84 protein-coding genes and 3 pseudogenes are annotated in these 105717 nt (G+C 68.1%); 39 read left to right on the plus strand and 48 right to left on the minus strand.

The annotated features are described in order from the left end of the window. The first annotated feature begins 234 nt into the window (after nt 1-234). Entirely contained in the window at nt 235-4566 is a 4332-nt protein-coding gene (locus ACILR9_RS22565) for a DEAD/DEAH box helicase (protein ID WP_395712295.1), read from the plus strand. A gap of 172 nt (nt 4567-4738) precedes the next feature. Continuing rightward, the gene (locus tag ACILR9_RS22570) at nt 4739-6310 is read left to right on the plus strand and encodes a winged helix-turn-helix domain-containing tetratricopeptide repeat protein (protein WP_395712214.1); all 1572 of its coding nucleotides are present in this window, start codon (nt 4739-4741) and stop codon (nt 6308-6310) included. Nucleotides 6311-6483: 173 nt separating this feature from the next. Here the strand turns inward: ACILR9_RS22570 and ACILR9_RS22575 are convergent, their stop codons facing one another. Then, complete coding sequence (locus ACILR9_RS22575) at nt 6484-6912, minus strand: GFA family protein (protein WP_395712215.1); 429 nt, start codon at nt 6910-6912, stop codon at nt 6484-6486. Nucleotides 6913-7192: 280 nt separating this feature from the next. Then, nucleotides 7193-7468 (minus strand): hypothetical protein, encoded by a 276-nt coding sequence (locus tag ACILR9_RS22580; protein WP_395712216.1) that lies wholly within the window; start codon nt 7466-7468, stop codon nt 7193-7195. 96 nt (nt 7469-7564) lie between these two features. On the opposite strand from ACILR9_RS22580, the gene ACILR9_RS22585 reads away from it, so the two are divergent. Both ACILR9_RS22585 and ACILR9_RS22590 read left to right on the plus strand, forming a co-directional pair. Continuing rightward, nucleotides 7565-8557, plus strand: a complete 993-nt coding sequence (locus ACILR9_RS22585; RefSeq protein ID WP_395712217.1) for a Bug family tripartite tricarboxylate transporter substrate binding protein — start codon at nt 7565-7567, stop codon at nt 8555-8557. A 25-nt stretch (nt 8558-8582) separates the two neighbouring features. Then, entirely contained in the window at nt 8583-9308 is a 726-nt protein-coding gene (locus ACILR9_RS22590; RefSeq protein WP_395712218.1) for an enoyl-CoA hydratase/isomerase family protein, read from the plus strand. Nucleotides 9309-9517: 209 nt separating this feature from the next. Here ACILR9_RS22590 and ACILR9_RS22595 read toward each other — a convergent pair whose 3' ends face one another. Next, nucleotides 9518-10552, minus strand: coding sequence for a TIGR03617 family F420-dependent LLM class oxidoreductase (locus tag ACILR9_RS22595; protein ID WP_395712219.1), 1035 nt, complete (start codon nt 10550-10552; stop codon nt 9518-9520). A gap of 106 nt (nt 10553-10658) precedes the next feature. Here ACILR9_RS22595 and ACILR9_RS22600 point away from each other — a divergent pair, with 106 nt between their 5' ends. Then, entirely contained in the window at nt 10659-12302 is a 1644-nt protein-coding gene (locus tag ACILR9_RS22600) for a GMC family oxidoreductase (protein ID WP_395712220.1), read from the plus strand. Nucleotides 12303-12594: 292 nt separating this feature from the next. On the opposite strand, the gene ACILR9_RS22605 is transcribed toward ACILR9_RS22600, so the two are convergent. Next, nucleotides 12595-13869 (minus strand): amidohydrolase family protein, encoded by a 1275-nt coding sequence (locus ACILR9_RS22605; RefSeq protein WP_395712221.1) that lies wholly within the window; start codon nt 13867-13869, stop codon nt 12595-12597. 151 nt (nt 13870-14020) lie between these two features. Between ACILR9_RS22605 and ACILR9_RS22610 the strand changes: the two genes are divergently transcribed. Then, nucleotides 14021-14257 carry a chemotaxis protein CheB gene (locus ACILR9_RS22610; protein WP_395712222.1) on the plus strand — a complete coding sequence of 79 codons (237 nt, stop codon included), beginning with the start codon at nt 14021-14023 and terminating at the stop codon, nt 14255-14257. On the opposite strand, the gene ACILR9_RS22615 is transcribed toward ACILR9_RS22610, so the two are convergent. Both ACILR9_RS22615 and ACILR9_RS22620 read right to left on the minus strand, forming a co-directional pair. Then, nucleotides 14254-14994, minus strand: a complete 741-nt coding sequence (locus ACILR9_RS22615; protein WP_395712223.1) for an outer membrane protein — start codon at nt 14992-14994, stop codon at nt 14254-14256. The two genes, ACILR9_RS22610 and ACILR9_RS22615, sit on opposite strands and share 4 nt — an antisense overlap. Before the next feature lie 68 nt (nt 14995-15062). Then, entirely contained in the window at nt 15063-15227 is a 165-nt protein-coding gene (locus tag ACILR9_RS22620; protein WP_395712224.1) for a hypothetical protein, read from the minus strand. 203 nt (nt 15228-15430) lie between these two features. Here ACILR9_RS22620 and ACILR9_RS22625 point away from each other — a divergent pair, with 203 nt between their 5' ends. Beyond that, entirely contained in the window at nt 15431-16978 is a 1548-nt protein-coding gene (locus tag ACILR9_RS22625; RefSeq protein ID WP_395712225.1) for a DHA2 family efflux MFS transporter permease subunit, read from the plus strand. A gap of 197 nt (nt 16979-17175) precedes the next feature. On the opposite strand, the gene ACILR9_RS22630 is transcribed toward ACILR9_RS22625, so the two are convergent. After that, on the minus strand, nt 17176-18270 hold the full coding sequence (locus ACILR9_RS22630) for an amidohydrolase family protein (protein WP_395712226.1): 1095 nt from the start codon (nt 18268-18270) through the stop codon (nt 17176-17178). 268 nt (nt 18271-18538) lie between these two features. Then, nucleotides 18539-18940, minus strand: a complete 402-nt coding sequence (locus ACILR9_RS22635) for a PPOX class F420-dependent oxidoreductase (protein ID WP_395712227.1) — start codon at nt 18938-18940, stop codon at nt 18539-18541. A 305-nt stretch (nt 18941-19245) separates the two neighbouring features. On the opposite strand from ACILR9_RS22635, the gene ACILR9_RS22640 reads away from it, so the two are divergent. Then, complete coding sequence (locus ACILR9_RS22640; RefSeq protein ID WP_395712228.1) at nt 19246-19653, plus strand: hypothetical protein; 408 nt, start codon at nt 19246-19248, stop codon at nt 19651-19653. Nucleotides 19654-19757: 104 nt separating this feature from the next. Beyond that, nucleotides 19758-21203 (plus strand): APC family permease, encoded by a 1446-nt coding sequence (locus ACILR9_RS22645; RefSeq protein ID WP_395712229.1) that lies wholly within the window; start codon nt 19758-19760, stop codon nt 21201-21203. Here ACILR9_RS22645 and ACILR9_RS22650 read toward each other — a convergent pair. Both ACILR9_RS22650 and ACILR9_RS22655 read right to left on the minus strand, forming a co-directional pair. Beyond that, nucleotides 21173-21736: a hypothetical protein gene (locus ACILR9_RS22650; protein ID WP_395712230.1), complete on the minus strand. Its 564-nt coding sequence runs from the start codon at nt 21734-21736 to the stop codon at nt 21173-21175. The two genes, ACILR9_RS22645 and ACILR9_RS22650, sit on opposite strands and share 31 nt — an antisense overlap. A 6-nt stretch (nt 21737-21742) precedes the next feature. Beyond that, the gene (locus ACILR9_RS22655) at nt 21743-22888 is read right to left on the minus strand and encodes a Gfo/Idh/MocA family protein (protein ID WP_395712231.1); all 1146 of its coding nucleotides are present in this window, start codon (nt 22886-22888) and stop codon (nt 21743-21745) included. Between the two features lie 295 nt (nt 22889-23183). On the opposite strand from ACILR9_RS22655, the gene ACILR9_RS22660 reads away from it, so the two are divergent. Beyond that, nucleotides 23184-24383 (plus strand): pyridoxal-phosphate-dependent aminotransferase family protein, encoded by a 1200-nt coding sequence (locus ACILR9_RS22660; RefSeq protein WP_395712232.1) that lies wholly within the window; start codon nt 23184-23186, stop codon nt 24381-24383. Between the two features lie 11 nt (nt 24384-24394). Here ACILR9_RS22660 and ACILR9_RS22665 read toward each other — a convergent pair whose 3' ends face one another. The 3 genes from ACILR9_RS22665 to ACILR9_RS22675 form a co-directional block, all read right to left on the minus strand. Then, nucleotides 24395-25429: a DNA topoisomerase IB gene (locus ACILR9_RS22665; RefSeq protein ID WP_395712233.1), complete on the minus strand. Its 1035-nt coding sequence runs from the start codon at nt 25427-25429 to the stop codon at nt 24395-24397. 146 nt (nt 25430-25575) lie between these two features. Beyond that, on the minus strand, nt 25576-26550 hold the full coding sequence (locus tag ACILR9_RS22670; protein WP_395712234.1) for an OmpA family protein: 975 nt from the start codon (nt 26548-26550) through the stop codon (nt 25576-25578). A 204-nt stretch (nt 26551-26754) separates the two neighbouring features. Next, a complete protein-coding gene (locus ACILR9_RS22675) occupies nt 26755-27510 on the minus strand; it encodes a glucosaminidase domain-containing protein (RefSeq protein WP_395712235.1) in 756 nt (251 codons plus the stop codon). Nucleotides 27511-27790: 280 nt separating this feature from the next. On the opposite strand from ACILR9_RS22675, the gene tagH reads away from it, so the two are divergent. Genes tagH through ACILR9_RS22710 form a run of 7 tightly spaced genes read left to right on the plus strand, consistent with a single transcriptional unit; the run spans nt 27791 to nt 37568 of the window. Beyond that, complete coding sequence (gene tagH / locus ACILR9_RS22680; RefSeq protein ID WP_395712296.1) at nt 27791-29227, plus strand: type VI secretion system-associated FHA domain protein TagH; 1437 nt, start codon at nt 27791-27793, stop codon at nt 29225-29227. Further along, nucleotides 29224-29682 carry a type VI secretion system lipoprotein TssJ gene (gene tssJ, locus ACILR9_RS22685; protein ID WP_395712236.1) on the plus strand — a complete coding sequence of 153 codons (459 nt, stop codon included), beginning with the start codon at nt 29224-29226 and terminating at the stop codon, nt 29680-29682. The genes tagH and tssJ overlap by 4 nt, the downstream gene beginning before the upstream one ends. Next, entirely contained in the window at nt 29679-31007 is a 1329-nt protein-coding gene (gene tssK / locus ACILR9_RS22690; RefSeq protein ID WP_395712237.1) for a type VI secretion system baseplate subunit TssK, read from the plus strand. The genes tssJ and tssK overlap by 4 nt, the downstream gene beginning before the upstream one ends. Nucleotides 31008-31023: 16 nt before the next feature. After that, the gene (gene tssL / locus ACILR9_RS22695) at nt 31024-32436 is read left to right on the plus strand and encodes a type VI secretion system protein TssL, long form (RefSeq protein ID WP_395712238.1); all 1413 of its coding nucleotides are present in this window, start codon (nt 31024-31026) and stop codon (nt 32434-32436) included. Nucleotides 32437-32438: 2 nt separating this feature from the next. Then, the gene (gene tssM, locus ACILR9_RS22700; protein ID WP_395712239.1) at nt 32439-35981 is read left to right on the plus strand and encodes a type VI secretion system membrane subunit TssM; all 3543 of its coding nucleotides are present in this window, start codon (nt 32439-32441) and stop codon (nt 35979-35981) included. A 13-nt stretch (nt 35982-35994) separates the two neighbouring features. Then, entirely contained in the window at nt 35995-36717 is a 723-nt protein-coding gene (gene tagF / locus ACILR9_RS22705; RefSeq protein WP_395712240.1) for a type VI secretion system-associated protein TagF, read from the plus strand. Then, nucleotides 36717-37568 carry a PP2C family protein-serine/threonine phosphatase gene (locus ACILR9_RS22710; protein ID WP_395712241.1) on the plus strand — a complete coding sequence of 284 codons (852 nt, stop codon included), beginning with the start codon at nt 36717-36719 and terminating at the stop codon, nt 37566-37568. The genes tagF and ACILR9_RS22710 overlap by 1 nt, the downstream gene beginning before the upstream one ends. Nucleotides 37569-37659: 91 nt before the next feature. On the opposite strand, the gene ACILR9_RS22715 is transcribed toward ACILR9_RS22710, so the two are convergent. The 8 genes from ACILR9_RS22715 to tssB all read right to left on the minus strand — a co-directional run bounded on the left by ACILR9_RS22715 (nt 37660) and on the right by tssB (nt 47292). After that, the gene (locus ACILR9_RS22715) at nt 37660-39165 is read right to left on the minus strand and encodes a class I SAM-dependent methyltransferase (RefSeq protein WP_395712242.1); all 1506 of its coding nucleotides are present in this window, start codon (nt 39163-39165) and stop codon (nt 37660-37662) included. Next, a complete protein-coding gene (gene tssG / locus ACILR9_RS22720; protein WP_395712243.1) occupies nt 39162-40217 on the minus strand; it encodes a type VI secretion system baseplate subunit TssG in 1056 nt (351 codons plus the stop codon). The genes ACILR9_RS22715 and tssG overlap by 4 nt, the downstream gene beginning before the upstream one ends. Before the next feature lie 35 nt (nt 40218-40252). Then, on the minus strand, nt 40253-42094 hold the full coding sequence (gene tssF / locus ACILR9_RS22725) for a type VI secretion system baseplate subunit TssF (RefSeq protein WP_395712244.1): 1842 nt from the start codon (nt 42092-42094) through the stop codon (nt 40253-40255). A 3-nt stretch (nt 42095-42097) separates the two neighbouring features. After that, nucleotides 42098-42628, minus strand: a complete 531-nt coding sequence (gene tssE / locus ACILR9_RS22730) for a type VI secretion system baseplate subunit TssE (RefSeq protein WP_395712245.1) — start codon at nt 42626-42628, stop codon at nt 42098-42100. Further along, nucleotides 42625-43467, minus strand: a complete 843-nt coding sequence (locus tag ACILR9_RS22735) for a type VI secretion system accessory protein TagJ (RefSeq protein ID WP_395712246.1) — start codon at nt 43465-43467, stop codon at nt 42625-42627. The genes tssE and ACILR9_RS22735 overlap by 4 nt, the downstream gene beginning before the upstream one ends. 203 nt (nt 43468-43670) lie before the next feature. Further along, nucleotides 43671-45254 (minus strand): type VI secretion system contractile sheath large subunit, encoded by a 1584-nt coding sequence (gene tssC / locus ACILR9_RS22740; protein ID WP_395712247.1) that lies wholly within the window; start codon nt 45252-45254, stop codon nt 43671-43673. Nucleotides 45255-45288: 34 nt separating this feature from the next. Next, a complete protein-coding gene (gene tssC / locus ACILR9_RS22745; RefSeq protein ID WP_395712248.1) occupies nt 45289-46779 on the minus strand; it encodes a type VI secretion system contractile sheath large subunit in 1491 nt (496 codons plus the stop codon). 3 nt (nt 46780-46782) lie between these two features. After that, nucleotides 46783-47292 (minus strand): type VI secretion system contractile sheath small subunit, encoded by a 510-nt coding sequence (gene tssB, locus ACILR9_RS22750; RefSeq protein ID WP_395712249.1) that lies wholly within the window; start codon nt 47290-47292, stop codon nt 46783-46785. 190 nt (nt 47293-47482) lie between these two features. Here tssB and tssA point away from each other — a divergent pair, with 190 nt between their 5' ends. Next, nucleotides 47483-48640, plus strand: coding sequence for a type VI secretion system protein TssA (tssA, locus tag ACILR9_RS22755; protein ID WP_395712250.1), 1158 nt, complete (start codon nt 47483-47485; stop codon nt 48638-48640). Between the two features lie 277 nt (nt 48641-48917). Here the strand turns inward: tssA and ACILR9_RS22760 are convergent, their stop codons facing one another. Then, nucleotides 48918-49406, minus strand: a complete 489-nt coding sequence (locus ACILR9_RS22760; RefSeq protein ID WP_395712251.1) for an Hcp family type VI secretion system effector — start codon at nt 49404-49406, stop codon at nt 48918-48920. Nucleotides 49407-49448: 42 nt separating this feature from the next. Beyond that, entirely contained in the window at nt 49449-52124 is a 2676-nt protein-coding gene (gene tssH, locus ACILR9_RS22765) for a type VI secretion system ATPase TssH (RefSeq protein WP_395712252.1), read from the minus strand. 272 nt (nt 52125-52396) lie between these two features. Between tssH and ACILR9_RS22770 the strand changes: the two genes are divergently transcribed. Beyond that, entirely contained in the window at nt 52397-55096 is a 2700-nt protein-coding gene (locus ACILR9_RS22770; RefSeq protein WP_395712253.1) for a protein kinase domain-containing protein, read from the plus strand. A gap of 156 nt (nt 55097-55252) precedes the next feature. Continuing rightward, nucleotides 55253-55867: a hypothetical protein gene (locus tag ACILR9_RS22775; protein ID WP_395712254.1), complete on the plus strand. Its 615-nt coding sequence runs from the start codon at nt 55253-55255 to the stop codon at nt 55865-55867. Nucleotides 55868-55879: 12 nt separating this feature from the next. On the opposite strand, the gene ACILR9_RS22780 is transcribed toward ACILR9_RS22775, so the two are convergent. Next, complete coding sequence (locus tag ACILR9_RS22780; protein WP_395712255.1) at nt 55880-56203, minus strand: hypothetical protein; 324 nt, start codon at nt 56201-56203, stop codon at nt 55880-55882. A 179-nt stretch (nt 56204-56382) separates the two neighbouring features. Between ACILR9_RS22780 and ACILR9_RS22785 the strand changes: the two genes are divergently transcribed. The 5 genes from ACILR9_RS22785 to ACILR9_RS22805 all read left to right on the plus strand — a co-directional run bounded on the left by ACILR9_RS22785 (nt 56383) and on the right by ACILR9_RS22805 (nt 62112). Continuing rightward, a complete protein-coding gene (locus ACILR9_RS22785; protein ID WP_395712256.1) occupies nt 56383-57471 on the plus strand; it encodes an LLM class flavin-dependent oxidoreductase in 1089 nt (362 codons plus the stop codon). A gap of 171 nt (nt 57472-57642) precedes the next feature. Next, the gene (locus ACILR9_RS22790) at nt 57643-58695 is read left to right on the plus strand and encodes an ABC transporter ATP-binding protein (RefSeq protein ID WP_395712257.1); all 1053 of its coding nucleotides are present in this window, start codon (nt 57643-57645) and stop codon (nt 58693-58695) included. A 44-nt stretch (nt 58696-58739) separates the two neighbouring features. Further along, complete coding sequence (locus ACILR9_RS22795; protein ID WP_395712258.1) at nt 58740-60068, plus strand: ABC transporter substrate-binding protein; 1329 nt, start codon at nt 58740-58742, stop codon at nt 60066-60068. A 195-nt stretch (nt 60069-60263) separates the two neighbouring features. Then, nucleotides 60264-61220 carry a carbohydrate ABC transporter permease gene (locus ACILR9_RS22800; RefSeq protein ID WP_395712259.1) on the plus strand — a complete coding sequence of 319 codons (957 nt, stop codon included), beginning with the start codon at nt 60264-60266 and terminating at the stop codon, nt 61218-61220. Continuing rightward, complete coding sequence (locus ACILR9_RS22805) at nt 61213-62112, plus strand: carbohydrate ABC transporter permease (protein ID WP_395712260.1); 900 nt, start codon at nt 61213-61215, stop codon at nt 62110-62112. The genes ACILR9_RS22800 and ACILR9_RS22805 overlap by 8 nt, the downstream gene beginning before the upstream one ends. Nucleotides 62113-62241: 129 nt before the next feature. On the opposite strand, the gene ACILR9_RS22810 is transcribed toward ACILR9_RS22805, so the two are convergent. From ACILR9_RS22810 to ACILR9_RS22825, 4 genes are all read right to left on the minus strand, one after another. Further along, nucleotides 62242-63837, minus strand: a complete 1596-nt coding sequence (locus ACILR9_RS22810) for a carboxylesterase/lipase family protein (RefSeq protein ID WP_395712261.1) — start codon at nt 63835-63837, stop codon at nt 62242-62244. A gap of 177 nt (nt 63838-64014) precedes the next feature. Then, a complete protein-coding gene (locus tag ACILR9_RS22815; protein ID WP_395712262.1) occupies nt 64015-64317 on the minus strand; it encodes a hypothetical protein in 303 nt (100 codons plus the stop codon). Nucleotides 64318-64373: 56 nt separating this feature from the next. Further along, the gene (locus tag ACILR9_RS22820; RefSeq protein ID WP_395712263.1) at nt 64374-65135 is read right to left on the minus strand and encodes a hypothetical protein; all 762 of its coding nucleotides are present in this window, start codon (nt 65133-65135) and stop codon (nt 64374-64376) included. A 140-nt stretch (nt 65136-65275) separates the two neighbouring features. After that, the gene (locus ACILR9_RS22825) at nt 65276-65662 is read right to left on the minus strand and encodes a hypothetical protein (RefSeq protein ID WP_395712264.1); all 387 of its coding nucleotides are present in this window, start codon (nt 65660-65662) and stop codon (nt 65276-65278) included. Between the two features lie 113 nt (nt 65663-65775). On the opposite strand from ACILR9_RS22825, the pseudogene ACILR9_RS22830 reads away from it, so the two are divergent. The 4 genes and pseudogenes from ACILR9_RS22830 to ACILR9_RS22845 form a co-directional block, all read left to right on the plus strand. Continuing rightward, a pseudogene (locus ACILR9_RS22830) lies at nt 65776-66000 on the plus strand (TetR/AcrR family transcriptional regulator C-terminal domain-containing protein); the annotation flags it as partial. A gap of 123 nt (nt 66001-66123) precedes the next feature. After that, complete coding sequence (locus tag ACILR9_RS22835) at nt 66124-66375, plus strand: ribbon-helix-helix protein, CopG family (RefSeq protein ID WP_395712265.1); 252 nt, start codon at nt 66124-66126, stop codon at nt 66373-66375. Then, the gene (locus tag ACILR9_RS22840) at nt 66353-66763 is read left to right on the plus strand and encodes a type II toxin-antitoxin system VapC family toxin (RefSeq protein WP_395712266.1); all 411 of its coding nucleotides are present in this window, start codon (nt 66353-66355) and stop codon (nt 66761-66763) included. The genes ACILR9_RS22835 and ACILR9_RS22840 overlap by 23 nt, the downstream gene beginning before the upstream one ends. A gap of 362 nt (nt 66764-67125) precedes the next feature. Continuing rightward, a complete protein-coding gene (locus ACILR9_RS22845; RefSeq protein ID WP_395712267.1) occupies nt 67126-68100 on the plus strand; it encodes a Bug family tripartite tricarboxylate transporter substrate binding protein in 975 nt (324 codons plus the stop codon). A gap of 83 nt (nt 68101-68183) precedes the next feature. On the opposite strand, the gene ACILR9_RS22850 is transcribed toward ACILR9_RS22845, so the two are convergent. Beyond that, entirely contained in the window at nt 68184-68363 is a 180-nt protein-coding gene (locus ACILR9_RS22850; protein ID WP_395712268.1) for a hypothetical protein, read from the minus strand. A 225-nt stretch (nt 68364-68588) separates the two neighbouring features. Here ACILR9_RS22850 and ACILR9_RS22855 point away from each other — a divergent pair, with 225 nt between their 5' ends. The 3 genes from ACILR9_RS22855 to ACILR9_RS22865 all read left to right on the plus strand — a co-directional run bounded on the left by ACILR9_RS22855 (nt 68589) and on the right by ACILR9_RS22865 (nt 74101). After that, nucleotides 68589-69620 carry an LLM class flavin-dependent oxidoreductase gene (locus ACILR9_RS22855; RefSeq protein WP_395712269.1) on the plus strand — a complete coding sequence of 344 codons (1032 nt, stop codon included), beginning with the start codon at nt 68589-68591 and terminating at the stop codon, nt 69618-69620. A gap of 144 nt (nt 69621-69764) precedes the next feature. Further along, nucleotides 69765-70952 (plus strand): efflux RND transporter periplasmic adaptor subunit, encoded by a 1188-nt coding sequence (locus ACILR9_RS22860; protein WP_395712270.1) that lies wholly within the window; start codon nt 69765-69767, stop codon nt 70950-70952. Beyond that, nucleotides 70952-74101 (plus strand): efflux RND transporter permease subunit, encoded by a 3150-nt coding sequence (locus tag ACILR9_RS22865; protein ID WP_395712297.1) that lies wholly within the window; start codon nt 70952-70954, stop codon nt 74099-74101. Before ACILR9_RS22860 ends, ACILR9_RS22865 begins: the two co-directional genes overlap by 1 nt. A gap of 362 nt (nt 74102-74463) precedes the next feature. On the opposite strand, the pseudogene ACILR9_RS22870 reads toward ACILR9_RS22865, so the two are convergent. Together ACILR9_RS22870 and ACILR9_RS22875 are read right to left on the minus strand one after the other, a co-directional pair. After that, a pseudogene (locus ACILR9_RS22870) lies at nt 74464-74571 on the minus strand (LysR family transcriptional regulator); the annotation flags it as partial. A gap of 69 nt (nt 74572-74640) precedes the next feature. Continuing rightward, on the minus strand, nt 74641-75369 hold the full coding sequence (locus ACILR9_RS22875) for a type 1 glutamine amidotransferase (RefSeq protein WP_395712271.1): 729 nt from the start codon (nt 75367-75369) through the stop codon (nt 74641-74643). Between the two features lie 236 nt (nt 75370-75605). Between ACILR9_RS22875 and ACILR9_RS22880 the strand changes: the two genes are divergently transcribed. The 5 genes from ACILR9_RS22880 (at nt 75606) to ACILR9_RS22900 (ending at nt 80479) form a co-directional block, all read left to right on the plus strand. Continuing rightward, on the plus strand, nt 75606-76040 hold the full coding sequence (locus ACILR9_RS22880; protein WP_395712272.1) for a hypothetical protein: 435 nt from the start codon (nt 75606-75608) through the stop codon (nt 76038-76040). Between the two features lie 108 nt (nt 76041-76148). Continuing rightward, complete coding sequence (locus ACILR9_RS22885) at nt 76149-77135, plus strand: isopenicillin N synthase family dioxygenase (protein ID WP_395712273.1); 987 nt, start codon at nt 76149-76151, stop codon at nt 77133-77135. A gap of 346 nt (nt 77136-77481) precedes the next feature. Then, nucleotides 77482-77646, plus strand: coding sequence for a hypothetical protein (locus ACILR9_RS22890; protein WP_395712274.1), 165 nt, complete (start codon nt 77482-77484; stop codon nt 77644-77646). 196 nt (nt 77647-77842) lie between these two features. Continuing rightward, nucleotides 77843-79369 carry an MFS transporter gene (locus tag ACILR9_RS22895; protein ID WP_395712275.1) on the plus strand — a complete coding sequence of 509 codons (1527 nt, stop codon included), beginning with the start codon at nt 77843-77845 and terminating at the stop codon, nt 79367-79369. 108 nt (nt 79370-79477) lie between these two features. Then, a complete protein-coding gene (locus ACILR9_RS22900; RefSeq protein ID WP_395712276.1) occupies nt 79478-80479 on the plus strand; it encodes an LLM class flavin-dependent oxidoreductase in 1002 nt (333 codons plus the stop codon). A 35-nt stretch (nt 80480-80514) separates the two neighbouring features. On the opposite strand, the gene ACILR9_RS22905 is transcribed toward ACILR9_RS22900, so the two are convergent. From ACILR9_RS22905 to ACILR9_RS22930, 6 genes are all read right to left on the minus strand, one after another. Continuing rightward, nucleotides 80515-83931 (minus strand): carboxyl transferase domain-containing protein, encoded by a 3417-nt coding sequence (locus tag ACILR9_RS22905; protein ID WP_395712277.1) that lies wholly within the window; start codon nt 83929-83931, stop codon nt 80515-80517. 126 nt (nt 83932-84057) lie between these two features. After that, nucleotides 84058-85104, minus strand: coding sequence for an amidohydrolase family protein (locus ACILR9_RS22910; RefSeq protein ID WP_395712278.1), 1047 nt, complete (start codon nt 85102-85104; stop codon nt 84058-84060). Nucleotides 85105-85157: 53 nt separating this feature from the next. Next, nucleotides 85158-86780, minus strand: coding sequence for a thiamine pyrophosphate-dependent enzyme (locus tag ACILR9_RS22915; protein ID WP_395712279.1), 1623 nt, complete (start codon nt 86778-86780; stop codon nt 85158-85160). Between the two features lie 54 nt (nt 86781-86834). Beyond that, nucleotides 86835-87113, minus strand: a complete 279-nt coding sequence (locus ACILR9_RS22920) for a hypothetical protein (protein WP_395712280.1) — start codon at nt 87111-87113, stop codon at nt 86835-86837. A gap of 66 nt (nt 87114-87179) precedes the next feature. After that, nucleotides 87180-88169 (minus strand): hypothetical protein, encoded by a 990-nt coding sequence (locus tag ACILR9_RS22925; protein WP_395712281.1) that lies wholly within the window; start codon nt 88167-88169, stop codon nt 87180-87182. Nucleotides 88170-88184: 15 nt separating this feature from the next. Continuing rightward, nucleotides 88185-88676 (minus strand): hypothetical protein, encoded by a 492-nt coding sequence (locus ACILR9_RS22930; protein WP_395712282.1) that lies wholly within the window; start codon nt 88674-88676, stop codon nt 88185-88187. A 72-nt stretch (nt 88677-88748) separates the two neighbouring features. Here ACILR9_RS22930 and ACILR9_RS22935 point away from each other — a divergent pair, with 72 nt between their 5' ends. Further along, entirely contained in the window at nt 88749-89732 is a 984-nt protein-coding gene (locus ACILR9_RS22935) for a LysR substrate-binding domain-containing protein (protein ID WP_395712283.1), read from the plus strand. Between the two features lie 130 nt (nt 89733-89862). Further along, entirely contained in the window at nt 89863-91092 is a 1230-nt protein-coding gene (locus ACILR9_RS22940) for an MFS transporter (protein WP_395712284.1), read from the plus strand. A gap of 101 nt (nt 91093-91193) precedes the next feature. Here ACILR9_RS22940 and ACILR9_RS22945 read toward each other — a convergent pair whose 3' ends face one another. From ACILR9_RS22945 to ACILR9_RS22995, 11 genes and pseudogenes are all read right to left on the minus strand, one after another. Continuing rightward, nucleotides 91194-92264, minus strand: a complete 1071-nt coding sequence (locus tag ACILR9_RS22945; protein WP_395712285.1) for a DUF4424 family protein — start codon at nt 92262-92264, stop codon at nt 91194-91196. After that, the gene (locus ACILR9_RS22950; protein ID WP_395712286.1) at nt 92261-93415 is read right to left on the minus strand and encodes a M20 family metallopeptidase; all 1155 of its coding nucleotides are present in this window, start codon (nt 93413-93415) and stop codon (nt 92261-92263) included. The genes ACILR9_RS22945 and ACILR9_RS22950 overlap by 4 nt, the downstream gene beginning before the upstream one ends. Before the next feature lie 127 nt (nt 93416-93542). Further along, the gene (locus tag ACILR9_RS22955) at nt 93543-95618 is read right to left on the minus strand and encodes a hydantoinase/oxoprolinase family protein (RefSeq protein WP_395712287.1); all 2076 of its coding nucleotides are present in this window, start codon (nt 95616-95618) and stop codon (nt 93543-93545) included. Next, complete coding sequence (locus ACILR9_RS22960; protein WP_395712288.1) at nt 95615-97408, minus strand: hydantoinase B/oxoprolinase family protein; 1794 nt, start codon at nt 97406-97408, stop codon at nt 95615-95617. The genes ACILR9_RS22955 and ACILR9_RS22960 overlap by 4 nt, the downstream gene beginning before the upstream one ends. Continuing rightward, on the minus strand, nt 97405-98403 hold the full coding sequence (locus ACILR9_RS22965) for an oligopeptide/dipeptide ABC transporter ATP-binding protein (protein WP_395712289.1): 999 nt from the start codon (nt 98401-98403) through the stop codon (nt 97405-97407). The genes ACILR9_RS22960 and ACILR9_RS22965 overlap by 4 nt, the downstream gene beginning before the upstream one ends. A gap of 196 nt (nt 98404-98599) precedes the next feature. Beyond that, nucleotides 98600-99586 carry an ABC transporter ATP-binding protein gene (locus tag ACILR9_RS22970; RefSeq protein ID WP_395712290.1) on the minus strand — a complete coding sequence of 329 codons (987 nt, stop codon included), beginning with the start codon at nt 99584-99586 and terminating at the stop codon, nt 98600-98602. Further along, the gene (locus ACILR9_RS22975) at nt 99583-100425 is read right to left on the minus strand and encodes an ABC transporter permease (RefSeq protein WP_395712291.1); all 843 of its coding nucleotides are present in this window, start codon (nt 100423-100425) and stop codon (nt 99583-99585) included. The genes ACILR9_RS22970 and ACILR9_RS22975 overlap by 4 nt, the downstream gene beginning before the upstream one ends. Next, nucleotides 100422-101432: an ABC transporter permease gene (locus ACILR9_RS22980; RefSeq protein ID WP_395712292.1), complete on the minus strand. Its 1011-nt coding sequence runs from the start codon at nt 101430-101432 to the stop codon at nt 100422-100424. The genes ACILR9_RS22975 and ACILR9_RS22980 overlap by 4 nt, the downstream gene beginning before the upstream one ends. 197 nt (nt 101433-101629) lie before the next feature. Then, complete coding sequence (locus ACILR9_RS22985; RefSeq protein WP_395712293.1) at nt 101630-103216, minus strand: ABC transporter substrate-binding protein; 1587 nt, start codon at nt 103214-103216, stop codon at nt 101630-101632. Nucleotides 103217-103305: 89 nt separating this feature from the next. After that, nucleotides 103306-104175: a TauD/TfdA dioxygenase family protein gene (locus tag ACILR9_RS22990; RefSeq protein WP_395712294.1), complete on the minus strand. Its 870-nt coding sequence runs from the start codon at nt 104173-104175 to the stop codon at nt 103306-103308. A gap of 195 nt (nt 104176-104370) precedes the next feature. Further along, nucleotides 104371-105048: pseudogene (locus ACILR9_RS22995) on the minus strand (NADH oxidase); the annotation flags it as partial. Between the last annotated feature and the right edge of the window lie 669 nt (nt 105049-105717).

Genomic DNA, 105717 nt, shown 5'->3' on the forward strand with positions numbered 1-105717 from the left:
TCGGCGGATGGACCGGATACCAAAGTGACAAATCAAATGGCCCCATCACTATGCGCGACGGACTCGAACGCTTCTACGCTATCGCTGATGGTTACCATCTCGCAGCGCAACATCTGTGCTCAAGTTAGCCAGCGGAGCTGGGGAGGAGAATGAGGTGAGCGCCGCCGCGGGCCGCCTGCCGGGTTGATCCGGGTACTGCTGGCACCCATATTTCGAGGCCCCCCGTTGTTCCTTATGGATAAAGCCCTGTTTCATCCGGCCGTCGCCGCCTGGTTCGACAAGACCTTTGCCGCCGCGACGCCGGCGCAGGCCGACGCCTGGCCGTTGATCAAGGCCGGCAAGCACACCCTGATCGCCGCACCCACGGGCTCGGGAAAGACGCTGGCTGCCTTCCTGGCCGCGATCGACGACCTGGTGCGCACCGGCCTCGAGCACGGCCTGCCGGACGAGACGCGGATCGTCTACGTGTCGCCCCTGAAGGCGCTGTCCAACGACGTCCAGCGCAATCTCGAAGGCCCGCTGGCTGGCATCGCCGAGGAGCTGCGCAGCCTCGGGCTGGCCGATCTCGACATCCGCCCGTGGGTGCGCACCGGCGATACCGCGCCGGGCGAGCGTCAGCGCGCCAACCGCAGGCCGCCGCACATCGTCGTCACGACGCCGGAGTCGCTCTACGTGCTGTTGGGCTCGGAGAGCGGCCGCAAGATGCTGGCGACGACGCGTACCGTGATCGTCGACGAGATCCACGCCGTCGCCCCCAACAAGCGCGGCAGCCATCTCGCCCTGTCGCTGGAACGCCTCGATGCGCTGTGCGGCCGCGAGCTGCAACGTATCGGCCTGTCCGCCACCCAGAATCCCATCGAGGAGGTGGCGCGTTTTCTCACCGGCGATCCGAAGGGCTGCGCGATCGTCGATTCGGGGCACCGCCGCCATCGCGACCTCGCCATCGCGCTGCCCGACTCGCCGCTCGAATCGGTCATGTCGCACGAGGTCTGGGAGCAGGTGTATGGCCGGCTGGCCGACCTCGTCGGCCAGCATCGCACGACGCTGATCTTCGTCAACACGCGGCGGCTGGCCGAGCGCGTGACGCGCCATCTCAGCGAGCGCCTGGGCAGCGAGCACGTCCGCGCCCATCACGGCAGCCTGTCGCGCGACCAGCGCTTCGACGCCGAGCAGCGCCTCAAGGCCGGCCAGCTCAAGGCCCTGATCGCCACCGCGTCGCTTGAGCTCGGCATCGATATCGGCGATGTCGACCTTGTCTGCCAGATCGGCTCGCCGCGCTCGATCGCGAGCTTCCTGCAGCGCGTCGGCCGCTCCGGTCATGCCGTCGGCGCCACCCCGAAGGGCCGCCTGTTCCCCTTGTCACGCGACGAGCTGGTGGAATGCTCGGCCCTGCTCGACAGCGTAGGGCGCGGCGAGCTCGACCGGCTCGCCCTCCCCGAGGCGCCGCTCGACGTGGCGGCCCAGCAGCTGGTTGCCGAGGTCGCGGCGCAGGAATGGAGCGCCGACGCGCTGCTGGCCCTGATGCGGCGCGCCTGGCCGTACCGCGCGCTGGCGCAATCCGACTTCGATGCAATCGTCGCCATGCTGGCCGACGGCTTCTCGACGCGGCGCGGCCGGCGCGGGGCGCTGCTCCATCACGATGCGGTCAATGGCCGCCTGCGCGGCCGGCGCGGCGCGCGCCTGACGGCGCTGACGGCGGGCGGCACCATCCCCGACAACGCCGACTACCAGGTGCTGCTCGAGCCCGAGAACCACGTCATCGGCTCGGTCAACGAGGATTTCGCGGTCGAGAGCCTGGCCGGCGACGTCTTCCAGCTCGGCAATCGCAGCTACCGCATCCAGCGCGTCGAGCGCGGCACGGTGCGCGTCGAGGATGCCCAGGGCGCCGCGCCCAACATCCCGTTCTGGCTAGGCGAGGCGCCGGGCCGCTCGGATGCCCTGTCGGCTGCCGTCTCGCGCCTGCGCGAGGAGGCTGCCCGGCACCTGCGCAAGGATCCCGTCGGCGAGGGGCTGCTCGACTGGCTGACCGATGGCCTCGGCCTGGAAGCCGAAGCGGCGCGCCAGCTCGTCGAGTATCTCGCCTCAGGACACGCTGCGCTGGGCGTGCTGCCGACGCAATCGAAAATCGTCCTCGAACGTTTCTTCGACGAGGCGGGCGGCATGCAGCTGGTCGTGCATTCGCCTTACGGCAGCCGCCTCAACCGCGCCTGGGGCCTGGCGTTGCGCAAGCGCTTCTGCGCCACCTTCAATTTCGAGATCCAGGCGGCGGCGACCGAGGACAACATCGTCATCTCGCTCACCCAGGCGCACAGCTTCGCGCTGGAGGAGGTGGCGCGCTACCTGCATTCGAGCTCGGCGCGCCAGGTGCTGATCCAGGCCGTCCTCGATTCGCCGATGTTCACCACGCGATGGCGCTGGGTCGCCGGCGTCTCGCTGGCGCTGCCGCGCATGCGCGGCGGCAAGAAGGTGCCGCCGCAGCTCGCGCGCATGGCGGCCGAGGATCTCGTCGGCTCGGTCTTTCCCGACCAGATCGCCTGCGCCGAGAACTTGCCGGGCGACCGCGAGATACCCGACCATCCGCTGGTCGGGCAGGCGATTGCCGACTGCCTGGGCGAGGCGATGGATGCGGCAGGCTTCGAGCGCGTGCTGAAGGGAATCGAATCCGGCGCCATCGAGGTGATCGCGCGCGATCTCAACCAGCCCTCGCCGCTGGCGCTGGAAGTGCTCTCGGCGAGGCCTTACGCCTTTCTCGACGACGCGCCGCTCGAGGAGCGCCGTACCCAGGCCGTCATGGCGCGGCGCTGGCTGGCGCCCGAGCAGGCGGCCGATCTGGGCCGTCTCGATGCGGCGGCGATCGCGCGCGTGATGAGCGAGGCCTGGCCCGACGCCGAGACTGCCGACGAGCTGCACGATGCGCTCTGCTGGCTGGGGTTCCTCACCGTCGAGGAAGTTGCGAGGCAGCCGGGCTGGAATGCCCTGCTCGGCTCGCTTGCCGCCGACAAGCGGGCGGCGCTCGCGGGCGATCTGTGGATCGCCGCCGAACGCCTGCCGCAGATGCGCGCCCTTCGGCGTGACCTGAAGACGGTTCCCGCGATCGAGCCGCCGGCAGCGGCGCTCGAGAGGCAATGGTCATCCGACGAAGCGCTGGTCGAGATCCTGCGCGGGCGCCTCGAGGGGTTGGGGCCGGTGACCGAGCAGGTGCTGGCGGCGCCCCTGCTGGCTGCCGGGCTGGTCTCGGCCTCCGCGGTCGAGAGCGCCTTGTTGGCGCTGCAGCGCGAGGGCTTCGCGCTGCGCGGCCACTTCACGTCGGGCGCCAACGCCGACGAATGGTGCGACCGGCGGCTGCTGGCGCGCATCCATCACTACACCATCAAGCGCCTGCGCAGCGAGATCGAGCCCGTCGCGGCGCGCGATTTCCTGCGCTTCCTGTTCCGTTGGCAGCGCGTCGCGCCGGACGCCCAGGTCTCGGGCCCCGACTCGCTCGATCCGGTGCTCGCCCAGCTCGAAGGGTTCGGCGCCGCTGCCGCCGGCTGGGAGTCCGAGATCCTGCCGGCGCGGCTCAAGGACTATCGACCGTCCTGGCTCGACGCGCGCTGCCTTGCCGGTCACGCGACCTGGATGCGGTTGCGCAATCGCAACGCCACCGCCACGGGGCGCGCGACGACCGTGCGGACCACGCCGATCACGATCCTCGCCCGCCGCCAGGCGAGGCTGTGGCGTTCCCTGTCGCCCGCCGCCGACGCTGCCCGGCCCGGCCCGCGCGCGCAGGCGGTCGTCGACTATCTCGCCGCCAACGGCGCCTCGTTCTACGAGGAGCTGCGGCAGCATGCCGGCCTGCTGCGCTCGCAGCTCGAAGAGGCGCTGGCCGAGCTGGTGGCGCTGGGCCTGGTCACGTCGGACGGCTTTTCGGGCCTGCGCGCCCTGCTCGTCCCGCCGAGCGAACGGACCAGCGGCCGGCGCCGTCGTCGGGTGGTGAGCGGCGGCCTGGAGGAGGGCGGGCGCTGGTCGTTGCTGGCCGGCCCGGCGGCAAGCGGCAGCGGGCCGGCTGCCGACGCCGTCGAGCACGTGGCGCGCGTGCTGCTGCGCCGCTGGGGCGTCGTCTTCTGGCGTCTTCTCGAGCGCGAGTCCGGCAACCTGCCGCCGTGGCGCGAGCTTCTGCGCGTCTATCGCCGTCTTGAGGCCGGCGGCGAGATCCGCGGCGGCCGTTTCGTCGCCGGCTTCACCGGCGAGCAGTTCGCGCTCCCTGAGGCGGTGGGCCTGCTGCGCGAGGTCCGCCGCCGTCCTGCCTCAGGTGAATGGACCGCCGTCTCGGGCGCCGATCCGCTCAACCTGGCGGGCATCCTGACGCCGGGACCGCGCCTGCCGGCCCATGCCGGCAACCGCCTGCTGTTCCGCGACGGCATCCCCGCGGCGACGCTGTCGGGCGGCGAGATCCGCTTCGTGGAGACGCTCGACGCGGCGACGGAGTGGTTCGCCCGCAAGGCGCTGGTGCGCCGCCCGGGCGGGGTCGCGACGGACCTCGGTGCCGTCGAGCACCTCCCGGCGCCGCTCGCGGCCGAGGGCTGAGCCTAGCCAGGCTTCCTCATGGTTGGGCGGCGGGTGTCTCGCTGCTCATGCTCATGTTCTTCCGGGCCGCGAGCATGAGCGGGCAAGATGCGCGCGGTCCAGAAAACTCTCTGCTGCCTGTCTGTCCTCGGGAACCGCTTGATTCTTCCCCGGCGTCGCGGCAGGGAGTGGCGTGCTGTTCCATTTTTCAGACCATGTGCTGGACATCGTCCGGCGCGAGCTGACACGCGGCGCGGAGCGCCTGGAGATTGAGCCGCAGGTGTTCGACCTGCTGGCCTTCCTGGTGCAGAACCGCGATCGCGTGGTTAGCAAGGACGATCTCATCGCGGCCATCTGGCAGGGTCGCGTGGTGTCGGAATCGACCCTGACCAGCCGCATCAATGCGGCGCGCAAGGCGGTCGGCGACAACGGCCAGGATCAGCGGCTGATCCGCACCCTGGCGCGCAAGGGCTTCCGGTTCGTCGGCGTGGTCGCCGAGAGCGCCGAGTCGGTGCCAGCGCCGGCTACATCCGTATCGGTCTTCGCAGCGGCCGCGGCGCCCGCCCATCCGGCGCCGCTCGACCGTCCGGGCATCGCGGTGCTGCCCTTCGTGAACATGAGCGGCGAACCCGAGCAGGAGTACTTTTCCGACGGCATCAGCGAGGACGTCATCACGGCGCTGTCACGGCTGCGCTGGGTCTACGTGATCGCCCGCAACTCGTCGTTCGTCTACAAGGACCGCGCCGTTCATCTCGCCCGGATCGGCAGCGAGCTGGGGGTGGGCTATGTCGTGCAGGGCAGCGTGCGCAAGGCGGGCGATCGCGTGCGCATCACCGCCCAGCTCAATGCCGTGGCCACCGGCAGCCATATCTGGGCGGAGCGCTACGACCGCGCGCTGGCCGACGTCTTCGCCGTCCAGGACGAGATCTCGCAGGCCATCGTGGCGGCCATCGAGCCGCAACTCTACGCGGCGGAAAGCTCGCACGCCCGGCGCAGCACGCCCGACAGCCTCGATGCCTGGGATCTCGTCATGCGCGCCCTGACGCACTATTGGCGCGTCACGCGGCAGGACAACGTCGTGGCCCAGGCGCTGCTCGAGAAGGCGATCAGCATCGATCCCAACTATGGCCAGGCGCTGGGCGTGCTGGCGACCAGCCACGCCTTCACCGCTCACATGGGCTGGGAAGATATGGACACCGGCATGGCGATCGCCGAACGCGCCGCGCGCGCTGCGATCCGCGCCGATGCCGAGGATGCGTGGGCGCACAATGCGCTCGGCCACGCGCTGCTGTTCGCCCGCCGCTTCGACGACTGCCTGGCCGAGTTCGAGCTGTCTCTGCAACTCAATCCCAGCCTGGCGATCGCGCACGGCTTCTACGGCCTGGCGCTGAGCTATTGCGGCCGCTGGGAAGACGGCGTTCGCGCGGCGCGCCAGGCGCTGCGCCTCAGTCCACGCGATCCGTGCGCGGCGATCTACTGCGGCATCGACGCCTACGCGCAGTTCGTCGGCGCCAACTACGACGAGGCGATCCGCCTGTCGCGTGAGGCCTTGCGGCTGAAGGCAGACTTCGTCGGCGCTCATCGCGTGCTGACCGCCGCGGCGGCGATGATGGGCCAGCACGACACGGCAAGCGCTGCCCTCGGCGAGCTGCGGCGCGCCCAGCCAAACATCTCCCTGGCGTGGCTCGGCGAACGCATTCCCTTCAAGCGCGACGTCGACCGCGAGCATTACCTCGCGGCATTCCGGCGCGCCGGTCTGGAGTGAAAGGTCTCGTGCGCCGGGATCACGCCACTCCGTGGCGCTCATGGGATTTGTGATCAACAAGAAGAGCGCCACAGTCGATGGAGGCTACCCCGCTTGAAGTGGCGCGCTCCCGGCCATGACCCATGAGGCGAGCGGGACGCTCGCGGCCCGGAAGAGCCTGATTGTTTCCGCGCCTACTCGGCCACCATGTCGCCGGAGCCGCCAAAGTCCTTGGGGAAGTCCTTGAAATTGGGCAGCCCGTCGTTCATCGGCAGGACGGTCTCGGCATAGTTCACATGCAGGCCGGGCTGGAACTTCAGCGCGGGAATTGTCGCCGCATAGACGTCGATCAGCCCGAGCGGCGGATGGCCGGTCATGAGATGGCCGCCGCACTTGGTGCAGAACTTGCGGTCGCTCACCGGCGTCTTCATGAAATGGCCGACCAGATCGGCGCCCTTCGTGATCTTGACGTTCTCCGGCTTCCACAAGGTGAAGGCGTTGACCGGTCCGGCCGACCACGAGCGGCACGACCGGCAATGGCAGTAGCCCATGCCTTCCGGCGCGCCCGTAGCCGTGATCTCGACAGCACCGCAAAAGCACGTTCCGATGTGAGTGGCAGTCATGACGTCCTCACTCTCACTGCATTGTAGGGCGAGGGCAGTGTTCTCTCGAAACAAGGTGGGAAGAGGGCAGCGAATCGCGTGGCGCGAGCCTCCGGAGCTGGCGCTTGGCACTTCGCCGGTGCAGTCGCTGCACTGCCCGTTGGGCGGCCTCGACTCGGTGTGACGACACGGTTGTGCACACCCCGCGAATGAGCACTTGAGGGCCCAGCGCGGCGATTGAAAGATCGCCAGCAGCTTATTCCTCCTCCCCGGCGAAGACGTGCGGCGAGAAAGCGGCCGGTTACTGCACCCGCTCGATCTTCGCGGCCATGTCGGGGATCAGCCGCACCTTGTAGGTCGCGTTGGTGCAAGTGAGGATCCAGACGGGCTCGTCCGGCCAGGACTGCTTGACGAGCTTGAGCGCGCTCGCCGAACCCTCGCAGGGGTGGCCCTGCGTGCGCACCTGCGCGGCGATGTCCTCGGCCGGCGGAATGACCTGCGCCTGCACGATTCCGGCAGACAGAATGGCGGGGAGCCCGAAGGCCAGGAGGAAGCGTAGAAGCTGGTGCGATTTCACTGTTCGATCCCGGATACGAGCCTAAGCCCGCGCGGCGCTGGAGACAACTTGCCGATCTCGCGTGGCACGCCAAGATGCGCCGAGGTGAGGAGACGCATGACATTTCACGAGATGAACCGGCGCCGCCTGCTGGCTGCCGGTGCGGCGACAGCCGCCTTCGGGACGACCGTGCACATCAACAGCGCGCGGGCGCAGAGCTTCCCGAGCGGGCAGGTGACCTTCATCGTGCCGTTTCCGCCCGGAGCCTCGACCGACGTCACCTTCCGTCTGGTCGCGGGCAAGCTCGCGCAGATGTGGGGCCAGCCGGTCGTCATCGACAACAAGGGCGGCGCCAACGGCATCATCGCGGCCGAGGCGGCGGCGCGCGCCAAGCCCGATGGGCACACGTTGTTCACGACCTCGTCGATGACGCATGCCGGCAATCCCGTGCTCTACGACAGGCTGCCCTACGATCCGATCAAGGATTTCGAGCCGGTGACGCGCATGAGCATGGTCCCGCTGGTCATGCTGGTGCACAAGGGCCTGAAGCTGAAGTCGCTCGCCGAGCTCACGGCGCTGCTGAAGGCCGAGCCCGGCAAGCACAATTTCGGCTCCGGCGCGATCTCGGCGCGGTTCGCCGCCGAGCTCTACCGCATGCTGGCCGGCGTCGAGGCGATGAACGTCAACTACCGCAACCACCAGCTCGGTGCGCCGGACCTCAACTCGGGGGCGATCTCCTTCACGGTGCCCGACCTGTCGAGCTCCAAGATGATCCTGAACAGCGGCTGGGCCGATCCGCTGGCCATCACCCAGGCCGAGTCCTCGCCGATGCTGCCGGGCGTACCCGGCGCCATCGCCGCCGGCCTGCCAGGCTTCATCTTCACCACCTGGTCGGCCGTCTACGCGCCGCGCGGCACGTCCAAGGAGATCGTGGCCCGCCTCAACAAGGATTTCATCGCCGCCGCCACCTCGGCCGAGATCAACGAGAAGCTCCTGGGCATGGGCGGCCCGATGAACCCCACGACGCCGGAGGAGCTGCGCGCGTTCACGCTGAGCGAGATCGAGGCGTGGCGCAAGGTCGCCAAGGCGGCGAACATCCGTATCGAATAACGAAGCCATCGGGGAGGAGGCTGTCATGGACGAGGTGCTGCTGATCGAGAACCGGGGTGCGGTGCGGCTGCTGACCCTGAATCGCCCGACCAAGCTCAATGCCTTGAACGCCGATCTGGTGCACGCGCTGACCGACGGGTTGCGTGCGGCGCAGGCCGACGACAGCGTGTCGGTGCTGATCCTGGCCGGCTCCGGACGGGCCTTCTGCGCCGGCATGGACACCTCCACGCCGCGCGTGCTGACGACCGAGAGCCGCAGGAACCTGGTGTGCCACGCCGACGACAGCGTCGCCCTGTTCAACCTGCTGACGCGCATCGACAAGCCGATCATCGCCGCCGTGCACGGCTATGCGCTCGGCGCCGGCTGCAGCCTGGCGCTCGGCGGCGACCTCGTGGTCGCCGCGGAGAGCGCCCGCTTCGGCTATCCCGAGCTGAAGGCGGGCCTGACCGCCTCGACCGTCTCGGCTCACGCTGCGCACGTGATGAGCAAGAAGATCGCGCTCGAGCTGCTGCTGCTCTGCGAGAACATCGCCCCGCAGCGCGCCTACGAGCTCGGCCTGGTCAATCGCGTCGTGGCCAACGACCAGCTCCAGCCGGCCGCGCTCGCCATGGCCGAGACCATCGCCAAATGGAACAGCGAATTCGTCGCCCAGACGAAGCGCACGTTCCACCGCGCTGCCAGCCTCGACGTGGAGCAGGCGATGGAGATGGCGCGCGATATTTCCGTGATGATGGCCCGCCTGCCGCAGTAGGTTTCGATAGGGGCAGCGCGCCCTGTGGGCGTTCCTCGGAGCACGTGAGTGCTGAGGCGACGCGGATTTCTTTTGTCATCCTGAGGGCAGCGAAGGATCTCATCGCCCGACGTTGCGAAGCACTCCAATTGCCAATGGCGATGAGGTTCTTCGCTGCGCTCAGGACGACAAGAAGGCTGTGGCCGCTCCCCTCAGCCTCGAACCGCGGCCTACGCCGCCTTGCGCACGGCGCGGGCGACCTCGCCCCAGCGGTCCAGCACCTTCGGGTCGACCTCGCGCCAGTGCGAGGCGAGGTAGATCACCAGCCGCGAGGCGATGCCCTTGTAGCGCGCGATCATGCGGTCGGCGACGTCGTCCCAGCGCGCGACCACGGCGAACTGGTCGAGAATCTCGTCGGTGATCAGCGCCTCGCTGCGCGCGCTGTCGCCCGACCTCAGGCAGTCGCGAAGCTGGTCGCGCATGCCGGTGTAGCCGAGATCGTCGAACTGGAAGGCGTAGTTCGGCGTGGCGCCGTAGAAGGCGATCGTCGTCTTCGCCTCCTTGATCGGCGTCAGCCGATCCTCCGGCGTATCGCCCGCCGCGACGATCACCGGCACGATCAGATCGACCTCGGAAGGGTCGCGGCCGGCCCGCGCCGCGCCCTCGGCGACGCCCGGCAGCAGGCGATTGTTGATATAGTGCATCGAATGCATCGGATGGACGTGGATGCCGTCGGCGACCTCGCCCGCCACCCGCACCATGATCGGACCCACCGCCGAGATGTCGACCTTCACGTCCTCGTAGTTGTGCCGCGATGGCGTCCATTGCTCGGTCAGCAGCGAGAGCTTGTAGTACGGGCCGTCATGCTGCAGCGGGCGCTCGCGGCGGAACGCCGACAGGCAGGCCTTTACCGCCTGCACGTAATCCTTCATCTGCGGCGCCGGCTTGTCGAAGGAGCTGGCGTAGCGCCTGGTGATGTGCGCCTTGACCTGGCTGCCGAGCCCGAGGCGGAACTTGCCCCGGGTGTTCTGCGCCAGCTCCCAGGCGATCTCCGCCGTGATCATCGGGCTCCTGGCAAACGCGATCGCGATGCCGGTCGAGAAGTGCAGGGAGGGCGCCGCCATCGCCGCGGCGGCGATGTTCATCCACGGCACCTGGTGGCCTTCGGTGAACAGCATGCCGGAGAAGCCGGCCGCCTCGGTGCGGCGCGCCAGGTCGGCCACGTGATCCCACGTGGTGGCGCGCGTCATGACGTCGAATTCCATGGCCTTCTCCCGTACCGCGGTGCGGCTGTCCAGGAGGCGCCGCTGCCCGCGGCCTTGCCACGGCCGCGACGGACGGGTCAAGGTGGACGCGAAGGAGAGCGCTCCCATGCCGACTGCTGAAGGCCTTTATGACTACATCGTCGTCGGCGCCGGCTCGGCAGGCGCCACGCTCGCCGCCCGGCTGAGCGAGAGCGGCGCCCATCGCGTGCTGCTGCTGGAAGCCGGCACCGAGGAGTCGGGCTACTTCTGGTCGCGCGTCCCGGTCGGCGTCTCCAAGATGATCGACCTGCCCGCCGTCAACTGGTGCTTCAGCGCCGAGCCGGATGAGGGATCCGGCGGTCGCCGCATCGAGGTGCCGCGCGGAAAGATGATGGGCGGGTCGAGCTCGATCAACGGCATGGTCTATATCCGCGGCCAGGCGCAGGACTACGACCACTGGGCGCAGCTCGGCAATCGCGGCTGGAGCTGGCAGGACGTGCTGCCGGTCTTCAAGCGCATGGAGAATTACAACGGCGGCTCGGACGAGCTGCGCGGCCGCAACGGGCCTCTGCGCATCACCGACACGCCGCGCCACAAGATCCCGCTGCTCGAGAAGATGATCGAGGCGGCAAGCAAGATCGGCCTGCCCTTCAACCCGGACCTCAACGGGGCGACGCAGGATGGCATCGGCATGTCGCAGGTGACGATCGCCAAGGGGCGGCGGCAAAGCACGGCCTTTTGCTATCTCGATCCGGCACGCGGGCGGTCCAACCTGGTGATCGAGAAGGGGGCGCTGGCCGAGATGCTGATCCTCGAAGGCAGACGCTGCACTGGCGTGCGCTACACGGTGGGCGGTGTGAAGCGCGAAGCGCGTGCGGCGCGTGAGGTGATCGTGAGCAGCGGCTCGATCAACTCGCCCAAGCTCTTGGAGCTGTCCGGCATCGGCCAGGGCGAGCTTTTACGCGCGCACGGCATTACCCCGGTCCACGAGCTGAAGGGCGTCGGCGAGAACCTGCGCGACCATTATTCGCCGCGGGTGAAATTCGCCATCACCGAGCGCAACGCCACCTTCAACGACAATGCACGCGGCTGGCGGCTGGCTCGCGAGGCCATCAAGTACGCGCTGTGGGGCGAGGGCTTCCTGGCTACGACCTCGGTGCCGATCCGCATGTATTTCCGCACGCGACCCGGCCTCGAGACTCCCGACGCCACTGTCTCGATCCTGCCGTTCCTCTATGAACGCGTCGGGCATGAACGCCGCATCGCGCGCCAGCGCGGCATCACCATGAACATCAACGTGCTGCGCTCGGAGAGCACCGGGTCGATCCACATCAAGTCGGCCGATCCGGCCGCGCCGCCGGCGATCCGCTTCAATTTCCTTTCCGCGCGCGCCGACCGCGAAGGTCTGCTTGCCGCCATCCGCAAGGGCCGCGAGCTGATGGCGACCTCGCCGCTCAAGGAGGTCACCGGCGAGGAGATCGCACCGGGCGCGAAGCTGCAAACGGATGACGAGTTGCTCGACTGGGTGCGCAACAACGCCGAGACGACCTATCACCCGGTGGGCACCTGCAAGATGGGCGCCGATGCGATGGCCGTCGTCGACAACGAGCTCAAGGTGCACGGCATCCAGGGCCTGCGCGTCGCCGATGCCTCGATCATGCCGACCTTGACCAGCGGCAACACCAACGCGCCCTGCATCATGATCGGCGAGAAGTGCGCCGAGATGGTGCTGGCCGCCGCGACGACGCAGGACCGCCGCAAGGCGGCGTGATCCTCTCATGCTCTTCCGGACTGCGAGCGTCTCGCTTGCCTCATGAATCGATCTTCTCATTTTCCTCCCCAGCTTCGCTGGGGAGGTGTCTCGGTAATCCGAGACGGAGGGGTCAGGTGTCTCAGTGGGGCTTATGACCCCTCCGTCGGCGAAGACGCCGACACCTCCCCAGCGAAGCTGGGGAGGAGAATGAGAAGAACGCCTTGAGTGGCGCGCTCCCTGCTAGTCTAGGAGCGGGCGAGGACCCTTCGGCAAGCGCAGGGCAGTCGCCCGCGTCCTTAAGAGCTGACACCTACGGCCGGTGCAGGCGCACCGGCTCGCGGGTCACGGTGCGGCGGCCGCGCTTGTAGGCGGCCAGCACGGGCGCCACCGTGCGCAGCGCGGTGACCGGGTCGGGAGCGTCGAGGACGACGAGGTCGGCCGGCGCGCCGACGGCGATGCCGTAGTCCTTGAGGCGCATCAGGCGCGCCGCGGCCGAGGTCGTCATGTCCCAGGCAGCGCGCACCTCGGCATCGGAGCCGCGCTGGGTGACGATTGCCTGCATGTTGACCTGGCGCAGCAACTGCCCGTCGCCGAACGGCGTGAAGGGGTTGAGGATGTTGTTCGAGGCGATCGAGCACACCACACCCTGCTCGGCCAGGCGGTTGGCATCGACGACGTTGCGCGGCACGTTGTGGTCGGTGTGGCGGCCGCCGAGATAGAGGTCGGTCGCCGTGAGCACCGTGAGCGCAACGCCGGCATCGGCCATGCGCTTTGCGACCTTGTCCATGTCGGGCTGGCGCATCGAGGCGAGCTTCGACACGTGGCCGATCGCGACCCGGCCACCCCAGCCGTATTTTTCGGTGAGCTCGCACACCAGGAGCGTGTCGAGCTCCTCGGCCGAGGCGCCGCTGTCGAGATGCATGTCGATATCGACGTCGAACTCGCGCGCCATCTCGAAGACGCGCCGGATCTGCGCTGGCCGGTCGGTGTCGTAGTTTGGCGCCGCACCGACGACGGTCGCGCCGTTCTTCAGCGCTGCGACCATCAGCTCGTCGGTGCCCGGGTTGTTGGTCAGGCCCTCCTGCGGCATCACGCAGATCTCGAGCTCGATCGCCCAGGCATAGCGGTCGATCAGCGCCTTGACGCCGTCGAGGCCGCGCAGGCCAACCTTTGGATCGACCTCGACATGGGTGCGCATGCGCGTGGCGCCGTGCGAGATGCACTTTTCCAGGGTGCCGCCTGCGCGCTCGGCGACGTCCTCGACGGTAAAGGTGTGCTTGACGGCCGAGGTCCGCTCCATCGCGCGGTGCGGGAAGCGCGCGGTCTCGCATTCGCAGCGGCCGAGGATGCAGGATTTGTCGAGATGGATGTGAGTCTCGACGAAGCCGGCAGAGACGAGCCGGCCGCCCACCTGAATCTGCTCGCGGGCATTGCCGGCGAGCCCGGATGCGATCGCGACGATGCGCCCGCCCTGCACGCCAATGTCGATGGCCGGCTCATCCGGCTTGCTGTCGGGAAGGCGCGCATCGCGTAGCACGAGGTCGAAATCCATCGCCGGTACTTTCTGCTGTTGACCGGCGGACATGTTGCATCATTGATGCGCCCGCTGTCCCTCCCGAACGAAGGGTGAGTTTGCATGATCCGGCGAGGGCTGCTCGAGTCGCTTGACGTGAGCGACCCTGGCAAGCGTCCGCCACTGGTCGGCGATTCCCAATAACGCCTGCCTGTTGCTTGTCATGGCGCTGCGAGCTGCCAGCCTCTCTCACTTCTCAGCCATGGAAAGGCATTCGAACATCGTCCGCATGGGCGCGAGCAGCCATCTTGCGGATATCCTGGACAAGGACGGACCCCTGCCCGTGGTGCGAGCGCGAAGCGGGCAGCGGGTGGAGCGGGGAAAGGTCTACGTGGCCGTGCCGCAATGTCATCTCCTCCTGCGCGATCGCTTCGGGTTCGGCTGGCACGCCGGCGGCTAGGGTCCGGCATGGAACGTGAAGCGAGCCATGACGGCGTTGAGACGAAGGTGCGTGTCGAGCACCGGCGTGCCCAGCCCGACGCCGCTGCCGCAACCGGGGCAGCTCGATCCAATGCCGGAGGCGCTGAGATCGGTGTAGTCCCAGGTGACGCCCACCGAGACCCGGTCAAAGGCCATGTATTGGATGCCCAGTCCGGCGGTCCACCCGTTGACCCACTTCTGCGTCGTCGAGGTGATGCCGGTGCCGGTGTCGGTCAGGGTGAACCCGGCGCTGGCCCCGGCCCAACCGGCCTTGCCGAAGAACTGCCAGCGCTGCCAGGCATAGCCGGCGCGGGCCACGGCGCTCGCCATCCAATGTACGTCCGAGGTGGCGACGTCGGTGGCCGGATACCAGGGGGTGGGCTGCGACTTGCTCAGGCTGCCGCCGCGCACCGCCGCCTCGAGGCCCAGCACGGCCGGCCCGATGATCCAGCTGTAGCCGCCGAAGGCGCCGCCCGCGAATCCGCCCTGTCCGGCGGTCAGCTCGCTGCCCAGCAGCGTCGGGCCCTGGGTGTTGAAATAATTGGGTGTCGTGCTCCAGCTGTAGGAGCTCCAGGCGGCGCCGACCTCTCCGCCGACGTAGAAGCCTCTCCACCTCGTCGCGTCGGTCTCCGAGCCTTGCGCGTGCGCGTGCCCGATCGACAGCAACGCAGCGGCCATCAGTGCCAGTGGCGTGGCGCCAAGGATATTGCTCCCCATGTTTTCTCGCTTCTCCTTTGCCCTTCCTTGGGCGCCATCATAGCAATCGGCGTCGCCGCGCGCGCCGGTCAGACTTCGTCATCGCCGCCGCGCACCGGTGCGAAAACGCTGATCATCGACGCAAAGGTAACCACGAGGGCAAGCGCCAGGAGCGAGCCCGAGAGTGGCCGGTTGAACAGGATGGAGAAATCGCCGTTCGACATCTCGAGCGACTGTCGCAGGCCGCGCTCCATGAGCGGGCCGAGGCGGCTGTCATGCAGCCTCAGGGGTGAGGATTGTGTCGAGCCTTCGGCCGTCGCAGCGCCTTTCCAGCAGATTGTCGCATTGCAGCAATGCGTTCGCCGGAAGCGCGCGTCTTTTTTCTGTCATTCGCAATCGTTCTGCCGAATGATCGGTGCCCTCTCTTCGCGGCACTTGCCGCTCGACGACGACCGGGATGGCTGCCGAAACGACTGCTAGCACTGCCGACGCCGCCAGCACCGAGAAGGGCGGCCTCTTCACGATCAGCGGCCGGCAGTGGCTCATCCTGTTGATGGTCCAGCTCGCCAACATGCTGTTCGGCATGACCATCACGCTCGCCAACCTGGTGCTGCCGCAAATGCGCGGCAACCTGTCGGCCACCCAGGAGGAGATCTCCTGGGTGATCACGCTGAACCTCGTCGCCACTGCCGTGGCCACGCCGATGACCGGCTGGCTGGCGAGCCGGCTGGGCTGGCGCAACCTGATGTTCTTCACGGTGATGGGCTTTACCGTCACCTCCCTGCTGTGCGGCATCGCGGGCAGCCTGGAGGCGCTGATCCTGGCCCGCGTCGCGCAAGGCGCGTTCGGCGCGCCGATCATGCCGCTCGGCCAGGCCATCCTGCTCGCCACCTTCCCCAAGCACCTGCAGCCGACGGCGCTGGTGATGTGGGGAATCGGTGCGGTGTTCGGCCCGGTGCTCGGGCCCATCCTCGGCAGCATGGCCACCGAGGCTTACGATTGGCGCGCCGCCTTCTTCATGATCGTGCCGCCAGGCATTGCCGCGCTAGTCTGCATCTGGTTCGCGCTGCGCGACCACACCAATCGCACCATCGTGCGTTTCGACTGGATCGGCTTCATCGCGCTCTCCGTCGCCATGACGGCGGCCCAGCTGATCTTCGATCGCGGGCACCGGCTCGACTGGTTCGAATCCACCCAGATGATCCTGTTCGCCTTCGTCGGTGTGCTGGCGCTGTGGATCTTCATCGCCCATTGCCTCACCGTGCCGGAGCCGTTCCTCAATCCGCGCCTGCTGCTCGACCGCAACTTTTCGCTGGGCGTGCTGCTGGCGCTGGTGATGGGCATGCTGAACTTCATCAGCATCGTGCTGTTCCCGACCCTGCTGCACGATCTGCGCGGCTACCCCGACAATGCCATCGCCGCCCTGATCGCCGCGCGCGGCATCGGCAACTGGACGGCCTTCCTGGTGATCGCCCGGCTCACCCGCATCGCGCCGCGCTTCGCCATCGTGCTCGGCATGACGATCCAGGCGGCGGCCGGATTCTGGATGGCCGAGTGGGATATCAACCTCACCGAGCACGACGTGTTCTGGGGCAATTTCCTGCTCGGGCTGGGGCAGTCGATCGCCTTCACGCCGATGACCGTGATGGCCTTCTCGACCCTGCCGCCGCGCCAGGTCACCGAGGGCTCGGCCATCTTCACCCTGATGCGCAATTTCGGCTCGAGCCTGTTCATCTCGATCTCGGTGCTGATCGTGAGCCGCTCGACCGCGGCCAACTACTCGCAGATGACCGAGTTCATCACGCCCTACAACAAGTCGCTCGCGTTGCCCGGCCTGCCGCAGGCGTGGAGCCTGGAGAGCGCGCCCAGCCTGCTCAGCCTGTCGAACGAGATCCTGCGCCAGGCCGCGATGATCGGCTATCTCAACGCCTTCCACCTGATGGCCTTCACCGCCCTGGCGGCGATCCCGCTCGCCGCCTTCATGAGCCGCGTCGCCCGCGAGTAGGCGCCACCCCCGACCTCAAGAGAGCGCCCGCACCATCAACAACCTCATCCTGAGGAGCTGCGCGTAGCGCAGCGTCTCGAAGGATGGGCCTCAAACGCGGTGCCTGTTGCCCATCCTTCGAGACGCGCCCTGCGGGCGCTCCTCAGGATGAGGTGGGGGTGGCTCGCACCCAGCCTGAGCCCTCCAATCAATAGGAGCTATCCGCCAATTCCATAGAACGCCGCGCAGGTGTCGCCCAGGACCAGGTCCTTCTCGCGCGCCGTCAGGAACGGGCAGTATTTGCGCACGTAGTCGAGCGACTGCCGATAGGTGCAGAAGCGTTCGACGTTGGGCATGTCCGAGCCCCACACCAGCCGGTCGGCGCCGAGCTGGTCGCGCAGGCTCTCGATCAGCGCCTGCGCCTCCGGATAGGGGTAGTCCCACAGGCCGCCGTAGGTGATCGGGAACGTCACCTCGAGCACCAGCCGCTCGTGGCGATAGAGGGCGGCGAGCTCGGCCGGGAACTCGTAGCGGCCGCCCTTGGCGAAGAACGCGACCGGCGGGCTCATCGCCAGGTGCAGCCTGAGGTCCTTGTGGCGTGCCACGATGTTCTTCAGCGCCGTGATGTGGCCCATGTAGCCCGCCAGGTCGTAGGTCGGCCCCGAGCTGAGCTCCAGGCAGAGCACGATGCCGAGCCGTTCCAGCTTGTCCCAGAACGGCGCCATCGGGGCGGCGTCGAGCGGCCAGGGAAAGCCGTGGCGGCTCATCGAATCGACGTTGAAGTAGAGACCGCGCAGCTTCAGCACGTCGAAGGCATGGTCGACCTTGACGAGCTCGCGTTCGCTGCCCGCCATCGCCTCGTCGACATGCATCAGCCCGCTCATGCGCTGCGGATACTGCTGCTGGGCGAACGCGTTCATCTCCGTCATCGCACCATAGGCGCCGCCGGCCTGCAGGAGGCAGTGATCGACGCCGGCATACATCATCTGCGCCAGCATCAGCTCAGGCGGCGCCGTCATCTCCTGCATGCCGACCGGCATGTACTGGATGGCATGGTCCTCGCCCTGGTGCGTGAACTCGAGCTGGCCGAACCGGCCGACGCGGAAATCGACGTCAGTGAGCCCGCTCCAGCCGGCATCCTCCGCGCGGTAGAGCGCCTGCGTGTCGGCCCGCGCCCCGTCGCGCGTGCGGAAGGTCGAGGCCGCCGTCCGCGTGATCATGCGCTGCAGGTAGCGGTTGTGGATGTCGCGTGTCGGATGTCCGCAGGCACCGATCCAGTGGGTGAAAACGTGGGCGTGGCAGTCGATGATCATGCGTGCCCAGCTTACCGCGGGATGCCAACCTGCCCAAGGGAGGACGGTTTGCGGAGGCAGCTGCGCTCCTGCCCTGAACGCGCACGGCGTGCATTCGGTGACAATGGTCGACCGGATATTCGGCTGTCCTCATGGGGAAGGCATCGACCATCCGGACGACGAGAAGTGTCCCCGGTGTCCATTTGGGGCCGGCAAGGATCGGTTTTCCGCAAGGGCGAGCTGGCAGCGTGCGATCTCTGGGAGTCTTTCCGGCGACGCCGGTGCCCGATCAGCTCATTCCCTGGACGGAGAACACGGAGATCTCGAACATCACCCGGATGTCGCCCGCCTTGGCATAGGGATTCTTGTCGAGCCCCAGATACTTGTGCGCCAGTCGGTCGATATGGGCCGCGGCGACATCGTCCTGCCGAACGCGGGTGACGGTACCGCGCAGCTGGACGTAGCGGTCGGGATTGCCGGGATCGACGATCGACAGCGCCACTTTTGCCCCCGGCTTCATGTTCCGCACCTTGGTCCGCCCGAGCGCCGAATTCACGCGGACCTTGCCGTCGACATAGTCGAACCACACCGGCGTGTTCTGCGGCGAGCCATCGGGCATCACGGTCGCGAGATGGGCAAGCGCTTTCTTCTCGAGCAGCAGATCCATGTAGATCGCGGGAATCTCGGTCATCGTGCTGGTTCTCCTTTCCTCCGTCGCGGTCGCTCGTGATGGCGGCGACGCCCGGGAATCCTTCTAGCCTGTCCGATCGGGCGATTGGACAATTCTTCGCGGCGAACGCCTGTCGGGCGCCATGGCGGCGGCGTCGGGCAGCCGGACGAAATCCGCGATTCGCTGCCGCAGCATCTCGCAGAACCAGGCTGCGCCCGCTAACATTACGTCCGGGAGGCTTGCATCGCATGAACGTCGTCGGGTCTATCGGTGGCCACGCCTCGCAGCGACCCAGGCTTGGTCGTGCGCGCTGGATGTCGCGCAGCTTGTCCGCGTTGCTCGCTTCTGCAGTCGCCATACCCTTGCCGCACGCAGGGCACGCGGCGACGCCGTTCGACGGCACGTGGAGCGTCGTGCAGGATTGTCCGACGGCTCCCGATGGCGCACGCGGCTACAAATGGCTTTACGACGCTGTCGTCAGGGACGGCAATCTGGTCGGCGAGTACGGGACCAGGGGCAAACCGTCGTCGCTGACCCTGACCGGGACGATCGCGGCGGACGGCACGGCGCGGCTCGCCGCCTCGGGCCTCACCGGCGAGTCCGACCGCACCGTGGGCTACATGCAATCGGGCTCCAAGTTCTACTTCACGGTCGACGCCAAGTTTGCCGGCGCCAAGGGCACCGGGACGCGCCTTGCCGGGCGCACCTGCAACTTCACTTTCACGAAAAAATAGGACACCCGGAAACCGGGACGCCAGCAAGCCGCCGCCGACTGCACTTCGTGTGCGCGACGAAGTCGTTGTCCGCCAGCCGCCATCCGTGCTGAATTCGCGCGCGAATGCCGTCCGATGCCATAGCTTCCGTCTCCGCCGGTGAATTGCGCAGGAATGCGCTCGGCGTCCCCCAGATCGTCTTCTTCGTCATCGCGGCGGCAGCGCCGCTCACCGCCGTCGTCGGCGTGACGCCAGCGGCCTTCATGCTCGGCAACGGCCCGGGTGTGCCCGGCACCTTCCTGCTGGTCGGCGTGCTCTACCTGCTGTTCAGCGCCGGCTTCACCGCGATGAGCGGTTTCGTCGGCAATGCCGGCGGCTTCTATTCCTACATCGTGGCCGGGCTCGGCCCCGCGCTCGGCGTCGCCGGCGCGTTGATCGCGCTCGCCACCTATACCGCCGTCGACGTCGCCGTGTACGGCCTGTTCGGCTTCTTCGTGAACGACATCGTCAAATCGGCGGGTGGCCCGGAGGTTGCCTGGTGGGTTTATACCGTCGGCCTCGGCATCGCCGTCTATGTCTGCGGCGTGCGCAGCATCGAGTTCAGCGGCCGGCTGCTTGGCTGCTGCATGATCGCCGAGATCACCATCCTGCTGCTGCTCGGCATCGCGGTCCTGGTGACGGCGGATGCGGCGCGGCCGATCGCCCTCGCGGCGTTCGGCGTCCAGGCCATCGCCACGCCCGGGCTGGGGCTTGCCCTGGTGTTCGTGGTGTCGGCCTTCATCGGCTTCGAGGCCACCGCGATCTTCGGCGAGGAAGCGCGCGAGCCCAAGCGCACCATCCCCCGCGCGACCTACATCGCCGTCACCGTGATCGCCGTCTTCTATGCCTTCACGACCTGGACGATCTCGCTCTATTACGGCCCCGACCACATCCACGACCAGGCCGCGACGCACACCGCCACGCTCTATCTCGATGCGGTCAAGACGCTGCTCGGCCGCCCGGCTGGCGTGGTCATGAACCTGCTGCTGATCGCCAGCCTGTTCGCCTGCGCCCTGTCGTTCCACAACACCATCAACCGCTATCTGTTCGCGGCAGGCCGCGAGGGGTTGATGTGGCGCCGTCTCGGCGAGACCCATCGCTATCACCAGTCGCCGGTGCTGGCGGGCGCGGTCCAGACGGGGAGCGTGCTCGGTCTGGTCGCGATCTTTGCGCTCGCCGGATCCGATCCCTACACCGTGGTGTTCGCCTGGGCCGGAACGTTAGGCGCGCTCGGCATCCTGATGCTGCAGATCCTGGTGTCGCTCGCCGTCGTCGCCTTCTTCTGGCGCGACTGCCGCGGCATTGGCGCGTGGCGGCGCCTGGTGGCGCCGCTGCTGGCGGCACTCGGGCTGGCGGTCAGCCTCGGCCTGATGTCGCTGCATCTCGACCTGGTGAGCGGCTCCAACTCGCGCATCGTGCAGAGCTTTCCCGAGCTGCTGCTGCTGGTCGGCGCCGGCGGGATCGGCCTTGCCGCCTGGGTCAGGAAACGCAAGCCTCGTGTCTACGCCGCGCTCGGCCGCTCGCCGGGATAGAAGTCGGCCGGCAGCCCGTCGGCCGCCAGCGCCCCGCCGCCGTAGCGCACATCGTCGGTGACCTCGGCGAGGGCAAAATCGGGCGCGGCGAAACCGGTCATCAGATCGTCGCTGGTGAATTCGGCTTCGAGCAGCACGAGCCCGGCGAGCGCACCCTGGAATACGTCGAGCGACAGCAGGGTTCCGGGCGGGCTCTCGAGACGGTGGCGCCGCTTGACGATGCGGATGCCGGGCAGCGTCGCGGCCAGCACGGCGAACTCGTCCTCCGGCAGGTAGATCGAGGTGATGAGCCGCGTGCGCGCATCGATGTCGGCCTTGCGGCTGAGGCGAAGCCTGGCCGCGGAGCCATCGGCCAAGCGGGCTTCGCGCAACCGCAGTCGCGTTCCCGTGACGTAGAGATCGGTGATCAGCTCGCTGCGCTCGATCAGCTCGTGCGGCGCCGGACGACTGAGCCAGCGGCGCTCGCGTTCGACCTGGGTGTAGGCGGCCTTGGGAAAGCCCAGCGCCTGAGCGATCTTCTGGTCGAACGCCATCGCGGCCTAGAGCTTAAGCTCCGGCACCGCCATCCAGCGCTGCTCGGCGACGCTGCGATAGGCGAGATCGGCGAGCTGCACGGCCTTGGCGCCCTCGACCAGGTTGGGCCGGTAGGGCGCATCCTCGGCGACGTGGCGCAGGAATGCCTCCCAGCATTGCCGGAACGGGTTTACGGGCAGGCCGTCGTCGGGCACCTCCTCCCAGTGGCTGCGATGGTCCATGCCGCCGGGATGGGAGGCGCCGAAGAATGCCTCCGGCGTGCTGGCGGCGGCCTGCGTGAAGCAGCGATGACGGCCGGCGACGGCCGAACCGTCGGTGCCGTCGATCTGCACCACCATCGTGTCGTCGCGGCGCAGCCGGGTCGCCCAGCTGTTGGTGATGACGCCGACCGCGCCGTTCTCGATCTGCAGCAGGGCGTGTGAGGTGTCCTCGGCGTCGACCGCGTAGCGCTGGCCCTGCTCGTCGATGCGCTCGGGAATCGCCGTCGTCATCAGCGCGCACACGCCGGTGATCGGCGCCACCAGGCGATCGATCATGTAGCGCCAGTGCGCCATCATATCGAGCGCCAGCCCGCCGCCCTCCGACTTGCGGTAGTTCCAGCTCGGCCGTTGGCAGGTTTGCGTGGTGCCGTCGAAGATCCACGAGCCGGCATCGATGCGCACCTGCAGCACGCGGCCGAAGAATCCGGCCTGGCGGATGGCCAGCAGCTTGGCGAAGCCCGGCAGGAACAGCTTGTCCTGGATGACGCCGTGCTTGAGGCGGGCGCGATCGGCAAGGCGGGCGAGCTCCATCGCCTCCTCGACGGTCGGCGCCGTCGGTTTCTCGATATGGATGTGCTTGCCGGCGGCGATCGCCTGGCGCACACGCTCCGGCCGGTCGCCGGTATGGGTGCAGTCCATGTAGATCTGGTCCGGTCCGGCCAGCGCCTCCTCGAGGCTGGTGGTGAAGCGGAGGTTGCCGTGCGAGGCCGCGAGCGTGGTCAGCCGTCCGGTGTTGCGGCCGACCAGCAGCAGGTCGGGGATCAGCCGGTCGCCGTTGGCGAGCGGCAACCCACCTTCGGCGGCGATGGCCAGCAGATTGGCCATGTGCTGCGTCGTGCCCATGCGCCCGGTCGCGCCATTGATGATGACGCCCATCTTGATGTCGGCCATATCCCTCTGCCTTCTCCGTCGCGTCGGCATTGTGGCGACTTGCGAGACCGCGCGGTAGTGATCGCCGCGGCCGCTTTGCTCATCCTCCTTCCCAGGGAAGCTGGAAGGAGGAATGGTGGCGACCCTCGCTGCGTTTGGGCTGACCATAAATGTTCTCATGGCGGGCTTGCCGCCGCTGTATGTGCTAATGTTTTCGCGGTGCGGCGTTTGCAGCGTCCTGCAAGCATCGCTCTGATGGCGGGGCGCGCTCGCGCCCGCGAAAAATTTGGGCAGGACGAGCCTGCGGAGGGAATCGATGAGCGTGCGTGCGGGGCGTGAATTCCTGGCCATCCCTGGGCCGACGACGGTGCCCGACGAGGTGCTGCGGGCGATGCATCGGCCGGCAGTGGACATCTACTCCGGCCCGCTGCTGGCGCTGACCGACAGCCTGTTGAAGGACATCGCCCGCGTGTTCAACACGACGGGGCGGGCCTACATTTACATCTCCAACGGCCACGGTGCGTGGGAGGCGGCCCTCACCAACGTGCTGTCCAAGGGCGACAGGATCCTGGTGCTCGAGAGCGGCCGCTTCGCCATCGGCTGGGGCGAGAATGCCCGCCGCATGGGCGTTGAGGTCGAGATCCTGAAGGGCGACATGCGGCGCGCCGTGCGCCCGGCCGAGGTCGAGGCTCGGCTCAAGGCCGACAAGTCCGGCAAGGGGGGCGGCACCATCAAGGCGGTGCTGGTGGCCCAGATCGACACCGCGTCGGGCGTGGTGAACGACATTCCCGCCATCGCCCAGGCGATCCGCGCGGCCGGCCACGATGCGCTCCTCATGGTCGACGCTGTGGCGTCGCTGGGCTGCATGCCGTTCAACATGGACGAGTGGGGCGTCGACGTCGCGATGTCGGGCTCGCAAAAGGGCCTGATGGCGCCGCCGGGCCTGGGCTTCGTCGCCGCCAACGACCGCGCCCGCGAGGTCCACAAGACCGCCGGCTTGCGCACGCCCTACTGGGACTGGACTGACCGCGAGGGCGACCAGCACTACCAGAAATATGCCGGCACGCCGCCCGAGCACATGCTGTTCGCAGTGCGCCAGGCGCTCGACATGCTGTTCGCCGAGGGGCTGGAGAATGTCTACCGCCGCCACACGTTGCTCGCCGAGGCGGTGCGCCGTGCCGTCGGCGTGTGGGCCGAGGGCCAGGCGATCGGCTTCAACATCATCGAGCCGAGCGAACGCTGCAACACCGTCACCCCCGTGCTGGTCGGCGGCGGCCACGATTCGGAGGCGCTGCGCGCCTATTGCAACCAGAAATGCGGCGTGATCCTGGGCCACGGCATCGGCGATCTCTCGGGCAAGGCTTTCCGCGTCGCCCACATGGGCCATGTCAACGCGCCGATGATGCTCGGCACCCTGAGCGTGATCGAGGTCGCCCTCAACGCGCTCGGCATCCCGCACGGCAAGGGCGGCGCCCAGGCGGCAATCGACTGGCTCGGCGCCGAGGTCAAGGCGTAACGGGTCTGCGCTCAGCCCGCGTGCTTGGCGATCACGCGCGCCAGGGCATCGGCGTGGGCAACGGCAGATCGCGCCTTCTTCCTGGCCACGCGCTTCAGCGCGCCCGCCTCGAAGGCGGCGATGACGGCGTCGTGGACATAGGAGGTTCGGCACACGGTCGGCGTGTTGGCCAGCTCCCCGGCGATCTCCACGACGGTGTCGCGGACTTGGCGGCGGCGCTTGGCGGCACTTTCGGCGGGCAAGGTCCCGGCGAGCGCCCGAAGGGCGGCTGCTGACGCGATCAGCGTGCGGAAATCCTTCAGCGAGATGCGCTTGCCGGTCGTGCTTTGCAGGAAGGCGTTGACGTCGCTTGCCCGGATCGGCCGCACCGCGCCATCGTCGCCCGCGACCTGGAACAGGCGCCGGCCGGGCAACGCCAGCAGGCGCGTCACGGCGGCATGGAGGCGCCTGCTGCGTACATCCCGGCTGAACGGCTTGCCGCCTTTTGCCTTGAAGGTCAGCTTCACCTGCTCGCCGTCATCGCCCAGCCGCACGTTCGATTTCAGCAGCGTGGTCGCGCCGCGCGTGCCGTGATCGCGCGCGTAGGCCTCGCCGCCGGCACGGATCGCCGTCAGGCTGACGAGCTCGATCACCGATGCAGCGGCAAAGCCGAGATCGACGATCTCCGACGCCAGGCATCGTCCAAGCGCGCGCCGGATGCCCGGCAATGCCGTCGCCAATCGATTGAGTCGCCGTGCCTTCAAGGCTTCGCGAACCTCGGCCCATTTCGGGTGATAGCGGTACTGCAGCCTGCCGGCGGCATCCTCGCCGACCGCCTGGAGATGCGCCGCTGCGTCGCCGGCATAGCGCACGTTGACATAGGCTGGCGGCACCGCGAGCGACCTGAGGCGCGCGACCTCGGCGGGATCGCGCAGGAACCGGCCCGAGGGCGTGACGAAGGCGAAGCCCTTGCCGCACCGCTGGCGGCGCAGATCGAGCGCCTGGGGTGACACGATGACCAGCCCGTTCTGCTTGGCGAGTCTGGCGATCAGGGCGCGTTGCGACATGGCGAGCAGGCAACGCCTTCGCCGGCCAGGCGTTCCCCGCCGTCTCGATCCCATCCGACAGGCCCATCTCATGGGGTAGGCCGCCGTCAAGAAAAAAGGTCCCTCGCGTCGCGAGGGACCTTCGAATCTGCGAGCCTGTCGATGGATTACTGAACGACGATCTCGACGCGGCGGTTCTGCGGCTCGCGCACGCCGTCGCCGGTCTGCACCAGCAGGCCCTGCTCGCCGCGGCCGATCACCGTGATCACGTTGGCCGGCACGCCATCGCGCACCAGCGCATCCTTGACCGCATTGGCGCGGCGCAGCGACAGCGCCATGTTGTAGGCTTCGGGGCCCGACGTGTCGGTGTGGCCGGTCGCGGTGACGCGGGCGCTGCCCTTGCTCTTGAAGGCAGCGGCTGCCTGGCGCACCACGTTCAGCGACGCCTCCGAGAGGCGCGCGCTGTCCCAGTCGAAGAACACCATGAAGGACGGCGGAGCGGCCGACGGCGGTGGCGGCGGCGGAGCGGCTGCCGCCGGCGGGGCGAATTTGTACTGGCCGTACACCATCGCGACGATGTTGGAGTTGTTGACGCCGATGGTGACGTTGTTGACGACGAAGGTCGGGTTGGTGGTGCCGACATAGCGGCCTTCGAGCGCCAGTCGCCATTGGCTGTCGATGTTGTAGGCGAGGCCGACGATGCCTTCATAGGCGAATTGCGTGCTGGCGAGCGGGGCATTGCTGTCGACGAAGGCGACGCCGGCGCCGACGCCGATGTAGGGCGTCACGGTGGACGCCGGCATGAAGTCGTAGAGCGCCTTCGCCATCAGATGCACTTGGTGACCGACGCCGGTGAAATTCGATCGCGCCGCGGTGTTGGCGAGGGTGGCGGTGAAGGGAATGAAGCCGTATCCGAGCTCGACCTCGAGGCGCGGACCGACAAAGTCGTAGCCGGCGACAAGGTCGGCGATCAAGCCGGTCGTGCTGTTGAAGTTGCCGCCGATCGTCGTCGTCTGGGTCAGGAACCATGCACCGCCGACGCCCGCACCAACATAGAATCCTGGATAGGGGTTGAATTCCTGCGCCGACGCCATCGAGGGCAACAACGCAAGCGCTGTTGCGGCGGCGAATGCTTGTTTCATCAAGTGCCATCTCCCCTAGCTGTAGTTGCGCGATACATGACAGACTACACAATGCCGCCGCAATCTGCTTGCGCTCATCCGCGGCCGGCAATGAACCGGTCCGCCAGTGTGGCCATTTGGCAACACGGCCCGACAGACAAGGGAGGGATCACGTGTCCTCTTCAATGCTCTGCGCGAGTGCGCGGGCGGCTGGGGATCGGAGCTTCACCCGTCGTGCTGCTTGAGCCCGTAGGTCGTGATGACCCATTTCAGGGTCGTGCCGTATTGCGGGTCGGTGGCGTAAACCCCGGTCAGGGCGTCGGCGAAGCGTTCGACGTCTTCGACCAGCTCCATGGCGGCCTTGTAAGGCGACGCGGTCGCCAGCAGGTGGCCGTGCTGGTCGACGGCTTCGGCGATGCTCTCGAAGCGGCGGAAGCGGTCGACGATGCGGATTCGCTTGCCGTCGATCACCTCCTCGGTGGCGGCCTCGACGGCGGCCTGGCTGGCAGTCGCCTTGATGCCGAACGGGTTGTTGCTGTCGGGCGGCATGGCGGCCCCCCAGGCGCTCTCGACGATCCATTGCGCCAGGGTGATCGAGGCCGGGATGCGCCAGCGCTTCTGCGACGCCTTGGCCGCCTCGATCAGCTCGGCCGGGATGATGCCGACGTGCCCGTACTTCGGCGGCGGCGGCGCCTCCTTGGTCACCAAGGGGCGGGCGGCCAGCGCGTAGTAGGTCGGGCTGCCCGGTGCGACATGGCCGGTCGGCGGGTTCATGTTCATCATCACGGCCTGGAAGGCCCTGATGGCCAGGATCGTGCCGGGGTCGATCACGCCGGTGACCGGGAGGTCGGTATGCGGCTTGGGCAGTCGCTTGTTGAGCAGCGACTGGATGACGAACACGTCACCCGGACCGTTCACGGCATCCTGGCCGACCGAGGTGAAGATCGGCGGCGCGACGCTTCCCACCTCGTCTGTGCTCAAGACAGTCTGGGACGGGACTAGGCACATGGCGACGGATTCGCTCGAGTCGATTGGGCTTCCCGCTTTCAAGGATGGTCGCGCCCCCGGAAGCCGTCAACCGGTTCGTGGCGATGCAGGGAGTGATGCGGGGCATGCGCCGGCCGGGCCCAAATGCGATTGCCCTGCGGCCGGTTCCACGACTAGAATTTCCACAAACGGGGCCTATCAGTCGGAAAGCGACGTCGGAACAGACGGCCGTCGCCGTTTACCTTCTCAAGGAGCGAGCCCTCACGTGTCCCTCATGCTCGTCACGATCCGTTGCCCCGACAACGTGGCTCCAGAACGACGCGAGATCCATGGTGGGGAATTCTCCATCGGACGGGGCCGCGACAGCGACTGGGTCGTGGCCGATCCCGAGCGGCATCTGTCGAAGCGGCACTGCCGGCTGATCTACGGGGATGGCGATTGGGAGCTGGAAGACCTCAGCACCAACGGGACGTTCGTCAACCAGTCGACTGACCCGATCGGCAAGGGCGCGTCGCAGAAGATCCGACACGGCGATCGGATCAAGTTCGGCCTGTACGAGATCGAGGTGATCCTCGACGAGGGGCTGGCCGGCGCGATCCCGGCCGACCGTGACCGCTTCCTGACCGGCACCGATCGCGACGCCTTCGCCCTGCGCGAGGCGCCGCCGGTGCAGTCGGACAAGCCGGTCTTTGGCGGCGCGGGCGGTGCCTTCGGCGACAACCGGGGCGCCTTCGGCGACGGCAGCAACCGCGTCTTCGGCGACGACCGGTCCGGTCCGATTGCGCCCTCGATCCCGCCCGAATCGCCGATCCTGCCGCCCGACTTCGACCCGCTGGCGCCGATCCAGGAGCCGTTCAGCGGCCCCACGGCGTCCGATCATGCGCCGGCGCTGTCGAGCGCCTTTCGCCCGCCGACGCCGGCCGCGGTCATCCCCGACGACTGGGACATATCGCTGCCCTCCGGGCCGCCGCCGCCCCAGGCACCGCGGCCCCAGCCGGCCGCCGCGCCGCCGGCTACCGCGCCACCGGCTATCGCCCCGCCCGCTACCGCTCCGCTGCCCGCTGCTCCGACGCCGCCGCAACAGCCGCCGGCTGCGGTACCGACGCGCCAGGCGGCGCCGGACAGCGGGCTGGCGAAAGCCTTCCTGCGCGGCGCCGGCCTCGACGAAGCGACCCTCAGCGACCCCGAAAAGACCTTCGAGCGGCTCGGCCAGGCCATGCGCTCCACGGTCAGCGGCTTGCGCCAGACCCTGATGGCGCGCGCCAGCATAAAGGACGAGTTCCGCATCGAGCAGACGATGATCCGGCCGTCCGGCAACAATCCGCTGAAATTCTCGCTCGACGACGACGATGCCATGAACACCCTGCTGGGCCTCGGCCGGCGCGGCAGCATGGCGCCCGAGGCGGCCATCAGGGAGGCCTTCGAGGATCTGCGCCTGCACGAGCTCGCCACGATTGCCGCCATGCAGGCAGCGGTTCGGGTCCTGCTGGCCCAACTCGAGCCTGAGGCGATCGAGCGCAAGACGCCGACCAGCGCGCTCGACCTCCATCCGGCGCAGAAGCGGGCGCGGGCGTGGGAAACGTTCGTCCAGCAGCAACGCAGCATCACCCGCGCCTTGTCGGACGATTTCGACAGCGTGTTCGGCAAGGCCTTCGCGCGTGCGTACGAGGAGGCGATCGAGAAGCTCACCAGCGAAGGAACGCCCCCATGATCGCCCGCCGCAAGCTGCTCCTGGCGTCTTCCGTGTTGCCCCTCGCCGGCTGCGGCGGCGGGCCACCCGAGCCCGCCATCGTCGACCTCACCATCCGGGCCAGTTCCAACATCAATCCCAACGCCGCAGGCACGCCGGTTGCCGTTGCCGTGCGTGTCTATTCGCTGATGAACCGCGGCCGCTTCTCCTCGGCCGACGCCTACGCCCTGATGGAGCGCGAGAGCGCGACCTTGGGCGACGAGAGCGCTGGCATGGAGGAGGCGGTGATGCGGCCGGGCGAGACCCGCAAGCTCACGCTGAATCCCAAGATGGGCGTCCGCTATATCGGAGTCGCGGTGCTGTTCCGCGAGATCGACCGTTCGCAATGGCGTGCCGTCGCCTCGATCGCGCCGGTCGGCCTGACCCGGCTCACCCTCAATATCAGCGGCACCCGGGCTGATCTGGTGTCCGCATGACGTGGTCGAACAGAGTGGTCTGGCTGGAGGGCATGTTTCTGCGCGTCCAGCATTTCCAGCAGCAGGACCGCTGGGTCGAGGGCCTGGTGCGCGACCGGACCAACTCGCTGCGGCCGCATGCCTGGGGACTGGTCGACGGCGCGATCAACCGCAACCTGCTCGGCACCGGCCAGTTCGCTCTGGCCAACGCCAGCGGCGTGTTCGAGGACGGCACGCCGTTCTCCCTGCCCGGCGTAACCGACCAGCCGGTGCCGCTCGACGTGCCGGAATCGACCCGCAACGCCGTCGTCTACCTAGCCCTGCCGATAGGCCAGGCAGGCTCGGTCGAGATCGCCGCCGACGGCGCTAGCGAGGGCCGCTACCAGCAACGCGGCTTCGAGGCCTTCGACACCCATTCGAGCTCGCCCCAGCCCGCCGAGGTGCAGATCGGCCGGTTGCGCCTGCGCTACATGCTCGAGACGGAGAACCGCGCCGGCTACCACTGCATCGGGCTGGCCCGCATCGTCGAGGTCGCCGCGGACCGTCGGGTGACCCTCGATGACCAGTGGATCGTGCCGTGCCTGGTCTCGTCGGCTGCCGCGCCGCTGGGCGGCCTTCTGGCCGAGCTGAACGGCATGCTGAACCAGCGCGGCGAGGCGCTGGCAGCGCGCATCGTGGCGCCCGGGTCGCGCGGGGTCGGCGACGTCTCCGACTTCCTGCTGTTGCAGACCGTCAACCGGGCGCAGAAGCTGCTGGCCCACTGGGCGAGCGACGGCAACGTGCATCCCGTCGACCTCTACGCCGCTCTGGTGCAATTGGCGGGCGAGCTCGCGACCTTCACCGAGGCGACCCGCCGGCCGTCGGAGTATCCGCCCTATCGCCACGCCGACCTGCAGCGCAGTTACGCGCCGGTGGTCGCCGACCTGCGGCGCTCGTTGTCGGCCGTCATCGAGCAGACCGCGGTCCAGATCCCCTTGCAGCTTCGCGCCTACGGCATTCGCGTGGGTCCGATCGTCGATCGCAGCATCCTGCGCTCGTCGACCTTCGTGCTCACCGTGCAGGCCGACGTGCCGACCGAAAACCTGCGCCGCCTGTTTCCGTCGCAGGTCAAGATCGGCGCCGTCGAGCATATCCGCGAGCTGGTCAATGTCGCCCTGCCGGGTATTGCCGTGCGGGCCTTGCCGGTCGCGCCGCGGCAGTTGCCGTATTATGCTGGCGCGACGTACTTCGAGCTCGACCGCAACTCGACGCACTGGAAGGAGCTGCACACGTCGGGCGGCTTCGCCCTGCATGTCTCCGGCGACTTCCCTAATCTGAACATAGAATTGTGGGCTATTCGCGGCTGAGTGAATCGAGGCGGATATGAGCGACAATCCTTTCGCCGAGCCCGAGGACAGCAACCGAACGATCATCCGTCCAAACCCTGGCCGGCGCCGCGCCGCGGCGTCCGGGGCGTCCGTGCCGTCAGCACCGCAACCGACCGGCGGTGACACCCGCGCCGAGCCGAGCCCGCGCTCGCCGGACGCGCAGGTCGCCAATGCCCTGGTGGCGGAAGGCACCGAGAACATCCACATCGGCGACGACGTGCTGACCGCGGCGGCCGGCCCGCTGCTGCAGTTCATGGCGCGCTTGCGCAACACCGCCAATCCGCCCGACTCGGGCGATCTCTACCAGCGGACCGTCCGCCAGATCCGGCTGTTCGAGGTCGAGACGCGCGAGAAGGGCGTGCCGCTCGAGCAGCTTCGCCCGGCGCACTATGCGCTGTGCGCCAGCCTCGACGACGTCGTGCTCAACACGCCGTGGGGCAACAGCGGCACCTGGGCGGAGCGGTCGCTGGTCTCGACCTTCCACCAGGAGGTGCGCAGCGGCGAGCGCTTCTTCGACGTGCTGAAGCAGATGTGCGAGAATCCCGGCAGGTTCCTGCCGGTCATCAAGCTGATGTACCTGTGCATGTCGCTGGGCTTCGTCGGCCAGTACCGCCTGTCGCGGCGCGGCCTCGGCGATCTCAACAAGATCCGCGAGGAGACCTACGCCGTCATCGCCCGCCAGCAGAAGGCGGCCGAGGTCGATCTGGCGCCGCACACCAAGGGCATCAACGCGCCGTACCGGCCGGCCCGCTTCAGCCTGCCGCTGTGGGTCGTCGCCGCCGCCTGCCTCGGCCTCCTCGGCGGCCTGTTCCTGTGGTTCTCGATCGGCCTCAACGCGGCGTCGGATGGCGTCTATGCCAGCCTGCAGGGTGCGCCGCCCGAGCGCATGCCGACTATCACCCGCACGCCGTTCGTCGAAGCCAAGCCCGTGGTCGTGGCGGCGCCGCCGCCGCCGCCACCGGAGCCCAGCGCGCTCGACAAGCTGCGCGAATTCCTGAAGCCCGAGATCGACCAGAAGCTGGTCGAGGTGCTGGGCACGCCGGCGCAGCCCCTGGTGCGCATCACCGGCCGCGGCATGTTCGCGTCGGGCAGCGCGACCCTGCAGGACAGCTTCAAGCCGCTGCTCGACCGCATCGGCCTTGCGCTGAAGGAGGAGCAGGGACCGGTGAAGATCATCGGCTACACCGACAACGAGCCGATCCGCACCATCGCCTTCCCGTCGAACTTCCAGCTTTCCGACGCGCGGGCAAAGGCTGCGGCCAAGATCATCGCCACGACCATCGGCGATCCGGCGCGGCTGTCGACCGAGGGCCGGGCAGACGCCGATCCGATCGATACCAACGCGACCCCGCAGGGGCGCGAGCGTAACCGGCGCATCGAGATCGTCCTCAACCGGCAGGGCGTGTAGTCATGAACGTGTTGCGCTTCCTCATCTCCCGCTGGGTGCTGAGCTTCGTCGGCATCGCCATCCTGTCGGTGCTCGTCTGGCTCTTCGGGCCGCTGGTCGAGATGCTCGAAGGCTGGGTGCCCCGCACCGCCGTCATCGTCGGCCTGGTGCTGATCTGGGCTGTCGTCAATCTGCTGCTCGACCTGCTGCACCGGCGCCGCGAGCACAATCTCGAGAAGGGCGTGGCCGAAAGCGCCGAGGCGGCGGACGACGGAACGCGCGAGGAGGCACTGGCGCTCGGCGAGCGCATGAGCCAGGCGCTGTCGCTGCTCAAGAAGGCGCGCGGCACGCACGGCTATCTCTACGAGCAGCCGTGGTACGTCATCATCGGACCGCCCGGTGCCGGCAAGACCACGGCGCTCTTGAACAGCGGCCTCAACTTCCCGCTGGCGGCGGAGATGGGGCAGGGCGCGGTCGCCGGCGTCGGCGGCACGCGGATGTGCGACTGGTGGTTCACCGAGAACGCCGTTCTGATCGACACCGCCGGCCGCTACACCACCCAGGATTCCAATCTGGCCGTCGATCGCGCCGGCTGGGATGCCTTCCTCGACCTGTTGAAACGGACGCGGCCGCGCCAGCCCCTGAACGGCGTGATCGTGGCGATTGCGCTCACCGACGTCGCGGCGGCGTCGCCCGACGAACGGACCGCGCATGCCCGCGCCATCCGCCGCCGCATCAAGGAGCTGGAAGAACGGCTGGCGATCCGCATTCCGGTCTATGCGCTGTTCACCAAGTCGGACCTGATCGCGGGCTTCACCGAGTATTTCGACGATCTCGATCGCGACAAGCGCGGCCAGGTGTGGGGCGTCACCTTCCCGCTGGCCAAGAAGGGCGAGCCCGGCGTCGTCGGCAAATTCCCCGAGGAGCTGCAGTTGCTGGTCGATCGAATCGACAACCAGCGGCTCTACGATCGCCTGCAGTTCGAGCAGAGCCCCGAACGGCGCACCCTGATCGCCGGTTTCCCGACGCAGATCGCCTCGCTGAGCCAGCCGCTGCAGTCGTTCCTTACCGAGGCGTTTGCCGGCTCGCGACTCGACCCGGCGCCGTTCCTGCGCGGCGTCTATTTCACATCAGGCACCCAGGAAGGCACGCCGATCGATCGCCTGACCGGCACGATGGCGCGCTCGTTCGGCCTCGACCAGCGGCGCGCCGCGGCGCTGAAGCCGCAGCAGGGCCGCAGCTATTTCCTCGGCCGCTTGATCTCCGAGGTGATCCTCGGTGAAGCGATGCTGGTGAGCGAGCCACCGTCGGCGCGCTTTCGCCGCATGATCCTGCGCAGCGCCGCGTTCGCGGCGATCGGCCTGGTGACGCTGGGTCTGGGAGGCTGGCTGGTCGTCAATCGCAACGAGGGCGTGCGCGAGATCGAGGCGATGACCCAGGCGATCTCGACCTACCAGGAGCTCGCCAAGCAGACGACGTTCGATCCGGTGAACGACGCCGACCTGCCGCGCCTGCTGCCGCTGCTCGACGCGGCGCGCGAGCTGACGACGACCGCCAAGGCACGCCCGGGCGTGCTCGCCTCCTTCGATCTCTCCCAGGGACCCAAGCTGCGCGCCGGGGCCGAGGCGGTGTACCGCCACGCCCTGGGCTACGCGCTGCTGCCGAGGCTGGTGTGGCGTCTGGAAGGACAGATGCGCGGTTTCTTCACCGAGCCGGACTTCCTGTACGAGGCGACGCGCGTCTATCTCATGCTCGGCGGACAGGGCCCGCTCGATCCGGCGCTGGTCAAGGAATGGATGACCTTCGACTGGCAGCATCAGTATTCCGGCGCCGCCAATCTCACGGTCGTGGCCAGTCTGCAGAAGCACCTCGATGCCCTGCTTGCCCAGCCGCTGCCGGCAGTGCCGCTCGACGACGCGCTGATCGCCCAGGCGCGCACGACCTTCAGTCGCGTGTCGCTGGCGGCGCGCGCCTATTCGCGCATCAAGCCGTCGGCTGCTGCGCAAGCCCTCCCGCCCTGGAAGCCGAGCGATGTGCTCGGGCCGGCCGGCGTGCGGGTCTTTACCCGCGCCTCGGGCAAGAAGCTGAGCGATGGCGTTCCGGGCTTCTTCACCGTCGAAGGCTTCCACAGGGTCTTGCTGCCGGCGCTGACGACGGCGACGCGGGAGGTCGCCTCGGAGAGCTGGGTGATGGGCCAGAAGGTGCCGGCCAATCTCGACCCGACGCAGCAGGCCGAGCTCGCCAACAACGTGATCAAATACTACCTCGACGACTACGCCAAAGCGTGGGACGCCCTGCTGCAGGATCTCGAGATCGTGCCGCTGCGCAGCCTGCCGCAGGCGGCGCAGGACCTCTACGTCCTCGCCTCGCCGCAATCGCCGATGAAGAGCCTGCTGACCGCGGTCGCCCGTCAGGTCACCTTGACGGAGCCGCCCAAGCCCACCGCGGCAGAAATCGCGGCTGAAGAGGCAGAGAAGGCTGCCAAGACCAAGGCGGCGACCGCTTCGCCGCTCACGATGACTCGCACCGCCGCGGCGCTGGCGGCGCAGCTCACCGGCCAGCAGGGCGCGGGAGCCATGCCGCTGGGTCACGAGATCGACGAACGCTACAGGCAGCTGCGCGAGCTGGTGTCGACCACCGGCGGCGCTCCCATCGACCAGGTGCTGAAGCTTCTCAACGACCTGCAGCAGCAGCTGGCCAAGCTCGCGGCAATCGGCACCGGCTCGGCGCCCGCCGCCGTCGGCAACGATCCGTCGCTCGCACTCCGTGCCGAGGCGCAGCGCCAGCCGGCGCCGCTCGATCGCTGGCTGTCCAACATGGCCGAGTCGAGCACGGCCTTGCGCGGCGGCGGCGCGCGCCAGCAGGTGGCGGCCGCCTACAACGGCGCCGGCGGCCCGGCGGCGCTCTGCCCGCTTGCCGTGAATGGGCGCTTCCCGTTCGTGCCGGGCAGCTCGCTCGAGACGCCGCTCGACGACTTCGCCAAGCTGTTCGCACCCGGCGGACTGCTCGACGGGTTCTTCAACACCCAGCTCCGGCCCTACATCGATACGACGGGCAAGGTGTGGAAGCCGCAGTCGGCCGATGGCGTCGCGGCGCCGATCTCGCCGGCCGACGTGCTGCAGTTCCAGCGGGCTGCGGTCATCCGCGATCTGTTCTTCGCGCCCGGCTCGACGACGATCGCCGTGCGCTTCGACATCACGCCGATCGAGCTCAATCCGGGTGCGTCCAGCGTCAGTCTCGAATTCGACGGGACGTCGGTCACTTATGCGCACGGGCCGACGCGCTCGACTCAGATCACCTGGCCGGGATCGAACGGCATGCGCAACGTCCGCCTGGTGTTCAATCCGGCGCCGCCGGGCGGCACGGGGGTGTTCTCGGAGACCGGGCCGTGGGCGATGTTCCGCCTGTTCAGCAAGGGCACGCTGCGGCCGGCCGGCTCGCCCGAGACCTTCACGCTCACGTTCGGCCAGGGCGATGCTGTCTTCGAGCTGCGTGCCGGATCGGTCATGAACCCCTTCGCACCGGGCGTCCTGCAGGATTTCCGCTGCCCGGCCGTGCGCGGCTAGGCTGGGGCGCGCCATGGTGGAGTTGCCTCCGCAGGCCCGCGCCGGTCTTTTCGGCAAGCTGCCGGCGCGCGGCGATTTCGTGCGCGAGAACCTGCCGCGTGATTTCACCGACGCCTGGGACAGCTGGTGGCTGCGCGGCATGGCCGACACCCAGCAGCGTTACGGCGAGGACTGGCGCGAGGCCTGGCTCGAGGCTCCGGTGTGGCGCTTCGTGCTGCCGCCGGGCCTGTGCGGCGCCGCCGGCGTGCTCGGCCTCTGGATGCCGAGCGTCGACCGCGCCGGCCGCTACTCGCCGCTCACCATCGCGGCGACCGCGGCGACCGACTGGGTGCCCCTGGTCCCGGCGATGATCGAATTCCTGGACGAGGCGGAAGAGGCCGGACGCGATGCGCTGGCCGACGACCTTTCTCCGGCCGAGCTCTTGCAGCGCATCCAGGAGGCATTCGACATTCTCGTGCCCCTCGACGATCCGGCCCTTGCTCTCGTGCCCGGTCAGGTGGGGCTGTGGACCGAAGGCGGCCCGCGGGTGGCCGAGCGTGTGGTGACCCGTGCGGCCCTGCCCGAAGGCCGCGACTTTGCCGTCCTGATCGACGAGCGCTGGGGCAGCGATGCCGGTGCCGAGACCGCGGCGGAAGCCGAAACTGAAACCGCGGCAGAGGCCAAATTCCACCCTGAACCCGAAATCGTTGCCGAGGCGGCGCAGCCCGCGAAGGCCGATTCGGCGGAGGATGCGTGATGCCCGATTCCGGCATCGCCCAGGACGTGGCCGAGTTCGGCAGCTTCCGCTCGCGCGCGGCAACCCATCCCGGCACCGCGGGCCGGATGAACGAGGACGGCTACCTCAATCGTCCCGATCTCGGCCTGTGGGTCGTGGCCGACGGGGCAGGCGGCCATCAGTCGGGCGAGGTCGCCTCGGCCGCGGTCGTCGCCGCCCTGCGGGATATCGCGACAGGCCTGTCGGCCGGCGAGATCCTGCATGAAGTGCGCACGCGCCTGGAAGCGGCGCACGAACGCTTGCGCACCGCCAGCGAGAAGCGCGGCCAAGGCGTGATCATGGCGACCACTGTCGTCGTGCTGATCGCGCGCGACGATCACTTCGCCTGCCTGTGGGCCGGCGATTCGCCCGCCTACCTGCTGCGCGGCGATGTCCTGACCAAGATCACGCGCGACCACAGCCTGGTGCAGGATCTGATCGAAGCCGGCATGATCACCGAATCCGAAGCGGTCAACCATCGCCAGGCCAACATCATCACGCGCGCCGTCGGCGCCGATCAGGAGACGCTGGAACTCGACAAGCGGACCGGCCCCCTGATGCCGGGCGACCGCCTGCTGTTGTGCAGCGACGGCCTCTCGAAGACACTGTCGCCCGGAGAAATCGCCTCGCTGCTCTCCCTCGAGCAAGGCGCCGATGCCGAGCAACTGGTCATGGCCGCCATCGATGCGCGGGCGATCGACAACGTCACCGCCATCACGGTCGAGTTCGACGACAACGATCCGTCGACCACGGTCGAGGTCCACAAGTCGCGCGGCCCGGCCGCCCCGCCGACTGCGCCGACCAATGGCGCATCAGGACCTGTGACGAGGTAGCGTTGAGCGGCGCGACTCTTCTGCGAGCGCGCCGCTCATGGGCGCCAGCCTTGATGGAACCTCGAGCCGTTCCATCAAATCGAGAATCGCTCTAACCAGGTATTATCTGCAGCTGCTTCAGCACCGGGATTCTTTGCTCGATGGCGAGGTGCACGACCTCACGGATCTTGTCGTGCTTCTCCGGCAACACGTCGCCGCACAGCATCTCGATCCAGCGTGGCGCGTTGTCGACGCTCTCGCCGGCGAGCAGGCGGGCGGTGATGAACTGCAGGAGCGGCGGTACCGTGAGGCCGGTGCTGAGCGGCGCGCAGGCGAGGCCCGAGCTGCGGCCCTCGACGATCGACTTGATGCGGCCGCCGAGGACGCGATTGAGCCGATGGGCGCTGTCCGGCTGGGCGGCTTCGGGGTAGGGTGCGACCTGGCACTGATGGGTTCCCACCAGCACGCTCACCAGCTCGGCCGGATTGCTGTGCGCGGGATCGAGCGCGCGCAGCGCGCCGATCGTCGTCGGGCCGCGCATCGCCGCTTCCATCAAGGCTTTCAGGTCGGGGCTCATCTCGGCGGTGCCGGCGGGAACGATCAGCGTCGTCTGCAGCTCGCTCGGGCTGATCACCGGCGCGATCGTCAGGCGCTCGATGGCGGCGTCACGGTCGGCGTTGCGCAGGCGGCGCGCGCCGCGCACGTAGACGTCGTGCCGGAGATGGCGCTGCAGGCACATGTCCTTGATCAGCTCGCGCATGATCGGATCGCTGTAGCGATCCATGATCGCGCGCTGCTCGGGCTTCAGCGTCAGCTCGAGAAAATTCTCCAGGGGATTGGCCGAGGCGACCCAGTCGAGCTTGGCGCCGGCCATCGCGGCCACGACGTCGGCGTGAAAGGCCGGCGCCCAGTGCGCATTCATGTATTCGTGCCCGAGATATTCCCGTGACCCGCCATGGACGTTTTCGATCAGGTCGTGCGTCAGCCTGCCTTCGGTAAGGTAGGTGGCTTCGACGCCCCTGAGCTCGCGCGCCAGCGCCAGGCCCGCCTCGGCCTGCGCATCGCTGCGCCCGCCCGCCCGCCGGCCCGTCTCGTAGACCAGCCGCTGCAATCCGATGCCGGCTTGCCACGACGGCAAGGCGTTGTAGCTGAGATGGACCAACGCACCGGGCCTGGTCTTGGCCGCCAGCAGCTTGACGATGCCGGCGCGCACCTCGGGACTCACCCACGACCACAGCCCGTGCATGCTGACGAAGTCGGCCGTCGGGATTGCCGACCCCGCGGCGCCCTCGGCGAGCTCGACGACGTTGGCCTCGAGGAACTGGATGTTGGAGAGACCGGCGGTGCGGGCGAGGTCGTTGGCGATGGCAATATGGGCCGGGTTGTAGTCGACGGCGACGACCTTCCAGGCCGGATTGGAGGCGGCGATCAGCATGGCGCCGACGCCGATGCCGCAGCCGAGCTCGAGGTAGCAGGCCTGGTCGTCCGGCGCCGGCATCTCCGCCGCCACGCTGCCCAGCAGGCAGGCCAGCGCCATGCGGACCGGCGATTGCTGGATGTAGAAGCCCTCGATGTAGGCGATATCGGCAACGTAGCCGCCGCTCCACGGCTGGGTCATGCGAGTCCTTCGACAATGTCGCCTTCGAACAGAGGCTCGCTGGCGTCGGTTCGGCGCGGCGTGATGGGGGATGTCGGCAGCCAGGTGTTCCAGCCGAGCAGCGGCCCGGAAGCCTTTCCGGTCTCGTCCGGGCTCGCCAATACGATCGGCGGCACGGCGTCGCGCGCCAGCACGGGATTGACGGCGAAGGCGACCTCGAAGCCCACGAACGCCCGCACCAGCGAGGCCAGCTCGCGCAGCAGCGGGCGATGGGGCAGCAGCCGCTCGAAGTACGGCAGGTCGAGCGGGCCGATGCGCAGCACGATGCGCGCCTGCTGGTCCCAGGCGCGCACGCCGGCCGCGGCATTGACGCCGAGCTCGCAGAATTTCCCGGGCGTATGGCCGACCGGCATGCGAGTCCACTGGTCGGGCGACAGGGTGAGCCAGGCGCCGGCAAACTGCTCGACCTTGACCGGCCTTCCCAGCCAGTCGGAGGCCAAGGCCTCGAGCCGGTCGGCCGAGCGCGGATGGGCGGCGAAGAAGCCGGCGTAGTGGCGCAGCGCCGGCGCGCCGGCCAGCAGCCTGTCGGACAGGCCGGACGTGCCGTAACCCGTCAGGGAGAGCAGCACGTCGGCGATCGGATCGTTCTTCTGGTGGCCGGTCGCCAGCGCGCCGGTATCGGCCGCCCGGTGCGGCCGGTATTTCGCTCCGGCGGCGGCAAAGGCCGCGATCATGCGCTGCTGGAGCAGGTCGAGGAAGTCGGACAGCGAGAACGCGCGGGAGCGGCGATCGGCGACGATCGAATCGGAGTAATGGCGCGGCAACACGCCGACGAAGCCGGTAAGACCGATCAGGCCGACCGTCGTGCTCACCGAGGTCTTGCCCGGCTCGACCTTGACGGTGACGTCGGTGACCTCGGCGCCGGCGTAGGATGAGCCGGTGACGGTGGTGAAGCGGGTGGTCTCTGCCGGATCGGCCTGGCGGCGGAAGAAGCTCAGAAGCTTGACCGCGGCATCGAAGGTGAAGCGGCGCGGCTCCGCCAGCAGGTGCGCCAACGGCGCCCGGCGCGCCACGGCCGAACGGTTCCCGGGGGTGGCCGACGGCACGTTCACAACAGCACGTGGCTGCCGGCGCGCGGTGGCCAGCTTGCGGCAGCTTCGGTGCGGCCGCGCAGGACCACCCGCGTGCGCACGAACGAGTTCACCGTGGCATGCAAGGCGAGAAAGCGGTCGAGCACGGAAGCCAGCACGTACAGCCCGCCGGTGCTCCAGACCTGCTCGTCGAAGGTCAACGTCACGTCGAGGCCGCGACAGAAGCCGCCGCCGCGTGCGCCCGGGCCTTGCAATCCGGGGATGCGCGCGGTGCCAGGCCTCGAGGTGACGCTGACGAGCGCACGGATGGCGGCTCTCGACTCGGTCGAATCGCGACAATCGTAGAGACGCAGAACCTCGCGCAGCGCCTCGGCAGCCCTCTCGCCGCCGACCACGCTGAGATGGCCGAGCGACAGGTGCGAGACGAGGCGCCAGAAGCCGCGCTCGTGCAGCGGCAGGCGCAGGGTCGGTGTCGGCGCCGTGAGACAGGTGACTCCGGTCACGACGGCAGCGCCTTCGACCAGCTGCAAGATCGGTCGGCCGCCGCCGAACGGCAGGGATGCGGGCAGCTCGCGATTGCAGCATATCGCATCGACCGACAGCACGCTGCCGGCCGGCTGCTCGGGGTCGAAGGCGGCATCGTGCGGCAGCAGGAAGACATCGGTGCCGCGGATGCCGCCGCTGATGTCGCGACGTGCGGTGCCGTAGAAGCCGCCGACCTTGGCCTCCTCGTCGTCGCTCAACTCGCTGCGCGTCAGGCGGTGGAACGGGCTCCACGGTCGGAAATCGCCGCCCGGCAGGCTTTCGCGCACACGCTCGATCGACCACACCTCGAAGCTCCCCGGTCGACGCGCATCGGGTTCGACACGGTATTCGATCCTGGTGTGATCGAGAGCGATCGGCTCGCAGCGATGGGCGAACAGGTTGACCATCGGTGTGCAGCCCAGGATCATGCTGCTCGCCTGGAGCGTGCGCTCGAGCGCCGGCACCATGCGGTCGAGATAGACGAAGATGTCCATCTTGTTGCCGGCGGCGATGAGGGTCTTGGCGTCGAGCCGACAGAAATCGATGAAGTGGAACTTTTCCGGCGCGGCGAAGTACTCGCTGAGCAGCCGGAAGCCGGAGAAGGAGCGGGCCGGCCAGGGAAACAGCGCTTCCTCGGGGGCAAAGCCGACGGCCTGCAGCGTGTCCGGCGGCAGGATCACCGGCTGGGGATCGATCACGTCGTCGGCGAGCGCGACCGAGATCGTGTGGGCGAGCAGCAGCTCGAGAAGCTGCGCGCCGTGCTCGCCGCCGAGAAAGAAACGCAGCCGGTCGATGCCGAGCTTGGTGAAGGTCATGTCCGGATTGGGACAGCGCAGGCTGATGCGCAGGCAGGCCATCGCGCCGCTTGCCGCCGGGTTGGCCGGAGCGGGCAGCGGCATGCCCGACAGCCGCACGGCTTCGACCTCGACCGGCCACAAGGTCAGGGGATAGGCGGTGGAGAACGAGCACCTCTCGCCGCCGACCGGCTCGGTGGCGATCGCCAGGCCCGACGGCAGGCGGGCCGGCCCGGCCATCTCGGGATCGGACGCGAAGCGCACGATCGCCACCGACGGCAGCGGCGCCAGATAGTGGGGGTAGAGCACCGAGAGCAGCGCGTCGGTGAGCTCGGGAAACTCGTCGTCGAGCCGGTGCTGCACGCGCGCGCCGAGGAAGGCGACGCCTTCGAGCAGTCGGCTGACATGGGGATCGTCGATCGTGTCCTTGGTCAGGCGCAGGCGGCCGGCGATCTTGGGATGGCGTTCGGCGAACTCGCTGGCCAGCCCGCGCAAGGCTTCCAGCTCTCGATTGAAATAGGCGAGCAGGGCGTCGGACACGCGTCAGCCTTCTCTCGTGGCCACGGTCACGTTCTTGGTGTCGAGATCGACCAGCGTGTCGAAGGTGATCGGCTCGGGCACCGGGTCGGCGCTCAGCAGCGCCTCGATGCGCATGCGCAGCGTGGCGCTGACCTCGTCGGCCGCTTCCAGCAGGGTGACGCGCAGGCTCGTGATGCGCGGCTCGAAGCGGCGGATGCAGGCCTCGACGAGCTGGCGCAATTCCTCGCGCCGGCGCGGATCGTTGAAGGCGCCGGCGGCGAAGTCCGGCAGGCCGAACCCGACCAGCGAACGCTCCAGCTCCCCGTAACGCTCGTCCCACGAGCGCCAGCGCCGCCGTGTATTGAGCAGCTGCTCGAGGTCGTGGCCGACGCTTGCGCGCAACGCGTTCATTGCCGCCGCCGCCGACAAGGGCCGATCGGTCGGCTCCGTTGGATCGGCATCGATCAGCCGGTCGAGCAGGGGAAGCTGCGCCCGGCGCGGCGGATTGCGCGATCCGCCGTCCAGGCTGCCGCGGCCGCCGCGCGTGTCGCTCATGCCGCACTCTTGAATTGGATCGAGGCCAATTCCAGCCAGGTTCTCGGCTCCTCGCCCACCACCAGGGTGACGGCGCCGATGCCCCGGGTCGGCCCGTTCTCGCCGAATTGATGCCAGTCGGTGGCGCGGCCCAGGCGCAGCGCGTCGGTCGGCTCGCTGGCGCTCTTGCCGAGCGGCGGGTAGATGGTCGGCAGGTAGACGTCGCCGTCGGGCCCGTCGGCGACCTGCACCGTAGCGCGGCGCCAGAACAGATCGCGCGGCCGCTTCAGGGGATGCAGCTGCATGTCGATGATGCGTTCGGGCGGCAGCCAGAAATACTTGCCGGTCGTGGTGATCGCCTCGAAGCAGCAACCGAGCAAGTCGTCGCCATCGCGCATGTCGTCGAACGGGCCGTCCGAGGTGCTGCCGCTGGGATGAATGCGCACCTCCTCGGCCTCGGCAGCGAGCTTGCCGGCGCCGGCGGCATCGCCTTCACGCAGGGCGACCACGGCGGACAGCGCCAGGCGTTGGGCCGCCGTCGGCTCGCCGAGGAATTCCGGCACCCGGCCTTCGCTGAAGAGCTGGCGGCGCGCCGTCTCGCCGCGCAGGAGCTGGCGGAACTCGGCGACGACGATGGCCGATGTCGGATCGAGGTCGGCGCAGGCGTCGAGGACGACGTCGACGCGATCGACGTTGCCGGCGAACAGCAGCAGCTCGGCCAGGAGGACGCGGCTGCCGATATCGGTCGGCGTCTTGCGGACCGCCGCATTGGCCGCCCCCAGAGCCTCGGCCAGGCGGCCCTCACGGAAAAGCTTGCCGGCGTCGCCGGGAGCAGCAGGCGTTGAGGTCGGCTGTGACATCGAGGCTCCTTGCGAAAGATGATCCAAGGCGACCGGCCGGCCGCTATCAATAGTCTTTTGCGTCTATCTGGCTAGCCCCTGACGGGGCCGCATCATGGCCCTCCCCAGCGTAGCTGGGGAGGGGAACATGAAAGATGTGTCCGCTCCTCCCCAGCGGAGCTGGAAAGGAAAATGAGGAGCGCGAGGCTGGGTCGAATCCACTCCTAGCCCCCCGAGGACGGCGCGGCGATCTCGGTCACCAGATGAAAGGTCGTCGACACGTCCTCGAGCTGATAGTGCGGCCGCAGCCGCATGATGCAGCCGAACACGCCCGGCCTGCCCAACCGTTCGCGCACCTGGACCTCGCCTTCGACGAGGGGGAAGCGCGCCCGCGATTCGCCGGTGCTGTCGATGTTGGTGTTGACGTATTCCTGGAGCCAGCGGTTGAGCTGCCGCTCGATCTCGTCGGCGGTCTTGAAGGAGCCGACCATGTCGCGGCCCATCACCTTGAGGAGATGGGCGAAGCGCGAGGCGCACAGCATCGAGTTGACCTGCGCCGACAGCCGCGCATTGGCATCCGCCGCCGCCGCGGTGGCGCCGGTGTAGGTTGCCGGCGCCTGCATGCTGCGCACGGCGCCGAACACCAGGTCGGAGCCGAAGGGCAGGGCGGAAACCGGCATCATGCCGACATCGACCAGATCCTGCTCCTGGCGATTGCTGAGCTGGTACTCGATGGCGGTGCGCGGCCAGGCGAAGGGCGGCCCGCTGGCGAACGGCTCGGGAGCGAGATCGGTGACGAGGCCGCCGCCCTCGCGGTCGGTCTCGACCCCGCGCACATCGGCCGGCCAGCCGTTCTCGGCAAAGGCGCGCACCGCGCAGGCGGCGAAGGCATAGCCTGCGCTCATCCACACGCGGCTGTCTGCATCGGGCGCGTGCTCCCAATAGCGGAAGCCGTCGACCCGGCTCGGATCGTCGGTCCAGGGATGGCGCGCCAGCAGGCTGGGCAGCGTCACGGCGATGAACCGCATGTCGGCCCGTCCGGCCAGCGCCCGCCAGCGCAGATGCTCGACGTTGCGCAGCGGCGCCGCGACGTCGCGCACGCCGTCGAGGTCGGAGAAGCGGTCGATCTCGAGGACGGAGGGATGCAGCGACAGCACCACCGGCATGAACGCCGCAGCGGCGACGGCGGACAGGAGGCCGAGCGCGCCGACATCGTCGGTGGTGGCACCCGCCGCCGTTCGATGGCGCACCGCATGGTCGATCATCATCAGGCCGAACGGCTCGCCGCCCGGCATGCCGAACTCCTCCTCGTAGATCTTCTTGAAGGTGTTGCTCTGGTCGAACTCGAGCGCGCGCTCGAGATCGCGGCAGAGCTCGGGCCAGCGGATGGAGAGCACGCGCACCTTGACCCGTCGGCCGGGCTCGACGCCCCCGACAAGCCAGGCGAGCCCGCGCCAGCGGCCTTCGAGCGCCTGCAGGCGCGGCGCGTGCAGGATGGCGTCGAGCTGGGTGCCGATCGCCGCATCGATCTCGGCGATGTCGCGGTCGATGGCGGCGCGCAGGGAGTCGCGGCTGGCCGCGAGCAATCCCACGATCGCCTCGCCGAACCATGTCCGGAGGGCGTCGAAGGCGCTGCCGCCGCCATGCAGGAAGGCCGCCAGCCCGGCAGCGCCGGCGGCATGTCGTTCGCCGAAGAATTGTCCGGCGAGGATCGGATCGCGCAGCGCGCGGCCCGGTTCCTGGGCCGTCGCTGGAACCGGTCCGACGGCCATCTCGTCGATCGGCAGGGGGGCGGCCGATTCGGCCATGGGTGTGACGTGCGCTGGCCCGGCGGCCGCGCGGTCAGGCGGCCTTCGGGATGTTGGCGACCATGCGCATGCTGGTGGTCAGCTCCTCCATCTGGAGCCACGGCCGCATGTAGGCGATGGCGTTGTACGAGCCCGGCTTGCCGGGGATCTCGCGGACCTCGACCCTCGCCTCGCGCAGCGGGAAGCGGGCTTTCATGTCCTGGCCGGCATTCTCGTTGGTGTTGACGTAGTTCTGGATCCAGCGATTGAGCCAGCTCTCGACGTTGCTCGCTTCCATGAAGCTGCCGATCTTGTCGCGCGCCATGACCTTCAGGTAGTGCGCGAACCGGCTGGTCGCCATGATGTAGGGCAGGCGGGCCGAGATGGCGGCGTTGGCCGTCGCCTCGGGGCGATCGTACTTCTTCGGCTTCTGGGTCGTCTGGCCGCCGAAGAAGACGGCGTAGTCGGTATTCTTGTAGTGGCAGAGGGGCAGGAAGCCCTGATTCGACAACTCGAACTCGCGGCGGTCCGTGATGCCGATCTCGGTCGGGCACTTGGTGTCGGCGTCGCCGTCATCGGACTTGAAGACATGGGTCGGCAGGTTCTCGACCTTGCCGCCGCCCTCGGCGCCGCGGATGGCGGTGCAGAAGCCGGTCTTGGCGAAGGCGTCGGTCAGGCGCGCGCCCATCACATAGGCGGCATTGGACCAGCAATAGGAGCTGTGGTCCATGACGCGCGACTTGCCGCTGGCGTCGAGCGGCGCCTCCTCGTACTCGAACTCGTCGATCGGCTTGGTTTCCTTGCCGTACGGTACGCGGGCAATGACGCGCGGCATGACGAGGTTGACGAAGCGCGAATCCTCGCTGTCGCGGAAGCTGCGCCACTTGGTGTACTCGGCGGTCTCGAAGATCTTGGCGAGGTCTCGCGGCTTGGAGAGCTCGGTCCAGCTGTCGAAACCGAACATCGAGGAGCCGGCCGCCGATATGAAGGGGGCGAAGGCACCGGCCGCGATGTTGGACACCAGCCGGAGCGTCTCGATGTCGTCGGGATGGCTGGTCCATTCGTAGTCGCCGATCAGGGCGCCGTAGGGCTCGCCGCCCGGCGTGCCGAACTCGTTCTCGTAGATCTTCTTGAACAGCTGGCTCTGATCGAATTCGATGGCGCGCGTCAGGTCGCGATTGAGCTCGCGCTTGGTCTGGTTCAGCACGCGGATCTTCAGCGTCGTGCTGGTCTCCGAGTTCTGCACCAGGTAGTGCAGGCCGCGCCAGCTGCCCTCCAGCTTGAGGAACTTGGGATCGTGGATGATCGCGTTGAGCTGGGCCGACAGCTTGGCATCGATCGCCGCGATCGCCTTGTCGAAGGTGCGCGTCAGGTTGCGGTCGAAGGTGACCGTGCCGGCCAGGGCCTGCTCGACGAGATTCTTGACGAGATCCTGGGCGCGGTCGGGCTCGGTCTGCTTTGTATTCGTGATGATCTGGTCGAGCAGACCGGGTGCCGCCTCGGTAACGGCGGCGCCAGCATCCGCTTGGCGTGCGGTCTCAGCCATCTATCAACCCTCCGCTTTCTTGGCGCCGAGCTGGCCGGACAGCGCCTTGAGATCGGCCTCGGAGCTCAGCACCTGCTCGAGCAGGTTCTCGAGCTCCTCCGAGCGGTCGACCTTGCTCATCAGGTCGCGCAGCTTGGCCCGCGCCTCGAGCAGCGAGGCGAGCGCGGGAACCTGGGCGGCCACCCGCGCCGGCTCGAAATCGTCCATCGAATTGAACTTCAGATCGACCGCCATCTGGGTACCGTCGTTGGCCAGCTTGTTGTCGACCTTGAGCTTCAGGCCGGGCGTCATGTTGGCCATGACCTCGTTGAAGTTGTCGCGATCGATCTGGATGAATTTCCGGTCGGCCATGGGTTTGAGCGGCGCCGTCGGGTCGCCGGAAAAATCTCCCATGACGCCCACCACGAACGGCAGCTCGCGCTGGATCTCGGCCCCCTCGGTCTCGACATCGTAGGTGATGTGGACCCGGGGCTTGCGAACGCGGTTGAGCTTGTCGTGAATACTGGAGCTCATTGGCAGGACCTCCGATAGGACGAGAATACGCTGGACAGGTGGGGGCGTCCACGAAACGCTTGGCCGGCATTGATGATGGCGACGCGCCCAAGCGCTGACAAGTACGGGAGCCCGTCCGGGCGCAGTTTGACAGTATGACGTTGCGGGATGAATTGTATCAAATCAGTCGACTCCAGGGGGTGTTTCCGCGATGGCTTTGGAATTCGGGCCGGACGACCTCGAAGCGATCTTGGCCGCTATTCCCGGCGACCAGCCCGTGGGGACCGATCTGCGGGAAGATTACACCCCGACCTCGGTCTATTTTCGCCTGCGTGACGCCCGCGCCGATGCGCGCGATGCCGAGCGCCAGGCCGACAGCCCCGACCGGCAGGGCGACGGCGGCGGCGACGAGGCTTTGCAGGGCAAGTGGCGGCCGGTCGCCACGCTTGCCGCCGGGGCGTTGAGGGAATCGACCAAGGACCTCGAGATTGCGACCTGGCTGACCGAGGCCCTGGTCCGGACGGCGGGGCTGGAGGGGCTCGCGGCCGGTGCCTCGGTGATCGGCGGCCTGGTGGAGCGCTACTGGGACAGCGTGTTTCCGTTGCCTGAGGAAGGCGACGTCGAATTTCGCGTCGCCGCCGTCGCCGGCCTGTCCGGCCAGGGGGCGGACGGCACGCTGATGCAGCCCCTCCGGAAGCTTCCGCTTTTCGCGCGGCCTGACGGCTCGCCCTTCTGCCTGTGGCAGTACCAGTCCTCGCTCGAGCTGGCCGGCATCCTCGACCCCGAGCGACGCGAGCAGCGCATCGCCGCCGGCGTCGTGCCGTTCGAGGATGTCGAGAACGAGGCGCGGGCGGCCGGCAAGGCACACTGGGCGGCTCAGCGGACGCTGCTGGCCGAGGCCATGACGGCCTGGGAAGCGATGGGACGCACGCTCGACGAAAAGGCCGGCCCGGCCAGCCCGTCGGGCATTCGGGTGCGCGACACCCTGCAGCTCATGCTCGACACCTGCAACCGCTTTGCGCCGGCGGAAGGCGGGGAGAGCGAGGGCGGACCGGCTCCCGCCGATGGCCAGACATCTGTCGCCGCCGTCGGGGCGGCGCCCGTTGCGGTCGCGGCGGCATCGGGTGTGGCCCTCGTCAATGGCCCGATTGCCGGGCGAGAGCAGGCCTTGCGCCAATTGGAAGAGATCGCCCTCTGGTTCAAGCGTAACGAGCCCAACTCGCCGATCGGCTACACGTTGGACGAGGCGGTGCGGCGCGCCCGGATGGCCTGGCCGGAGCTCGTCGCCGAGCTGATCGCCGACGAGGGCTCGCGGAGCGCGCTGCTGACCAGCCTGGGGATGAAGCGGCCCGATACGCCGGCCGGGTAGGTTCGCTGCCCTGCCGAGCATTGGACGAGGTGCTCGCGGGGCCGGAATTCGAGTGCCTGCCGCCATAGTCGGGGCCCGCAGGCCCGTAGTCGGGGCCCGCAGGGCCGGAAGGGGAAGGCCCAGCCCGGATTGCTCCCGCTTCCGACGTCGCAATCTTAAAGATCACGACTGGGGCCTTCCTCAGCCCCGTGTGACGGGGCACCTCCCCCGATGCGGGGGAGGGATCGAGTTGTGTCGACTCCCCAGCAGAGCTGGGGAGGGGCATCCGGGATGGCGATCAGCTCGCCTTCATCTTCAGCAGGTCGTAGGTGACGACGGCGCCCTTGACCGGCGTGCCCTTCGTGTCGAGCGGCGACGGCGTGTACATGATCTTGGTGAAGTTGAGCGTGTAGCTTTCCATCGGCGCATCGCCGCCCGAGCCGCCGTGCGCGCTCGTCGAGTAGCTGGAGACGCCGCAGTCCGTCAGCTCGAGGGCGAGATACGTGTCGATCTTGTTCTTGGTCGTCGTCGTCAGCTTGATCTCGACCTTGCTGTGGAATGCTCCGGCGACCGAATCCTGATAGAGCTTCGGCGACGCCACATCGAAGTTCTTGGTGATGACGATGTCGCTGATGTGCGGGTGCGCACCTTCGCGGCCCGCACCGCCGGCGCCGCTGGAGGTGTTGCGGCTCACGCCATACTGCATGGATTGCAGCTCGATCCAATCCTTGAACCCTTCCGTCTGCACCTGACCCTTGATGTCGCCGAATTTCATATAGATCGCCATGTTTGGCTCCTTCGATGAAAAAGGGGAAAGGAAAAGACGTCTTCAGGATTGATTGATAGCGAGCTTGAACGATCCATCCGTATCGACGTCGACGTGAACACTGCTGATTGACTCCCCGTCGGCCAATCGAGACAGCACTTCAGCAGACAATTCGGGCAGCAGTGTGCGCGTGAGAATATTTTCCACGTTTCTCGCGCCCGATGTGCTTTCCGTGCAACGCGCCGCAATCGTTTCGACCAATTGCGGTGCCCAGTTGAAGCTCGCGCGGTGGCTTTCGCGCACGCGGCGACGAATCCGCTCGAGCTGCATTACGACAATTTGGCGAATAATCTCGTCCGACAGCGGGAAATACGGCACCAGCGTCAGTCGTCCGAGGAACGCCGGCTTGAAAAACTTCGCGAGCTCGGGGCGCAGCGCCTCGGCGAGGCCGGCGGCATCGGGCGCCGTCTCCGGGTCGGCGAACAGCTTGGTGATGAGATCGGTGCCGGCGTTGCTCGTCATGATGATGACGGTGTTCTTGAAATCGATGTCGCGGCCTTCACCGTCTTTCATGTTCCCTTTGTCGAACACCGAATAGAATACGTCCTGAACGCCGGGATGTGCCTTCTCCATCTCGTCGAGCAGCACGACACTGTAGGGACGGCGGCGCACCGCCTCGGTGAGAACGCCGCCTTCGCCGTAGCCGACATAACCCGGCGGGCTGCCCATCAGCAGGCTGACCTTATGCTCCTCCTTGAACTCGGCCATATTGATGGTGGTGACGTTCTGCTCGCCGCCATAGAGCAGCTGCGCCAGCGTGAGCGCGGTCTCCGTCTTGCCGACGCCCGACGTGCCGACGAACAGGAAGACGCCGATCGGCCGGCGTGGATCGGTGAGGCCGGCGCGGCTGGTGTGGATCGCGCGGGCGACCGCCTCCATCGCATGGCCTTGCCCGACGACGCGCTTCTCCATGGCGTCGCGCAGGTTCAGCACCGTCTTGATCTCGTCGGACTGCATGCGGCCGGCCGGAATGCCTGTCCAGCTCTCGACGATCTCGGCAATCGCCTGGCCGTCGACGATCGGGAAGATCAGCGGCTGCTCGCCCTGAAGCGCATGCAGCCGCTTGGTCAGATCGGCGAGCTTGGCGCGCTCGGCGGCGCCGTCGACCGCTTGCGGCGCCGGGGCGCCGTCTGCGGCGGGCGCGGCGGCGGCTTCGATCTTGGCGCGCACCGCGTCGATCTCGGTGACCAGCGCACGCTCGGCATGCCAGCGCTCCTCGAGCTGGGCCAGCTCGGCGGCGAGCGTCTCGCGCTCGGCGGTGAGCTCGCCGCGCCGCGTCGTATGGTCGAGACCGCCCTGCTCCTCGCGCTCGATGATCCTGAGCTCGGTATCGATCAGGCTGATACGGCGGCGGCGGTCGTCGATCGGCGCCGGCGTCGCGTTCTGGCTCATCGCCACGCGCGCGCATGCCGTGTCGATCAGGCTCACCGCCTTGTCCGGCAGCTGGCGGGCGGGGATGTAACGCGCCGACAGGCGCACCGCCTCGCTCACCGCCTCGTCGAAGATGCGCACCTTGTGATGCTGCTCGAGCGTCCCGACCAGGCCGCGGATCATGGCGGTGGCCAGCTTCTCGCTCGGCTCCTCGACCTTGATCGGCTGGAAGCGCCGGGTGAGGGCGGCGTCCTTCTCGAAATACTTCTTGTATTCGGCCCACGTCGTGGCGGCGATGGTGCGCAGCTCGCCGCGGGCCAGGGCCGGCTTCAGGAGGTTGGCCGCGTCGTTCTGGCCGGCCGCGCCGCCGGCACCGATCAGCGTGTGCGCTTCGTCGATGAACAGCACGATCGGCTTGGGACTGCCCTTGGTCTCGTCGATCACCGATTTCAGGCGGTTCTCGAACTCGCCCTTCATGCCGGCGCCGGCCTGCAGCAGGCCGAGATCGAGGGTGCGCAGGGTCACGTCCTTCAGGGCCGCCGGCACGTCGCCGGCGGCGATGCGCAGCGCCAGCCCTTCGACGACCGCCGTCTTGCCGACGCCGGCCTCGCCGGTGAGGATGGGATTGTTCTGCCGCCGGCGGGTCAGGATATCGACCATTTGCCGGATCTCGACGTCGCGGCCGAGGATGGGGTCGATCTTGCCGGCCTTGGCCTGAGCGGTGAGGTCGATGGTGAATTGCTCCAACGCACCCGATCCGCCGGGCCGCGTCTCGCCGGCCCCCGTGCCGGCCGCCTCGGAGCCGACCGCCTGGCTGGTGGCCTGGGCCGCTTCCGACGTGTTTCCGCAAATCGCCACGTAGTCGCGCTTGAGGATGTCAGGCTGGATGGCGGCGAACTGGCCCGACGCTTCGCGCGCCCGCCGCGCCAGCATGTCGTCGGCCAGCAGCGCCCACAGGAGATGGCCCGAGCGCAGGCGGCTCGCGCCCTGCTCGACGGAGGCGAGCAGCCAGGCGTGCTTGACCATCTCGACGATGTCGGGCGACAGCGACGGCGCGCGGCCGTTGCCGGTCTTCATGCGCTCGAGCGAGCGGTTGATGTCGTTGGTCAGGCGGCCCGGATCGATCTCCCAGCGGCGCAGGATCGCCGCCATGTCGGTATCGCTGCGATCGAGCAGACCGATCAGCATGTGCTCGATCTCGACGTTGTAGTGCGTCCGCAAGGCCGTCAGGCCCGCTGCGCTTTCAAGGGCGCGGCGGCAGACATCGTTCAGGCGTCCGATCAGTGGCTTCAGTTCTATCGCAGGCACGGACTCCTCGTTTTCCCCAAAGGCTCTGACGGACGATCGTACCGGGCGGAAGCGAGATATCTGCACCTTTCCGCGAATTGGACAAGTGAAGATTCGCGCACCGGAACGGTGCGCCAATGCACATGGCGTTCCCGAGTTCGTCGCGTCTCCGCCTTCGTAGGGCCGTTTTCCTGCGGTCTGGTGGAATGCTGCGTCGCCATTCTTGACGCTATCTCGGCGGCGCACCTAAACTACGAAATCTCAAAGTTCACATTCCATGCACTGAGATAGGCATGGCTGCCGATGCCAAAGCTGATGCCAAGGAGGACGGGCTCCGCGGAACCCTTCCTGCCGGCACGCGCCTGCGCAACTACGAGCTGGTGTCGGTCCTGGGCCAGGGCGGTTTCGGCATAACGTACTACGCGCGCGACACGGTGCTGGGCCGCGAGGTCGCGATCAAGGAGTACCTGCCGACCGCGCTGGCGCTGCGCGAGGGCGGCACGACGGTGGTGCCGCGCTCGACGCAGCACGCCGAGGATTTCATCTGGGGCCGCGAACGCTTCCTCGAGGAAGCCCGCATCCTGGCGACGCTCGAAGGCGCCCCGGCGGTGGTGCGCGTCTACGATTTCATGGAGGCCCACGGGACGGCCTACATGGTCATGGCATTGGCGCGCGGCGACACCGTCGAGCAGCGTCTCAAGCGCGACAAGCAGCTGCCGCCAGCGATCGTCCAGCGCATGCTCGGCCGCCTGCTCGACGGCCTCGAGGAAGTGCACAAGGCCGGCTTCCTGCACCGCGACATCAAGCCGGCCAACATCATCCTCGATTCGCACGACAACCCGACGCTGATCGATTTCGGCGCGTCGCGCGCCTCGATGGCCGATCGCACCGCGGCGATGACCGCGATCTTCACGCCGCGCTATGCCGCCGCCGAGCAGCTCACGTCGGACAGGCAGGGACCGTGGACCGACATCTACGGCCTCTCGGCCACGATCTATCACACGATCACCGGGCACGCGCCGCCGAGCTCGCTGGAGCGCGCCCTCAACGATACCTACAAGCCGCTCGTCGAGCTCGCGCCGGCGGGCTTCACGCACACCTTGCTGGAAGCGGTCGATGCCGGGCTGGCGGTGCGGTCGAAGGACCGGCCGCAATCCATAGCCAATTGGCGGCGAGAGCTCACCGGATCGGACGATGCCGAGGACGGCGAGACGATCATCGGTGCCAGGAGCCGCTCGCGCAGCAAGTCGTCGGCGCCAGCCGATGGCGAGCCGTCGATCGGCACGAGGTCACGCTCCACGCAATCGCCGTCGACGCGATCGCCCTCCACGCAATCACCCGCCACGCACGAGCCGACCAGGCACGGGCTGACCACGCACGGGTCGACGCTGCACGCGCCCACCTCCCAGTCGCGGTCGGGACCGCCGCCATCGGCGCCTCCGCCTGATGCTGCGGCGCCTGCGGTGGCGGCGGTTCCGCCGGCCGGGATCGGCGGCAAACAGGGGCTGCTCTATGGCGGGGTGGCGCTGGCCGTGCTGCTCCTCGCGGCGGGCGGCTACTGGGCGCTTTCCCCGAAGCCCGGTCCGATGGTCATCCAGGATCCGACGGTCATCGCTCAGCAGGCAGCGGCGCGGGAGAAGGCCGATCAGGAGGCCAGGCTCAAGGCCGAGCAGGACGCGAGGTTGAAGGCGGAGACCGAGGCCAGGCAGAAGGCCGAGGCCGAAGCGCGGCAACAGGCCGAGGCGGCGGCGCGCCAGAAAGCGGAGGCCGAGGCGAAGGAAAAGGCCGAGGTCGACGCCAAGGCGGAGGCCGAGGCGGAAGCCCGACAGAAAGCCGAAGCGCAGGCCCGTCAGCTCGCCGAGGCGGCGGCGAGACAGAAGGCCGAGGCCGAAGCGCGGCAGCAGTCCGAGGCTGCCGCCCGGCAACGGACGGAGGCGGAAGCTCGGCAGAAGGCCGAGGCGGAAACCCGGCAAAGGGCGGAGGCCGAGGCGCGCCAGAAAGCCGAGGCCGAGACGCGCCAGAAAGCCGAAGCCGAGGCGCGCCAGAAAGCCGAAGCCGAGGCGAAGCAGAAGGCCGAAGCCGAGGCACGCCAGCGGGCCGATGCCGAGGCGCGTCAACGCGCAGAGTTGGCTGCCCGGCAGAAGGCCGAGGCGGAAGCCAGGGCAAAGGCCGAGGCGGAAGCCCGCCAGAAGGCCGAGGCCGAAGCCAGGCAGAAGGCGGAAGCCGAAGCGCGGCAGAAGGCCGAGGCGGCGGCGCGCCAGAAAGCCGAGGCGGAGGCCAGACAGAAGGCGGAAGCCGACGCCCGGCAGAAAGCCGAGATGGAAGCGCGGCAGCGGGCAGAGGAGGCCGCGCGTCAGAAGGCCGAGGTCGAGGCCAGGCAGAAAACCGAGGCCGAGGCGCGCCAGAAGACGGCCGCCGAAGCGCGGCAGAAGGCCGAGGCCGAAGCGCGCGAGAAGGCTGAAGCCGACGCGAAGCTCAAGGCCGAGGCCGATGCCCGCCAGAAAGCCGAAGCCGAGGCCAGGGCGCGCGCCGAGTCGGAGGCCGCCGCCTTGAAGTCCACCGCGGAGGCGGCCGAGGTGGCGCTGCGGCTGAGCCCGACCGATCGCCAGCGCATCCAGGTCGCGCTGACGTCGCTCGGTTTCGACACGCGCGGCATCGACGGCGCCTTCGGGCCGCGCACCCGCGAGATGATCCAGGGCTGGCAGAAGGCCCGCAACCAGCCGGTTACGGGCTTCCTCACTGCGCCTCAGCAGCAGGCCTTGCTGAGCGAAGCTGCCGCCGGCTTGGCCAAGTACGACGAGGAAGAGAAGAAGCGTGCCGAGGCGGCGGCGCGCGCACGCGCGACGGCGCCGCCGCCGCCGCAGACGACGGGGCCGTCGACATCGGGCCAGACGTATGGGGACGGCGGAGTCGTCTGTATGGACGGGTCCGGGCGGCGCCTGTCCTTCCCGGGCACCAGCTCATGTCCCTACGGCCTGGCGCCGGCGCGGTGAGCGGGACCATGACGACCGCGCGCCGGCGCGAGCGCGGCGATGTGCCATCGAAGCGATGACGCGAGCTTGCGCCGATGCGTGGCGGGGTGCGATTGCTGACGCCCGCGATCTGTGGAATCGTCCCGTGCCGATGACGGTGAGTGGGAGAGCGCGAACGTGAGGCGTCATGAACTCGAGCGTCGACAGGTCGACGCGGATGGTCCGCCTGCGCTGTCCAGGGCTGCCCGACGCCTCGCGGCGGCGGTGTTGGTCCTGTTGGCCGGCCTGTCAAGTGCCGCGCCGGCTGGGGCGGACGACTGGAACTTCAACCAGGAGATCCCCTGTACGACCGCGCCGGTCTATGGCGTGCCGTTCAGCCAATGCTGGGTGTCCAACGTCCGCACGTTCCGGATCGGCAATATCCAGAGCTGGCGCCTGACCTACACCGACACCAGGAGCGAGTTCGCCATCGGCTATTACCGGCTGGTTGCGGCGCATGGCGTCGGCGGCATGAGCCCGGTGACGTCGAACTCTGCCCTGATCGATTGGGTGCGCACCGCCGACGCCCTGAAGCATGTCTCCGGCGGCGGCACCAATTGGGCGGTGTCGACGAGCCCGAGCGGCGAACGCTACGTCACCTTCCAGAAGGGCAATCGCCAGTGCATCGGCTTCGTGCGCAACAGCCCGGCGAACAACTGGACCCTCGGCGCCACCTTCTGCCGCCAATCGGCGACGCCGGTGCCGGTCCAGGAAGTCCAATTCATCTGGGACGCCATCAAGGTGAGGGAGTAGCCGCGGCCCCGTCTAGGGCTTGAATTCCTTGGGCAGCGAGAAGCCCGAGGCTTCCAGCTTCTTTTCGAGGACGGGGATGGCCGCGGCCGTGTTGCCCTTCTGGCAGTTCTCCAGGGCGTACCCGGCCTCGACGTCGAAGCGCCGGCCCGGCGAGTTCTGGACATAGCGCCGATACATCGAGGAGAGCTCGGCACAATAGGCCTTGTCGTCCTTGACTTGCGCGGATGCGGTCACCGGCGCGCCGAGCGACATGCCGGCGATCGCCAGGCCCAGGGAGATCGGCGGGAGCCGGGCGATCGGCAGGATCAGGTCGATTTGCAGGAGCAGGTGTTTCACGAGACCTCCCGTATGCTGGCCGCGGTATCCGGATATCGCGGAAAGGCCGTCATCCCGAGCGAGGCTGCCCGATTCGGCGCTGTTGGCGGCGCCGGCGCCCAGCCCCGAGGCTAGCGCTACTTTCGTCGGCGGATTCGGATTAGCATCGCGCGCTGCAGGCCGCAAAGACGGAGGAAACCATGCCGGTGCGGGTGATCGGAATGATCGGTGTCACGCCGCCCAGCGACGGCGCCACCGTCCACGTCATCCGCGGCGGACTCTCGCCCGCTTACCTGCGTTCCTTCGCCCAGGCGCACGACCAGGCCGGCTTCGACCTGGCGCTGGTCGGCTACACCGCCTCGTCGGCCGAGGGTTTCCTCGTCGCCCAATACGCCGCGCAGCACACCGAACGGCTGGGTTTCCTCATCGCCCATCGTCCGGGGTTCGTCGCGCCGACGCTGGCGGCGCGCAAGATCGCCACCTTCGATCAGCTCACCGGCGGACGCGTCGCGATCCACATCATCTCGGGCGCCAGCGATGCCGAGCAGGAGAACGAAGGCGATTTCGCCCCCAAGGAAGTGCGCTACCGCCGCGCCGCCGAGTACATCGAGGTGATGAAGCGTGTGTGGACGAGCGACAGGCGCTTCGACTTCGAGGGCGAGTTCTATCGCCTGCGCGGCGCGCGCTCCGACGTCCAGCCCCTGCAGAAGCCGCACCCGCCGCTGTTCTTCGGCGGCTCGTCGGAAGGCGCGCTGGCGATGGGCGCCGAGCACTGCGACGTGTTCGCGATGTTCGGCGAGCCGCTCGCCGCCACTGCCCAGCGCATCGCCGAGTTCCGCAGCAGGGCGGCGAGATTCGCACGCACGCCCACCTTCAACATCTCGTTCCGGCCGATCCTGGGCGCGACCGAAGGGGAGGCGTGGGACCGCGCGCGGCGGATCCTGTCGGCCATCAAGAAGCCGGCCGACCCGACGGGCTTCGGCAACAACAAGGTGCCGCTCGATCAGTCGGCGCGCCGCCTGCTCGATTTCGCCGCGCAGGGCGAGACGCATGATGCGCGGCTGTGGATGCCGATCGCCGAGGCGACCGGCGCGACCGGCAACACCTCGTGCCTGGTCGGCACCGCCGAGCAGGTCGCCGATGCTCTGCTCGAGTACTACAAGCTCGGCGTCCATTCGTTCCTGGTTCGCGGCTTCGATCCGTACGAGGACACGATCGAGTTCGGCCGCGAGCTGATCCCGCGCCTGCGCGCCGGCGCGGTCGAGCTCGACAGGGCGATGGCAGCGTAAGCTACATTCCATGTTTCTCCACCTCGAGTGGAGTCCTTCCGACAGGCGATCGTTGCCGCAAAACTCGTACAGATTCGTCAGCACGCCCTTGCACTTGCTGTTATGTACGCCCCGACGAGCGTGTGGTGCAGCGAGTCGCGTGGCTTGGCGTGCGTGGGAGGAAGTAGGCGTATGGCAACGGTCGATATCCGCAACGTGCGGAAGGCGTTCGGGCCGGTCGAGGTTTTGCACGGCGTAAGCGTGGATATTGCAGACGGCGAGTTCGTCGTCCTGGTCGGTCCCTCGGGCTGCGGCAAGTCGACCTTGCTGCGCATGCTGGCCGGCCTCGAGAACATCACCTCGGGCGAGATCGCGATCGGCGGCCGGGTCGTCAATGCGGTGCCGCCCAAGGATCGCGACATCGCGATGGTGTTCCAGAACTACGCGCTCTACCCGCACATGACGGTCTACGACAACATGGCGTTCTCGCTGAAGCTCGCGAACGCACCCAAGTCGGTGATGGACCAGGAGGTGGCGCGCGCCGCCAAGATCCTCGGCCTCGAGCAGCTGCTCCATCGTTTTCCGCGCCAGCTCTCGGGCGGCCAGCGCCAGCGCGTCGCCATGGGCCGCGCCATCGTGCGCAACCCGCAGGTCTTCCTGTTCGACGAGCCGCTCAGCAATCTCGACGCCAAGCTGCGCGTGCAGATGCGCTCGGAGATCAAGGAGCTGCACCAGCGCCTCAAGGTCACCACCGTCTACGTCACCCACGACCAGATCGAGGCCATGACCATGGCTGACAAGATCGTGGTGATGAACAACGGCAACATCGAGCAGGCCGGCCGCCCGCTCGATCTCTACGACAGGCCGACCAACCTGTTCGTCGCGGGCTTCATCGGCTCGCCCGCGATGAACATGCTGAAGGGCACGGTGAGCGGCGGCGCGCTCAAGACCGACGACGGCACGGTGTGGCCGCTGCCCGCTAACGGCGCACGGCCCAAGGACGGCCCGGCGATCTACGGCGTGCGGCCCGAGCATCTGCGGCTCGACAGCGCCGGCATCCGCGCCACCGTGCAGGTCGTCGAGCCGACCGGCTCGGAGACCCAGGTGCTGATGAAGGTCGGCAGCCAGTCGATGATCGGCGCCTTCCGCGAGCGTGTGTCGGCCAAGCCCGGCGAGATCCTGCCGGTGATGCCCGACCCGGCGCTGGTGCATCTGTTCGATCAGCAGTCCGGCCTGCGGATGTGAGTTCGGGGAGTAGTGGTCAGGTAGAGTCAAGGAGGAAGCTCAAGATGGTGTTCATTATCAGGCGGCGCGAGGCGATGGCCGCGGGCGCCGCGGCGGCAGCGATGGCGTTGGCCCGGCAGGCGACCGGCCAGACCATTCCCAAGGCCGACGTGCCGGCGCCCAGGTTCGAGCCGGAGAAGGGCGCTGCCTTGCGCATCCTGCGGCCGGCCCGCTTCGTCGAGCCCGACGAGGTGATCTTCCGCGCCAACACCGCCAAGTTCACCAAGGACACCGGCATCGAGGTGCGCGTCGATTTCGTCGGCTGGGAAGATCTGCGCCAGCAGGCCGCCGTGTCGGCCAACACCGGCGCCGGTCCCGACATCATCCTGGGCTGGGCCGAGGATCCGCATGTCTATGCCGACAAGGTGTCGGAGGTCAGCGACGTCGCAGAATATCTCGGCAAGAAGTACGGCGGGTGGATGTTCCTGGCCGAGAAGTACGGCAAGAAGGCCGGCACCAACAACTGGATCGGCATGCCGTTCGGCGGCTCGACAGGCCCGATCGTCTATCGCAAGTCGGCGGTCAAGGAAGCCGGCTTCGATACGGTGCCGTCGAGCCATGCCGATTTCCTCAAGCTCTGCCAGGGCCTGAAGAAGATCAACAAGCCGGCGGGCTTCGCGCTCGGCAACGCGGTCGGCGACGGCAACGGCTTCGCCAACTGGCTGATCTGGTCGCATGGCGGCTTCCTGGTCGACGAAGGCGGCAAGGTGGCGATCAACAGCAAGGAGACGGTCGCGGCGCTGAAGTACCTCAAGGAGCTCTATCCGACCTTCGTGCCGGGCACGATGTCGTGGGGCGACGTCAGCAACAACCGCGCCTTCGCCGCCAACGAGCTGTTCCTGACCGCCAACGGCGTGTCGCTCTACTTCGCGCTGAAGAACGATCCGGCGACCAGGGCGATCGCCGACGACACCGACCATGCGCCGCTCATGAAAGGCGCCATCGACAAGCAGCCGCAGTCGGCGCTGGTGCTGAATGCCATGCTGTTCAAGCATTCCAAGTTTCAGAACGCGGCCAAGGCCTACCTGACCTACATGATGGAGGCCGAGCAGTACGACGCCTGGCTGACCGGCTGCCTGGGCTACTGGGCGCATCCGCTCAAGGCCTACAATTCGAGCAAGGTATGGGACAGCGACCCCAAGCTCGCGGTCTATCGCGAGGGCATGAACAACCAGTTCTGGACCGGCTACAAGGGCCCGATCACCCAGGCCGCCGGCACCGTCGCCGCCGAGTACATCCTGGTGCAGATGTGCGCCTCGGTGGCCTCCGGCCAGGCGACGCCGGAAGACGCCGCGAAGGAGGCCGAGCGCCGCACCCGGCGGTATTACCGCTGACTCCCATCCTCCCCAGCTTCGCTGGGGAGGTGTCCGCGTCTAAAGGCGTTTGGCCGCTCTGCGGCCAAAAGCCGATGCGGACGGAGGGGTCAAGGGCGACAGTCACGATGCTCATGACCCCTCCGTCGCCGTAAGACGGCGACACCTCCCCAGCTTCGCTGGGGAGGAAGCATGAGATGAGCCTCCGGAGGCCAGATGACCGTCGCCACCGTTTCCGACTGGACCCGCACCCGGCCGCAGCCCGGCTGGCTGATGCGGGTGTTCGACTACAAGCCGTTCCTGATCTTCCTCTGCCTGGTGCCGGCCGGCGGCCTGCTCACCGTGTTCCTGACCTATCCGCTGGGGCTCGGCGTATGGCTCGCCTTCACCGACACCAAGATCGGCCGCACCGGCCAATGGATCGGGCTGGAGAATTTCGAGTACCTGCTCGAGGACCCGCTGTTCTGGAAAGCGGTGTTCTACAGCGTGTTCTACACCGGCGTGGCGACCTTCGGAAAATTCGCCCTCGGCCTGTGGCTGGCGCTGCTGCTCAACAACCACGTGCCCTTCAAGAGCCTGCTGCGCGCCATCATCCTGCTGCCGTGGATCGTGCCGACGGTGCTGTCGGCCATCGCCTTCTGGTGGATCTACGATCCGCAATTCTCGATCCTGTCCTACCTCGCGGTCGACGTGCTGCATATCCGCAGCGAGAATTTCGACTTCCTCAGCACGACCTGGCCGGCGCGCTGGTCGCTGATCGCCGCCAACATCTGGCGCGGCATCCCGTTCGTGGCGATCTCGCTGCTGGCCGGCCTGCAGACCATCTCGCCGTCGCTCTACGAGGCGGCGCTGCTCGACGGCTCCACGGCGTGGCAGCGCTTCCGCTACATCACCTTCCCGCTGCTGCTGCCGATCCTCGCGATCGTCATGACGTTCTCGATCATCTTCACCTTCACCGACTTCCAGCTGGTCTACGCCATCACCCGCGGCGGGCCGGTCAACTCGACCCACCTGATGGCGACGCTGGCCTTCCAGCGCGGCATCGCCGGCGGCGAGCTGGGCGAGGGCGCGGCGATCGCCGTCTCGATGATCCCGTTCCTCGTCTTCGCCACGCTGTTCAGCTACTTCGCGCTGGCGCGCCGCAAGTGGCAGCAGGGAGAGGCCAATGACTGACACTCCCGCCAACCAGACCCAGTCGACCGCCACGGTGGTCCCTGAGCAGATGGCATGGGACAGCCGCGCCCGGCGCATGGTGACGATCTACCTGCCGCTTGCCTGCTTCGTCATCATCCTGCTGTTCCCATTCTATTGGATGACCATCACGTCGTTCAAACCGAACGCCGAGCTGTACGACTACAAGACCTACAATCCGTTCCTGATCGGCAGCCCGACGCTCGATCACGTCTACAAGCTGCTGTTCGCCACGTCCTATCCGCGGTGGCTGCTGACGACCATGGGGGTGGCGGTGTGCGCCACCTTCCTGTCGCTGCTGTCGAGCGTGCTGGCGGCCTACGCCATCCAGCGCCTGCGCTTCCGGGGCAGCCAGTATGTCGGCCTCGGCATCTATCTCGCCTACCTGGTGCCGCCGTCGATCCTGTTCATTCCGCTGGCCACCACGGTCTACCAGCTCGGCCTGTTCGACACGCCGCTGGCGCTGATCCTGACCTACCCGACTTTCCTGGTGCCGTTCTGCACCTGGCTGCTGATCGGCTACTTCAAGTCGATCCCCTACGAGCTCGAGGAATGCGCCCTGATCGACGGCGCCACGCGCCTGCAGATCCTGCGCCGCATCACCCTGCCGCTCGCCGTGCCGGGACTGATCTCGGCCGGCATCTTCTCCTTCACCCTGTCATGGAACGAGTTCATCTACTCGCTGGCCTTCATCCAGAGCAGCGAGAAGAAGACCGTGCCGGTCGCCATCCTGACCGAGCTGGTGTCGGGCGACGTCTACCAGTGGGGCGCGTTGATGGCGGGCTCCCTGCTGGGCTCGCTGCCGGTGGCGATCTTCTACTCGTTCTTCGTCGACTACTACGTCTCGTCCCTCACGGGTGCGGTGAAGGAGTGAGATGTTCCCCGCCTCCCCAGCGAAGCTGGGGAGGTGTCCGCGTAATCGCGGACGGAGGGGTCATGAGTCACGTGAGGAGGCCTCCGACCCCTCTGTCGCCGCATGACGGCCACTTCGTGGGGAGGAGACTCAGAGCTTTCCGCTCGCGACCTCGAGCCACAACTCGCGCACCTCGCCGTCGAGGTCGTCGACCACCTTGCAGACGTCGTCGAGGATCATCGTCGGCCGCGTCGCCGCCGTGTAGGCGGGCCATGCCGGCAGCGCGGCGTTGTCGGGCCTGCCGGTGCGTGCGAAGGTGGCCCAGGTCGCCGACACGCGATCGGCCAGCGCCTGGTCGCCGGGCCGGCGATGGGACGCGCCGATCACGTGCAGCGTGTCGAACACGAACGGCACGTCGACCGAGTGCGGCGACTTCAGTCGGCCGCCGAACGCCGGCGTCTCCCAGTCGAGGCTGTACATCCACACCGGCGCCTGGCCGCGCGCCGCCTTGGCGCCGGCCAGCATCAGCTCGCGCACGTGGAAGTTCGACATGGTGAGGGCGGTGATCAGGCGGTCGGTCGGGCTCGCGTCGGGGTCGCGCCGCTTGTAGTAGGCGAGCAGCGTCTCCGCCGCGCCGCCCGCCACCGCCGCGACGCGGGTGCGCAGCTCCTCCTCGGTGATCGTGCGGTTCCACACCTTGTCGTCGGGCGCGAAGAAGATCGCGGTCTCGTCCTTGGTGCCACCGACCATGATCGGCACATCGTCCGAGATCGCCGGGGCCGCCGGATCGAAGGGGTGCGCCGGCAGCACCGTGCCGTCGATCACCGGCCCGAAATTGTAGCGATCGAGCAGTGGCAGCCGGGGCCGCGGCAACGTCTGCTGCGCCGGCGCCACGGCCTCTTGCAGGCGGGCGAGCGGCAGGGCCTGCAGCGCCGCGAGCTGGTCCGGTCGCAACCCGAGATGCTTCAGCACCGCGTGGGCAAGCCGAGCGGTGCGCTCGGGCTCGGCGAAGCGCACGCTGGCGCCGCTCTGCACGATGGCCTTGTGGAACAGGCCTTTCGCCTCGGGCATGGCGAGCAGCGCGCAGGATTTTCCGCCGCCGCCCGACTGGCCGAAGATCGTGACGTTTCCCGGATCGCCGCCGAAGCGCGCCGCATGCTCTCGAACCCACTTCAGCGCCAACACGAGATCGAGCACGCCGGCGTTGCCGGACCGGGCGAAGCGTTCGTCGCCCAGGCTCGACAGGTCGAGATGGCCGAAGATGTTGAGGCGGTGATTGACCGCGAAGACCACGACGTCCTGGCGCCGCGCCAGGTTGGTGCTGTCGTAGCGCGGGGCGTTGGCCGAGCCGTAGGAGAACGCGCCGCCGTGCAGCCAGACCATCACCGGCCGCTTGCCGCTGTCGAGGCCGGGCGTCCAGACATGCAGGGTCAGGCAATCCTCGCCGACCGGCAGCGTGTCGACCGGCCCCCACACCGTCGCGAGCTCGGGCCGCTGCGGCGCGGCTGGTGCCTGCGGCGAGCGCCCGGCATAGGTGACGGCCTCGCGGACCCCCGTCCAGGGCTCCGGCTTGCGGGGCGGCATGAAGCGATTGGCGCCGGCTGTCGAGGCGCCGTAGGGGATGCCCTTGAAGATGTGCACGCCCTTGTCGGTGACGCCCACCACCTTGCCGGAGGCGGTCTCGACGACGGGAGAGGGCGCGGTCGCGGCGGACCGCAGCGAGGGGGTAACGGCATCTCCGGCCATGGGCTTGTCCTTTCTCGTCAACCTCCTCCCCAGCTGCGCTGGGGAGGTGTCGCGTCATACGCGACGGAGGGGGCATGGGCCATGAATCATGGTTTCACGATTCATGCTCATGGCTCATGACCCCTCCGGCGGCGAAGACGCCAACACCTCCCGGGCGAAGCTGGAGAGGAAGCAAAGTTACTGCCTCGACAGCAGCTTGGTCGTGATGGTGCTCCACTCGTCCTGCAGCGAGACGTCGGTCGGCATCGGGTGGCGCGCGCGCTGGTACCAGCCGCCGGCGTTGCGCATGTCGCCTTCCTGGCGATGCAGGTGGGCATGGACCCAGTTGCAGTCGTCATCGTCCTCGTGCTGCTGCACGCACTGGTGGGCGCGGTCCCAGTCGCCGCGCAGCAGCCACCACAGGGCCTGGAGGGCCGGGCTGACATCCGTCGGAGGCGCGTCGGCCGAGATGCTGCTGCGGAAGGAATCGATGGTCGTCATGATCGTGACTCCCTTGTTCTCGTGACGATGACGAGCGCATTCATGTCGGCGTGTCCCTACAGATACTTCGCCGGCCGGATCATCGCCCGCCACATGTGGGCGACCGGGCTGTTGTCGAAGCCCAGCCCCTGCTCGGGCTGCCGGAAGTGGCGGCCGATGACGTCGGTGAACTCTTCCAGCTCGACATGCAGGTTGGGATCGAACGAGTAGATGTCGTGCAGGGTGATCTGCCGGCCCGTCATGTACCATTTATGATCGCGCATCCGCTTGTAGTCCTCCTCGACATAGGGGTCGGGGCGGTAGTCGGCGCCGAACGCGGTCACGTAGGATTGCGGGTACTCGTAGCCCACCGAATCGTCGGGATAGAAGCGCAGCACCTGGTGGGCGCGGATCGCCCAGGTGATCTCCTCGTCGACATAGGGCTCGACCAGCTGGGCGCCCCAGTAGCCGTGGTCGCCGCGGATGAAGCCGATGGTCGAGATGTCGTGCAGCAGGCAGGCCAGAACCATCTTCTCGGGCAGGCCGGCCGTCACGGCGTGCCGGGCGCTCTGCAGCAGGTGCATGCTGGGGCCGAAGCGGTACTTGAAGAAGTCGATCAGGGTCGGCTTCTCCGGCATCGCCGGCAGGCGTGGATCGTCGCCCATCAGCACCCGCGCCTTGGGATGCTGCTTCATCAACAGGCCGGCATTGGGTGGCGGGCTCATGTCGCCATCGGCCATCGTGTAGAGGCGCGACTTGATGACGATGTAGTCGAGCTCCTCGGACATCTTGGCTTCGAGCGCATCGGCGCGCTGCGACAGGCTCATGCTGGCGTTCATGGCTGGCCCTTCCTCCGCTTGCCTCCCGGATCGGGAGTGTTGCGGCGAGCCTAGCACGAGGCGTGCGGGAAGGACGACCCCGGGCGCGGCCGGTCAGCGTTGCCCGCCCCGGAGGAGGCACCCGGCTATCGCGGCGCCGGCTACCGGTCGGGCGGCAGGAAGCAGGGGAACTCCTCGACGTAGCGGAAGTAGCGCGCCAGGTGACGATCGGAAGCAGTCAGCAGGCCACGGCGGAAGCGGATCGTGCTGAGCACCGGGAGGTCCTCGCCGTTCAGCCGATCCACCATCTGTCGCACCGCGGGCAGCCGCGCTTCCTCGCCCTTGGGCACCCCGACCACGAAATGGCCGCGCGACCAGCCCGGCTCGACCGGCGCGCCGCTGAACAGCATGTACATGTCCTGGCCGGCGATATGGAGGTGCTGGGCGAACACGTTGGTACCGCTGATGCGGCCATGCTGGACGCCGCTCTCGAACTCGATGCCGCTCGCATCGACCTGCAGCTCGTCGGGCACGGCGATTGCCGGCAACCCGTGCAGTGTCTGCAGATGCTGGAAATCGACGCCGTTGGAGACGGCGATCCAGGTGTCGAACGGGGCAGGCGCCCGCTCGTGTGCCTCGAAGGTAGGGACGTGAGCCGCATCGCGAGGCTCTCGCCGACCTGTTCCGGCGGGCGCAGTCGGCCGGACTTCTCCGGCCCGGCGATCCCTACCGCATGGGCGGCCAGTTCTTCTCCCTGCTGTGGAGCGATCTCATGCAGCGTCTCCTGCTGGGCGTCGTGCGCGCGCCCGACATACGGGAGATCGAGCGGCGTGCCGTTGCGGCAACGGAAGCAGTGCTGGCGTTGAATGGCATGCCCGGCACTTGAGGTCGGGGCGTGCCATCCCGAAGGTCGGTGTCGTCTTCTGGGCCTCGGACGTCCCGCCTTGCCGGGAAGCATGCGCAGGCGCGATGTATTGCGGATGTGCCCGGCGCGTAATACGATCGTGCCATGAAGACGTTGACGGTTCGACTGCCCGAGGCGTTGGTCGCCCAGCTCGAAGCCGAGTCGCGCCGGCGCAAGCTGTCGAAGTCCGACGTGGTGCGTGAGCGGCTGACTGCAACCGGCGAATCTCGCCAACCGGCTCTGCTCGATGCCATCGCCGACGTCGTCGGTTCGGTCGAAGGGCTGCCGCGCGATCTGAGCGCGCGGACGAAAAAGTACCTGAAGTCGACGGGATATGGTCAAAAGCGCGCTCGTTGACGCTGGGTTCCTGGTGGCGCTGCTCAGTCGCCGCGATGCCAATCATCGCTGGGCTGCCGCGCAAGCGCCACGCTTGCCTCCCCCTTGGACGACTTGCGAAGCGGTGCTGTCGGAGGCTTCGCATCTGCTCGGTAGGCGCGGGACCGCGAGCCTGACGTCACTGCTTCACCGCGGCGCTCTCGTCTGCGGCTTTCGTTTCGCCGACGACATGAACGCCGTACTCGGGCTCTTGGAGAAATATGCCGACGTGCCGATGAGTTTCGCGGATGCCTGCCTTGTCCGCATGACGGAGACGCTGAACGATCCTGTGCTGCTGACCACCGACAGTGATTTCCGCATCTACCGGCGGCATGGCCGGCAGGCTGTTCCGTGTGTGTTGCCGCGTTGAAGCCGAGACCGGCAAGGCACGCTGCGAGTGGATTGGGGACGCGCTTCGGACGCCACATCCCGCAATTGCGCCGCGCCTTTCATTGTCCTCCCCAGCTTCGCTGGGGAGGTGCCCCGTCAACGGGGCGGAGGGGTCATGAGCTTCAGTCCCGCTGCTCATGACCCCTCCGTCGCCTAGGCATTTTGGCCGCAGAGCGGCCAAAAGCCCTTAGACGGCGACACCTCCCCAACAGAGTTGGGGAGGAGGACGAGAGAGCGCCCAGATGCGAGTGCCCTGCCCCCGGTGCCGGATTGCCGTGCGGGACGCTGGCTTGCCTGTGGCAACGCGCAAGGTCAAGGTGCGGCGCAAAGGAGTTCCAAGCCATGAGTGGAGTCACGCGGCGGGCATCATTGATCGGAGGAATGGTGCTGACTCTTGCATCGTCGGTTGGCGCGCGCGCGCAGGCGCGCTTCCCAGAGCGGCCGATCCGGCTGATCGTGCCGTGGGCGGCAGGCGGGCCGGCCGATGGCGGCTTCCGCATCCTCGCCGAAGCCTCCGCCAAGAAGCTCGGCCAGCCGGTCGTGGTCGAGAACAAGGCAGGCGCGTCCGGCGTGCTCGGCGCCATCGCCCTGCAGGAGGCCAAGCCGGACGGCTACGTCGTCTCGCAGATGCACATGAGCGTGCTGCGCCAGCCGCTGCTCAATCCGCAGCTGCCCTACCATCCGATCAAGGACCTGACCTACATCCTGCAGATCACCGGCTTCGTGATGGGCGTGGTGGTGCGCACCGAAGCGCCATGGCGCACGCTGCCCGAGCTGCTCGACTACGCCAAGGCCAATCCGGGCAAGCTGAACTACGGCACGCTCGGCATCGGATCCACGCAGCACCTGGCGATGGAGCGGGTGGGCATGGCGAAGGGGCTCGCCTGGACCCACGCGCCCTACCGCGGCACGGCCGACACCTTGCGCGCCCTGCTGGGCGGCGAGATCGACTTCGCGTCGGAAGCGTCGGGCTGGGCGCCGATGGTCGCGGCCGGCAAGCTGCGCCTCCTCGCGGTCTTCACGGGCGAGCGGGCCAAGCGCTTTCCCGAGGTGCCGACGGTGCGCGAGCTCGGCATGGACATCGTCGTCGACAGTCCCGGCGGGCTGATCGGTCCGCGCAACATGGATCCCGCCGTGGTTGCCGTTCTCGCCGACGCCTTCCGCGCCGCAGCGGAATCGCCGGAGCATCTCAAGTTTCTCGACAACATGGATCAGCCGCTGCTGCTGATGGACGGCCCAGCCTATCGCGACTCGATGGCGCGCACGCTCGAGGAAGAACGCGAGCTGCTGCGCCGGCTGAAGCTGTTACCGGCGTGATCTCTTCTGGGCCGCGGGCGTCCCGCCCGCCCGTGAGCGCGAGCGAGCAGGACGCCCGCGGTCCAGAAGAGGCCTCGCTAGCGTCAGCGCGAGTAGACCGTCGTCGTGGTCTGAGGGGTGGTGTAGGTCGTCGCGCTGACGGCGGGCGCCGGGGTCACGACAGCAGCCGTCGCGGGGACCGGCTGGACCGTGCGGGTCTCGGTGTAGCTGCACGCTGACAGGGCCGCGGTCAAAGCGATGGCAGCCACGATGATCGGCTTCATGATTCCTCCTCGTCATCAATCGTACGATCGAGAACGGCATCATCCGCTGGCGGTTGCGATACCTCGACGCCGACCCGGAGCGCGTGCCCGCCTTGTTGCCGAATGGCCACACCATCGATCATTCTGTGACTGCTATCGATAGTGGCCACAGGATGGTTGCGCTCCATGGAAGCGCTTGAAGGAACAAGGCTGCAGCCAAGCGGCCCGAGGGAGGGATAGGGACCGATGAGCAAGCCGTCGCTGCGCCTGGGAGTCGCCTACGATTTCCGCAATCCGGCCGAGTCCGGCATGGGTCACCAGCAACTCTACGCCGCGATCATGGATCAGGTCGCGTGGCTCGATGGGCTGGGGCTCGATCTCGTGTGGTTCACCGAGCATCACTTCGTCGAGGACGGCTACCTGCCGTCGTGGATTCCTGTCGCCGCGGCGATGGCGGCGCGGACCAAGCGCGTGCGCTTCTCCTGCGACGTCTGCCTGCTGCCGTTCAATCATCCGATCCGCTTGGCCGAGGATCTGGCAGTGCTCGACAACATCAGCGGCGGGCGAGTCGAGATCGGCGTCGGCATGGGTTACGCACCGCACGAGTTCCGCGGCTTCGGCCTGCCGGTGTCGCGCCGGGTGTCGCTGACCGACGAAGGGATCGCCGTGCTGAAGCGTGCCTTCACCGGCGAGAAGTTCAGCTTCGAGGGCAAGCGCTATTCCTTCCAGGACGTCACCATCACGCCGGGCTACGTGCAGCCCGGCGGGCCGCCTTTGTGGGTGGCGGCGATGGCCGAGCCCGGCGCGCAGAGGGCGGCGCGCTTCGGCGCCAACCTGCTGCCGCAAGGGCCGCGCGCCCAGTCGCTCGACGCCTGGACGAAGCAGGTGCGCGCCGACGGCCGCGACCCGGGCTCGTTCCGTATCGGCATCATCCGTTCGTGCCTGGTCACCGATGACCGCGAGCGCGATTGGGCCGCCGTCCGCGTCGCCGAGCGGCGGCGCATGGAAGTCTACAATCGATTCCGCGAGGCGGCGGGCGGGCATGGCGGCGTCGCCGGCATCACCGAGGCTGAGCGCATCCCCCAGACCTGGGTGGTCGGCACCGTCGATCACTGCGTGGCCGAGCTCTCGGCCTTCATCGAAGAGTATGGACTGACCGATATCGTGTCGTGGGCAGTGCCGCCCGGCATGCGGCCGGACGACATGAGCGCCAGCCTGGAGCGCTATGCGCGCGACGTTGCCCCTTGCCTGAGGGCACGCTTCGGCGGCAGCCCTTGAGGCGGCCCACCGGTCATAGGATATATGGTATCGGTGTGCGAACGGCCTGAGCCGGCATGCGGCCTTCCGGAAGGCCGCAGCGAGCGTGGCCCGGCCTCAATGCGTGAAGGGGTGCTCGTGCGAGCCTGGATTTGGCGTATCGCGGTGACATGCGTTCTCGTAGCGGTCGTCGCGGGCGGCTATGCGTGGTGGAAGCAGCCTCCGGCGAAGCAGGCGGCGCCGCAGGCACCGCCGCCGCCCGAGGTCGGTGTGGTCGAGCTGCAGGCCGCCAACGTCCCGCTGCCGCTCGAGTTTTCCGGCCGGGTCTCGAGCTTTCGCGCCGTCGAGATCCGCGCCCAGGTGAGCGGCGTGCTGCAGAGGCGCGAGTTCCAGGAAGGCGCCATCGTCAAGGCGGGCGAGGTGCTGTTCCGCATCGACCCGCGCACCTACGAGGCGGCGCTGGCGCGGGCGACCGCCCAGGCCGCCCAGGCGCGCGCGACGCTGACCCAGGCCGAGGAGAACTATAAACGCGTCGAGGGCCTGGCCTCGCAGAAGGTCTCGACCCAGAAGAACCTCGAGGACGCCATCGCCGCCCGCGACCAGGCGCGTGCCGCGATCCAGTCGACCGAGGCCGACGTGCTGACGGCGAAGCTCAATCTCGAGTTCACCACCATCAAGGCGCCGGTGACCGGCCCGACCAGCCTCGTCTCGCCGCCCGAGGGCACGCTGATCCAGGCGCAGCAGACCGTGCTGACGACGATCACCCAGCTCGATCCGGCCTATGTGAACTTCACCTTCACCGAAGGCGAGATGCGCCAGCTTCAGGAGGTCGAGCGGCCGCACGACGAGCTGTTCGATCCGGAGACCGTCAAGGTCGAGCTGCAGTTCGGCGACGGCGCTGTCTATCCGCAGCTCGGCAAGATCGACATGCGCTCGCGCACCATCGATCCGCGCACCGGCACGATCCTGATCCGCGCCATGTTCCCCAACAGCGACGGCGCCCTGCTGCCCGGCCAGTTCGTGCGCGTGAAGCTGACCGGCATCGTGCTGCAGAATGCCATCGTGGTGCCCAAGGCCGCGATCTCGCAGGGCCCGCTCGGCGCCTTCGTCTATGCGATCGAGCCCGACTCGGTGGCGCGCGCCCGCCAGGTGCGCATCTTCCGCGAGCTCGACAACGGCTTCATCGTGCGCAAGGGCCTCAAGGCGGGCGACCGCATCGTCGTCGACGGCGTGATCCGCGTGCGGCCGGGCAATGTCGTGAAGCCGGTCCCGATTGCCGAGGCGAAGGGAGCGGGGCAGCCGGCAGCGGGGCAACCGGCCGCGGGGCAACCGGCCGCGGGCGCCAAGCCGTGATCTCGAAATTCTTCATCGACCGGCCGGTCTTCGCGTCGGTCCTCTCGATCGTCATCGTGCTGGCCGGCCTGGTCGCCATGCGGGCACTGCCGATTTCGCAGTATCCCCAGATCGTGCCGCCCGAGGTGGTCATCTCGGCCAGCTATCCCGGCGCCACCGCCGAGACCATCGCCCAGACGGTGGCGGCCCCGCTCGAGCAGCAGATCAACGGCGTCGAGCGCATGATCTACATGCAGTCGACCTCGACCGGCTCGGGCACCATGAACCTGTCGGTGACCTTCGAGATCGGCACCAATCCCGACCAGAACGCCATCAACGTCAACAACCGCGTGCAGCGCGCCCTGCCGTTGTTGCCGGCCGAGGTCGCGCGCCAGGGCATCGTCGTGCAGAAACGCTCGACGTCGATCCTGCAGGTGATCACGATGTCGTCGCCGGACAACCGCTACGACACGATCTACATCAGCAACTACGCGCTGGTGAACATCCTCGACGAGATCCGCCGCCTGCCCGGCGTCGGCGACGCCTCGCTGTTCGGCGCCTCCGACTACTCGATGCGCATCTGGCTCCGGCCCGACAAGCTCGCCCAGTTCAATCTCACCCCGGCCGACGTCGCCGCCGTGATCCGCGAGCAGAACCAGCAATTCGCCGCCGGCCGCTTCGGCGAGGAGCCGATGAACAGCCCGCAGGTCTTCACCTACTCGGTGACGACGCCGCCGCGCCTCGTCGATCGCACGCAGTTCGAGGACATCATCATCCGCTCCGAGGAGAATGGCGGGGCGCTCCGGCTGAAGGACGTGGCGCGGGTCGAGCTGGGGGCGCTGCTCTACGGCTTCTCCGGCACCTTCAACGGCTCGCCGGCGGTGCCGATCGCCGTCTACCTGCAGCCCGGCGCCAACGCGCTCGCGGTCGCCGCCTCGGTGCGCGAGACCATGGAGCGCATCTCCAAGCGCTTCCCCGTCGGTCTGCGCTACGACATCCCGTTCGACACCACGCGCTTCGTCGAGGTCTCGATCGAGGAAGTGGCCATCACCTTCGTCGAGGCGATCGCGCTGGTCGTGCTGGTGGTGTTCCTGTTCCTGCAGAGCGTGCGGGCGATGATCATCCCGGTCATCGCCATCCCGGTGTCGATCATCGGCACCTTCGCCGGCATGTTCCTGCTGGGATTCTCGATCAATCTCCTGACCCTGTTCGGCCTGGTGCTGGCGATCGGCATCGTGGTCGACGACGCCATCGTCGTGCTGGAGAACGTCGAGCGCATCATGTCGACCACCGGCAAGGGACCGCGCGAGGCCGCCATCCAGGCGATGCAGGAGGTGACCGGCCCGGTCATCGCCATCGTGCTGGTGCTGTGCGCGGTGTTCATCCCGGTGTCGTTCCTCGGCGGCCTGGCCGGCGAGCTTTACCGCCAGTTCGCCGTCACCATCGCCGTGTCGGTGGTGATCTCGGGCGTGGTGGCGCTGACCCTGACGCCGGCGCTGGCGGCGCTGATCCTGAAGCCGGCGCACGGCCCGCCGCTGGCGCCGTTCCGTGTCTTCAATCGCGGCTTTGCCTGGCTGACCTCGACCTACACCGGGGGGGTCGGCTTCCTGCTGCGCAACGCCTTCCTGGGTATTGCCGGCTTCGTCGTCGTGCTGGGCTCGACCTGGGCCCTGTTCCAGCGCATCCCGGGCAGCCTCGTGCCGGCCGAGGACCAGGGCTACGTCTTCATGGTGACGGTCCTGCCGCCGGCCGCCGCCATCTCGCGCACCCGCGAGGTCACCAGGGAGGCGACGGCGGCGTTGATGAAGAACCCCGCGGTGGCCCACGTCGTCACCTTCTCGGGTTTCGACCTGCTGTCGCGCGCGCTCAAGACCAATTCCGGCATCTCGTTCGTGACCCTGAAGGACTGGTCGGAGCGCAAGGATCCCGCCGAGGATGCGCGCAACCTCGCGCCGGCGCTCGCCCGCATCAACGCCAACTTCAAGGACGGCATCGTCATCGGCTTCAACCCGCCGCCGATCATCGGCATCAGCGTCACCGGCGGCTTCGAATTCTTCCTCCAGGATCGCTCCGGCGGCCCGCTCACCGGCCTGGGCGAGGCGGTCAGCAAGGTGGTGGCGGCGGCCAACCAGCGGCCCGAGCTGCGCGGTGTGCAGACCACCTTCACGACGGCCGTGCCGCAGTACCGCATCGACGTCGATCGCGACAAGGCGCGCGCGCTCGGCATCCCCATCAACGCCATCTTCGACACCATGCAGAGCTCGTTCGGCAGCCTCTATGTCAACGACTTCTCGCTGTTCGGCCGAACCTATCGCGTCAGCCTGTCGTCGGAGGCCGACTACCGCGAGAAGCCGGACGACATGCGCCATGTCTTCGTGCGCTCCGACAACAATGTCATGGTGCCGCTGAGCGAGCTGGTCACCTTCACCCGCATCCTCGGACCCGACGCCGTCGACCGCTTCAACATCTTCCCGGCCGCCAAGGTGATCGGCGGGCCGGCGCCGGGCTACTCGTCGGGCCAGGCGATCGCCGCCATGCAGGACGTCGTCGCCAAGACCCTGTCCAACGATTTCACCATAGGCTGGATCGGCTCGGCCTATCAGGAGCTCGCCACGGCGGGCTCCGGCCAGCTGGGTTTCGTCTTCGGCCTGGTCATGGTGTTCCTGATCCTGGCGGCGCAGTACGAGCGCTGGTCGCTGCCGCTCGCCGTGCTGACCGCGGTGCCGTTCGCCGTGCTGGGCGCGCTGCTCGCCATCTGGTGGCGCGGCCTCGACAACGACGTCTATTTCCAGATCGGCCTGGTCACCCTGATCGGCCTCGCGGCCAAGAACGCCATCCTGATCATCGAGTTCGCCGCCCAGCGCCATCGCCAGGGCCTGTCGGTCTACGACGCCGCCATCGAGGCCGCGCGCCTGCGCTTCCGCCCGATCGTCATGACCTCGCTCGCCTTCGTGCTGGGCGTGCTGCCGCTCGCCATCAGCACCGGCGCCGGCTCGGCCAGCCGCCATTCGATCGGCACCGGCGTGATCGGCGGCATGCTGGCCGCGACGTTCGTCGCCATCCTTTTCGTGCCGCTGTTCTTCCGCCTGCTGACGCCGGCGAGGAAGACACCGGTGGCCGAGAGCAAGGTGCTGGATCGACCCTCTCACGCCACAGGCGACGGGGAGTGACGTCGCGGCGCGCGGCCGCTCATTGCTGGGAGCGCGCCGCTCATTGGCGCTAACTTGCAAAGGGACCTCACGCTGAGGAGCGGCCCGCAGGGCCGCGTCTCGAATAGCGCGCGGTAAACCGCGCGTCGTCGGCAGCGTGGCAGGTGCTGCGACACCGCTTTCCCAGCGATCTCGTGTGTAACCCATCCTTCGAGACGCCACGCTCCGCGCAGCTCCTCAGAGCCTGTGACTTTCTTCGTCGGAAGCCTTACGTCGGACCGTATTCGGCACGCTGTCGAAGATGGTCGACCAGCTGGCGGGTCGTGATCGGCAAGGCGGCGAAGTCCCGTGCGACCATCGTGAAGACCGACATGATCGAAATCGAGTGTCGAGCTGAAGGAAGCCACCTTCCGGCACGCCAGCGCGTGATCGCCCGGCACGACCAGCACGAGCTCGTCCCTGCGATAGGGCAGCCTCTGCAGACCACGCATGCTCGACGGGATGCTGCCGCTGCAGATGCCCAGGTCCGTCGTACCTTCCACCAGGAAATGGCCTTGCCTTCAGTCGGCTGCTTCAGCGCCGCGGCCCGGCCGGATGGTTTGCACGAAGGCGCGGGCGATGGCCTCGCCGGCCCGATCCGACGCGGCCGCATGCCGGGCGGCCATTTCGGGGTAGCGATCGAGCCAGCCGGGCGATCTCCTTTCGACGATATCGCGAAACTCGACCAGCCAGGCGTCAACGACCTCGGTGCTGGCCTCGAAGTGGAACTGGGTGCCGTAGGCGGCGCGGCCGATGCGAAAACACTGGTTGGGCACTACCGATCCAGACACGAGGTGCGCGGCGTTTGCGGGCAGGGAGAACGTATCGACATGCCACTGAAAACTGTCGAACCGCGCGCCGATCCCGGCGAACAGCGGATCGGCCGCGCCCTCCGGCGTGACGTCGAGGGTCGTCCAGGCGAACTCGCGGGCGCCGTCCAGGTGATTCTCGCCGCCGTAGGCGCGTGCAAGCAGCTGGGCGCCCAGGCAGACTCCCAGGACCGGCTTGTCGGCGTCACCGAAGCGGCGCATGAGGTTGGCAAGCGCGGGCAGGTAGGGATAGTCGGCGTCATCCACGGCGCTCTGCTTGCCGCCCATGACGATCAGCGCGTCGTGCTGATGGATGCCGGTCGGCAACGCGCCGTCCTTCCAGGGGCGAAACCAGTCGAGGCGAGCGCCGGCCTCGTCCAGGGCCCGGCCCAGCGTGCCGAGATACGTGTTCTCCATGTTCTCGACGATGGCGACGCGCACCCTGCTTTCTCCGATCCGTGGCGCCCACTTTCCCGGAACCGGCGCGCAGGATCAACCTGCCTGAAGAAGGCGGCGCAGACCGACTGACGGACAGACCATCTGAGGAACCATGCATGACTGGAAGGCTATCGATCATCGTTGTCCGCTGCCTGTGGTCGGACGACCCTTTACGCCGCCAGGTTGCCTCGACTCTGTCGGACATGGCAGGCTGAGCCATTCAACGAGGGGAAGAGCTCATGTTCAATCGTCTGTCGCTGTTCGGCATTGCCGCGGTCGTTGCCTGGTCGGGAGCGGCAAGCGCTCAATCGCTCGACATGAAAGGCACCTGGGTGGGCACGAGCAAGAGCATCGTCAGCGGTCTGCCCGCGCACCATCCGGCGACCGTGGCGGCAAAGCCGGCGGGAGACAACCGCCTCACCGAGGTACCGTTCACGACCAGGATAGAGGGGCAGGACGGCAATCGCGTGTGGGGCATCAATTCGTCGCCCGCTGCATCCCTTCCCATTGTCGGTGTCATCTCGCCGGACGGAAAGCAGCTTCGCCTGATCGTGAAGGGTCGGGGCATCGTCGAAGGCACGATCGTCGATCCGGATACGATCGAGATCTTCTACACCGAGGATCACAACGGCGTAACCGTCGCGGCGACCAATACCTGGAAGCGGCAGAAATAGCGCCGTCGACCGTGGCCGCATTGGGCTCGGTCATCGACCGCGAAAGGGCAAGCAACCCTGGTCGATTCCGATCCTTCTGCGGTGTTTGTGATCTGAGGAGGCAGGCAGATGGCTCGGCCCGCGAATGGTGAACTTCCTGTCATCGATGTCGGCAGCCTCTGGCGCGATGCCGGTGACGGCGAGCTGTCGCGGCTCGGCGAGCAAGTCGCGCGTGCCTGCCGGTCGACCGGCTTCTTCTACATCGCCAACCACGGCGTGGCGCGCGAGCTGATCGATGCGGCCTTCGCCGCCAACCGTCGTTTCCACGCCCTGCCGCTCGTGGACAAGCTCAGGATCAAGCTCAACCGCTGGCACCGCGGCTATCAGGCGTTGGCCGGCTCGACGCTGGTGTCCTCGGCGCGCTTTGCGCCGGCGCGGCATCCCAACCAGCTCGAATCCTTTTTCCTGCGGCACGAGGTCGATCCGGCTGACCCGCGCTACCAGGTCCAGCCCCTGCAGGGACCGAATCAATGGCCCGACGATGCGGACTTCGAGGATACGGTGCGTCGCTACGATGCGGCGATGTGCGATGCCGGAATGCGCCTGTTGAAAGTCTTCTCGACGGCGATCGGCGAGGCGCCCGATTTCTTCGCCAGACGGTTTTCACCGCCGGCAACCTGCCTGCGCCTCATTCATTATCCGCCGGCGCCGCTCCATCGCCCCGATGATCTCTACGGTGCCCATCCGCACACCGACTACGGCTTCCTGACGATTCTCGCGCAGGACAACGTGGGAGGGCTCGAGGTGCGCAAACCCGACGGCACCTGGACGCCCGTGCCGTTTGTGCCCGATACCTTCATCGTCAATATCGGGGACATCCTGGCGCGATGGACGAACGACACCTTTAATTCGACGCCGCATCGCGTGATCAACGCCTCGCCCGACCGGGATCGATACTCGATCGGCTACTTCTTCGATCCCAATCTCGATACCGAGATCAGCACCCTGCAGCATTTCCAGGACGGTGCGGCGGCGACGAAGTACGCGCCGGTTCGCTATGGCGACTATTTCAACGGCCGGCTCGACGCCAACTACACCGACCGGACGGGGATCTGAGGGTGGCGAGGCCGAGGGAGCGACACATGTTCTTGCCTCCCCCGTAATCGGGGGAGGTGCCTCGTCACACGGGGCGGAGGGGGAGGGCCTCAGACGAGGTCGATGAAATTCCGACGTCGGGAGTTCATGAATCCTCTTTGAGGCTTTCCCCCTCCGGCCCTACGGGCCACCTCCCCCGCTTACGGGGGAGGAAAGGAGATTTCGCTCCTGCGCCGTGGGTCGCGGCGGACCCGATCAGGGCCATTCCCGCGTTCGCTGTCTTGACGGCGCAAGAAACCCGCCTAGCGTGGGTGGACACCGGCGACGCGTGTCGCCGGTGACTGCGCAACATCAAGGAGGATGGGGCATGCGCAAGCTTGCGCTCGTGACCGATGCAGATGCGGTAGGCCTGGCATCGATGTCAGCGCGCGGTGTGATGGAGACTTGGAGCGGCATCAGCCGGGTTTCCGACCGCAAAACGGTCGTCGCGACCGCAAACCGACCGCAAGCAGGCTGGGTTGCGTTCGGCTAACCCATTGATTCAAAACGGAGCGAACGCACCGAACGCAACGAACGCAAAAATGCAGCCCCATTCTTTTTGCCACCGGCCTCGCTGGGGGTCGTGCTGCCCGCGGAGCAATGCCCTGGCGTCGCGCAGCGTGCCGCTTGTCAAGCAGACGGCCGCGGCGGCAATCTCGCTCCCGTGGCATGACTCGGGAGGCCCGTCGTTGACTGAACAATCGCCGGGCCCCTTCACGCTCGCGGCCGTGCGGCGGGCCGTCCTCGAGGGGCACGAGCCGCCTCCGGTGCCGGCCATCGCGCGGCTCGCCTCCTATCGCTGGTTCGTCGTCGCCACGGTCTGCGTCGGCGCCTTTATGGGACAGGTCGATGCCAGCCTGACGCAGATGCTGCTGCCCCGGCTCGAGCGCGACTTCGACGCCCGGCTGAGCGCGGTGAGCTGGATCGCCGTCGCCTACCTGCTGGCCATGGCGTCGTGCATGCCGATCTACGGACGGCTGGCTGACCTGATCGGCCGCAAGCTGCTTTATACCGCGGGCTTCCTCACCTTCATCCTGGGATCGGCCTTGTGCGGCTTCGCGTGGGACCTGACGTCGCTGGTGGTCTTCCGTGTTCTCCAGGGAGCGGGGGCGGCGCTGATCACGGCCAACAGCATCGCCATCGTCGTGCTGGCGACCCATGCCGAGGAGCGCGGGCGGGCGCTCGGTCTGCAATCGGCGGCCCAGGCGATCGGCCTGGGAGCGGGCCCTGCCATCGGCGGGTTGGTGCTCGACACGCTGGGCTGGCACTGGGCGTTCTGGATCAACGTTCCGGTCGGGCTGATCGGCGCCGCGATGGGCTGGATGGTCATCCCCCAGTCGCGCAAGTCGGCGGACTCCGAAAAGTTCGACTGGCACGGGGCATTGCTGATCGCGCCGGCCCTCACGGCCGTCGTGGCGGTGCTGAACGAAGGCTATGCCTGGGGGCCGACGTCGCCGTCCTTCATCGCCTGCGTGGCCTTCGCGATCCTGTTCCTGTTCCTGTTCTACCGCGCCGAACGGCTCGCCGAGTCGCCGCTGCTCGATCTCAAGCTCCTGGGTCTGAAACCCTTCCTGATCGGCAACCTGGCGAACTTCCTGTGCTACGGCTGCCTGTTCGGCGTGTTCTTCCTCATCCCCTTCGTGCTGGTTCGCGTCTACCAGGACTCGGAGCTGGCAGCGGGCCTCAGGCTTTCCATTCTGCCGGTGATGCTGGGCGTGCTGGCGCCCGTCGGCGGCGCCCTGTCCGACCGCTTCGGCGCGCGCGCGCCGACCACCGCCGGCATGGTGGTCTGCATCGCAGCACTTGCGCTGCTCTACGTCTACCTCGACGGCTCGCGGGCGAACCTCTCGATGGTGATGTTGGCGCTGGCCCTGTTCGGCGTCGGGCAGGGACTGTTCGTCTCGCCCAACAGCAGCGCGATCATGGGGCTGGCGCCGCCCCAGCTGACCGGCGAGGCCGGCAGCGTGTTGAACGTGATGCGCTTCCTCGGCATCAGCGCAGGTATCGCCGCCTCCTCGACGGTGCTGGCGCTCAGCCTCGGGATGATCCACGGCGGCACCGGCAGCACGGTCGACGCGCCGCCGGCGATGCTGATCGCCGCCGGCCGCGACGTCATCATCCTGCTGATCTGCCTGGCTGCCGGTGCAGGGTTGCTGTCGCTCGTGCGCCCGGGGACGCCGGCAGCCCGCTCCGAGCACGCCTTCGTGCCAGAGTAGGCCAGAGTAGGCCAGAGTAGGCGCCGGAGTAGCGGCGGGCAGCCCTTGCCTTGGCGCCTTTTCGGCCGCCAGACTGCGCGCCTTCACCCTCCAACGGGAACACTCGACATGCAGCTCGGACTTTTCATGGCGACGCAGTGGCGTCAGGGCGCCGATCTCGGACCGGAGCTCGACAACCTGATCGAGCAGGTGCGCGCGGCGCGCGCGAGCGGGCTGGTCTCGATCATGGTCGGCCAGCACTTCGTCTCCGGTCCGCTGCAGATGTTCCAGTCGATGCCGCTGCTGGCGCGGCTCGCCGCCGAGGCGAAGGGCATGCGGGTGGGGCCGGGCCTGCTGCTGCTGCCGTTGCTCAATCCCGTGGTCGTCGCCGAGGAATGCGCGACGCTCGACTGGCTGACCGACGGCAACGCCATCATCGGCCTCGGGCTGGGCTATCGCCACGAGGAGTTCTCTTCGATCGGCGTGCCGTTCAAGGAGCGCGTGCCGCGCTTCGTCGAGGGGGTGGCGGTCATTCGCAAGATGTGGCGCGACGACGTGGTCGAGCACAGCGGCCGCTTCCATACGGTGAACAAGGTGCAGGCGAGCCTCAAGCCCAAGCGGCCGGGCGGCCCGCCGATCTGGATGGCGGGCGACGTCGAGGTCGCGGTCAAGCGCGCCGCGCGGCTCGCCGATGCCTGGATGCCCTCGCCCATGGTGACCCTGAAGTCGGTCGGGAAGCTCAACGCGCTGTTCCGCGACACCCGCGCCGAGCTCGGCCTGCCGGCGGTCGCGGAGTATCCGATCATCCGCGAGTGCCATGTCGGCAGCGGCGTCGGCAGGGCGATCGACGAGGTGCGCGAGCCGCTCGCCTACAAGTACGAGTCTTATGCGAGCTGGGGCGAGGCCAGCGGCTTCGTCCCGGCCGACCGCATCCGCGGCGACTTCGACCAGTTCGCCGCCAGCCGCTTCATCATCGGCTCGGAGAACGAGGTCGCCGACCAGATCGCCGCCTACGGCGCCGAGACCGGCACCAACCACATCCTGCTGCGCGTGCAATGGCCCGGCCTCGACCAGAAGACCGCGCTGCGCACGCTCGAGCGGCTCGGGCGGGTGGTGGAGAAGGTGAAATAATTCCTCCCCAAGCTGCGCTTGGGGAGGAGAAGAACCTACGGCCTGAACTGCAGCGCCCGCGGCCCGAGCTGCGAGGGCTGCGACACGATGCGGTACGCGTCGCCAACCCATTCGCAGACCAGCCGGCGGGTGTCGCGCGGGTCGATCATCTCCTCCATCTCGAAGCGGTTGAGCGGGCCGATGGGCCCGCGCGCGCTCTCGATGCGGGCGTTGATCTCGGCGCGCAGGGCGGCCGGATCGGCGGCCTCGGCGAGCTGGCGCTTGTAGGCCGCCTCGATACCGCCTTCGGGCGGGATGCCGCCGACGTCGGCGGCCGGCCACACCACGCGCGCCGACACCGCAGCGCGCGGCGTGGCGTAGTTGTTGCCGGCGACGCCGAAGCTGCGGCGCATCAGCACGGTGAAGATCGGCACCGTCACCTGGGCGAAGGCCACCATCCATTCGCCGCCCTTGCGGATGGTGCCGGCGACCTCGTGCTCGATGCCGACGGCGAAGCCCGGATTGTCGACCAGGTTGAGCACCGGCAGATGGAACAGGTCGCACAGGTCGAGATGGCGCTTGAGCTTGTCGCAGCCGTCGGCGGTCAGCGCGCCGCCGTTGATGTGCCGGGAGTCCGAGGCGATGACGCCCATCGGATGACCGGCGAAACGCACCAGGCCCGTCACCTGGTCGGTGCCCCACAATGGCCCGATCTCGAAGAACGAGTCCTTGTCGGCCATCAGCCGGATGGCGCGCCGCACGTCGAAGGTCGCGGTGCGCTTGCGCGGCACCAAGGTCAGCAGCTCCTCCTCGCGGCGGTCGGCCGGATCGGCCGAGGGGGCAACCGGCGGCACCTCGTAGACGCTGGGCGGCAGGTAGGACAGGAAGCGCCGCGTCTGGGCCATCGCCTCCTCCTCGGACTCGGCCAGGTTGTCGACCGAGCCGTTGCGGCAATGGATCTGCCAGCCGCCGAGATCCTCCTTGGTGACGTCGTAGCCCATGGCGTGGCTGACCACCGGCGGGCCGGCGACGAAGAGCTGCGAGATGTCGCGCACCATCACCGAGAAATGGCCGAGCACCGCCTTGGCAGCACCAATGCCGACGACGCTGCCCAGCAGCATGTTGACCACCGGCACCTTGCTCAGCTGATCGACATAGAGGGTGCTGCCGAGATGGCCGGGCAGGAACGAGCCCCCGGTGCCGGTGACGCGCGGCCGGCCGGCCTTGATCGCGCCGGTGCTCTCCTTGACCGACGCCGCGCCGTCGCTTGCCTGCTTGGGCACCATGGTGGCGACGCTGCCGCCGCCCGACGAGCCGTCGAGCAGGCGGATCGACGGCGCGCGCAGCTCGGTCGACAGCCGGTCGAAATGGCGCGACTTCTGGCCCACCGCGCCATCGGCGTGACCGCCGCGCGAGGTGAAGTCGTCGGCGCAGACGACGCAGGCGCGGCCGTCGATGCGGCCGGTGCCGCCGACATGGCTGGCCGGCGTGAACTCGGCGATGTTGCCGTCCTCGTCGTAGCTCGCGAAGCCGGCAAGACTGCCGATCTCGCGGAAGCTGCCCTTGTCGAGCAGCGCATCGATGCGCTCGCGGCAGGTGAGCTTGTGGCGGTTGCGCTGGCGCACCACGCCGGGATCCTTCGAGCCCGGCGCCAGCCGTGCATGGGCGATCGCCTGCAGGGCGCTCACCTGGGCGAGCACCGGCGACCAGCTGTCCGCTGCCGACGCCGCGACGACGATGTCGGTGGCGCCGGCCGCCGGACGCAGGACGGCGAGCACCTGGCCGCCGTCGACCGCATTGCCGACCGCGATCGGGGCCAGGCTCGTCACCGTGCCGGCGCACGGCGCCGTGACCGAGCTCTCCATCTTCATCGCCGTGACCACGAACAGGGTGTCGCCGGCCGCGACCCTCTGGTCCTCGCCGACATTGATGGCGACGACCGAGCCGGCGTGCGGGCACTCGATGCCGCGATGGCCGGCCGGCACTGGCAGCGTCGGCTTGGGTGGCGGCAGCATGCCCGGGGGACGGCCGCGCCCCAGGGCGGCGGCCTGCTGGTCGAGGAAGTGCAGGGCGCCGGCCTGCTTCGGCTTGGCCGCGCCGAGCTCGGGTGCTTCGCTCAGGAGGGTGGTGCGCGCGTCGCCGGCGCGGAACGCGGCATGGCCCAGGATGGCGTCGAGCTGCGCGAGATTGGTCGGCACGCCGGCGATGTGGAATTCGCCGAGCGCGCGGCGCGTGCGATCGACCGCCGACTGGAACGAGCCCGACGAATTCGACTGGCAGATCAGCTTGGCGAGCAGCGGATCGAACTGCGGCGGCGGGGCGAGGCCGACGTAACCGCAGGCATCGACGCGCACGCCGGGGCCCGACGGCTCGCGATAGGCGCTGAGCGTGCCGGTGCCCTGGGCGACGACGCGGGCCTGGATGGCGAAGCCGCGCGGCGCGCCGACGGCCTTCTGGTCGGCGAGGCCGAGGGCGCCCAGCGAGGCGCCGGCGGCGATGCGGAACTGCGCCTCGACCAGATCGATCCCCGTCACCTGCTCCGTGATCGTGTGCTCGACCTGGATGCGCGGATTGCACTCGATGAAGTAGTGCTCGCCCGATTCAGGATTGACCAGGAACTCGACGGTGCCGGCATTCTCGTAGCGCGCGGCGCGGGCGAGCTTCAGGGCATCGTCGAGGATGCGCTGGCGCAGGCCGTCGTCGAGGTTGGCGGCCGGTGCCACCTCGACGACCTTCTGGTTGCGCAGCTGCACCGAGCAGTCGCGCTCATGCAGGTGCACGACATTGCCCTTTCCATCGCCCAGCACCTGGACCTCGATGTGGCGCGGCCGCGGCACGATCTTCTCCAGGAACACCGCGCCGTCGCCGAACGCGGCTTGCGCCTCGCCCTGGCAGCGCGCGAAGGCCTCGTCCATGTCCTCAGGCCCCGCCACGGCGCGCATGCCGCGCCCGCCGCCGCCGGCCGAAGCCTTCAGCATCACCGGATAGCCGACCGACTGGGCGAGCGCCTTGGCCTCGGCGCTCGAGGCGAGGGCGGCCGGCGCGCCGGGCACCACCGGGATGCCCTGCGACTGCGCGAAGGCGCGCGCCTCGACCTTGTCGCCGAACAGCGCCAGGGTCGCCGGCGCCGGCCCGATGAAGCGCAAGCCTTCGACGCGGCAGCGTTCGGCGAAGTTGGCGTTCTCGGAGAGGAAGCCGTAGCCCGGATGCACGCAATCGCTGCCGCTTTCCTTGGCGGCCGTGATGATCGCCTCGACATCGAGATAGGCGCGCACCGGATCGGCGGCGAGCGCCGCGCCGTTGCCGATCTCGCGCGCGCCAATCTCCCGCGCACTCGTCGCGAGCTTGGCATGCAGCGACAGCGCATCGGCCGGCGCATGGACCGCCACCGACTCGACACCGAGCGCCGATGCCGCCCGCGCAATTCGAATCGCGATCTCGCCGCGATTGGCGATCAGGACACGCTTGAACATCGATTTCCTCACCTGTCTCTATCTTGTCATCCTGAGCGCAGCGAAGGATCTCATCGCCGTTTCGTACAGCTGCTCTTGCAATTTCGGTCGATGAGATCCTTCGCTGCGCTCAGGATGACAGAACCATCACGCCAGCTTGTAGACCCGCTTCGCCGTGCCGCTGAACAGCGCCGTCTTCTCGTCCGCCGAGGCGCCGGCGGCCATCAGCTTGAAGGCGTTCCACAGCACGGCATAGCCGGTCGAGACCTTGTCGACCGGGAAATTGCTTTCGAACATGCAGCGGCTGGCGCCGAAGGCCTCGATGCAGGTCGCGATCCACGGCTTCCAGGCGTCGGCGATCTCACGCGATGTCGGCGGCACGGGGCGGTGCATGTGGTCGAACGGACCGATATCCATGCCCAGCCCGCCCAGCTTGACCACCACGTTGGGGCAGCGCGCCAGCTCGATCATGTCGGCCTTCCAGGCGGCGAACACGGCGTCGGTCTTGCCGGCATAGGGGCCGATGCCCAGCGGCCCGCCGCAGTGATTGAGGATCATCGTGGTCTGCGGCACGGCGCGGGCCAGCGCAATCACCTCCGCGAGCTGCGGATGGTATTGCCAGGCCTCGTAGGTGAGGCCGAGGGCGCCGAGCTGGGCCACGCCCTCGCGATAGTCCGCCTGGGCATAGAGTCCCTGCGGCGGATTGGTGTGGCTGTTGCGGACGTCGGGGCTCGCGTCCCAGCCGCCGGCATGGCGGATGCCGCGGAAGCGGCCGTTGCCGGCGGCGATGTGCGCCTCGAGCACGGCGCGGGCGCGTGCACCCAAGGTCATGTCGACATACGAGACGATGCCCGCACAGGCGCGGGTCGGGCCGTAGATGCCACTCTCGCTCATCGCCGCCACGCCGTTGGCGAACTCGGTCTCGCCGATGGGGCGCATCTCGGCCGGTCCGCCGCCGCGGTACATCGAGCGGCAGTCGATATAGACCGTATGGGTGATGGTGTGGCCGGTGCCGGTGTCGGCCAGCAGCTCGTCGAGCAGGTAGCGCTGGTTGAGGTGATCCCACAGATGATGGTGCGGATCGACGATCGGAAGATCCGGATCGAGGATCGGCTCCTTCGCCTGCTTGGCGAGCCACGCCTCGTCCGGCACGAAGGCGCGGCGCTGCCGTTCGACTGTCTGCCCTTTGGCCATCGTTTCCCCTCCGCTTGTCCCCGAAATCTACAAGGCAAGCAGGGGGCGGCGCATCAGTGCCGCTTCGGCTGATGGAATTCGTAGGGCGGATAATCCTTGGCGATGTCGGAGACGACCTCGATCACGGCCGGGGCGTTGCTTGCGATCGCCTCGCGCAGCGCCCCGCGCAGGCCGTCGGCCGTCTCGACCTGCCACGCGGCGACGCCGAACGACTTGGCATAGGCCTGGAAGTCGGGGTTGGTGAGAACGGCGCCCGAGTGGCGGCCTTCGTAGAGCCGCTGCTGGTCGCGCAGCACGTTGCCGTAGGAGGCGTTGTTCACCACCACGGTCACCAGGTTGATGCCGAACTGCACTGCGGTCGCGAGGTCGGAGCCGCCGAACAGGAAGCCGCCGTCACCGGTGACCGACACGACCGGACGATCGGGATTGGCCACCTTGACGCCGAGCGCCGTCGGGAAGCCGTAGCCCAGGGTGCCGGAGAAACCCGAGGAGATCAGGCGGCGCGGCTGGTGAACGGGATAGCCGTACCAGATGATGTAGCCGACCTGCGTCACCTCATCGACGACGATGCCATCGTCGGGCAGCACGTCGCGGATCGCCTCGACCATCGAATATTGCGGCTGCGCCTTCTGGATCGCCGCCAGCGCCGCCGCCTTGGCCTTCGCCACCTCGGCGCGCCACGCCGCGGTATCGCTCTTCTTCGCAACGGCGGCGGCGAGGGCGCGCGCACCTTGGGCGGCGTCCGCCACGATCGGCACGTTGACCGCGAGCCGGCGATGCTCGGCCGGATCGATGTCGATGCGCGCCGTCTTGAGGCCGGCGGGCGCCGCGCCCCAGCGTGCCATCGGCACGTCGAGACGCGTGCCGATGCCGATCAGCAGATCGACCTTGTCCCACAGCTCGAAGCCGCCGACCGTGTTCAGCGACAGCGCATGGCGCGAATCGACCACGCCCTTGCCGGTGCGGAAGGAGACCACCGGCGCGCCGATCTTCTCGGCCAGCGCCAGCACCTCGGCGCCGGCCTCGGCCGCGCCGCCGCCGACCCAGATCATCGGCGCCTTGGCGACATCGACCAGCCTGGCGAGGGCCGCGATCTTGTCGGGATCGGGGGTGGGAGCCGCGTGCTTGCCCAGCGGATCGATCGGCGTGACGTCGGCGGTTGCCGGGAACATGTCCCACGGCATCTCGACCGCGACCGGGCCGGGGCGGCCCGACACCATCGCCTGGTAGGCGCGCGCCATGACCTGCGGCGCGTCGGTCGGATGCTCGATGCGCTCGGCGAACTTCAGCAGCGTCTTCAGCGTGGCCAGCTGGTCGGGCATCTCGTGCAGCTGCCCGCGGCCGCGCCCGATCATGGCGCTCGGCACCTGGCCCGTGATGCACATGATCGGCGCGTTGACGCCCCATGCCGTGGTCAATGCGCCCATCGTATTCATGACGCCGGGGCCCGGCACCACCGAGAAAGCCGACGGCTTGCCGGTCGACTGCGCATAGCCCAGCGCCATGTAGGCCGTCGTCTGCTCGTGCCGCGCATTGACCACGCGCAGCCGGTTGGCGTTGCGCGCGAAGGCATCGAACAGCCCGTACATCTGCACGCCGGGCAAGCCGAAGACCGTATCGATTCCGTGACGCAACAGTGAATCGACGATGGCGTCGCCGCCGGTCATGCGTGGCATGGGATCTCCCGTTTCGAGATGGTGATGTCGATCTTGGCTCGGCTCGCAGGCGAATCAATCGATCCCGACCATCCGCGCGATGCGCTGGATGCCCTGCCACATCGGATCGAGAGCTGCGACTGTCCGGAACATGTCCTTGCAGTCGGCGAGGATGGCCTTGAGCTTCACACCGTTGGGCTCGTCCTTCTCCGCTTCCCGCCGTGCCTCCTCGAGCAGCGCCCGCAGCTCACGCAGCTCCTCGCGGTAGTCGCCGTCGATCGCCTTGAGCGATTCGGTCAAAGCCGCCGCCAGGCTCCGCTGAGGGCTGCCGGGTGGTTGGGTGCCAGTTGTCATGAAAAGCTCTGCCTCTGTGTCACGATCTGCTTGCCATTCGGAATTGCACAGTAGCGCAGTCCTCGGTCAGAACTCGACCGGATAGGGCGGCAATTCGCCGCTTTCGTAGCGTTGCGGCAGTCCGGGCGTCACGTTCTCCCAGACGTAGAGCATGGAGCGCTTGGTCGAGTAGCCCTGATGGCGGATGTCGGCCGGCATGGCGGCGACGTCACCCGCCTTCATGGTCACGCGGGCGCGCGGCGCGCCTGTGTTCTTGTCGGCGACGTCCCACACGATCTCGTCGGACAGCTGGATGAACCACTCGACGCGATCGTTGCCGTGGAACACCGGCAGGATGTACTCCTCGGTGGTCGGGCAGGCGAGCGAAGCCTTGCACACCGCCGTCACCGACGGATTCCAGGTGACGTCGGAGCGGCTGAGATACTTGAACAGGCTGAAGGCGTGCAACTGGCCCTCGAAGCCCGGCTCGGCATGGATCTCCGGCTCGTCCTGCGCCACATCCGCGAAGGCGCGATTGACCGGCATGTCGTCGCGCAGGGGCGAGTCGCCGGGCAGGCCGGGCATGCGGGTGGTGCCGATGCGCGTGCGTTCGATCGCGCCGATGTTGTCGCCGTTCTTGTGGCCGAAGGCGCTGCCGGTCTCGACCGGAGCGGCGAACGGGTCGAAGCCTTCGTTGACCCAATCGCGCAGGATCGCCTTGAAGGTCGCCATGATGTGCTCGGAGTCGAACTGCTCGAGGTAGTCGACGCCGGCTTCCTTCAAGGTGCCGTTGAAGGTACCGGCATAGAAATCGACCTTGCCGTAGCGATTGCGCGTGCCGATGACGTGGTCGAAATTGACCCAGCCATAGAAGAAGTTCCACGCCACGTCTCGCATGCAGGCGCGCAGGAAGGCATCCGCCGGCATCTGGTGCGAGCGTCGTGCACCCTTGGCCGGCCAATGCACGGTGACGAAGTACTCGTCGCGCGACAGCTCGAACCTGCCGAGCTTGAAGCTGCGATAGCCGTTGCGGTTGCTCGGCTCGGAGGTGACGACCTGGGTGAGCGTGTCGGGCATTTGCGAATTTTTCCGTCAGGCGTAACAGATCTCGCGCCACTTCTGGACACTGAGATCGCCCAGCACGGTCTGCTGCAGCAGCACGCCGAGCCGCGTCGCGGTGAAGCGATAGGCATTGCCGGCGCCGAGCAGCACCTGGTGGCCACGCCGGAGCTTGACGTAGCCCATTGGTGCGCCCTCGGGTAGCTCGCCAGCCAGCACCGCGCCATTCTTGCCGGCATCCGGCGGAGACGTGAGCTTGATGAGGTCGACCGTGATCTCGCCGTCCATGCACAGCGCGAACTCGTCGTGGCCGCAGGCGAACCAGGGCGACGCGCCCTCGGCCCGCATCACTTCCTGAACGTATTCGAGGTTCTTGCCGACCACGACGCGTTCGTAGGGCTTCGACCTGGCGGCGACCTCGAAGATGTTCGAGAACACGTAGTGCCGCGCCTCGCCGGATACCAGCTCGATGGTTCCCTTGGTGTAGTCGGTAATCGAGCCGAACACGGTATGGACCTGGCTCATGGCTGTCCCCTCCCTGTTTCGCGAAGGGTGGAATAGTCTCGCGCGCAAGACAAGGGATACCCGGAGTCTTCCATGCCGCTTCGTCTTCCGCCTCTGCCCGCCCTGCGCCTGTTCGAGGCGGCGGGCCGGCTGCGCAGCTTCAAGCTGGCCGCGGCGGAGCTCAATATAACGCCGAGTGCGGTGAGCCACGGCATTGTCGGCCTCGAGCAGGCGCTCGGCGTCAGCCTGTTCGAGCGCAAGCCGCGCGGCCTGTCCTTGACGCGCCTCGGTGCCGACTACCTGACCTATGTCAGCGAGGCGTTGTCCCTGATCGCCGTCGGCACGCAGCGCCTGCCCGATCGCTCCGCGCCGCGCTCGATCGCCGTCAGCTGTGCCCCGACGCTTGCCCAGCGCTGGCTGCTGCCGCGCCTCGCGGGTTTTCGCGAGCGCTGGCCGAAGACCTCCATCGTGGTCGATACCTCGCGCCGCCATGTCGGCTTCCCGGTCGACGGTTTCGACTTCGCCGTCCGCATGAGCCGGGCGCCGGTGGGTGGGCTTGCCTGGGTAAAGCTGATCCACGGTGCCCTGATGCCGGTCTGCAGTCCCGACTATCGCGCCGGCCTCATGGACCGCCAGGGCAAGGTCGATCTCCGGCGCGCGACGCTGATCCATGTCACGACGGTGAGCGAAGGCTGGCGGTCGTGGCTGAAGGCGGAAGGCCATGCCGAAATCGACGTAGACGGCGGCCTGCGTGTCGACACGTTCGAGCTCGCCTTCGAGGCGGCGACCCTGGGGCTTGGCGTCGTGCTGGCCATGCGCCCGCTGGTCGATCGCGATCTCGAGGCCGGCCGCCTGGTCGCGCTGGGTGGCGGGACGCGGCCGTCGCCAACGGCCTACTGGCTGGTGAGCGCACCCGGAACCGAGCGGCGGGCCGACCTGCGCGGCTTCAAGCGATGGCTGGTCGGAGAGGCGCAGGCCACGGGACGAGGTTCCTTCCTCCTCCCCAGCTCTGCTGGGGAGGTGTCGCGTCATATGCGACGGAGGGGTCATGAGCCTCATGACCCCTCCGCCCCGTAAGACGGGGCACCTCCCCAGCGAGCTGGGGAGGAGGAAGAACAGGTGAGCGTTGCTCACCCGTCGTTGCGTTCTTCTCCTTTGTCGGCGTCGTTGCGCCTTCGCATTGTCCGCTTCCCTTGGAGTTGGACAGATGCAGCGTACGGGTCGCGGGGTGTTGATCGTGGTCGTGGCGGCGGCCTTGATGCTGAGCGTTGCCATGGGCACGCGGCAGACGTTCGGATTGTTCCTCGCTCCGCTGGCCCAGGAGCGCGGCCTTGCGATCACGACCATCGCGCTGGCGATCGCGCTGCATAATCTGGTGTGGGGCCTCACCCAGCCGCTCGCCGGCGCGGCGGCCGACCGTTTCGGCTCGATCCCCGTCGTCATCGTCGGTGCGGTCGCTTACGCGGCAGGGTTGGCGCTGACGGCGATCACCGACTCGGGCGTGCTGCTCGTGCTCGGCCTGGGACCGCTGGTCGGAATCGGCATGAGCTGCACGACCTTCGGCGTCGTGCTGACGGCGGTGGGCCGCGCCGCGACCGCCGAGAACCGCAGCCTGGCGATGGGACTGTCGGGTGCCGGCGGTTCGCTGGGGCAAGTCCTGCTGGTGCCGCTCTCCCTGATCGGGCTGGAGGATTGGGGGATCGCACCATCGCTCGTCGGGCTCGCAGTGCTGTTGCTGGTGGTGGCTCCCGTTGCGCTGCTGCTCGAGCGGCGGCAGCAACCGACTACTCTGCACGCCGACAGCCCTGCGGGGGCGCCGCGCCTCGGCGAGGCGCTGACCGAGGCCATGCAGCATCCGGGCTACCGGCTGCTGACCCTGGGATTCTTCACCTGCGGCTTCCAGCTCGCCTTCATCGGGACGTATCTGCCCGACTATCTCACGCTGTGCCACATGCCGCTGGGGCTCAGCGCGACGGCGCTGTCGCTGATCGGCTTGTTCAATATCGCGGGAAGCTGGACCTGCGGTTGGCTGGGCGGCCGCTTCCGCCAGCAACAGGTATTGGGCTGGCTTTACCTCGTGCGCGGCGTCACCATTGCGGTCTTCTTCCTGCTGCCCAAGAGCACGGTATCGGTGGTGATCTTCGCCGCCGTGATGGGCCTCACCTGGCTGGGCACGGTGCCGCTCACCAGCGGCTGGCTGGCCAAGGTCTTCGGAACGTCCCATCTCGGCACGCTGTTCGGCGTGTGCTTCTTCAGTCACCAGATCGGTTCGTTCCTCGGCGCCTGGCTGGGTGGCGTCGTGTTCGAGCTGACAGGCTCCTACGCGATCGTCTGGATCCTGACCGCCGCTGCCGGCGTGATGGCCGCGCTGCTCAACTTCCCGATCAAGGATGTCGTGCCACGGCCAGTGGCGAGGCTTGCGCCGATATCACGCTGACAAGAGCTTCATTGCCGGGGGCGCGCCACTCCAGTGGCGCGATCTTCGTCCCTCGTACAGATGACGCGCCACTGGAGTGGCACGCCCCCAGCAACAAGAGCTCACTCGGTGACGAACAGAATCCGCAAATCGTGCTTGGGCACGTAGTCCTGCTCACTCGCCTCGAACTTCAGAGGGCCCGTCCGGCGGAGGGCGAGGTCGGAACAGAAAACGACCACCTCCGTCTTCGCGTTGGTGTCGCCTGCCAGCCCGGCTGGCCCGCCTTCGACGGTGAGATGAAATGTGCCGATGGGGCCGCGCCAGTTGCGGGCGGTCAGCAGGATGTAGCCCAGCGTATAACCCTGCAGGTAGGAATCCTGGACACCGCTCTTCTGGCGCCGCTCGGCGGTGACACGCTGCGACATCGCGCGAAGTGCCTGATCGGTGGTGCCGGAGATGCAGAAGTCGCGCTGCGGGTCACCGTCGCCCGAGCCGGTGATCTTGCCGTTGGCCTCCGGGACGATGAAGCGAAAACCCAGGATTGGCCGGTAGCTGTGCTCGATCACCGTCACGCCCGGCGCGAAGGTCTGCATCCAGTGGAAGGTGACACGGGCTGTCCAGGGCAGGCGATAACCCTTGCCGTCGAGCGGCTCGACGGCGCCCAGCGTTTCGAGCGCGGCCCGCGTGGCGGGCTCGAGCTCGGGATCGTCAGGCGGAAAGAACAGGCCGGTGCGAAGGACCAGCTTCATGCTGCCGATCTTCATCAGTTCGGCCGTGATGTTGCGTCCGCCCGGCAGCTCGGCGCGCACGTCGGTTTCGGGCATCACGTCGTGCCCATCCACGCGCAAGCGGAAGTGCAGGAAGTTGGGATCGGTCGGCTGATCCATGACGATGTTGTGGCCACCGGTGCTGGTGACCCGTCCGCCCGGCGTCTGGCTCGGCAGCTCGGGCAGCGGAAAGGCGACGCGCAGGGTCACCGGCTGGCCGGTGTCGTTGCGCATCTCGTAGCGCACGCGCACCTCGGCAGGCGAGAGGTGCAGGTCCTCGCGCTGCATGGTGATGGCGTCGGTCTTCACCAGCACGATGCCGCCGGCCGCCAGCTCCGATGCCGAATCGTTGGAGAAGGCGGCGGCGCCGCTGCATAGCATCGCCAGGCCGGCGAGCCAGGCAACCCAGCTCGCGTCGCCTGTCAACGCAGCGTCTCCAGCATGCGCACCAGCAGCTGGGCGCGCGGCACCAGCGAGGCGAAGCTGATTTGCTCGTCGAGCGCGTGGGCGCCGCGGCCGTCGGCGCCCAGCCCGTCGAGAGTCGGGATGCCGAGCGCCGCCGGGAAATTGCCGTCGCTGACGCCGCCGGTCAGCGGCGTATCCTCGAGCACGAAGCCGATCTCGGCAGCGCAACTCTTGGCATGCTCGAACAGGGCGGTGATGCCTTCGTTCTTGGCGTAGGCCGGCCGGTTGATGCCGCCGGTGACCTCGATGCGGCAATCCGGGTCGAAGGCGGGACGGTTCAGGACGCGTTGAACCACCGCATCGGCGTCGATGCCGGGCGGCACGCGCAGGTCGATGGTCGCCGTCGCCAGCGCCGGCACGACATTGGGCGCGCTGCCGCCCTGCGCCATGCCGACGACGACCGAGATGCCGACCGCCGGATCGGAGATCGCCTCGAGATCGAGGATCTGGCGGGCGAGTTCGCGCAGTGCGCTGCGGCCGTCCTGCGGCCGCGAGCCGGCGTGCGAGGCGCGTCCGGTAATGGTCATGTCGAAGCGGCCCCAGCCCTTGCGCGCCGTCACGCACTTGCCGCCGTCGCGCGCCGGCTCCATCACCAGCACGTACTTGGATTTGCGCGCTGCGGCCTCGATGGCGGCGCGGCTGGTCGGGCTGCCGACCTCTTCCTCTGGCACGTAGAGAACGCGGACGGGCAGGGTGGTGCGGCGACCCTCGCGCACGAAATGCTGCAGCGCATAGCAGGCGAGATAGGAGCCTGCCTTCATGTCGTAGATGCCCGGCCCGTAGACCGTGTCGCCCTCGCGCCGGAAGACGTGGGTGGTTGCCAGCGCGCCGATCGGATGCACCGTGTCGAGATGGCCCATGATCAGGATGCCGGGCTCGTTCTCGTCGCCCCACGGCGCGCGCGCCTCGAGGATGTCGCCGAAGCCATCGCGTCCCGGCGTGCGCTGCGTATGGGCGCCGATGCGGGTCAGGTCGCTCTGCACGGCATCGACCAGCTTGTTGACCGCGACGCCGTCATGGCTCGGCGTCTCGATCTCGACCCAGCGGCGGATGCCGGCGAGGATCTCCTCGCCGTCGAAGGTCGGAATGTTGGAGCGGGCTGAGTCGGTCACGGGCGGTCACCTTGGATGAAGTCGATCAGGAATTGCTGGGGGCGCGCCACTCCAGTGGCGCGTCTTTTTGTGGAAGACCGCGCCACTGGAGTGGCGCGCACCCAGCATGGTGTCGTTGTCCAAATGCCTAATCCTCCCGCACGATCAGGCTGCCGGTCGGATGCACCTCGGCGGTTTGGCGCGGCAGCAGCAGCGTGGTGGCGTCGAGCTGGGTGATGATCGCGGGACCGGCGATGCGGGCGCCGGCGCCGAGGCGCGCGCGTGCGTAGACCGGCGCCTCGACGATGCCGCTTTCCAGGTTGATCGACTGGCGCGCGACGATCGCCTCGCGCGGGTCGCCGCCAGGCGCCAGCTCGCTCAGCTGCGGCTGCGGCAGCGCGCCGCTCGCCGAGACGCGCAAGGTCACGATCTCGACCGGCGTGTCCTCCTGGGCGAAGGTGTAGAGCGTGCGATGCAGCTCGTGGAAGCGGCGCAGCACCTCGGCTACCGCCGCCTCGCTGACCTCGGTCCCCGGCCAGTCGACCGTCAGCTCGAAGCCCTGATGCTCGTAGCGCAGGCTGGCGCTCCACACCGTCTTGCGGGCTGCCGGCGGCACGCTCTCGGTCTCGAACCAGCGCTCCGCTTCGGCCTGCAGGCCGGTGAAGGTCGCCGCCATCTGGGCCACGTCGAAATGGCCGTGCTGCTGCAGGCAGGTGCGGGCGAAATCGGCCTTGAGATCGGACACCAGCAGCCCCAGCGCCGACAGCACGCCGGGCGACGGCGCGATCAGCTGGGTGCGGATGTCGAGCAGGCGCGCCAGCGCGCCGCCATGCAGCGGTCCGGCGCCGCCGAACGGCACCAGCACGAAGTCGCGCGGATCGCGCCCGCGTTCGACCGAGACGACGCGGATCGCGCCGACCATGTGGCTGTCGGCAATCGCCAGGATGCCGCGCGCGGCGGCCATCAGATCGAGGCCTAGCGGCTCGGCCACCTTGGTGGCCACCGCCCGCTCGGCCGCCTCTATGTCGAGCCGGAATGTGCCGTCGAGCAGCCATGGCGGCAGATGCCTGAGCACGAGATGGGCGTCGGTCACGGTGGGCTCGCTGCCGCCGCGGCCGTAGCAGCACGGGCCGGGATTGGCACCGGCGCTCTGCGGGCCGACCGTCAGCGCGCCCGAGCGGCCGACGCGGGCGATCGAGCCGCCGCCGGCGCCGATGGTGACGATGTCGACCATGGGCAGCGGCAGCGGCCATTCGCCGACGCGGCCGTTGACGGTGACGCTGGGCTTGCCGTCCTTGATCAGGCTGATGTCGGCCGAGGTGCCGCCGATGTCGACGCCGATCAGGTCGCCGTAGCCGGCAGCGGCGCCGACGAAGGCCATGCCGACCGCGCCGGCGGCGGGACCGGACAGCGCCGTTTCGACTGGCGCACGGCGCACCGTCGAGGTGCCGGCGACGCCACCGCTCGATTTCATCAGCAGCAGGGGCGCTGCGACCTCGGCCTCGCGCAGGCGGTCTTCGAGCCGGCCGACATAGGCCGAGATCACCGGCATGACGTAGACGTTGAGGATCGTCGCCATGCTGCGCTCGTACTCGCGGAACACCGCCAGCACCTCGCTCGAGATCGAGACCAAAGCGTCGGGATGTTCTTCGCGGATCAGCGCGGCGGTGCGCTGCTCGTGCGCGGCGTTGGCGTAGCTGTGCAGGAAGCAGACGGCGATCGCCTGCACGCCCGCTGCGCGCAGGGTGCGGGCGGCGGCGCGCACCGCCGCCTCGTCGAGCGGCTCGATCTCGCTGCCGTCAGGTCCCAGCCGTCCGGCCACCTCGAAGATGCGGTCGGGCGTCACCGGCCGGCGCGGCTTCACCCAGGCGAACATGTTGGCGCGCCGCGGGATGTCCTGGCGGCCGATCTCCAGCACATGGCGAAAGCCCAGGGTGGTGATCAGGCCGGCGGCCGCGCCCTTGCCCTCCAGGATCATGTTGGTGGCGACGGTGGTGCCATGCAGCACCCGGCCGACGTCGCCGGGCTGCGCGGCGGCGGCGGCAAGGCCATCGCGCACGCCGTTGATGAAGCCCAGCGACGGATCGGCGGGCGTGGTCGAGGTCTTGGCCGTCCATAGCCGGCCGGTCTTGATGTCGAGCACCGTGACGTCGGTGAAAGTGCCGCCGGTGTCGATGCCGAGAATCGTATGCGGGCGGGCAGAGCCGAGATCGCCTGCGTTCATGTCAGCACGTCCGCATACTGGCGGCGATGGAACAGCCGCGCCTCGGGCCTCTGCCGGCGCGTCTTTTCGGTCGCCGCTGCATCGACGGCTCGGCCGTCGGCGGTCAGCACGACGCCATACTCGCACTCTGCCGCCTCACGCGACACGAAGCCGCCCAGCACGTCGTCGAGCACGCGGTCGGGCTCGCGGTCGAAGGGGTGGCCCCAGCCGCCGCCGCCGCCCGTCTCCAGCCGAATGACGTCGCCGCGCTTGACGATCGTGCCGTCGCTGATCGGCGGGATGAGGCGCTCGTCGGCGCGCCCCGGATTGATGACGATGCGTCCCGGCCCGCCGCTCTTGCCGCCGGCAACGCCCCACGGCGGGTTCTCGACGCCGTCGATGCGCACCGAGACGATCGCCTCGGGCGCCAGCACCTCGACCTCGCGCACGATGCCGCATCCGCCGCGCCATCGGCCCGGTCCGCCGGTGTCGCAATGGATCGCATAGCGGCGCAGGCGCACCGGGTACACCGAATCGAGGAACTCGGCGGGATAGTTCTCCTGCGCCACGAGATAGACCGCGTCGATGCCGTCGGCGGTCGGCCGCGCGCCGTAGCCGACGCCGATGCCGTCTGACATCAGGAACAGCGAGCCGTCCTCCTTCTGGCCGCGCAGGTACCAGATCACATAGGCAGCATGCGCGGCCGGCGCCTGTCCGCCGGTGGCGACGTTGATCAGGCCGAGGCAGGCCGCGACGTTGCGCATCAGGGTGACGCCGCGCAGGCCGAGCGGGGCAGGGAACTTGGGCTGCAGGATAGAGCCCGGCCGCGTGATCACCTCGTCGATCACCCGCACCGCGCCGTCGTTCAGCAGATTGTCGGGATCGCCGCCCAGCAGGTAGAGGCCGAACACGGTGCTCGGTACCTGTGGCGCCATCAGGAAATTGACCGGGCCCGGCGTCTGGTCATCGCTGTCGCTGCAGTCGAGGCCGATGTGGTTGTCGCCGACGGTGAGCTTGTAGCGCAGGCGGATCGGGCCGTTGCCCTGGCCGTCCGAGTCGATCATGTCGGTGAAGCGGTACTCGCCGGGCTTGGCCAGCGCGCGCAGCCGCTCGCGCATGGTGCGCTCGCTGCGCTCGATCAGCTGGCGGAAGGCGTCGGTCATGCACGCCTTGCCGAAGCGCTCGAACAGCTCGAGCAGGCGCTTCTCGCCCAGGCGCACCGCGGCGACGGCGGCGCGCGTGTCGCCCTGGATCATCGCCGGAAAGCGCGAGTTGCGATAGAAGATGCGCAGCGCCTCCTCGTTGAAGATGCCGTCGCGCGCCAGCCGGATCGGCGGCACCATGATGCCTTCCTGGAAGATGTCGACGCAGTCGGGCGACAGCGAGCCCGGCCGAAGGCCGCCGACGTCGTTGAAATGCGCCCATGAATGGGCGAACGCCACCAGCTCGCCCTCGGCGAAGATCGGCGCAACGAAGACCTGGTCGGGCGTATGCGAGACGGCGCCCTTGCTGAGATAGCAGTCGTTGTACCAGTAGAGGTCGCCCGGCTGCATGTCCTTCAGCGGATAGTACTCGGCGATCGGCGCCAGGATGTCGCCGAACGCCGGCAGGTTGCTGCCCACCACCAGCTTGCCGCGGCCGTCGAACAGGGCAGCGAAGAAATCCTTCTTCTCGCGGATGAAGGGCGACATCGCGGTGCGCTCGATCAGCGCCTCCATCTCGCTCTGCGCCGCCCGCAGCGCGCCGCGCACGATCTCGAGGGTTACGGGATCGCAGACCGTGGGGAGGGCTTGGGGACTGGTGTCGTTCATGACCTGCTCGGGACTGTGTAGGCTGGAAGATCGCGCCATCGCAGGCAGCTGACCAGATGCGAGGCCGCGATCATTTCAGATTCTGGCTTGCGATGGGAACATTGCTCGCCCGCGTGGTTGCAGCGCGGATGGAAGGCGCAGCCGGCCGGCACGGCGCCCGGCTTGGGCGGCTCGCCGAGCACCGGCACGTCGCTCACCAGGGCGCTGTCGAGGCGCGGGGAGGCGGCCAGCAGAGCGCGCGTGTAGGGATGGCGCGGGGCGTTGAAGGCCTGCTCGGTATCGGCCAGCTCGACGATGCGCCCAAGATACATGATGGCGATGCGGTCGCACAGCGCGCGCACCACGGCGAGATCGTGGCTGATGAACAGGTAGGTGAGGCCGAGCCGGCCGCGCAGGTCGCGCAGCAGGCGCAGCACCGTGGCCTGCACTGAAAGGTCGAGGCCGGCGGTCGGCTCGTCGAGCAGGACCAGGCGCGGCTGCAGCACCAGGATGCGGGCAATGCCGACGCGGCGCAGCTGGCCGCCCGACAGCTCGTGGGGATAGCGGCCGGCCATTGCCGGGTCGAGCCCGACCTCGGTGAGGGCGCGGCGCACCCGCTCGCGCCGGTCGGTCGCGGACCTGTTGCCGAGGATGGTCAGGCCTTCCTCGAGCGTGCGGCCGATCGACCACCACGGATCGAGCGCGGCGCCAGGATCTTGGTGGACGTACTGGATGTCCTTGCGCGCCTGCCGCGCGACGGAGGGCGCCAGGCCGCCCACGGTGCGGCCGTCGAGCAGGATCTCGCCGGCATGCTCGCGTTGCACGCCCAGGATGGTGCGGGCGAGCGTGGACTTGCCGCAGCCCGATTCGCCCACCAGCCCGACGATCTCCCCCGGCCGAATCGCGAGGTCGACGCCGTCGACCGCCCGGACGCCGCGCAGCCCGCGGCCCAGGATGTCGGTGCGCTGGCCCAGGACGGTGACCAGGTTGCGGACTTCGAGGAGCGCGTCGTTCACGTTTGGGGCTCCGGCGAGGCGAGCGCGTGTGCTGAGCGATGGCGTACTTCTCTTGTCATCCTGAGCGCAGCGAAGGGTCTCATCGCCAGAAGTTTCAAGGTGCTCCCACTGTAATCGCCGATGAGGTCCTTCGCTAACGGCGCGGTAAACCGCGCCTTACTCAGGACGACAAAGGGGTTGGCTGCGAACCCATTCCTCACGCCGCCGCCTCCGGCAGGGCGAGCTCGTGGCGCGGGCAGGCGACCGTGTGGCCCGTGGATTGCGCCTGCAGGGCCGGCCGCGCCGCGGCGCAGTCGGCGACGGCGAGCGGGCAGCGCGGATGGAAGCGGCAGCCCGGCGGCGGCGCGAAGGCGCTGGGCACGCTGCCCGGAATGCCGCCGAGGTCGGTCGCCCGATCGGGATGGCAGGCCAGCAGCAGGCGGGCGTAGGGATGGGCCGCGCCGTCGATCAGGCCGCGCGTCGGCGCCGCCTCGACGGTCTGGCCGGCATAGATCACGTTCACCTCGTCGCACAGCTGGGCGACGACGCCGAAATCGTGGGTGACGAACAGCATGGAGAGGTCGAGCTCGGCCACCAGGTCGCGCAGCAGCTTCAGCACCTGCTGCTGCGTCGTGACGTCGAGCGCCGTGGTCGGCTCGTCGGCGATCAGCAGGCGCGGCTGGCAGGACAGCGCGGCGGCGATCAGCAGGCGCTGGCGCTGGCCGCCGGAGAATTCGTGCGGATAGCGTTCGAGGGCGCCTTCCGGATCAGGCACCTGCACCGCGCCCAGAAGCTTCACCAGGCGCTGGCGATGCTGGCCCTTCCACTGCGGCGGGGCGTGCCAGCGCATGGTCTCCAGCATCTGGGCGCCGACGCGGAACACCGGATTGAGGGCGAGGAACGGGTCCTGCGGGATGAAGCCGATCGCCGAGCCGCGCACCTCGCGGGCCAGGATCGCGGGATCGAGGCGGGCGAGGTCGCGCCCTTCGAACACGATCTCGCCGCGCTCGATACGCGAACGCGGCGGCAAGACGCCGAGGATGGCCTTGATCAGGGTCGACTTGCCGCAACCTGATTCGCCGACGACGCCGACGATGCGGCCCTTGGGAATGGCGAGATCGACGCGGTCGAGGATGCTCGCCGTGCCCTCGTCGCCGCGAATCGAGACGGCGAGGTTGGCGACGCGAAGCAGCGGTTCGCTCATCGCGACCGCCGCAGCCTGGGATCGACCAGGTCGCGCAGCCCGTCGCCCAGCAGGTTGAAGCCGAGCACGGCGATCAGGATGGCGAGCCCCGGAAAGGTCGCGAACCACCAGGTCTCGGGCAGGAATTTCCGGCTCTCGGCGATCGCCAGGCCCCAGTCGGGATCGGGCGGCGTCGCGCCGACGCCGAGGAAGCCCAGCACGGCCGCGGTCAGGATGGTGAAGCCCATGCCGATGGTGGCGCGCACGATGATCGGCGAGGCGGCATTGGGCAGCACGTGCAGGAACAGGATGCGCGTCGTCGAGGCGCCGACGCCCTGTAACGCCTCGACGAACAGCGAGGACTTGAGGCGCCGCGTCTCGGCATAGACGGTGCGGGTGAAGAACGGCCAGTAGGTGAGGGACAGCGCCACCATCGCCGTCACCAGGCCGGGCTTCATCAGCTGCGCCAGCGCCAGCGCCAGGATGAGCTGCGGCACCGCCAGCACGATGTCGGTCACGCGCATGATCGCCTCGGTGCGCCAGCCGCCGAGATGGCCGGCCAGCAGGCCGAGCGGCACGCCGATCAGCATGGCCGAGCCGACCACGGTGATGGCGATGATGAAGGCGCTGCGTGTGCCCAGGATGACGCGGCTGAAGATGTCGCGGCCGAGATTGTCGGTGCCGAACCAGTGCTCGGCCGACGGTGGCTTGAAGCGCAGCAGCAGGTTGGACGAGAAGGCGGCGTCGGGGTGCGGCGCGAGCTGGTTGGCGAACACCGCCACGAACAGGCCGAACAGCACGATGGCCAAGCCCAGCACCGCCGGCGTGTCGCGCAGGAATTTCCAGAGGATCAGTTTCATAGTTGCTCGGCGACCCGCGGGTCGAGCAGGCCGTGCACCAGGTCGACCACGATGTTGACCACGGCGTAGATCACGCCGACCACGAGCGTGACCGCCAGCACCGCCTTGTAGTCGCTGTTCAGGATCGCCTGCACGGCGTAGCTGCCCAGCCCCGGCCAGTCGAAGATGGCCTCGACGGCGACGGCGCTGGAGATCAGGGCGCCGAACAGCAGGCCGATCTGGGTCACCGCGGCGATCACCGAGTTGCGCAGGACATAGACCCAGATGATGCGATGGCGCGGATAGCCGATCGCCGTCTCGTACTGGACGAAGTCGCGCTGCATCGTGTCGAGCACGCCGGCGCGGGCGAAGCGGGCGATGGTGGCGAGGGCCGGTATGGCGAGCGTGATCGCCGGCATGGCGATGTGGCGCAGGCTGCTGGTGAACTGGGTCCAGTTCCCGGCGAGCAGCGAATCGACCAGGAAAAAGCCGGTCACCGTCGGCGGGGCGCCGATATTGACGCCGATGCGGCCGCGCAGCGGCAGCCATTCGAGCTCCATCGAGAACAGGAGCTGCAGCATGATGGCGAACCAGAACGAGGCGACCGCGAGGCCGCCTACCGTGGCGACGCGCACGACATGGTCGAGCAGGCCATTGTGGCGCACCGCCGCCAGCGTGCCCAGGGGAATGCCGATCACGGCGGCGATCAGCAGGGCGATGAAGACCAGCTCGATGGTCGCCGGCAGGGTGCGCAGCACGTCGCCGGAGACCGGCCGGTTGGAGAAGGCGGAGTTGCCCAGGTCGCCCGACAGGACCTGGCCGACATAGATGGCGAACTGCTCGTAGAGCGGCTTGTCGAAGCCGTACTTGGCGCGGATCTCCTCGATCTGCTGCTTGGTGGAATTTTCGCCGGCCAAGGTCGCCGCCGGATCGGCCGGCACGACGCGCACCAGCACGAAGGTCAGCACCATCAGCCCGACGAGCGACGGGATCACCAGGAGCAGACGGCGGATCAGGAAACGGAGCACGTGGTTACCTTCTATTCGCCTCCCCAGCTTCGCTGGGGAGGTGCCCCGTGATACGGGGCGGAGGGGTCATGAGCCCCAGTCCCGTTGCTCATGACCCCTCCGTCCGCATCGGCTTTTGGCCGCAGAGCGGCCAAACGCCTTTAGACGCGGACACCTCCCCAGCGGAGCTGGGGAGGAAAGGTTGAGGATGTCGCCGCTCACTCCGCCAGCGACATCCAGCGCAGGTCGCCGCCGCCGCCGACCGGGCTGAACTGGTAGCCTTGCACGCGCTTGGACAGGCCGCGCAGCTGGATGGTGTTGTAGACCCAGATGTCGGGCGAATCCTCGACGACGATCGAGGTGGCTTCCTGATAGAGCTTCTGGCGCTCGGGCTGGGCGCTGATCGAGCGCGCCTTGCGCAGCAGCTCGTCGACCTTGGGATTGGTGTAGTAGGCCGATGCCTTCCAGGTGCCGAGGAACTGGCTGTCGTACATCTGGCCGATCCAGTTCTCGGGATCGACGAAGTAGGTGCTGACCCAGTGGATCCACAGATCAGGCGAGGTCTCGGGCTTGGTCGTTGCCGAGGTGATCTGAGGCCACGTGCTGGGCACGATCTTCATCTTGATGCCGAGCTTCTGCAGGTCGGCCTGGAACATCTGGGCGGACTGCGAGGTCTGCTCGAGCTCGCTCTGGATGTGGATCTCGACCTCGCGATCGAGCTTGGCGCCCTCGGCCTTGGCCTTGTCGCAAAACGCCTTGGCCGCCGCCATGTCGTACTTGTAGCCCTTGAGATCGGGCGGATTGCCCCACAGGTTGCGCGGGTTGGGGCCCGGGTTGCGATCGACGAAGCCCTTCAGGATGACGTTGTTGAAGCCTTCGTAGTTGAACGCCGAAGCGAAGCATTTGCGCGCATTGACATTGTCGAACGGCGGCTTCTTGTTGTTCATGCGGATGATGAACACGCGCATCGATTCATCGCGCGCCACGCGCGTGCGGGCGTTCTTCTCGACGCGCTCGACCTGGTCGGTCGGCAAATAGGAGTCGGTGGCGTCGATCTCGCCGCGCATCAGCGCCAGCACGCGGGTCGAGGTCTCGGCGACGGGCCGCGAGCGCACGACGTCGATCGGCTTGGGATTGTGCGCCCAGCCCTTGAAGTGATCCTTGTTGCGCAGGAGGTCGAGCGCCTCGCGCGGCCGGTAGGTCGCCGGATCGAGCTTGTAGACGCCGCTGCCGGCGCCGTTGGCGGAAAGCCAGGCGCTGCCGAAGTCGTTGTCCTTGACGTTGGCCTCGACCTGCTGCTGGCTGACGATGGCGACCAGCGGAATTGCCGCCAGGAACGGCGCGTAGGGCTTGTCGAGCACGAAGCGGACGGTTTCGGCATCTGGCGCCGTCACCCCTTCGGGCTTCAGCACCGGCAGGAAGGCGCCGGCCGGGCCGCGCTTCATGGCGAGCAGGCGGCGGAAGCTGTAGACCACGTCGTTTGCGGTGAGCGGGCTGCCGTCCTGGAATTTCACCCCCGGCGTCAGCTTGAAGTTCCAGGTGAGGCCGTCCTCGCTGACGGTATGGCTCGCCGCCAGCCACGGCTCCAGCTTCGGCGGATTGCCGATGTAGCGGTAAAGCGTGTCGTACATGTTGAGCAGGATGAACTGCATCGGCACGTCGAAGATGGCGTGCGGATCGAGCCCGGCGGGGAGGGTATCTCCCCATACCAGCACCTGCTTGTCCTGCTGCGCGGCAACCGGCAGCGGCGCCGCGAGGCCGAGCGACAATGCGCCGGCCAAGGCCAAAAAGCTCGAGCGTTTCATGCGGATAGACCCCCTGAAGACGGTGTTGGCGAAAGACGCGACACGTTCCTCTTCCCGTGACGGGATATGATCGCCCTGCGCCTTTGCGGTCAATGGCTGGCCAGTGCTGCTGCAAGAATCCCGCCAGCCGACATTGGCACTTCGCCGCGCACCGAGGTGCGCCAGACCAGGCGGCGCTGGCGTTCGCGATCGTACTCGGTGGCGGTATGGATGAGGGTGCGATTGTCCCACAGCACCAGATCGCCGGGGCGCCAGTGATGCGCCTGAACGAATTCCGGCCTGATCATGTGGGCGAGAAGCTCCTCCTGCACCGCTTTTGCCTCCGCCTCATCGGGCAGCTCGAGGCGGACGTTCGACCAGTCGCAGAGATAAAGGCCTTCGCGGTCGGCGCGCGGATGGCGGCGCACGACCGGGTGGCGCACGTCAGGCGTCCGCTCGATCTGCGCCGGCGTCATCGGCGGCAGCCAGGGGCGCGAAGCGTGCAGGAGCTGGTAGCTGTGCCGGGCCGACAGCTGCCGCAGCGCGGCACGACGCGCTCTCGGCAGGGCGGCCAGGGCCTTCGCCGTGTCGGCGAACAGCGTCTCGGCGCCGTGCGTTGGCACCTCGATTCCGTAGAGCAGGGTGATCGCGGTCGGATTGGCGAAATAGTTGAGGTCGGTGTGCCAGCCGAAGCCCTCGCGCGGATTGCCGATCGGCCGGCCGTCCTCGACGATGTTGGAAATGACATAGATCTCGGGATGGCCGGGCATCCAGTAGCGATCGAGCACGTGCAGGTCGATCGGCCCGAAGCGCCGGGCGAAGGCGATGAAGCTGTCGGGCGTGAGCTGCTGGCCGCGGATCACCAGCATCTGATGGTTCAGCAGGGCGTCGTCGATCGCCGCGAAGCCCGCCGCGTCGAGCGCGGCGGCATCGACATCAGTAACGACGGCACCGACCACGTCGTTGGCGGCGAGGCGCATGGAAGTCACCCTGTTGTTCTAGACGCTTCTCTCAATCTCCTCCCCAGCGAAGCTACAGCGAAGCTGGGGAGGTGTCCGCGTAATCGCGGACGGAGGGGTCATGAGCAACGGGACTGGGGCCTCTGACCCCTCCGTCGCGTATGACGCGACACCTCCCCAGCTTTGCTGGGGAGGAGATTGAAAAGAGCATGAGTCTCATTTCTTCTGCGGATTGATCAGGAATTTCTCGCCGGTGGCGCGCTTGGTGTAGGCGGCGATGTTCGCGATGTCGAGCACCTCGGGCAGGGAGATGACCTTGGTGTAGTGGCTGGCAAAGGTGGTCTTGAGATTGTTGACCACGCGCTCGCGCAGCGGCGTCTGGCCGGCGCGGCCGATCTTCTGCAGGAACGGCGTCAGCAGCCAGCCGCCGACGCCCCAGGCGGTGCCGTAGTTGCGCGCCAGCTCGGTCGGGCCGAGGTCGAGGTTGCCGTAGAGATAGACCTGCTTGTGCACGCTCGAGCCGTAGCGATTGTAGGTCGTCGACGTCTTGTTGATGGCGATTTCCATGCAGGTCAGGATCTGGCTGGCCAGCTTGCCGCCGCCGATCGCATCGAAGGCGATGGTGGCGCCGGTGTCGACCAGCGCCTGCGTGAGATCGTCGGGGAAGGACGGCGCGCTCGAATCGACGACATGGCGGGCGCCGATGCCGCGCAGCAGGCTCGCCTGTTGGGCGTTGCGCACGATATTGACCAAGCCGATGCCGTCGGCGAGGCAGATCTTGTTCAGCATCTGGCCGAGATTCGAGGCGGCTGCAGTGTGCACCAGCGCCTTGTGGCCCTCGAGCTTCATCGTCTCGGTCATGCCGAGCGCGGTCAGCGGGTTGACGAACCACGACTCACAGGCATAAAATACCCATTCTTATTGACTTTTCTCGGACGTGTGCACACCCAGCCATCATATGGCCATTTTATCCACAGTCCTTACTATAATCCCCAGCAGAATCGCCATCTTTTCAGAGGCCCTGCCAGCCCATGCCACCAGCATGTGAAGCAATGAAGTGCCTGAGAGTGCATCAGCCGTTTGCCAGCCAGATAATCGTCGGATGTGAATCGGCGTGAAATATACCCGGCCGCCCTGCTGGGACAGCGGCTGGCATTTCACGCCTCGCTCAAGCTGCACGAGCTTACCCAGCCGAACGACCCTTCGCCAAGGGGCGCCGGGCTCGGTTCCGGCCTGGGCTGCTCGCCCAGCCGCGGGCCTTCACCTGTCCGGTGCCTGCGATGGGGGATGCTGGGCTCGTGGAGCTTCAGTCGTTGATCTAGCCCCCTGACCATCAGGCACAGCCCCTCGAAAGCACGAACGCCTGACATAAGCCTATACGTCTCCCCGGACTGCGCTCGGCCAAACCACCTTGGCCGGCCCACCAGCTGCGGTCGATATCGACCTCGCTCTTCAGATAAGCAGCTTCAGCGCCCTTGCCAGATCTGCCGTTGCGACGCGGCATCGTAGCAATTCTTGATCGGGCACAGAACGAAAGTGCGCGCGGTCATTTCTCACGGGTAC

The organism is Reyranella sp. (assembly GCF_044224635.1).
In the GTDB taxonomy this organism is placed as follows: Bacteria; Pseudomonadota; Alphaproteobacteria; order Reyranellales; family Reyranellaceae; genus Reyranella.

Coding starts and splice junctions, on each gene's coding strand:
- ACILR9_RS22990 (WP_395712294.1), bottom strand. CDS start 104,175: ATGCGCCTCGCCGCCAACGACGTGGTCGGTGCCGTCGTTACTGATGTC.
- ACILR9_RS22590 (WP_395712218.1), top strand. CDS start 8,583: ATGGACGAGGTGCTGCTGATCGAGAACCGGGGTGCGGTGCGGCTGCTG.
- tssC (WP_395712247.1), bottom strand. CDS start 45,254: ATGGCCGAATCGGCCGCCCCCCTGCCGATCGACGAGATGGCCGTCGGA.
- ACILR9_RS22595 (WP_395712219.1), bottom strand. CDS start 10,552: ATGGAATTCGACGTCATGACGCGCGCCACCACGTGGGATCACGTGGCC.
- ACILR9_RS22575 (WP_395712215.1), bottom strand. CDS start 6,912: ATGACTGCCACTCACATCGGAACGTGCTTTTGCGGTGCTGTCGAGATC.
- ACILR9_RS22925 (WP_395712281.1), bottom strand. CDS start 88,169: ATGCCCGACACGCTCACCCAGGTCGTCACCTCCGAGCCGAGCAACCGC.
- ACILR9_RS22820 (WP_395712263.1), bottom strand. CDS start 65,135: ATGAACGCCAGCATGAGCCTGTCGCAGCGCGCCGATGCGCTCGAAGCC.
- tagF (WP_395712240.1), top strand. CDS start 35,995: ATGGTGGAGTTGCCTCCGCAGGCCCGCGCCGGTCTTTTCGGCAAGCTG.
- ACILR9_RS22635 (WP_395712227.1), bottom strand. CDS start 18,940: ATGACCGAGATTCCCGCGATCTACATGGATCTGCTGCTCGAGAAGAAA.
- ACILR9_RS22905 (WP_395712277.1), bottom strand. CDS start 83,931: ATGTTCAAGCGTGTCCTGATCGCCAATCGCGGCGAGATCGCGATTCGA.
- ACILR9_RS22805 (WP_395712260.1), top strand. CDS start 61,213: ATGACTGACACTCCCGCCAACCAGACCCAGTCGACCGCCACGGTGGTC.
- tssL (WP_395712238.1), top strand. CDS start 31,024: ATGAGCGACAATCCTTTCGCCGAGCCCGAGGACAGCAACCGAACGATC.
- ACILR9_RS22800 (WP_395712259.1), top strand. CDS start 60,264: ATGACCGTCGCCACCGTTTCCGACTGGACCCGCACCCGGCCGCAGCCC.
- ACILR9_RS22900 (WP_395712276.1), top strand. CDS start 79,478: ATGCAGCTCGGACTTTTCATGGCGACGCAGTGGCGTCAGGGCGCCGAT.
- tssA (WP_395712250.1), top strand. CDS start 47,483: ATGGCTTTGGAATTCGGGCCGGACGACCTCGAAGCGATCTTGGCCGCT.
- ACILR9_RS22915 (WP_395712279.1), bottom strand. CDS start 86,780: ATGCCACGCATGACCGGCGGCGACGCCATCGTCGATTCACTGTTGCGT.
- ACILR9_RS22850 (WP_395712268.1), bottom strand. CDS start 68,363: ATGAAGCCGATCATCGTGGCTGCCATCGCTTTGACCGCGGCCCTGTCA.
- ACILR9_RS22760 (WP_395712251.1), bottom strand. CDS start 49,406: ATGGCGATCTATATGAAATTCGGCGACATCAAGGGTCAGGTGCAGACG.
- ACILR9_RS22665 (WP_395712233.1), bottom strand. CDS start 25,429: ATGTCGCAACGCGCCCTGATCGCCAGACTCGCCAAGCAGAACGGGCTG.
- ACILR9_RS22920 (WP_395712280.1), bottom strand. CDS start 87,113: ATGACAACTGGCACCCAACCACCCGGCAGCCCTCAGCGGAGCCTGGCG.
- ACILR9_RS22795 (WP_395712258.1), top strand. CDS start 58,740: ATGGTGTTCATTATCAGGCGGCGCGAGGCGATGGCCGCGGGCGCCGCG.
- ACILR9_RS22855 (WP_395712269.1), top strand. CDS start 68,589: ATGAGCAAGCCGTCGCTGCGCCTGGGAGTCGCCTACGATTTCCGCAAT.
- tssC (WP_395712248.1), bottom strand. CDS start 46,779: ATGGCTGAGACCGCACGCCAAGCGGATGCTGGCGCCGCCGTTACCGAG.
- ACILR9_RS22790 (WP_395712257.1), top strand. CDS start 57,643: ATGGCAACGGTCGATATCCGCAACGTGCGGAAGGCGTTCGGGCCGGTC.
- ACILR9_RS22615 (WP_395712223.1), bottom strand. CDS start 14,994: ATGGGGAGCAATATCCTTGGCGCCACGCCACTGGCACTGATGGCCGCT.
- ACILR9_RS22670 (WP_395712234.1), bottom strand. CDS start 26,550: ATGAAACAAGCATTCGCCGCCGCAACAGCGCTTGCGTTGTTGCCCTCG.
- ACILR9_RS22960 (WP_395712288.1), bottom strand. CDS start 97,408: ATGAACGACACCAGTCCCCAAGCCCTCCCCACGGTCTGCGATCCCGTA.
- ACILR9_RS22810 (WP_395712261.1), bottom strand. CDS start 63,837: ATGGCCGGAGATGCCGTTACCCCCTCGCTGCGGTCCGCCGCGACCGCG.
- ACILR9_RS22645 (WP_395712229.1), top strand. CDS start 19,758: ATGCCGTCCGATGCCATAGCTTCCGTCTCCGCCGGTGAATTGCGCAGG.
- tssK (WP_395712237.1), top strand. CDS start 29,679: ATGACGTGGTCGAACAGAGTGGTCTGGCTGGAGGGCATGTTTCTGCGC.
- ACILR9_RS22610 (WP_395712222.1), top strand. CDS start 14,021: ATGGCGCTGCGAGCTGCCAGCCTCTCTCACTTCTCAGCCATGGAAAGG.
- tssM (WP_395712239.1), top strand. CDS start 32,439: ATGAACGTGTTGCGCTTCCTCATCTCCCGCTGGGTGCTGAGCTTCGTC.
- ACILR9_RS22600 (WP_395712220.1), top strand. CDS start 10,659: ATGCCGACTGCTGAAGGCCTTTATGACTACATCGTCGTCGGCGCCGGC.
- ACILR9_RS22710 (WP_395712241.1), top strand. CDS start 36,717: ATGCCCGATTCCGGCATCGCCCAGGACGTGGCCGAGTTCGGCAGCTTC.
- tssJ (WP_395712236.1), top strand. CDS start 29,224: ATGATCGCCCGCCGCAAGCTGCTCCTGGCGTCTTCCGTGTTGCCCCTC.
- ACILR9_RS22930 (WP_395712282.1), bottom strand. CDS start 88,676: ATGAGCCAGGTCCATACCGTGTTCGGCTCGATTACCGACTACACCAAG.
- ACILR9_RS22625 (WP_395712225.1), top strand. CDS start 15,431: ATGGCTGCCGAAACGACTGCTAGCACTGCCGACGCCGCCAGCACCGAG.
- tssB (WP_395712249.1), bottom strand. CDS start 47,292: ATGAGCTCCAGTATTCACGACAAGCTCAACCGCGTTCGCAAGCCCCGG.
- ACILR9_RS22605 (WP_395712221.1), bottom strand. CDS start 13,869: ATGTCCGCCGGTCAACAGCAGAAAGTACCGGCGATGGATTTCGACCTC.
- ACILR9_RS22985 (WP_395712293.1), bottom strand. CDS start 103,216: ATGAAACGCTCGAGCTTTTTGGCCTTGGCCGGCGCATTGTCGCTCGGC.
- ACILR9_RS22585 (WP_395712217.1), top strand. CDS start 7,565: ATGACATTTCACGAGATGAACCGGCGCCGCCTGCTGGCTGCCGGTGCG.
- ACILR9_RS22650 (WP_395712230.1), bottom strand. CDS start 21,736: ATGGCGTTCGACCAGAAGATCGCTCAGGCGCTGGGCTTTCCCAAGGCC.
- ACILR9_RS22910 (WP_395712278.1), bottom strand. CDS start 85,104: ATGGCCAAAGGGCAGACAGTCGAACGGCAGCGCCGCGCCTTCGTGCCG.
- ACILR9_RS22880 (WP_395712272.1), top strand. CDS start 75,606: ATGTTCAATCGTCTGTCGCTGTTCGGCATTGCCGCGGTCGTTGCCTGG.
- tssE (WP_395712245.1), bottom strand. CDS start 42,628: ATGAGCGACACGCGCGGCGGCCGCGGCAGCCTGGACGGCGGATCGCGC.
- ACILR9_RS22735 (WP_395712246.1), bottom strand. CDS start 43,467: ATGTCACAGCCGACCTCAACGCCTGCTGCTCCCGGCGACGCCGGCAAG.
- ACILR9_RS22620 (WP_395712224.1), bottom strand. CDS start 15,227: ATGGAGCGCGGCCTGCGACAGTCGCTCGAGATGTCGAACGGCGATTTC.
- tagH (WP_395712296.1), top strand. CDS start 27,791: ATGCTCGTCACGATCCGTTGCCCCGACAACGTGGCTCCAGAACGACGC.
- ACILR9_RS22890 (WP_395712274.1), top strand. CDS start 77,482: ATGCGCAAGCTTGCGCTCGTGACCGATGCAGATGCGGTAGGCCTGGCA.
- ACILR9_RS22835 (WP_395712265.1), top strand. CDS start 66,124: ATGAAGACGTTGACGGTTCGACTGCCCGAGGCGTTGGTCGCCCAGCTC.
- ACILR9_RS22955 (WP_395712287.1), bottom strand. CDS start 95,618: ATGAACGCAGGCGATCTCGGCTCTGCCCGCCCGCATACGATTCTCGGC.
- ACILR9_RS22630 (WP_395712226.1), bottom strand. CDS start 18,270: ATGATCATCGACTGCCACGCCCACGTTTTCACCCACTGGATCGGTGCC.
- ACILR9_RS22970 (WP_395712290.1), bottom strand. CDS start 99,586: ATGAGCGAACCGCTGCTTCGCGTCGCCAACCTCGCCGTCTCGATTCGC.
- ACILR9_RS22940 (WP_395712284.1), top strand. CDS start 89,863: ATGCAGCGTACGGGTCGCGGGGTGTTGATCGTGGTCGTGGCGGCGGCC.
- ACILR9_RS22565 (WP_395712295.1), top strand. CDS start 235: ATGGATAAAGCCCTGTTTCATCCGGCCGTCGCCGCCTGGTTCGACAAG.
- ACILR9_RS22935 (WP_395712283.1), top strand. CDS start 88,749: ATGCCGCTTCGTCTTCCGCCTCTGCCCGCCCTGCGCCTGTTCGAGGCG.
- ACILR9_RS22715 (WP_395712242.1), bottom strand. CDS start 39,165: ATGACCCAGCCGTGGAGCGGCGGCTACGTTGCCGATATCGCCTACATC.
- ACILR9_RS22660 (WP_395712232.1), top strand. CDS start 23,184: ATGAGCGTGCGTGCGGGGCGTGAATTCCTGGCCATCCCTGGGCCGACG.
- ACILR9_RS22975 (WP_395712291.1), bottom strand. CDS start 100,425: ATGAAACTGATCCTCTGGAAATTCCTGCGCGACACGCCGGCGGTGCTG.
- ACILR9_RS22845 (WP_395712267.1), top strand. CDS start 67,126: ATGAGTGGAGTCACGCGGCGGGCATCATTGATCGGAGGAATGGTGCTG.
- ACILR9_RS22770 (WP_395712253.1), top strand. CDS start 52,397: ATGGCTGCCGATGCCAAAGCTGATGCCAAGGAGGACGGGCTCCGCGGA.
- ACILR9_RS22655 (WP_395712231.1), bottom strand. CDS start 22,888: ATGGCCGACATCAAGATGGGCGTCATCATCAATGGCGCGACCGGGCGC.
- ACILR9_RS22840 (WP_395712266.1), top strand. CDS start 66,353: ATGGTCAAAAGCGCGCTCGTTGACGCTGGGTTCCTGGTGGCGCTGCTC.
- ACILR9_RS22815 (WP_395712262.1), bottom strand. CDS start 64,317: ATGACGACCATCGATTCCTTCCGCAGCAGCATCTCGGCCGACGCGCCT.
- ACILR9_RS22885 (WP_395712273.1), top strand. CDS start 76,149: ATGGCTCGGCCCGCGAATGGTGAACTTCCTGTCATCGATGTCGGCAGC.
- ACILR9_RS22785 (WP_395712256.1), top strand. CDS start 56,383: ATGCCGGTGCGGGTGATCGGAATGATCGGTGTCACGCCGCCCAGCGAC.